The 115,343-nt window shown below is 43.6% G+C and carries 120 protein-coding genes, 1 pseudogene and 1 riboswitch (1 of these 122 running past the window's edge); of the genes and pseudogenes, 65 read left to right on the top strand and 56 right to left on the bottom strand.

Going from position 1 to position 115,343, the window contains the following annotated elements:
• Window positions 1–332 precede the first annotated feature (332 nt).
• From L7D49_RS12410 to L7D49_RS12445, 8 genes are all read left to right on the top strand, one after another.
• Complete coding sequence (locus L7D49_RS12410; protein ID WP_418895880.1) at window positions 333–1,565, top strand: TolB family protein; 1,233 nt, start codon at window positions 333–335, stop codon at window positions 1,563–1,565.
• 123 nt (window positions 1,566–1,688) lie between these two features.
• Window positions 1,689–1,886: a hypothetical protein gene (locus L7D49_RS12415; protein ID WP_238081285.1), complete on the top strand. Its 198-nt coding sequence runs from the start codon at window positions 1,689–1,691 to the stop codon at window positions 1,884–1,886.
• Window positions 1,887–1,976: 90 nt separating this feature from the next.
• Window positions 1,977–2,408 carry a hypothetical protein gene (locus tag L7D49_RS12420; RefSeq protein ID WP_238081287.1) on the top strand — a complete coding sequence of 144 codons (432 nt, stop codon included), beginning with the start codon at window positions 1,977–1,979 and terminating at the stop codon, window positions 2,406–2,408.
• A 138-nt stretch (window positions 2,409–2,546) separates the two neighbouring features.
• Window positions 2,547–3,623 (top strand): branched-chain amino acid aminotransferase, encoded by a 1,077-nt coding sequence (locus L7D49_RS12425; protein ID WP_238081289.1) that lies wholly within the window; start codon window positions 2,547–2,549, stop codon window positions 3,621–3,623.
• A 35-nt stretch (window positions 3,624–3,658) separates the two neighbouring features.
• Entirely contained in the window at window positions 3,659–4,474 is an 816-nt protein-coding gene (locus tag L7D49_RS12430) for a GNAT family N-acetyltransferase (protein WP_238081290.1), read from the top strand.
• A gap of 17 nt (window positions 4,475–4,491) precedes the next feature.
• Window positions 4,492–5,607 carry an o-succinylbenzoate synthase gene (gene menC / locus L7D49_RS12435; protein ID WP_238081292.1) on the top strand — a complete coding sequence of 372 codons (1,116 nt, stop codon included), beginning with the start codon at window positions 4,492–4,494 and terminating at the stop codon, window positions 5,605–5,607.
• Window positions 5,608–5,835: 228 nt separating this feature from the next.
• Window positions 5,836–6,618, top strand: coding sequence for a DUF6612 family protein (locus tag L7D49_RS12440; protein WP_238081294.1), 783 nt, complete (start codon window positions 5,836–5,838; stop codon window positions 6,616–6,618).
• A gap of 166 nt (window positions 6,619–6,784) precedes the next feature.
• Complete coding sequence (locus tag L7D49_RS12445; RefSeq protein WP_238081296.1) at window positions 6,785–8,041, top strand: Y-family DNA polymerase; 1,257 nt, start codon at window positions 6,785–6,787, stop codon at window positions 8,039–8,041.
• A 36-nt stretch (window positions 8,042–8,077) separates the two neighbouring features.
• Here the strand turns inward: L7D49_RS12445 and L7D49_RS12450 are convergent, their stop codons facing one another.
• Complete coding sequence (locus L7D49_RS12450; RefSeq protein ID WP_238081298.1) at window positions 8,078–9,271, bottom strand: MFS transporter; 1,194 nt, start codon at window positions 9,269–9,271, stop codon at window positions 8,078–8,080.
• A 174-nt stretch (window positions 9,272–9,445) separates the two neighbouring features.
• Window positions 9,446–9,616 (bottom strand): hypothetical protein, encoded by a 171-nt coding sequence (locus L7D49_RS12455; protein ID WP_238081300.1) that lies wholly within the window; start codon window positions 9,614–9,616, stop codon window positions 9,446–9,448.
• Between the two features lie 74 nt (window positions 9,617–9,690).
• Between L7D49_RS12455 and L7D49_RS12460 the strand changes: the two genes are divergently transcribed.
• The 6 genes from L7D49_RS12460 (at window position 9,691) to L7D49_RS12485 (ending at window position 15,750) form a co-directional block, all read left to right on the top strand.
• On the top strand, window positions 9,691–10,023 hold the full coding sequence (locus L7D49_RS12460) for a YolD-like family protein (RefSeq protein ID WP_238081302.1): 333 nt from the start codon (window positions 9,691–9,693) through the stop codon (window positions 10,021–10,023).
• Window positions 10,024–10,114: 91 nt separating this feature from the next.
• Window positions 10,115–11,869 carry an ABC transporter ATP-binding protein gene (locus tag L7D49_RS12465; protein WP_238081304.1) on the top strand — a complete coding sequence of 585 codons (1,755 nt, stop codon included), beginning with the start codon at window positions 10,115–10,117 and terminating at the stop codon, window positions 11,867–11,869.
• Between the two features lie 5 nt (window positions 11,870–11,874).
• Complete coding sequence (locus L7D49_RS12470; protein WP_418895890.1) at window positions 11,875–13,656, top strand: ABC transporter ATP-binding protein; 1,782 nt, start codon at window positions 11,875–11,877, stop codon at window positions 13,654–13,656.
• Between the two features lie 522 nt (window positions 13,657–14,178).
• Window positions 14,179–14,889, top strand: a complete 711-nt coding sequence (locus L7D49_RS12475; protein WP_238081308.1) for a cytochrome c biogenesis CcdA family protein — start codon at window positions 14,179–14,181, stop codon at window positions 14,887–14,889.
• Between the two features lie 20 nt (window positions 14,890–14,909).
• Window positions 14,910–15,239, top strand: coding sequence for a thioredoxin family protein (locus L7D49_RS12480; protein WP_238081310.1), 330 nt, complete (start codon window positions 14,910–14,912; stop codon window positions 15,237–15,239).
• Window positions 15,232–15,750 carry a CcdC family protein gene (locus L7D49_RS12485; protein ID WP_238081312.1) on the top strand — a complete coding sequence of 173 codons (519 nt, stop codon included), beginning with the start codon at window positions 15,232–15,234 and terminating at the stop codon, window positions 15,748–15,750. Before L7D49_RS12480 ends, L7D49_RS12485 begins: the two co-directional genes overlap by 8 nt.
• Before the next feature lie 464 nt (window positions 15,751–16,214).
• On the opposite strand, the gene L7D49_RS12490 is transcribed toward L7D49_RS12485, so the two are convergent.
• On the bottom strand, window positions 16,215–16,640 hold the full coding sequence (locus L7D49_RS12490; protein ID WP_238081313.1) for a DUF2621 domain-containing protein: 426 nt from the start codon (window positions 16,638–16,640) through the stop codon (window positions 16,215–16,217).
• Window positions 16,641–16,757: 117 nt separating this feature from the next.
• On the opposite strand from L7D49_RS12490, the gene L7D49_RS12495 reads away from it, so the two are divergent.
• From L7D49_RS12495 to L7D49_RS12515, 5 genes are all read left to right on the top strand, one after another.
• Window positions 16,758–16,976 (top strand): DUF1659 domain-containing protein, encoded by a 219-nt coding sequence (locus L7D49_RS12495; protein ID WP_238081315.1) that lies wholly within the window; start codon window positions 16,758–16,760, stop codon window positions 16,974–16,976.
• 22 nt (window positions 16,977–16,998) lie between these two features.
• Entirely contained in the window at window positions 16,999–17,217 is a 219-nt protein-coding gene (locus L7D49_RS12500; protein WP_238081317.1) for a DUF2922 domain-containing protein, read from the top strand.
• 68 nt (window positions 17,218–17,285) lie between these two features.
• Complete coding sequence (locus tag L7D49_RS12505; protein WP_238081319.1) at window positions 17,286–17,414, top strand: YvrJ family protein; 129 nt, start codon at window positions 17,286–17,288, stop codon at window positions 17,412–17,414.
• A gap of 108 nt (window positions 17,415–17,522) precedes the next feature.
• A complete protein-coding gene (locus tag L7D49_RS12510; RefSeq protein ID WP_238081321.1) occupies window positions 17,523–18,116 on the top strand; it encodes an SCO family protein in 594 nt (197 codons plus the stop codon).
• Between the two features lie 17 nt (window positions 18,117–18,133).
• The gene (locus L7D49_RS12515; RefSeq protein WP_418895881.1) at window positions 18,134–18,832 is read left to right on the top strand and encodes a lytic transglycosylase domain-containing protein; all 699 of its coding nucleotides are present in this window, start codon (window positions 18,134–18,136) and stop codon (window positions 18,830–18,832) included.
• Window positions 18,833–18,915: 83 nt separating this feature from the next.
• Here L7D49_RS12515 and L7D49_RS12520 read toward each other — a convergent pair whose 3' ends face one another.
• The 4 genes from L7D49_RS12520 to L7D49_RS12535 all read right to left on the bottom strand — a co-directional run bounded on the left by L7D49_RS12520 (window position 18,916) and on the right by L7D49_RS12535 (window position 22,778).
• Entirely contained in the window at window positions 18,916–19,170 is a 255-nt protein-coding gene (locus L7D49_RS12520) for a GlsB/YeaQ/YmgE family stress response membrane protein (RefSeq protein WP_238081323.1), read from the bottom strand.
• 352 nt (window positions 19,171–19,522) lie between these two features.
• Window positions 19,523–20,257 (bottom strand): hypothetical protein, encoded by a 735-nt coding sequence (locus L7D49_RS12525; RefSeq protein WP_238081325.1) that lies wholly within the window; start codon window positions 20,255–20,257, stop codon window positions 19,523–19,525.
• 75 nt (window positions 20,258–20,332) lie between these two features.
• Entirely contained in the window at window positions 20,333–21,526 is a 1,194-nt protein-coding gene (locus L7D49_RS12530; protein WP_238081327.1) for a hypothetical protein, read from the bottom strand.
• Between the two features lie 22 nt (window positions 21,527–21,548).
• Window positions 21,549–22,778, bottom strand: a complete 1,230-nt coding sequence (locus L7D49_RS12535; RefSeq protein WP_238081329.1) for a hypothetical protein — start codon at window positions 22,776–22,778, stop codon at window positions 21,549–21,551.
• A 299-nt stretch (window positions 22,779–23,077) separates the two neighbouring features.
• Here L7D49_RS12535 and L7D49_RS12540 point away from each other — a divergent pair, with 299 nt between their 5' ends.
• Complete coding sequence (locus L7D49_RS12540; protein ID WP_238081331.1) at window positions 23,078–23,686, top strand: hypothetical protein; 609 nt, start codon at window positions 23,078–23,080, stop codon at window positions 23,684–23,686.
• A 49-nt stretch (window positions 23,687–23,735) separates the two neighbouring features.
• Here the strand turns inward: L7D49_RS12540 and L7D49_RS12545 are convergent, their stop codons facing one another.
• Window positions 23,736–24,281 carry a cysteine hydrolase family protein gene (locus L7D49_RS12545; protein WP_238081333.1) on the bottom strand — a complete coding sequence of 182 codons (546 nt, stop codon included), beginning with the start codon at window positions 24,279–24,281 and terminating at the stop codon, window positions 23,736–23,738.
• A gap of 281 nt (window positions 24,282–24,562) precedes the next feature.
• On the opposite strand from L7D49_RS12545, the gene acnA reads away from it, so the two are divergent.
• Entirely contained in the window at window positions 24,563–27,277 is a 2,715-nt protein-coding gene (gene acnA / locus L7D49_RS12550; RefSeq protein ID WP_238081335.1) for an aconitate hydratase AcnA, read from the top strand.
• 64 nt (window positions 27,278–27,341) lie between these two features.
• Here the strand turns inward: acnA and L7D49_RS12555 are convergent, their stop codons facing one another.
• The gene (locus L7D49_RS12555; protein WP_238081337.1) at window positions 27,342–27,758 is read right to left on the bottom strand and encodes a hypothetical protein; all 417 of its coding nucleotides are present in this window, start codon (window positions 27,756–27,758) and stop codon (window positions 27,342–27,344) included.
• A 245-nt stretch (window positions 27,759–28,003) separates the two neighbouring features.
• Here L7D49_RS12555 and L7D49_RS12560 point away from each other — a divergent pair, with 245 nt between their 5' ends.
• Window positions 28,004–28,192 (top strand): hypothetical protein, encoded by a 189-nt coding sequence (locus tag L7D49_RS12560; RefSeq protein WP_238081339.1) that lies wholly within the window; start codon window positions 28,004–28,006, stop codon window positions 28,190–28,192.
• Window positions 28,193–28,444: 252 nt separating this feature from the next.
• Here the strand turns inward: L7D49_RS12560 and L7D49_RS12565 are convergent, their stop codons facing one another.
• The gene (locus L7D49_RS12565) at window positions 28,445–28,882 is read right to left on the bottom strand and encodes a hypothetical protein (RefSeq protein WP_238081341.1); all 438 of its coding nucleotides are present in this window, start codon (window positions 28,880–28,882) and stop codon (window positions 28,445–28,447) included.
• Between the two features lie 206 nt (window positions 28,883–29,088).
• A complete protein-coding gene (locus tag L7D49_RS12570) occupies window positions 29,089–29,781 on the bottom strand; it encodes a hypothetical protein (RefSeq protein ID WP_238081343.1) in 693 nt (230 codons plus the stop codon).
• A 139-nt stretch (window positions 29,782–29,920) separates the two neighbouring features.
• On the opposite strand from L7D49_RS12570, the gene L7D49_RS12575 reads away from it, so the two are divergent.
• The 11 genes from L7D49_RS12575 to L7D49_RS12625 all read left to right on the top strand — a co-directional run bounded on the left by L7D49_RS12575 (window position 29,921) and on the right by L7D49_RS12625 (window position 40,106).
• Window positions 29,921–32,107, top strand: a complete 2,187-nt coding sequence (locus tag L7D49_RS12575; protein ID WP_238081345.1) for a peptidoglycan D,D-transpeptidase FtsI family protein — start codon at window positions 29,921–29,923, stop codon at window positions 32,105–32,107.
• A 181-nt stretch (window positions 32,108–32,288) separates the two neighbouring features.
• On the top strand, window positions 32,289–32,942 hold the full coding sequence (locus L7D49_RS12580; protein ID WP_238081346.1) for a putative periplasmic lipoprotein: 654 nt from the start codon (window positions 32,289–32,291) through the stop codon (window positions 32,940–32,942).
• A 45-nt stretch (window positions 32,943–32,987) separates the two neighbouring features.
• Window positions 32,988–33,545 carry a cysteine hydrolase family protein gene (locus tag L7D49_RS12585; RefSeq protein ID WP_238081348.1) on the top strand — a complete coding sequence of 186 codons (558 nt, stop codon included), beginning with the start codon at window positions 32,988–32,990 and terminating at the stop codon, window positions 33,543–33,545.
• Window positions 33,542–33,967 (top strand): VOC family protein, encoded by a 426-nt coding sequence (locus L7D49_RS12590; RefSeq protein ID WP_238081350.1) that lies wholly within the window; start codon window positions 33,542–33,544, stop codon window positions 33,965–33,967. Before L7D49_RS12585 ends, L7D49_RS12590 begins: the two co-directional genes overlap by 4 nt.
• 93 nt (window positions 33,968–34,060) lie before the next feature.
• Window positions 34,061–34,678 carry a C39 family peptidase gene (locus L7D49_RS12595; RefSeq protein ID WP_238081352.1) on the top strand — a complete coding sequence of 206 codons (618 nt, stop codon included), beginning with the start codon at window positions 34,061–34,063 and terminating at the stop codon, window positions 34,676–34,678.
• Between the two features lie 110 nt (window positions 34,679–34,788).
• Window positions 34,789–35,298, top strand: coding sequence for an NUDIX hydrolase (locus L7D49_RS12600; protein WP_238081354.1), 510 nt, complete (start codon window positions 34,789–34,791; stop codon window positions 35,296–35,298).
• Window positions 35,299–35,347: 49 nt separating this feature from the next.
• The gene (locus tag L7D49_RS12605) at window positions 35,348–35,773 is read left to right on the top strand and encodes an acyl-CoA thioesterase (protein WP_238081355.1); all 426 of its coding nucleotides are present in this window, start codon (window positions 35,348–35,350) and stop codon (window positions 35,771–35,773) included.
• Window positions 35,773–36,087: a hypothetical protein gene (locus tag L7D49_RS12610; RefSeq protein WP_238081357.1), complete on the top strand. Its 315-nt coding sequence runs from the start codon at window positions 35,773–35,775 to the stop codon at window positions 36,085–36,087. Before L7D49_RS12605 ends, L7D49_RS12610 begins: the two co-directional genes overlap by 1 nt.
• Window positions 36,088–36,208: 121 nt before the next feature.
• On the top strand, window positions 36,209–37,405 hold the full coding sequence (locus tag L7D49_RS12615) for an ATP-grasp domain-containing protein (protein WP_238081359.1): 1,197 nt from the start codon (window positions 36,209–36,211) through the stop codon (window positions 37,403–37,405).
• Between the two features lie 27 nt (window positions 37,406–37,432).
• A complete protein-coding gene (locus L7D49_RS12620) occupies window positions 37,433–37,837 on the top strand; it encodes a CotY/CotZ family spore coat protein (RefSeq protein ID WP_238081361.1) in 405 nt (134 codons plus the stop codon).
• 97 nt (window positions 37,838–37,934) lie between these two features.
• Window positions 37,935–40,106 carry a YheC/YheD family protein gene (locus L7D49_RS12625; protein WP_238081362.1) on the top strand — a complete coding sequence of 724 codons (2,172 nt, stop codon included), beginning with the start codon at window positions 37,935–37,937 and terminating at the stop codon, window positions 40,104–40,106.
• Between the two features lie 72 nt (window positions 40,107–40,178).
• On the opposite strand, the gene L7D49_RS12630 is transcribed toward L7D49_RS12625, so the two are convergent.
• On the bottom strand, window positions 40,179–41,411 hold the full coding sequence (locus tag L7D49_RS12630; protein WP_238081364.1) for an ATP-grasp domain-containing protein: 1,233 nt from the start codon (window positions 41,409–41,411) through the stop codon (window positions 40,179–40,181).
• A gap of 174 nt (window positions 41,412–41,585) precedes the next feature.
• Between L7D49_RS12630 and L7D49_RS12635 the strand changes: the two genes are divergently transcribed.
• The 4 genes from L7D49_RS12635 (at window position 41,586) to L7D49_RS12650 (ending at window position 46,014) form a co-directional block, all read left to right on the top strand.
• On the top strand, window positions 41,586–42,962 hold the full coding sequence (locus L7D49_RS12635) for a Mur ligase family protein (protein ID WP_238081366.1): 1,377 nt from the start codon (window positions 41,586–41,588) through the stop codon (window positions 42,960–42,962).
• Window positions 42,963–43,058: 96 nt separating this feature from the next.
• Window positions 43,059–43,493: a hypothetical protein gene (locus L7D49_RS12640; RefSeq protein WP_238081369.1), complete on the top strand. Its 435-nt coding sequence runs from the start codon at window positions 43,059–43,061 to the stop codon at window positions 43,491–43,493.
• 50 nt (window positions 43,494–43,543) lie between these two features.
• The gene (locus tag L7D49_RS12645) at window positions 43,544–44,590 is read left to right on the top strand and encodes a YheC/YheD family protein (RefSeq protein ID WP_238081372.1); all 1,047 of its coding nucleotides are present in this window, start codon (window positions 43,544–43,546) and stop codon (window positions 44,588–44,590) included.
• 35 nt (window positions 44,591–44,625) lie between these two features.
• Window positions 44,626–46,014 carry a Mur ligase family protein gene (locus tag L7D49_RS12650; RefSeq protein ID WP_238081374.1) on the top strand — a complete coding sequence of 463 codons (1,389 nt, stop codon included), beginning with the start codon at window positions 44,626–44,628 and terminating at the stop codon, window positions 46,012–46,014.
• A gap of 187 nt (window positions 46,015–46,201) precedes the next feature.
• Here L7D49_RS12650 and L7D49_RS12655 read toward each other — a convergent pair whose 3' ends face one another.
• The 3 genes from L7D49_RS12655 to plsY all read right to left on the bottom strand — a co-directional run bounded on the left by L7D49_RS12655 (window position 46,202) and on the right by plsY (window position 48,367).
• A complete protein-coding gene (locus tag L7D49_RS12655; protein ID WP_238081376.1) occupies window positions 46,202–47,137 on the bottom strand; it encodes a C40 family peptidase in 936 nt (311 codons plus the stop codon).
• 300 nt (window positions 47,138–47,437) lie between these two features.
• Window positions 47,438–47,731: a HesB/YadR/YfhF family protein gene (locus tag L7D49_RS12660; RefSeq protein ID WP_238081378.1), complete on the bottom strand. Its 294-nt coding sequence runs from the start codon at window positions 47,729–47,731 to the stop codon at window positions 47,438–47,440.
• Window positions 47,732–47,764: 33 nt separating this feature from the next.
• Window positions 47,765–48,367: a glycerol-3-phosphate 1-O-acyltransferase PlsY gene (gene plsY, locus L7D49_RS12665; protein WP_238081380.1), complete on the bottom strand. Its 603-nt coding sequence runs from the start codon at window positions 48,365–48,367 to the stop codon at window positions 47,765–47,767.
• A gap of 269 nt (window positions 48,368–48,636) precedes the next feature.
• Between plsY and parE the strand changes: the two genes are divergently transcribed.
• The 12 genes and pseudogenes from parE to L7D49_RS12720 all read left to right on the top strand — a co-directional run bounded on the left by parE (window position 48,637) and on the right by L7D49_RS12720 (window position 61,145).
• Complete coding sequence (gene parE, locus L7D49_RS12670) at window positions 48,637–50,604, top strand: DNA topoisomerase IV subunit B (protein WP_238081382.1); 1,968 nt, start codon at window positions 48,637–48,639, stop codon at window positions 50,602–50,604.
• The gene (gene parC / locus L7D49_RS12675) at window positions 50,601–53,030 is read left to right on the top strand and encodes a DNA topoisomerase IV subunit A (protein ID WP_238081384.1); all 2,430 of its coding nucleotides are present in this window, start codon (window positions 50,601–50,603) and stop codon (window positions 53,028–53,030) included. The genes parE and parC overlap by 4 nt, the downstream gene beginning before the upstream one ends.
• 91 nt (window positions 53,031–53,121) lie before the next feature.
• Window positions 53,122–54,351, top strand: coding sequence for an MFS transporter (locus L7D49_RS12680; protein ID WP_238081386.1), 1,230 nt, complete (start codon window positions 53,122–53,124; stop codon window positions 54,349–54,351).
• Window positions 54,352–54,600: 249 nt separating this feature from the next.
• A complete protein-coding gene (locus L7D49_RS20445) occupies window positions 54,601–54,735 on the top strand; it encodes a GNAT family N-acetyltransferase (protein ID WP_418895891.1) in 135 nt (44 codons plus the stop codon).
• Window positions 54,736–54,958: 223 nt separating this feature from the next.
• Window positions 54,959–55,225 carry a CD3324 family protein gene (locus L7D49_RS12685; protein ID WP_238081388.1) on the top strand — a complete coding sequence of 89 codons (267 nt, stop codon included), beginning with the start codon at window positions 54,959–54,961 and terminating at the stop codon, window positions 55,223–55,225.
• A 142-nt stretch (window positions 55,226–55,367) separates the two neighbouring features.
• Entirely contained in the window at window positions 55,368–55,910 is a 543-nt protein-coding gene (locus L7D49_RS12690; protein WP_238081390.1) for a GNAT family N-acetyltransferase, read from the top strand.
• Window positions 55,911–56,604: 694 nt separating this feature from the next.
• On the top strand, window positions 56,605–57,633 hold the full coding sequence (locus tag L7D49_RS12695; RefSeq protein WP_238081392.1) for a hypothetical protein: 1,029 nt from the start codon (window positions 56,605–56,607) through the stop codon (window positions 57,631–57,633).
• A 226-nt stretch (window positions 57,634–57,859) separates the two neighbouring features.
• Complete coding sequence (locus tag L7D49_RS12700) at window positions 57,860–58,387, top strand: sigma-70 family RNA polymerase sigma factor (protein ID WP_238081394.1); 528 nt, start codon at window positions 57,860–57,862, stop codon at window positions 58,385–58,387.
• Complete coding sequence (locus L7D49_RS12705) at window positions 58,377–59,354, top strand: LCP family protein (RefSeq protein ID WP_238081396.1); 978 nt, start codon at window positions 58,377–58,379, stop codon at window positions 59,352–59,354. The genes L7D49_RS12700 and L7D49_RS12705 overlap by 11 nt, the downstream gene beginning before the upstream one ends.
• Before the next feature lie 171 nt (window positions 59,355–59,525).
• Window positions 59,526–60,304: pseudogene (locus L7D49_RS12710) on the top strand (SDR family oxidoreductase).
• 103 nt (window positions 60,305–60,407) lie between these two features.
• Entirely contained in the window at window positions 60,408–60,752 is a 345-nt protein-coding gene (locus tag L7D49_RS12715; RefSeq protein ID WP_238081397.1) for a hypothetical protein, read from the top strand.
• Window positions 60,753–60,803: 51 nt separating this feature from the next.
• Window positions 60,804–61,145, top strand: a complete 342-nt coding sequence (locus L7D49_RS12720) for a YolC/YozM family protein (RefSeq protein WP_238081399.1) — start codon at window positions 60,804–60,806, stop codon at window positions 61,143–61,145.
• A 269-nt stretch (window positions 61,146–61,414) separates the two neighbouring features.
• Here L7D49_RS12720 and L7D49_RS12725 read toward each other — a convergent pair whose 3' ends face one another.
• Entirely contained in the window at window positions 61,415–62,506 is a 1,092-nt protein-coding gene (locus tag L7D49_RS12725; RefSeq protein WP_238081401.1) for an LAGLIDADG family homing endonuclease, read from the bottom strand.
• Between the two features lie 278 nt (window positions 62,507–62,784).
• A riboswitch (FMN riboswitch) is annotated at window positions 62,785–62,929 on the top strand.
• Between the two features lie 59 nt (window positions 62,930–62,988).
• Here L7D49_RS12725 and ribD point away from each other — a divergent pair.
• The 4 genes from ribD to ribH are packed head-to-tail and all read left to right on the top strand — an operon-like array spanning window position 62,989 to window position 66,421.
• Window positions 62,989–64,092 carry a bifunctional diaminohydroxyphosphoribosylaminopyrimidine deaminase/5-amino-6-(5-phosphoribosylamino)uracil reductase RibD gene (gene ribD, locus L7D49_RS12730; RefSeq protein WP_238081403.1) on the top strand — a complete coding sequence of 368 codons (1,104 nt, stop codon included), beginning with the start codon at window positions 62,989–62,991 and terminating at the stop codon, window positions 64,090–64,092.
• Window positions 64,074–64,727, top strand: a complete 654-nt coding sequence (gene ribE / locus L7D49_RS12735; protein WP_238081405.1) for a riboflavin synthase — start codon at window positions 64,074–64,076, stop codon at window positions 64,725–64,727. The genes ribD and ribE overlap by 19 nt, the downstream gene beginning before the upstream one ends.
• 13 nt (window positions 64,728–64,740) lie before the next feature.
• A complete protein-coding gene (locus L7D49_RS12740; RefSeq protein ID WP_238081407.1) occupies window positions 64,741–65,934 on the top strand; it encodes a bifunctional 3,4-dihydroxy-2-butanone-4-phosphate synthase/GTP cyclohydrolase II in 1,194 nt (397 codons plus the stop codon).
• Window positions 65,935–65,947: 13 nt separating this feature from the next.
• Window positions 65,948–66,421 carry a 6,7-dimethyl-8-ribityllumazine synthase gene (gene ribH / locus L7D49_RS12745; protein ID WP_238081409.1) on the top strand — a complete coding sequence of 158 codons (474 nt, stop codon included), beginning with the start codon at window positions 65,948–65,950 and terminating at the stop codon, window positions 66,419–66,421.
• A gap of 77 nt (window positions 66,422–66,498) precedes the next feature.
• Here the strand turns inward: ribH and fni are convergent, their stop codons facing one another.
• The 4 genes from fni to L7D49_RS12765 all read right to left on the bottom strand — a co-directional run bounded on the left by fni (window position 66,499) and on the right by L7D49_RS12765 (window position 69,176).
• Window positions 66,499–67,530: a type 2 isopentenyl-diphosphate Delta-isomerase gene (gene fni, locus L7D49_RS12750; protein WP_238082741.1), complete on the bottom strand. Its 1,032-nt coding sequence runs from the start codon at window positions 67,528–67,530 to the stop codon at window positions 66,499–66,501.
• 86 nt (window positions 67,531–67,616) lie between these two features.
• Window positions 67,617–67,988 (bottom strand): GNAT family N-acetyltransferase, encoded by a 372-nt coding sequence (locus L7D49_RS12755; protein WP_238082743.1) that lies wholly within the window; start codon window positions 67,986–67,988, stop codon window positions 67,617–67,619.
• 204 nt (window positions 67,989–68,192) lie between these two features.
• The gene (locus L7D49_RS12760; protein WP_238081410.1) at window positions 68,193–68,384 is read right to left on the bottom strand and encodes a hypothetical protein; all 192 of its coding nucleotides are present in this window, start codon (window positions 68,382–68,384) and stop codon (window positions 68,193–68,195) included.
• Between the two features lie 87 nt (window positions 68,385–68,471).
• On the bottom strand, window positions 68,472–69,176 hold the full coding sequence (locus L7D49_RS12765) for a YwaF family protein (protein WP_238081412.1): 705 nt from the start codon (window positions 69,174–69,176) through the stop codon (window positions 68,472–68,474).
• A 123-nt stretch (window positions 69,177–69,299) separates the two neighbouring features.
• Between L7D49_RS12765 and L7D49_RS12770 the strand changes: the two genes are divergently transcribed.
• A complete protein-coding gene (locus L7D49_RS12770; RefSeq protein ID WP_238081414.1) occupies window positions 69,300–69,707 on the top strand; it encodes a YuzC family spore coat inner layer protein in 408 nt (135 codons plus the stop codon).
• A gap of 170 nt (window positions 69,708–69,877) precedes the next feature.
• On the opposite strand, the gene L7D49_RS12775 is transcribed toward L7D49_RS12770, so the two are convergent.
• Genes L7D49_RS12775 through modA form a run of 3 tightly spaced genes read right to left on the bottom strand, consistent with a single transcriptional unit; the run spans window position 69,878 to window position 72,029 of the window.
• On the bottom strand, window positions 69,878–70,531 hold the full coding sequence (locus tag L7D49_RS12775; RefSeq protein ID WP_238081416.1) for an ABC transporter ATP-binding protein: 654 nt from the start codon (window positions 70,529–70,531) through the stop codon (window positions 69,878–69,880).
• A gap of 5 nt (window positions 70,532–70,536) precedes the next feature.
• Window positions 70,537–71,229, bottom strand: a complete 693-nt coding sequence (gene modB / locus L7D49_RS12780; protein WP_238081418.1) for a molybdate ABC transporter permease subunit — start codon at window positions 71,227–71,229, stop codon at window positions 70,537–70,539.
• Window positions 71,230–71,246: 17 nt separating this feature from the next.
• Window positions 71,247–72,029 carry a molybdate ABC transporter substrate-binding protein gene (modA, locus tag L7D49_RS12785; RefSeq protein WP_238081420.1) on the bottom strand — a complete coding sequence of 261 codons (783 nt, stop codon included), beginning with the start codon at window positions 72,027–72,029 and terminating at the stop codon, window positions 71,247–71,249.
• A gap of 188 nt (window positions 72,030–72,217) precedes the next feature.
• On the opposite strand from modA, the gene L7D49_RS12790 reads away from it, so the two are divergent.
• Window positions 72,218–73,195, top strand: coding sequence for a substrate-binding domain-containing protein (locus tag L7D49_RS12790; RefSeq protein ID WP_238081422.1), 978 nt, complete (start codon window positions 72,218–72,220; stop codon window positions 73,193–73,195).
• 47 nt (window positions 73,196–73,242) lie between these two features.
• On the opposite strand, the gene L7D49_RS12795 is transcribed toward L7D49_RS12790, so the two are convergent.
• Window positions 73,243–74,454 (bottom strand): AI-2E family transporter, encoded by a 1,212-nt coding sequence (locus tag L7D49_RS12795; RefSeq protein ID WP_238081423.1) that lies wholly within the window; start codon window positions 74,452–74,454, stop codon window positions 73,243–73,245.
• A 26-nt stretch (window positions 74,455–74,480) separates the two neighbouring features.
• Complete coding sequence (locus L7D49_RS12800) at window positions 74,481–75,431, bottom strand: LCP family protein (RefSeq protein WP_238081426.1); 951 nt, start codon at window positions 75,429–75,431, stop codon at window positions 74,481–74,483.
• A gap of 166 nt (window positions 75,432–75,597) precedes the next feature.
• Between L7D49_RS12800 and L7D49_RS12805 the strand changes: the two genes are divergently transcribed.
• Together L7D49_RS12805 and msrA (L7D49_RS12810) are read left to right on the top strand one after the other, a co-directional pair.
• Window positions 75,598–75,699: a YjcZ family sporulation protein gene (locus L7D49_RS12805; protein WP_238081428.1), complete on the top strand. Its 102-nt coding sequence runs from the start codon at window positions 75,598–75,600 to the stop codon at window positions 75,697–75,699.
• A 137-nt stretch (window positions 75,700–75,836) separates the two neighbouring features.
• Entirely contained in the window at window positions 75,837–76,373 is a 537-nt protein-coding gene (gene msrA / locus L7D49_RS12810; protein WP_238081430.1) for a peptide-methionine (S)-S-oxide reductase MsrA, read from the top strand.
• Between the two features lie 39 nt (window positions 76,374–76,412).
• On the opposite strand, the gene L7D49_RS12815 is transcribed toward msrA (L7D49_RS12810), so the two are convergent.
• Window positions 76,413–77,597, bottom strand: coding sequence for an MFS transporter (locus L7D49_RS12815; RefSeq protein WP_238081432.1), 1,185 nt, complete (start codon window positions 77,595–77,597; stop codon window positions 76,413–76,415).
• An 80-nt stretch (window positions 77,598–77,677) separates the two neighbouring features.
• On the opposite strand from L7D49_RS12815, the gene L7D49_RS12820 reads away from it, so the two are divergent.
• The 3 genes from L7D49_RS12820 (at window position 77,678) to L7D49_RS12830 (ending at window position 80,428) form a co-directional block, all read left to right on the top strand.
• Window positions 77,678–77,932: a hypothetical protein gene (locus L7D49_RS12820; protein ID WP_238081434.1), complete on the top strand. Its 255-nt coding sequence runs from the start codon at window positions 77,678–77,680 to the stop codon at window positions 77,930–77,932.
• Between the two features lie 102 nt (window positions 77,933–78,034).
• Window positions 78,035–79,642 (top strand): ABC-F family ATP-binding cassette domain-containing protein, encoded by a 1,608-nt coding sequence (locus L7D49_RS12825; protein ID WP_238081436.1) that lies wholly within the window; start codon window positions 78,035–78,037, stop codon window positions 79,640–79,642.
• Window positions 79,643–79,738: 96 nt separating this feature from the next.
• Entirely contained in the window at window positions 79,739–80,428 is a 690-nt protein-coding gene (locus tag L7D49_RS12830; RefSeq protein WP_238081438.1) for a hypothetical protein, read from the top strand.
• Between the two features lie 40 nt (window positions 80,429–80,468).
• Here L7D49_RS12830 and L7D49_RS12835 read toward each other — a convergent pair whose 3' ends face one another.
• Together L7D49_RS12835 and L7D49_RS12840 are read right to left on the bottom strand one after the other, a co-directional pair.
• Window positions 80,469–80,669 carry a cold-shock protein gene (locus L7D49_RS12835; RefSeq protein ID WP_238081440.1) on the bottom strand — a complete coding sequence of 67 codons (201 nt, stop codon included), beginning with the start codon at window positions 80,667–80,669 and terminating at the stop codon, window positions 80,469–80,471.
• A gap of 191 nt (window positions 80,670–80,860) precedes the next feature.
• Window positions 80,861–81,178, bottom strand: a complete 318-nt coding sequence (locus L7D49_RS12840; RefSeq protein ID WP_238081441.1) for a DUF1033 family protein — start codon at window positions 81,176–81,178, stop codon at window positions 80,861–80,863.
• A 199-nt stretch (window positions 81,179–81,377) separates the two neighbouring features.
• Here L7D49_RS12840 and L7D49_RS12845 point away from each other — a divergent pair, with 199 nt between their 5' ends.
• Entirely contained in the window at window positions 81,378–82,055 is a 678-nt protein-coding gene (locus L7D49_RS12845) for a 5-bromo-4-chloroindolyl phosphate hydrolysis family protein (RefSeq protein ID WP_238081443.1), read from the top strand.
• Complete coding sequence (locus L7D49_RS12850) at window positions 82,027–83,217, top strand: toxic anion resistance protein (protein ID WP_238081445.1); 1,191 nt, start codon at window positions 82,027–82,029, stop codon at window positions 83,215–83,217. The genes L7D49_RS12845 and L7D49_RS12850 overlap by 29 nt, the downstream gene beginning before the upstream one ends.
• Before the next feature lie 20 nt (window positions 83,218–83,237).
• Here the strand turns inward: L7D49_RS12850 and L7D49_RS12855 are convergent, their stop codons facing one another.
• From L7D49_RS12855 to L7D49_RS12880, 6 genes are all read right to left on the bottom strand, one after another.
• Entirely contained in the window at window positions 83,238–85,127 is a 1,890-nt protein-coding gene (locus L7D49_RS12855; RefSeq protein WP_238081447.1) for a vWA domain-containing protein, read from the bottom strand.
• Window positions 85,121–86,014: an ATP-binding protein gene (locus tag L7D49_RS12860; RefSeq protein WP_238081449.1), complete on the bottom strand. Its 894-nt coding sequence runs from the start codon at window positions 86,012–86,014 to the stop codon at window positions 85,121–85,123. The genes L7D49_RS12855 and L7D49_RS12860 overlap by 7 nt, the downstream gene beginning before the upstream one ends.
• Window positions 86,015–86,088: 74 nt before the next feature.
• Entirely contained in the window at window positions 86,089–86,286 is a 198-nt protein-coding gene (locus tag L7D49_RS12865; RefSeq protein WP_238081452.1) for a DUF6501 family protein, read from the bottom strand.
• Window positions 86,287–86,362: 76 nt separating this feature from the next.
• Window positions 86,363–87,595 carry a 2-oxoglutarate dehydrogenase complex dihydrolipoyllysine-residue succinyltransferase gene (odhB, locus tag L7D49_RS12870; protein WP_238081454.1) on the bottom strand — a complete coding sequence of 411 codons (1,233 nt, stop codon included), beginning with the start codon at window positions 87,593–87,595 and terminating at the stop codon, window positions 86,363–86,365.
• A gap of 57 nt (window positions 87,596–87,652) precedes the next feature.
• Complete coding sequence (locus tag L7D49_RS12875) at window positions 87,653–90,466, bottom strand: 2-oxoglutarate dehydrogenase E1 component (protein ID WP_238081456.1); 2,814 nt, start codon at window positions 90,464–90,466, stop codon at window positions 87,653–87,655.
• 199 nt (window positions 90,467–90,665) lie between these two features.
• Window positions 90,666–91,742, bottom strand: coding sequence for an undecaprenyldiphospho-muramoylpentapeptide beta-N-acetylglucosaminyltransferase (locus tag L7D49_RS12880; protein WP_238081458.1), 1,077 nt, complete (start codon window positions 91,740–91,742; stop codon window positions 90,666–90,668).
• Between the two features lie 150 nt (window positions 91,743–91,892).
• Here L7D49_RS12880 and L7D49_RS12885 point away from each other — a divergent pair, with 150 nt between their 5' ends.
• The gene (locus L7D49_RS12885) at window positions 91,893–93,242 is read left to right on the top strand and encodes an MATE family efflux transporter (RefSeq protein WP_238081460.1); all 1,350 of its coding nucleotides are present in this window, start codon (window positions 91,893–91,895) and stop codon (window positions 93,240–93,242) included.
• Window positions 93,243–93,518: 276 nt separating this feature from the next.
• Here the strand turns inward: L7D49_RS12885 and L7D49_RS12890 are convergent, their stop codons facing one another.
• The 10 genes from L7D49_RS12890 to L7D49_RS12935 form a co-directional block, all read right to left on the bottom strand.
• Window positions 93,519–94,328, bottom strand: a complete 810-nt coding sequence (locus tag L7D49_RS12890; protein WP_238081462.1) for a CAP domain-containing protein — start codon at window positions 94,326–94,328, stop codon at window positions 93,519–93,521.
• Window positions 94,329–94,512: 184 nt separating this feature from the next.
• A complete protein-coding gene (locus L7D49_RS12895; RefSeq protein WP_238081464.1) occupies window positions 94,513–95,421 on the bottom strand; it encodes a CobW family GTP-binding protein in 909 nt (302 codons plus the stop codon).
• A 158-nt stretch (window positions 95,422–95,579) separates the two neighbouring features.
• Window positions 95,580–97,085 (bottom strand): lmo1851 family serine protease, encoded by a 1,506-nt coding sequence (locus tag L7D49_RS12900; RefSeq protein ID WP_238081466.1) that lies wholly within the window; start codon window positions 97,083–97,085, stop codon window positions 95,580–95,582.
• A gap of 106 nt (window positions 97,086–97,191) precedes the next feature.
• On the bottom strand, window positions 97,192–97,893 hold the full coding sequence (deoD, locus tag L7D49_RS12905) for a purine-nucleoside phosphorylase (RefSeq protein ID WP_238081468.1): 702 nt from the start codon (window positions 97,891–97,893) through the stop codon (window positions 97,192–97,194).
• A 74-nt stretch (window positions 97,894–97,967) separates the two neighbouring features.
• On the bottom strand, window positions 97,968–98,189 hold the full coding sequence (locus L7D49_RS12910; RefSeq protein ID WP_238081470.1) for a YozE family protein: 222 nt from the start codon (window positions 98,187–98,189) through the stop codon (window positions 97,968–97,970).
• Between the two features lie 12 nt (window positions 98,190–98,201).
• Window positions 98,202–98,627 carry a peptide-methionine (R)-S-oxide reductase MsrB gene (gene msrB / locus L7D49_RS12915; RefSeq protein ID WP_238081472.1) on the bottom strand — a complete coding sequence of 142 codons (426 nt, stop codon included), beginning with the start codon at window positions 98,625–98,627 and terminating at the stop codon, window positions 98,202–98,204.
• Entirely contained in the window at window positions 98,624–99,154 is a 531-nt protein-coding gene (gene msrA / locus L7D49_RS12920; RefSeq protein ID WP_238081474.1) for a peptide-methionine (S)-S-oxide reductase MsrA, read from the bottom strand. Before msrA (L7D49_RS12920) ends, msrB begins: the two co-directional genes overlap by 4 nt.
• Before the next feature lie 20 nt (window positions 99,155–99,174).
• Complete coding sequence (locus L7D49_RS12925; protein ID WP_238081476.1) at window positions 99,175–99,747, bottom strand: YpmS family protein; 573 nt, start codon at window positions 99,745–99,747, stop codon at window positions 99,175–99,177.
• A gap of 6 nt (window positions 99,748–99,753) precedes the next feature.
• Entirely contained in the window at window positions 99,754–100,578 is an 825-nt protein-coding gene (locus L7D49_RS12930) for a GDSL-type esterase/lipase family protein (RefSeq protein ID WP_238081478.1), read from the bottom strand.
• Window positions 100,579–100,702: 124 nt separating this feature from the next.
• Window positions 100,703–101,542, bottom strand: a complete 840-nt coding sequence (locus tag L7D49_RS12935; RefSeq protein ID WP_238081480.1) for a DegV family protein — start codon at window positions 101,540–101,542, stop codon at window positions 100,703–100,705.
• A gap of 74 nt (window positions 101,543–101,616) precedes the next feature.
• Here L7D49_RS12935 and trhA point away from each other — a divergent pair, with 74 nt between their 5' ends.
• Window positions 101,617–102,252 (top strand): PAQR family membrane homeostasis protein TrhA, encoded by a 636-nt coding sequence (gene trhA, locus L7D49_RS12940; RefSeq protein ID WP_238081482.1) that lies wholly within the window; start codon window positions 101,617–101,619, stop codon window positions 102,250–102,252.
• Between the two features lie 41 nt (window positions 102,253–102,293).
• Here trhA and L7D49_RS12945 read toward each other — a convergent pair whose 3' ends face one another.
• The 12 genes from L7D49_RS12945 to L7D49_RS13000 form a co-directional block, all read right to left on the bottom strand.
• Window positions 102,294–102,788 carry a dihydrofolate reductase gene (locus tag L7D49_RS12945; protein WP_238081483.1) on the bottom strand — a complete coding sequence of 165 codons (495 nt, stop codon included), beginning with the start codon at window positions 102,786–102,788 and terminating at the stop codon, window positions 102,294–102,296.
• A 14-nt stretch (window positions 102,789–102,802) separates the two neighbouring features.
• Window positions 102,803–103,744: a thymidylate synthase gene (locus L7D49_RS12950; RefSeq protein ID WP_238081486.1), complete on the bottom strand. Its 942-nt coding sequence runs from the start codon at window positions 103,742–103,744 to the stop codon at window positions 102,803–102,805.
• A 57-nt stretch (window positions 103,745–103,801) separates the two neighbouring features.
• The gene (locus tag L7D49_RS12955) at window positions 103,802–104,401 is read right to left on the bottom strand and encodes a YpjP family protein (RefSeq protein ID WP_238081488.1); all 600 of its coding nucleotides are present in this window, start codon (window positions 104,399–104,401) and stop codon (window positions 103,802–103,804) included.
• Window positions 104,402–104,857: 456 nt separating this feature from the next.
• Window positions 104,858–105,637, bottom strand: a complete 780-nt coding sequence (locus L7D49_RS12960) for a class I SAM-dependent methyltransferase (protein WP_238082745.1) — start codon at window positions 105,635–105,637, stop codon at window positions 104,858–104,860.
• Window positions 105,634–106,071: a BrxA/BrxB family bacilliredoxin gene (locus tag L7D49_RS12965; RefSeq protein ID WP_238081490.1), complete on the bottom strand. Its 438-nt coding sequence runs from the start codon at window positions 106,069–106,071 to the stop codon at window positions 105,634–105,636. Before L7D49_RS12965 ends, L7D49_RS12960 begins: the two co-directional genes overlap by 4 nt.
• 401 nt (window positions 106,072–106,472) lie before the next feature.
• Window positions 106,473–107,087: a hypothetical protein gene (locus L7D49_RS12970; RefSeq protein WP_238081493.1), complete on the bottom strand. Its 615-nt coding sequence runs from the start codon at window positions 107,085–107,087 to the stop codon at window positions 106,473–106,475.
• A 446-nt stretch (window positions 107,088–107,533) separates the two neighbouring features.
• Window positions 107,534–108,310 carry an ectoine/hydroxyectoine ABC transporter ATP-binding protein EhuA gene (gene ehuA, locus L7D49_RS12975; RefSeq protein WP_269135986.1) on the bottom strand — a complete coding sequence of 259 codons (777 nt, stop codon included), beginning with the start codon at window positions 108,308–108,310 and terminating at the stop codon, window positions 107,534–107,536.
• 19 nt (window positions 108,311–108,329) lie between these two features.
• Window positions 108,330–109,016, bottom strand: a complete 687-nt coding sequence (gene ehuD, locus L7D49_RS12980; RefSeq protein WP_238081494.1) for an ectoine/hydroxyectoine ABC transporter permease subunit EhuD — start codon at window positions 109,014–109,016, stop codon at window positions 108,330–108,332.
• Entirely contained in the window at window positions 109,013–109,675 is a 663-nt protein-coding gene (locus tag L7D49_RS12985) for an amino acid ABC transporter permease (RefSeq protein WP_238081496.1), read from the bottom strand. The genes ehuD and L7D49_RS12985 overlap by 4 nt, the downstream gene beginning before the upstream one ends.
• 159 nt (window positions 109,676–109,834) lie before the next feature.
• Window positions 109,835–110,719, bottom strand: coding sequence for an ectoine/hydroxyectoine ABC transporter substrate-binding protein EhuB (ehuB, locus tag L7D49_RS12990; protein WP_418895882.1), 885 nt, complete (start codon window positions 110,717–110,719; stop codon window positions 109,835–109,837).
• A gap of 454 nt (window positions 110,720–111,173) precedes the next feature.
• On the bottom strand, window positions 111,174–112,298 hold the full coding sequence (locus L7D49_RS12995) for a conserved virulence factor C family protein (RefSeq protein ID WP_238081498.1): 1,125 nt from the start codon (window positions 112,296–112,298) through the stop codon (window positions 111,174–111,176).
• Window positions 112,299–112,317: 19 nt separating this feature from the next.
• Complete coding sequence (locus tag L7D49_RS13000; RefSeq protein ID WP_238081500.1) at window positions 112,318–114,207, bottom strand: ABC-F family ATP-binding cassette domain-containing protein; 1,890 nt, start codon at window positions 114,205–114,207, stop codon at window positions 112,318–112,320.
• Window positions 114,208–114,576: 369 nt separating this feature from the next.
• Between L7D49_RS13000 and L7D49_RS13005 the strand changes: the two genes are divergently transcribed.
• Window positions 114,577–115,343: the 5' portion of a peptide MFS transporter gene (locus L7D49_RS13005; RefSeq protein ID WP_238081502.1), read on the top strand. 724 nt of this gene lie beyond the right edge of the window; 767 of the gene's 1,491 nt are visible here — the first part of the coding sequence; its start codon is at window positions 114,577–114,579; its stop codon lies off the right edge, out of view.

A 115,343-nucleotide genomic window follows, 5' to 3' on the forward strand; every position in this document is an offset into this window, starting at 1 on the left:
TGAATCGCTAATCAACAGGAAGAGGATGCCTTAATTTCTGCAAAGAACGCAGAAATACGGCAAATCGAACTCTTCGTTGTTCGATTGGCTCAACGCCCGCCCCCCGGAAAGCGACCGCCAGAAGCGGAAATCAACTTTACTAGGAATCTAATGTGAGTACCGGTTGTATATTATTTTTATACGCGACAACAAATTAATATGCTTTTGTCTACGCTCTGATGTGCATCTCCATACAATGGATTTGCGCCTTTTCATTTTGGATTCGTTCATTGAATTAGGATAGTAGTTGTTCATTTGGGCAAAATACGGATGATATCTATATGAAAAGGAGGATGGGCGTGAGAACTAAAATTTTTTTCATCCTGACATTCCTTATTTTTTCTTTTTCGTCTTTGGCCAGTGCGGAAGCTCCCTTCACAGCTGCATTTATCCGAGACCATCAGCTGTGGATCAAAGAAGGGGAGCAAGAAACGCAATTGACGAAGGATCGATATATTTATTCGCCGAAATGGTCGTATGACGGCCGTTTCATTGGATATATTGATGGGGATGAAAAAGGGAAGAAGTCGGATTTATATATTTACGATCGGAAGGAAAAAGAAAGCTACCAATCGTATGTGCAGGTCGTTACATCAGATTTTAAATGGGCCCCGAATAAAAATCAGATCGCTTATACGAATTATGGCGTTTTGGATGTAACAAAAACAGAAAACGGACGGCCGCAAGGATTTGAAAATGTCGCATTAGGTGTTAGTGGCTTTGAATGGTTTCCGAACGGCAAGGAATTTATTGTTTCATCCGATTCCACCTTGCTTCCGACAGGATGGACGCCCATTCCGCTATTTCGAATTCAGGCAGACGCAAATCTTTCGAAGGACAAAATAGAACCCTTCTATACAATACCTACGAATGAAACAGATTTATTCGGGATTAGTGCTGATTTCTTTAAATGGAGTCCAAATGGTGAATGGGTTAGCTTTTTAGTAATACCGACTGCTTCCTTTGCCATGGACAGCAATACATTAAGTGTTTTGTCTTCACAAGGAACTAATTTTCAAGTTGTAGGGAAAATGTTGTCGTTTAAGGAGTGGTTCAAATGGTCGCCTTCAGCCAATGAGCTAGCGTACATTTCAGGGGAAGGCCGATTCTTTGTCGAGAACAAAAATACGACGGTTTCAGAAATTCCGATTGCCAAGCAGCAACAGGAATATACTCCTAAAGGTTTCGTGGACCTGGGTCTCGAATGGTACTCCAAAGATTTGATAATTGTAGCCCGCGCGAAGGAGAACAAAGCGTGGAAAGAAGGGCCTGTCCCGACGATGTACACCTCACTCTTTGCGATCGACATCAGAACAGGTAAGCAGCATCAACTCACATTTCCCGGTGAAAATGAAATGGACGAACAGCCTCAAGTCGTTGGCTCTTACTTGACCTGGTTTAGAAAGAAGACGGGGCAAACAAAAGGGGATGTGTGGGTACGGGATGGCCTATCGGGTCAGGAGTACATTTGGCTGAAAAATGTCGACGGCGCTCCCGTATTCTTTACACCAAAGCAAAAATCATGAGAACAGGGTGCAATTCCTCAGGGAGTTGCATCTTTTTTGTTCCAATACTTCCCTGTGATAATATTGACAAAAAAGACCCCTTTGCTTTTCAATGAAGTATAAGGCATGCAGGGAGGTGTTTGTTTGGGTTACATAATGGAATCCGTCCCAGGATGGGCTGTGATCCTTTCTTTGATTCTCTTTATTCTTTGTTTTTATTTCACCTTAACGTTTTTCCAATATGTCAAAGCCGATGACATGCGTCTTGCCAAACAGTCCAAGGCAGCGGCAGTTGGGTGTATTGCGCTTGGTTTATTGATTCCTGCTATCTACAGTTTGTAATAAGGCAAGGGAAAGTGGAGCTTATTTATCAAATAATTAAATGGTAGTCTACAATCTTTATTCTATTCGTATAGTACTGTTAAAAAGGAAGTGCACCTAATACGAAAGGATAAAATCGCTTTACTTGGAGCTATCCTGCTTGTCAGTGCAGGGATTCTTTTGATTATGGAGGCCCGCATGACTTCCTCTTTGGATCCCTCAATACGCCCCGCCATACTAGCTGAGCAGGATAAGAATTTGCAAGAGGCTGAAGAAATCTCTACTTTGCTTTTCCAAGAGGATGGTCCGTTACAAGCGATAGCCGAAGGGTTAAAAGAAAGAGGTTTTGAATATCAAATGTTGCTTGCGGTCTATTCAGCAGACGATATTCGGGTCAAATATATCCTGACAAATCAAGAGGCCACTGCAGCTGCAGTGAAAGAAATCCAAGCATTCTTTTTTGAATCAGTAAGCCATTACGGTCTATCCGCCAGCGCATTCACTCTTCAAATCGTAGATGAAGAGGATGGGGTGGATTGGTGAAATAATTCCTAAATAGGAGAGCCCTAACGAGTTGGCAATCAAGCCTGCTCGTTTTTAGCATCCCCAAAAACGCGGTTGTCTGTCGAATCGAAAAAATCCGTGTATAATGGAATAATTATATGAATTGGAGGAATTCGAATGAACGATTTACAGCTGACGATTGAACTAACTAAACATCCAAAAGAGAAGCCGGCAACCGACCAGCTTGCATTCGGCACCGTCTTTACGGACCATCTGTTTACGATGGATTATACAGCGGGCAGAGGATGGCATGATGCGAAAATCAAACCATATGAACCGATCAGCTTGGATCCGGCAGCGATTGTCTTTCATTATGGACAAACTGTATTTGAAGGGTTGAAAGCTTATGTGACGGAGGATCAAGAAGTGGTTCTGTTCAGACCGGAAGAAAATTTGAAACGCCTGAACCGATCGAATGACCGACTCTGCATGCCTGAAATTGATGAGGAGTTTGCGCTTCATGCACTGAAGGAGCTCATTCGAATCGATAAGGATTGGATACCGAATAAGGAAGGGACTTCTTTATACATACGGCCGTTTATCTTTGCCACGCAACCTTATTTAGGTGTCGCGCCTTCTGCAACCTATACGTTCATGATCATCCTGTCGCCTGTCGGGGCGTATTATAAAGAAGGGATGAATCCGGTGAAGATTGCGGTTGAATCCGAATTTGTCCGTGCGGTTGCGGGCGGTACAGGCAGCGCCAAAACGGCAGGAAACTATGCCGGCGCGATGAAAGCGCAAGAAATTGCTGAAGCAAACGGCTACTCCCAAGTGCTGTGGCTGGATGGGAAAGAACGCCATTATATCGAGGAAGTCGGGGCGATGAATGTCTTCTTTAAAATAGACGGTGAAATTGTCACTCCTTCCTTGAACGGCAGTATTTTGGAAGGTGTAACGCGAAAATCCGTCATCGAATTGCTTCGTCATTGGGATGTCCCGGTGAGTGAACGTAAACTCTCCATGGAAGAATTGCATGCGGCTTCCCAGGCGGGGACGTTAGAAGAAGCGTTCGGTTCAGGAACAGCTGCTGTCATTTCTCCGATTGGTGAGCTTTTCTGGAATGGCGAGAAAATGACGATTAACAACGGAGAAATCGGGCCTTTATCGCAACGGATTTACGATACGATCACCGGCATCCAAACGGGTAAACTGGAGGATCCATTCGGCTGGCGCGTGAATGTGCCCGAGTAAAGGTAGTTTCATTCTACGTGAAAGGTGGTTGATGTATGGAAATAGCCATTCGAAAACTGACCACTATTGAAGAAGTTCATTTGATTAAGCCGCTGGAAGAGAAAGTGTGGCAATCGGCGGCCGTCCCGCTTCACCAACTCTATACGGCCATTCAAAATGGCGGCTTGCTCATCGGCGCGTTTGATGAGGACCGCCTGATTGGATTTTCATACAGCTTTCCGGGTTTTCGGAATGGATCTGTCTTTTTATGTTCCCACATGCTTGGGATTGATCCGGATTATCGTTCCCAAGGCATTGGGAGGAAGTTGAAGGAGAAGCAGCTGATCGAAGCCGAGCGAATGGGTTATGAATTGATCGTCTGGACTTTTGATCCGCTGGAAAGCCGAAATGCCTATTTGAATTTGGCAAAGCTGCATGGAATCTGTTCCACTTATCTTGAAAATTGGTACGGGGAGATGGCGGACGGTTTGAATCAAGGCTTGCCATCGGACCGTTTCAAAGTGGAATGGTGGATTCGGAGCGAGCGGGTGCAGTCGGCTTGGAAGCCGGATGAAATTCAATTTGAGCGTCCTTGCAGCATTTCTTACACAGCGAGCGGCCAACCGCAAATTAGGGAAGTTGCGGGGCAGTTTCGCCCTGGTGCGGACGGCTACGAAATTCCGGTTCCGTCCAATATTCAACAATTGAAGAAGACAGAACCTTCGCTGGCGTATGATTGGCGGATGCAGCTGCGGGCGATTTTTCAGCAACTGTTTGCGGATGGTTATGCGGCTGTCGGTGTCAGGCGTTCGGACAGTGAGGAAGGCATCTGTTATTATCAATTGGTTCGCCGAGGAACGATACCTTTGTGATGAAACGGGGGAGTAGCATGGACATTCGAGAAATTATTGTCAGACGGATGAAAATGAAGATGAAACAGCCGTTTACGACAAGTTTCGGGACAATGCAGGACAAGCATTTTTTATTGATTGAAATAAAAGACGGATCCGGCCGCAGTGGATGGGGCGAATCGGTTGCATTCGATGCGCCTTGGTATAGTGAGGAGACGGTCGAAACGAATTGGCATATGATTCGTGACTTTCTCATTCCAATTTTGTTGGATGCCGATCTTGCGCATCCTGATGAAGTGAGTGGACTCTTTTCACCAATTCGGAAAAACAATATGGCGAAAGCGGCAGTCGAGGGTGCTGTTTGGGATTTGTACGCAAAGCAGCAGGGCATGCCACTGGCCAAAGCACTAGGCGGCACCCGCCAGCAGATTGAGGTCGGCATCAGCATCGGCATACAGCAAAGCGTTGAGGAGCTGACGGAAGTCGTCCGGCAGCATTTGCAGGAAGGCTACAAGCGCATTAAGGTGAAAATAAAACCTGGCAAGGAAATCGAGATTCTGTCGGCACTCCGGCAATCCTTCCCGGACATCGCTCTAATGGCTGATGCTAACTCGGCCTATACACTGGCAGATACAGCGCTTTTACAACGGCTTGACGAGTTTAATCTCATGATGATTGAACAGCCGCTCGCTTCGGATGACATTATCGATCATGCCATTTTGCAAAACGACCTAAAAACACCGATTTGCCTTGACGAAAGCATTCACTCGTTGGAAGACGCGCGCAAGGCGGTAGAGCTTGGCAGCACCAAAATCATCAATATCAAAATCGGCCGTGTCGGCGGCTTGACAGAAGCGAAAAAGATACATGATTACTGCATGGAAAAAGGAATTCCCGTCTGGTGCGGAGGTATGCTCGAGGCAGGAATCGGCCGTGCACATAACATTGCCCTGACTTCCTTGCCGAATTTCATACTTCCAGGCGATACGGCCGCTTCTTCGCGCTATTGGGAAAAGGATATTATCCAGCCAGAGGTCGTCATGGAAGATGGCTACATCAATGTGCCGGACGTTCCCGGCATCGGCTATGAGCCGGACATTGAAAGTATTGACCGTTTCATGACCGATAAGTGGACATTTCGGAAAGAGGGATAGGGGCCGTCGTTCCCTATTCCTTTCTCTTGAGGGCAGGACGCCGCGGACTGCGGTGTTTCCGCATATGTAGAGCTGTTTCGCACTTGACCCGAAGATTTCTGCACTTGTAGCGGCACTCTCCCGTCACATGCCTGTGCAACCTCATCCATTGAATTTCCGTCTAATGGATTGATGAAGCAGCCATTTTCCAGTAGAATGAACATAGGTTTTGTAGAGAGGGAGTTTTTCGTGAAAAAATTAGTTAAATCCTTGACGATCGGCACACTCGTTTTGCTCCTCGCCGCTTGCAATTCCAGCGGAGCGACAGAGAAAATGACGGCTGAACGTCTATTGGACAAGTCCAAGAAGGAAATGGCGTCATCTTTGGACGCGGTCCATTCACATATCGTCTACGATGATTATAAAGTGACAGTTCATGATGGGGATTTTGAGAATCCTGAAAAAAGCGGCGCCAAATTTGATATTCAAACCGATGCTTTCTTGAATCCTATGAAAATGCATCAAGAGACTCTTGTACAGCCCCGAGGCATCAAATCATACAAAATGAATCTCTATCGATTGGGCGACCGGAATTTTGTCTCCGATGAAAACAACAAAGAGTGGGAAGAAGCGTCGTCGGAAACACTCGAAAAATTGTTTGGCACACTCGTTTCCCGTTCCAACCCGACGCTCGATCTTTCGCTGTTTGATGAATTCAAGGATGATTTCATCCTGGAACCAATTGAATACGGGTATGCATTGACATTAAGTCTGAATCGGGAGCAATTCGAGCGATTTAAACAGCTCGTTCCGGATCTCGGACCCGAGCAAGACGGCTTCCTAATCATTTATAAAATGGATTTAGTTATCACATTCAATAAGAGCACTTCTTATGTGACGAGCTTTAAAATGTCAGCGGATATGCGGTCATTCCGTGACGGCACTTCCTATCGCGCGAGACAAAAATTGAATGCTACATATAGCTATTTTAATGATATCGATCCTTTCAAAGTACCCGACCAGCTTCAATAACCAGAGCGTCTTTCCTCTTTTGAGGGAAGGCGTTTTTTTATGGGAAAATATGATGTTTTCCTTACATATCCCATGTTTTACAGAGCTGGAAATAAAAAACCTTGAATACGGACAAGTGTTCGGGGTATATTATAAAGAGAACAATCGTTCGTAGGAGGTGTGCGTGATGTATGAAAATTTACCGAACCGGCAGATCGTCTGCCTGGATATGAGAAGTTTTTATGCCAGCTGCGCGGCTGCCATCGAAGGGCTGGATGTCATGGAGACGCCGATTGCGGTGGTGGGAAACATGGAACGCAAGGGCGGTGTCATCCTCGCGGCATCTCCGCCCTTAAAAAAAGAGTTTGGCATCAAGACCGGCATGCGGTTATTTGAAATTCCGGATGATCCGAGCATCCGATTAATTGAGCCGAAAATGGGATTTTATCTGGATGTGTCCATGGCGATTACGCGCCATTTGAATCGCTTTGTTCCGAAAGAAGCCATCCATGTATACAGCGTCGATGAAAGTTTTGTCGATTTGACAGGTACGGAGCGGCTTTGGGGGCCTCTGGAGGATACGGTGCAGCGCATCCAAGACGAGCTGGCTGAGCAATTCCAGCTGCCGTCCGCCTGCGGCATCGGGCCGAATATGCTGCTGTCAAAGCTCGCCCTGGATTTGGAAGCGAAAAAGACGGGCATTGCCCGCTGGACATACGAAGACGTGCCCGAAAAGCTTTGGCCGATCGCGCCGCTCAGCAAAATGTGGGGCATCGGCAGCCGGATGGAAAAGACGCTAAACAATATGGGCATCTTCTCTGTCGGCGATTTGGCCCATGCCCCTTTAGAGCAACTGGAGAAAAAATTCGGCATCATGGGCAATCAATTATACCATCATGCCCACGGTCTCGATTTTTCAAGCGTCGATACAGCTCCGCTCGTCGAAGGACAGATCAGCTATGGGAAGGGCCAGATGCTGTTTAGGGACTATGAAAAGCGGGAAGATGTGCTGGCGGTTCTGCTCGAAATGTGCGAGGATGTCGCCAAGCGGGCCCGGGAGGCAGGAAAAGCCGGACGTACCGTTCACCTGTCCGTCGCTTATTCCAAGCGCTCGCTCGGTGGCGGATTCAGCCGCTCCGCTTCTGTGAGTGAATCGATTAATGACACGATGGGCATCTATCGGATATGCACGGAGCTGTTCGATCGTTTCCATGACGGACGTGCGGTTCGACGGCTGGGCATCAGCTTGACAAATTTGGAGGATGAGCACTCCATGCAGCTCAGTTTCTTCGATGAACGGAAATGGCGGGATCGCAAGCTCGGTGCCACGATGGATACGCTGCGCAATAAATACGGTTCCACTGCATTATTGCGGGCGGTGTCCTATACAGAGGCAGGAACAGCGGTCCATCGGGCCAAACTCATCGGCGGGCATTATAAATAGAAAGACCGTCCGGAAAGCTGCCGGACGGCCGAAGTATTAATTCGTTTGCAAGTGGCGGCGATATCTCCATGCGCAGAGAGCCGAAAGGGCAAGTAAAGCGGCCGCCAGCATATACACAAAACGCGCGCCCGCCCATTCGGCAATCGCCCCGAAAGCCAAGGATCCCGCCGCGAACAAAATGGATACGATGGTTTGCTGCACGGCATAGATGGCAGGCAATTCTTCAGCCGAAGCCGATTTTTGCAAACATGTATCGATTGAAATGCCTTTCCACTGCTGAAATACGCCCGTGCATCCGACGAGAACGAGGGCGAACCATGGCCAGGCTGTCATCCCAAAAAGGGCGGTCAGCAGGCTGATGCCGAATGAGGACACCAAAATGGCCCGTTGCAAGGATCTCTCGATAAGTGGAGCAAAACGTGCGCACAGGATGCCCCCTGCCAGCATGCCGATGAAGAAAGCGGTATTGATATATCCCCACCAAGCCTCGTTTTTGGCGAGCACTTCCGTCACAAACACATAGAGGATGGAGGCGATCCAGACGACGTTAGCCAGTGCTTCCAGTGCAATGAGAATATGCAGCGTCCGATATAAAGGCCGCTTCCATACAAGACGCCAGCCTGCCGTCAATTCACCCGCGGCCTTTTTTTCCCGTTTGAGCGGAGTAAATTTGACTGGATCAGAAATTCCGGCAAGCAGGGCAATGGCGAACAGATACAGCGTACCTGTCAACAAAATGGCGAACGGGCCCGTTGTCAACGCGACAATGCCTCCGCCTGCAGCCCAGGCGCCTAAATTGACGGTTTCGGACACGACAGAGAAGAAACTGTTGGCCTTCACCAATTCCTCCTTTGGCACAAGTCGCGGCAACATGGCATGGCTTGCGGGAGCCGCCCAGCCGTCAAGAAACGCAATGGCAAACACAAAGCTTAATAAGACAGTCACACTTGTCGTCCCGGCGGCATAGAAGGCTAGCGACCAGAGCATGATCGTTTTCAATACTTGGGACGTGACGAGCAATCTTTTTAACGAAAAGCGGTTGATCAGAAGCGGAGAAAGGAAGCCGCTTCCAAAGCGTCCCATCATATTGACGAATGGAACGAGAGCGAGCACGAAAGGCGAATTGGATTGCCCATATAAAATGGCAATCAGCCCCACGATGTAGAATATGTCACCGCAATCGGCAATCGCCTGGCCCATCCATAAAAAACGGAAAGATCGATGTTTCATTCATTTGCAGCCCCTTTTCAATCAAATTGGTTCTTTGATGAAAAGAGAAGACTTACACTGCTTTTCCTACCTCCTTTTCTATTAGGCAAAGCGCTTGTTAATGAATGATAAAAGTACTTTCCAAATGCGTAGCAACAGACAGTCGGAAAGGGGTTGCAGAATGAAAGACATCGGTTAGTCCCGTTGTGATTTTTTTAGGTCGGCCAGATCCTCTTCCAGCTTTTCGATTTTCTCCATTAAGCCGGAGGAATGAATGGCGCTGCGAACGACCCAGACCAAGACAAAAGAAAAGAGGACAAAAGCAAAAATTATGGTCAGGATGAAGGTTGTTACATCCAGCGGCATGATGGGGCACCTCTCTTTCTACTATTCATTATCTTATCATATGACTGCCAATTACAGGAAGGGAGCTAACAACAATGATTCGGGATCGAGGAAACATTAAATGGACAGCTATGATGCTTCCAGAGCATATTCAGCAATTGCGGGATTGGCAGGCGGAAGATGGAAAGCTGGCAAGGGAAACGCCAGATGAGCAGCAGCTGGAGGAGTGGGATTATAAGATCAGCAACGCAATGGAAGGGGGAATGGCGGTCTCTATCGAGTTTTGGCAAGGGACAGATGTCAAAGAGGCACAAGGGTTTATCCAAAAGTCCGACAGCCTGCAAGGGGTGCTTCAAATCGGCATGGAACCAGGGAAGGCACATTGCGTGCCGTTTGTCGATATAAAAAGTATTTCAGAAATCGAATAATTTAAGTTTCGTACCTTTTCTATTGTTCAGACTTTTGGTAGACTATTTGAGGACAACATAGAAAGAGAGAGAAAAGGGTAGGGGGAGTCATGTGAAAGTTTTAGTTCAGCTAAGCTGGTTTTTTAAGCAGCGTAGGAAGCAGTACGGTCTCGGCATTGCTGCGCTTGTATTCGTTTCCTTGCTGCAGTTGCTGCCGCCGAAGATCATCGGTTTCATAGTCGATGATATTACAAAAGGGACGTTAAGCTCTTCCGAACTGATCAAATGGCTGATCATCTTGGCAGCGGCAGGCGTGCTCATGTACATATCGCGCTATTATTGGCGTGTCATGATTTTCGGGTCCGCCGTCCTGTTATCAAGGACGATGCGGGAAAAATTATTTAACCATTTTACGAGAATGTCACCGTCATTCTATCAAAAACGCCGTGTCGGGGATTTGATGGCGCATGCGACAAATGACATCAATGCTGTACAACAGACGGCCGGAATGGGGATCTTGACACTGGTCGACTCCATTTCAACTGGCGGTTTCGTCATTTTAACGATGGCCTTGACGATTAACTGGAAATTGACAGTGATCGCTTTAATTCCATTTCCGTTCATGATTTTCCTGACAAGTTATTATGGGCGGCTGCTCCGAAAGAAATTCCGTTTTGCCCAGGAAGCTTTTTCAAGCTTAAATGATAAGACACAGGAAAGTATTTCGGGCATTAAGGTAATCAAGACATTTGGGCAGCAAAAGGAAGACATCCAGGATTTTACGGAACTATCAACGGATGTAGTCGAAAAGAACATGAGAGTGGCCAAAATCGATGCATTATTTGATCCGACAATCACTGGAATTTTCGCAATATCCTATATACTTTCGTTCTTTTTCGGAACGAAATTCATCATTGCGGGAGATATGTCAATCGGGGATATGGTGGCATTCAGTACATATCTTGGGCTGTTGATATGGCCAATGCTTGCGTTCGGCTTCCTGTTCAATATCGTGGAACGCGGGAACGCCTCGTACAGCCGGATTTCAGAGCTTCTCTCCATCACGCCTGAAATTCAAGACGTGGCAGGCGCGATTGCTGTTCGGCCAGAAGGCGATTTGCACTTTGATATCGATGAATTCAAGTTTCCGGAGGATGAAGCACCTGCCTTGCGTGATGTCCATTTTACATTACGACGGGGAGAAACACTCGGGATTGTCGGCAAGACCGGTTCAGGGAAGACCGCCATCCTGAAGCTTCTACTACGGGAGTTTGAAGGATACAAAGGAAGCATCGTGTACGGCGGACATCCGATCAATCAATACAAACAGCAAAGTTTACGGAGTTCCATTGGATACGTGCCGCAAGACCACTTCCTCTTCTCAACGACTGTCGCAGAAAATATCGCATTCACCAATCCAAAGGTCGATCGTGAGAAAGTTTACGAAGCAGCTCGGCTCGCCTACATCCATGAGGATATTTTGGGGTTTGCGGAAGGCTACGAAACCGTCGTCGGAGAACGGGGTGTTTCCCTGTCGGGTGGCCAGAAACAGCGGATTTCCATTGCCCGTGCCCTGATCATGCAGCCGGAATTATTGATTTTGGACGATTCATTATCAGCAGTAGATGCAAAGACAGAGGAAGCGATTCTGGAAGCATTGAAGCAGACGCGTACCGGCGAAACGACAATCATCACGTCTCACCGCCTGAGTGCCATCCAACACGCTCATAAAATCATCGTCTTGGAAGAAGGGACTATTATCGAGGCTGGTACTCATGATGAATTGATTGCACTAGAAGGCAAGTATAAAGAGATGTACGACTTGCAGCAACTCGAAGTGCTCGTTGAACAAGGGGGTGAGGAATAATGTCCATTGAAAAACAGCCTAAACTGACAGCAAAGGATCAATGGATCGTATTCAAGCGGTTATTGAGATACGCCATTCCTCATAAGGCAAGCATTACGGTCGCGCTGATCCTGCTCGTCTTGACGGTAACGGGAAGCATCGTAGGCCCGTTGCTCATCCAATCATTTATCGATAATTATCTGACGCCGCTCGATTTTCCAAAGAAAGAAGTTATGACGCTGGCGCTTATTTACATCGGGCTTCAATTGTTCATAGTCGTTGTCTCGTATTTCCAATCGCTACGGTTCCAGGCGATTGCCTTGAAGGTCATCCAGCAAATGCGGATTGATGTATTTACAAAAGTACAAGGACTTGGCATGCGCTACTTTGACAAAACGCCTGCAGGCAGTATCGTATCACGGGTAACCAACGATACCGAGTCGATCAAGGAAATGTTTGTCAGTGTAATTGTAACGTTCCTGCAAGCGATCTTTGTCATCATTGGCGTCTACTTCGCGCTGTTCTCCCTTGATGTGAAACTTGCATTCATGTCAATGGGATTGCTGCCGTTATTTATGATCATCGTCATTGTCTATCGCCGGTATAGTGCGGATTTCTATCAGGATATCCGTGAACGGCTCAGCCAACTGAACGCCAAAATAGCGGAGTCGCTGTCTGGCATGGGCATGATCCAGGCGTTCCGGCAAGAGGAACGGCTAGCGAAGGAATTCGATGATATCAATGAAGGTCATTACCGGGCCGGTATGCGGAATATTAAATTCGACAGCGTGTTGCTAGGGCCATTCATCGATTTGCTGTACGCTATCGCGATCGTCTTCGTCCTCGGCTATTTCGGTTTTATGTCTCTGGAAAGTGCCGTAGATGTAGGGATCATCTATGCGTTCACTACGTTAATCGGCCGGTTGTTCCAGCCGGTTCAGCAAGTCATGCAGCGTCTATCCATTTTCCAGCAAGCACTTGTTTCTGCATCCCGTGTGTTCAAGCTGATGGATGATACGGATATGGAACCGAGTCAGACGGATCAAGCGAAGCAACCGATCCAAGAAGGGACTATCGAATTTCGCGATGTCACGTTTTCCTATGACGGCAAAAATAATGTATTAAAGAATATTTCATTCACTGCAAACGCAGGGGAAACGGTCGCCCTCGTCGGCCATACCGGAAGCGGAAAGAGTTCTATCATCAACTTGCTTATGCGTTTCTATGAGTATAATCAAGGGGAAATTCTGGTGGACGGCATCTCGCTGAAAGACTATCCGAAAGAGGAGCTCCGCCAAAAGGTCGGTCTCGTCTTGCAAGATCCGTTCCTGTTCTACGGGGATATTGAAAGTAATATCCGTCTTCACAACAAGGAAATGACAGGGGAAGAAGTACGTGCGGCAGCGGAATTTGTTCATGCGAATGAATTTATCGAAAAATTGCCAGATAAATACTCGCAGAAAGTGACAGAGCGCGGATCAACGTTCTCCAGCGGTCAACGCCAGCTCGTCGCCTTCGCCCGCACAATCGCAACCAATCCGAAAATACTTGTCTTGGATGAAGCGACCGCCAACATCGACACGGAAACGGAAGTCGCTATTCAAGCGAGCTTGGAAAAAATGCGAAAAGGCCGGACGACCATTGCAATCGCCCACCGATTGAGTACGATCCAGGATGCCGAACTGATCTTAGTGCTGCACCAAGGAGAAATCGTCGAACGGGGCAATCATCAGCAGCTCCTCGCACAAAAAGGGCTGTATTACATGATGTACCAATTGCAAAATGGATTGCTGGATGATGCCATCTAAATCGTAGTACCTTGAAAGACATACTTCAGGCGGCAAGCAAACTCAACTAAGGGTTTGCTTGCCGCCTTATTGTTATTGGGAAGAACAAAGCGAAAAGCGGCCGGGGGAATGTTGCATGTCATATGCATTCAAGTGTAACGTAATAGCTCATTTTTTCATGCAACATACCGATATGACTCGGTAGCAATGTAATTTGGCACGCAGCAGGAGTGATTTGGCGAGTTGGACCTGTAATTTGGCGCAAAGCTGTACTGATTTGGCATGCTTGAGCTAAGCCGCAGTGGCAAGCTGACGATGTAATTTGGCGAAAAGGTAATATGGTACGGATGCCTTCATATTTTGATGAGTGAGGTATGGTTTTCCGGCAAGGAGTGCCAAACTAGTTACTGCAAACAAGAGGCCATGTTCTCGCTTTCATGCAAATTGAAAATCCGAATGTCATAAACTGTTCACAGTTAAAATCAACGTATTTCCGCTATGGATTTGGTACGATGGGGAGAGAATAGTAAAGGGGAGAGAAGGATGACTACTGATTTGAATGTGTTTCTGGCGTTCGGTGCCGGATTTTTAAGTTTCATTTCACCGTGTGTGCTGCCTTTGTATCCAGCATTTATATCGTATATTACAGGCATGTCGATCGATGATTTGAAAGGCGATTCCAAGCGGATGAGCCGAAATGGAATGCTTCATACGATCTTTTTCTTGCTTGGATTTTCGGTCGTTTTTGTCTTCCTTGGTTTCAGCACATCGCTCGTTGGTAACTTTTTTGTGCAGTACAAGGATATACTCCGCCAAGCGGGCGCCATCTTTATCGTCTTGTTTGGACTAATGGTCATCGGTTTGTTCAAGCCTGATTTCTTAATGAAAGAGCGACGTCTGCAATTTAAAAACAGACCGGCCGGCTTCTTGGGAACTGCATTGATCGGCCTTGCATTTTCAGCGGGCTGGCAGCCATGCATGGGGCCAATCATAGGAGCGATCATTGGACTGGCTGCAGCAAATCCGGGCTCTAGCATGTTATATATGATGATGTATGTATTAGGGTTCGCAATCCCGTTCTTTATTTTATCATTTTTCATTACCCGTCTCGGATGGATCAAACGGCATAGTAATTTGATGATGAAAATTGGCGGTTATGTTATGATTGCTTTCGGATTTTTGTTGTTTTTCGATGGAATCACGTATCTCACCAGCTTGCTGAGCCCGATTTTTGGTGATTTCCAAGGTTTCTGATTGGATAGGAGGAACAACCGATGAATGAAATCGGATCATATGAGCAATGGAATGAAATTATAGAAAAAGAGCCGCAACTCCTTCTTTTTGTCAAAACGGACCATTGTTCCGTCTGTGAGGGGCTTTATCCGCAAGTGAAAGCGCTCGACGATCAATTCCCATTTCCTTTCTATCAAGTAAATGCAGCGCGTGTGCCTGAAATTGCGGGACAGTTATCGTTATTTACTGCTCCCGTCGTACTGCTTTATCATTACGGTAAAGAAATGGCGCGCTTCGCCCGTTTTGTTCAGATGGACCAGCTCACACGCCGCATGCAGGAGCTCGTGGAACGGGGGAAGGAAGATGCTTAGACTTCAGGAATGGATTGACTATGTTTTCAACACGATTCCATCAGTTTATTTAATTGTCGGATCAACGGTTATCTTTCTTTTTATGGGGACCATGGCATTTATTGTCCGAACAAGAGCAGCCAAGCGGCCGATTTCCGCCAAACGGATCATTCTTCCGCCGCTCTTCATGTCGACAGGCGCATTGATGTTCCTATTTGAAGAATTCCGTGTGCCTCTTCCACAAGTGTTGGAAGCAGTGGCAGTTGGTTTGTTGTTTTCTCTTATTTTGATTAAAACAACGAACTTTGAGAAGAAGGATGGATTGTTGTATGTGAAGAAGTCCAAAGCATTCATTGTCATTCTTTTGAGCCTGCTCGTCATCCGTCTGGTGGCCAAGCTCATATTGAGCAGTTCCATCGATGTGGGTGAATTGGGCGGAATGTTCTTCCTGCTGGCATTTGCGATGATTCTTCCTTGGCGCATCGGCATGTTAATTAAATATGTAAGAATTCGAAACCGAACAGCAGAATGATTTTCAGAAACAATAATCGTCCCTTCTTATAATGAAGAGGGGACGATTTTTTTAGCTCAATATTTGATTCGTAGAGAATTCGTTATTTTTACTGATGGAATCAAAACTCAATCGTTTTCCTTTTTCCAACTTCGAAAGGTTACAAGCTCTACGAAGCCATAAGACACTATCATTGATAAAATAGGGACAACATAATGCTTGGGTGGCCCAAATAAAAAAATTACAACGATGAAGCCTGTAATGAAAAGGAATGTGTTTACGAGATACGATTTTTTCCTAGATTTAAAATAGAGTAACGCCTTATTCATTGTTCACCTTCGATTATGTTATTGATTGAGAATATCAAGATAAAGCGACAGAATCAAATAGCAATATTTACATGCATCAGAGAATCAACAGTGTGCCCAAAAGAAAAGAGGCTGTCCAACATCGATGGATCGACGTTCTGGACTGCCTCTTTCTGCTTATTCGAATAAGTGCTCGTACGGCTTCATATCCACTTCCATGGATGTCAATTTCTTAATCAGGAATTTGTGATCCCGCTTCGGCGTGGCCACAATATATCCCCGGATAATATGGTCAAAATCAATTGTCTTCGCACGATCTTCCAGGGCAATCTGCCCGATTTTGGAAGCGATTTTCTGTTTGGCTACATCGCGAAACAATTCTGGAACAGGACTAACAAGCTCATTCAGAAGCTTTTTGGAATCCTCATTCCAAAGATGAAGGGATTCATTAACATAATGTTCTTCCCAATCAAGCGTCGATTTGCCATCCGCTTTCGGAAACACCTTCAAGAATTTACGGAACATGAAGTAGCCGCCGATGCCAAATAAACCGACTAGGACGATACACCAGAATACGATGAACCACATAAACCAATCCTGCATTTGTCTTCACCTCTTCCTCACTTCCCCTATTATAAAAGGAATTGAGAAAAATTTCATTAACAATGTATCCTTTTCCTTTGCCTGTTTCTATATAACAGGTGAAGGGAGGTGGAGCACATGGCAACATTGGAATTCAGAGGCGCTATCGGAAAGGTGTTTTTTGACGGAGGGCTGACGGAGGATGGCAAGTTAATTCGCAAGGCCAAGTCATATCGCAATATCGCGCAAGGGGTGAACGCGGCAAATCTGTACAACGCCTTATCACAACTGGCGCAGTTTTCGGAGCGAGCCGTCGTGGGAATGGAGAAGGTCGAAACATCGGAAGTCGTCAATTAAAACGAAAAGGAGAGGGTAAGACATGAGCAGGACATTGCAACTTACATTTGAAACAGCAGCAGGGAAAACATCTATGCTGACAGTGGACGAGCCACGGAGTGATATTACGTCTGAGCAAATCCAAGCCGCCATGCAGCAAATTATCGCATCGGGAGCATTTGAAGTGGATGGCTCGCCGTTCTCCGCACCGAAGAGTGCACGCATCGTAGAAAGAACCGTGACCGAATTCACGACTGCGTAACAAAGAGCAGTCTGCCCGCCAGTCTCATGCTGGCGGGTTTTTAACTTAGAAAAAGGAGGGCATGATGAATGGAAACATGGTTGAATTTCATACAAGAGATCGGATTCCCGGTATTCGTATCGTTTTATCTGTTGCATCGTCTTGAGATGAAGTTGGAAGCGATCCATGATGTGCTCGTCACATTAAAGGTGAAGTGAATTTCACAAAAACGTCATTCTTTTGCCATACAACGAAGTTTGGCAACCTTGTTTGAATATTTATCTTCATCTATGATAAAGTTATAAAGAATGTGAAGGAGTCTCGATATGCTTAAAAAAATACTGTTTTCCGCAATGTTGACCGGCTTGCTTTTTATTGCGGCATGCTCAAGCGGTTTCAAGCCGGATCACGAATATCCGATCCAGCCATTCGAATTCACAAATCAAGATGGAGAGACCGTCTCATTGGATGATTTGAAAGGCGAGGTCTGGCTCGCGCAATTTATCTTTACTAATTGTACAACAGTCTGCCCTCCGATGATGTCAAACATGGGCGATTTGCAGGGCATGTTAGAAAAAGAAGGCGTGGAAGATTATAAAATCGTTTCATTCAGTGTTGACCCAGATCACGATACGCCCGAAAAGTTAAAGCAATATTTGGAGCAATTCGGTATGCCGGATGAATCCAAATGGATTATGCTGACAGGATACAAAATAGATGAGATCAATAAACTTTCAGTAGCTGGGTTTAAAATGCCGGTAGCTGAAATTAAGAACTCTGATCAAGTCGTTCATGGATCACGCTTCGGATTAGTTAATCAGGACGGAAAAGTCGTAAAAACTTACTCCGGCGCGGAAGAAGTCCCATACGACCAAATTGTTAAAGATATGAAAGCGCTCATTAAGCAAGGAGCGGAGTAAGCGGAAAGGGTGAGAGAGTGAAGAAAAAGCGAAAGCCGAATAAAGGATTATCTATGAAGACGAAAGCGATTCTGATCGTGCTTCTCGTCCCGGTCGCTGTCACTTTATTCACTCTCACCGCGATTATCTGGACAGGCATCCAAAACCCGGAGCTGATTAAAAAGTCAGCAAGCGGGCTGATGGATTTCCAAGACCGTCATACGGCCACCATCATCCCGGAGGAGTATATACCGATTTACAAAGCAGCTGCAGAAGAGTATAGCATCCCGTGGACGCTGCTTGCGGCCCATCACCGGGTGGAGACTCGTTTTTCAACGATGGATCCACTTGTTTCTCCGGCCGGAGCAGAAGGCCATATGCAGTTCATGCCTTGCACCTTTGTCGGGTGGGGATACCCGGGCTGCCATGGACTGGGCAAAGGAAATATTCCTGATGGAGACAAAACCGATCCCGCTGTCATTAAGAAATATGGCGGCTATGGGGTGGACGCGAATGGCGACGGCATCGCGGATCCATTTGACATTGAAGACGCCATTTTCAGTGCGGCAAATTACTTATCGAAAAGTGGTGCAGCCGACGGTGATATTGAAAAAGCGATTTTCCATTACAATCATAGCGATAAGTATGTGGAGGACGTACTATGGTTTTTCAATGAATTTGAATCTCAGCGACTCGCCAACGCAAATGATACAGGCGATCCATCCAGTAAAAAGTGAGCAAGCCTTACCGGCAGGCTCATTTTTTATTGAAAAAACCCGTTATCCACTAGGGATAACGGGTTCAACCATTCATAGGGCTATTACGAAGCTCTACGCATGGATCTCATAATGAGGCTCACAATAAATACCAAGATGATCGCACCTAACAGGGCAGGCAAGATATAGAAATCAGATACTTTCGGTCCCCAGTTTCCTAACAGCATGCCACCGATCCAAGCACCAATGATACCAGCAATAATGTTACCGATGATGCCTCCTGGGATATCTTTTCCTAGGATAAGGCCAGCTAGCCAACCAATTACGCCTCCAATAATTAAGAACCAAATAAAGCTCATGTAATCCATCTCCTTTTCAAAAGTTATGATTGCCTCTGTAGTATTTGTAATATCCGTTATTTCAATACCTCAAACATCCCGCCGAAAAAAAGTTGACAGCAAAAGTAAATGAAAGGCTAGGAAAGTGGCTATTCTAAAGGGTAAAACGAATTCTAAGTAAAAAAATTGCAACTCACAAAGTCCTTGAGGAAGGACCACTTGTCCAAGCGGATGGTTATGATGAGCAGGTGGGTGCTAGGAAAACAATTTCAGGAGGAACTGCATGAGAGGGGAGCAGTGGCTCGTGAATGTAAAAAAAGAAGCCGGTAAGAGCGGCTTCTTTACTGCATTTTCGTGTGTAACAGACACTGGTTCAACGATCCGCGGATTCTTGTTTTACAGGTTCAAAATAAACAGTCGAAGTTTTTGACACACGCACCTTTTGCCCTTTTTTCAACTGAACTGTGCTTGCGGTGTTTGTTAATCCGCCTCCGAATAATTCATAGAGGCGAGGATCTTCTCCTTGCTCGAATATATGGACAAACCCGTGACCTTCCGGGATGCTTATTGTATAGTCTCCCGGTTCAATATCTAACCCGACATCCCATATGCCAGTAGTCAACTCAGTGGAAAGGGTTGTCTTAACAGGCTGTAGCGTTATTGCATTATATCCGCCGTCAAATAGTATGGAAAACGTTGAATCGATATCAGCTGTTACTGTGGGCGAGCCTGCTTTATCTCCTACGATTTCATGGAGAAGCAAGTTGTTATCTTGATCGAAAATAGAGATAGTCCCTGTCGGAAATCCCGACAATTCATACCTTCCCGCACCCGTCTTTAGTTTGATTCCATTTTTTGATGAAACCGGTCCGTACTTCCTAATTGCTTCTTTATTACTCCGATCGACTGTCGTGAAAATGGCCGGATGGACCGTTCCAATGATTTCCTCTTTTGTCGTTCCGCTGATTTCGAAGTTGTCCGCGTAAGCGCTTCTCATTTCTGAATTGGATCCTTGTAAATTGTGGCAACCTGACAAAATGAACAGGCAGATGAACATGCTAAATGCAATTTTCTTGGCATTAAACCGATATTGCTCACTATTTTTCATACTACTTCACCATCCCTACTGTCCCGATAGGCATCTATTTCCTTGAGCATCCGTGTCACTATTTTCTCCAGACATTTAACTCGTTTTTAACTTTACGGGAGAGACTTCCACTTTCCGGAAATGCATGAGCTTATTCCTCGCGTATAAAATTGAGATGACAAGCAAATTAAGGATGACAAGCCAGCTATACGCATGTTTAAAATCAAGTTTTTCCAGTCCATATTCTTTAGCAGCGTCCCCGCTTAAAATCGCTCCAATATCGATGAATTTTAGAGGGTAAAGCCAATTCGTCTCCACTCCTGCAGCTAAAAGAAGCTGGGGGGACAGCAATACAAGCAGGATTATGACAATTGCGGCGTACAAGTTTTTCGTCACAAGATTAACGAACAGGAATGTGAGCAAAAGTAAAAGGGTTATTAAACCAAATGCGATCAGCATGTAAATTAAATACCGCAAACCGGATACGGCGATGAAATCTCCATTCTGATAGATGAGTACAGGTGTTCTAAAGTCTCCCCATCCTGTTTTTTTAGCTACATAATAACTGCCAATCCCTATACTCGCACACACCATGAACATGATTTGAACGAAATGAACCCCGACCTTGCTAATAGCTTTTTGCATGAACGAAATAGGAAATCCTTTCATGACGGAAGGATGTTGCTGATCATTGAGAAGCATGCTGCTTCCCGCAAGCAATACGAATATGCAAAATAATGATCCGCTAAGTAGATTCAATGCGACAGGTATATAATTGCTCGCTTTAAATGGATCATGAATGAGGGGTAGATCATTCTCTACATGATACTGATAGAGCGCATTTTCTTTTAGAATCTCATCTACCGGAACTATTAGGTCCCGCTTTATCCCTTTATTTCCTCGTCGATGCAAATCAAGACGTAATTCATTTAACTTCAGTCCAGTATCAAAAAACTTGTGAAAGTTAGGGCCTGCACCAAAATACCCATCAGAGTTCCCGGTATTGTGTAAATATAGCGTTTGCCAGTTCATCAATCCAGTTTGCTTAGTTAAATTATCGAGGATTTCTTTTCCTTCTTCCGTTTCCCAAACAGTACCGGGGAATGTATCGAACACTTCGAGAAACTTTTCGGCTTCTTCTTGTTTCTTTTCGCTCAGCTTAACGAAATCTAATTGGCTATAATGGGAATAATAAAGTGGGTAAAAGAGAATGAGCGCAAAACCTAACAGCCAATTCTTTTTATTTGCGAGCAATAATCTCATTTCAAATAAAAAATAATGCCAGAACATATCCTACCTCCTTTAGGCGTTATTACCGTGCTAAATAGAATCGCCGTTTGTTTATGATCAAAGATACAAAAAACAGGATGATCTCAATGACGAGGTACGTAATTAAAAGCACGAGGATGCCCTTTGAATAGAGAATTGTTTCCGTGTTCAGCAAATAATTTTTTTCTCCATTAATGATTTTTCCGAAATCAAAATAGGTTTGCGGGAACAGGCTGATATCCTTGCCGAACAGTTCCCTTGTCGAGCGAGTAAAATAAAGGCGTTCTGAGAACAAGAACAAACTGCTGCAAAATAGAACAATCCATTCATTTTTAAACAGTAAACCTAAAACCATATTCAACCTTACAAACATGAGGACGAACAATGGCAGGACGACGAGTGTCTTCCCTAAATAAGCGGCCAGAGAAATGACACCATAACTAGCCGTTCGTTGGTCAATTCGAATCGGGATATTCAAATCTAAATGCCCGAATCCAAACTGAATGGTCATGAGGAGCACGCAGGCAACAAGAAGGCAACCAATGAATGCCATGGAATATAGAAAGGCCGCCAAGGATTTCATATTAAGCTGGCGATACCAAGATAAAGGCAAGCCTTGAAGGACCGACCGATGTTTTCGGTCCCTTGATAAGTTATCACTGCTGAAGTAAATGACGCAAAATAATAAGAAGTACATCCCATAATTTTGCAAGAAATTCTGCAATGTTTGCAACCCGGTTTTCTCATACAGTAAACCAAATGTAATGGGATGATCTTTAGTAAGATAATCTTCATACTTCATCATCGTTTTCTGATACGCATGTTCTCTGTCTTTAATAGGAAATGGGGCAGTCTGAAATAAAAAACGATCTTTTAAGTATTCATCTGGATTATTTTGCAAATAGAAGGTCCTTAAATGGAGCATTCGATCAAAGTCTCGATCTTCAAAAGACTGTAACATAGAGGTAAACAAATCTTGCTCATAGGAAAGATCTGCATAAACAGGATTACCCACCTGCAAGAAAGTGTGAATTATTTTCCTATTAAAAACCAGACCGGTATTCCCGATGCTTTCTCGCAGTTCTAGCTGCTCGTTCAAATAAGCCAGGTACTCCTCCGTCTCTTTTTTATTAAAAGCTTCCTTTGTATTTGCGTATGGCCATATGATGAAACAATAGCTGAACAGTAAAACGGCTACGAAAAAAACAAAAGGAATTGTCCTTCTGCTTCTTGCTGTAATTAGAAATTCATGTTTTAAATAATTCCAGTTCATTACAGCTTCCCCTCTTTAATTTGTATATTTTAATTTATTTTCCATTTCCGAATAATCAATTGCTTTCTACTATACTTTAAGAATGTTGTGAGTACAAGAGTGTATGGAAAAGATTTACCGTTTAATTGGAATTTTTGCGATCTTGAACATTATTTATTCTTGAAATTTTTATAACCGTGACTTTACTGCAGTTTAAATGGAGATAATATGAAATCCCAAAGATTTTTGCATAAATAGGAATGTTGATCGGCCAATTTGACATACTAGGATGGACTACATGAAAAAGGATGGGATGCGGCATGTCAATGGATTGGTTTGATCGGGTATGTGAGGAATTGCAAGATCACCTGGAATCCATCTGTGATCAATATGGTGAAGTGGGGCATATGACAATTGTCAGAGCGGCCAAGCATCCCAGAATTGAATTTTTCCTTGAGACCGAAGAGGATTTGCGCGAATACTTCTTCACGCTGTTTTATGATCCATGCAATGAAGAGTTTTACATTACTACAATCGAATTTGACACAGATCGGCTCTCCAAAGTGGTCCTTCCGGATATCGAGGATATCATTGATGAAGTGCATGAAACCTTCCATGATTTTCTTGACGACGAGGAGTGGGAAGAAGAGGACGGCGAGGAATTTTTAGATGAGTACGAGGTCGAGGTAGAATGGAAAACAGGAGAAGTCGTGGCTTATACGAATGAAGATGATGTAGAAGTGCTTTATCAATTCGGACTCATTGAGGAAACAGGGGACGGCATCATTCGGCGAATCAATCGCTTTGAAACGGCAGATCGTGAACTTGTCGAAGATGATTCCTATTTCATCTTCAGTCAAGAAGAGGCCATTACGATCATATCGCTAATTGCCTCACATATGGACTCACTCAAAAAATTTGATTTTTAAACTGGAGAAGGGCGGATTCCTATTGGGGAAAACGCCCTTTCCTTATCAATTAGCGAACAACTGATGCACCAAGTGTCTTTTCAAAGTGACGAAGGGCCCATTCATGCCCGGCTGCGTCAAAGCTTGCCACTCCACGTTCATGAATGACGATGTTGTAACCTAAATTATAGGCATCGACCGCAGTGTGCAGAATACAAATGTCCGTACATACGCCAACCAGATGAATTTCCTCAATGCCGCGCGCGCGCAGCTGAATATCCAGATCGGTTCCCGCAAAAGCGCTATAGCGAGTCTTGTCCATCCAGATGATTTCTTCTTTTCGTTTCTCGAATAATTCATTTAACTTGCCATACGGATGTCTACCCGAAGTGCCTCTAATATTATGGGGCGGAAACAGCTTGGATTCCGGATGATAAGGATCATCCTTCTCATGCACATCGACGGGCATGATGACAACATGGCTCCCGTCTAAAAAAGACTCGGTTAATCCAGTGATGTAGTTCTCCAAATCAATACCGGGCTGGCCGCATGTCAGCGCTCCGTCCTCTGCAACAAAGTCATTTGTATAATCAATTACGAGCAACGCTTTTTTCACTGATCCCACTCCTTACTGTGTCATTACACCTATCATGCCATATTCGTTAGAAAAATTCACTAGTCATTATTCCGCCTTATTACGTAGTTAGTATATTTCATTAGAAAATGGGGTATTGTCCCTGAAAAGCGGAACAAAGCGGGACAAGAAGGCCATCACTTTTTCTTATGGGAGACTATAATTTTAAAGTATTTTACTTATGAACGTTGCTATATTATGATGGAGTAGAGAAAAGATGCTCGTTTACGGCCTTTTCAGTAGATAAAGGGAGGAATTCACCAATGGCGAAAAGTAATTTGCATAACAGCCGCCAATCGTTCGAAGTGAACGGAAAGACGTATAACTACTATCGTCTGAAAGCACTCGAAGAAGCTGGCATCGCAAATGTATCCAGACTGCCTTACTCAGTCAAGGTGCTACTTGAATCCGTTTTGCGTCAGCATGACGGCTATGTAATCAAAGATGAACATGTTGAAAATCTTGCGAAATGGGGAAAAGATGCGGATAAGGATGCGGAAGTGCCATTCAAGCCATCCCGTGTCATCCTTCAAGACTTCACCGGTGTACCGGTTGTCGTTGACCTTGCATCCCTTCGCTCCGCGATGGCAGAAATGGGTGGAGACCCTGACAAAATCAACCCGGAAATCCCGGTTGACCTTGTTATCGACCACTCTGTGCAAGTAGACCAATATGGAACGAACGAAGCGCTTCAAAAGAATATGGAGCTTGAGTTCGAACGCAACGCAGAGCGTTATCAGTTCCTTAGCTGGGCACAAAAAGCGTACGATAACTACCGTGCGGTTCCACCAGCAACAGGTATCGTCCACCAAGTAAACTTGGAATACCTTGCTAGCGTTGTCCATGCGATTGAAAATGAAGACGGCACGTTTGAAACATACCCAGATACACTTGTCGGTACGGATTCCCATACGACAATGATCAATGGTATCGGTGTACTTGGATGGGGTGTAGGCGGTATCGAGGCAGAAGCAGGAATGCTTGGCCAGCCTTCATACTTCCCGATTCCAGAAGTAATCGGTGTCAAACTTACTGGAGAACTTCCAAACGGAACGACTGCAACTGACCTTGCGCTTAAAGTGACACAAACACTTCGTGCACATGGCGTAGTAGGCAAATTCGTCGAGTTCTTCGGACCTGGCGTTTCTAAATTGCCACTTGCAGACCGTGGTACAATCGCAAACATGGCTCCTGAATATGGCGCAACTTGCGGTTTCTTCCCAGTTGACGAAGAATCGCTTGATTACATGCGTCTGACAGGCCGTGACGAAGAACATATCCAAGTCGTTCAAAAGTACTTGGAAGAGAACGACATGTTCTTCACAGCGGACAAAGAAGAGCCAACTTATACAGAAGTAATCGAAATCGACTTGACGAAAATTGAAGCGAATCTTGCAGGTCCGAAACGTCCACAAGATTTAATTCCTCTTTCTGACCTACAACGTTCTTTCAAAGATTCTGTTGTGGCACCAGAAGGGAACCAAGGTTTCGGTTTGAATCCGAAAGAATTCGACAAATCTGGAACGGTTGAGTTTGAAGACGGCCGTACAGTCGGCATGAAGACGGGCGACCTTGCCATTGCAGCAATTACGTCTTGTACAAACACTTCCAACCCATACGTTATGCTTGGCGCTGGACTTGTAGCGAAGAAAGCTGTCGAAAAAGGTCTTACACCTCCGGCTTATGTGAAAACGTCACTCGCTCCAGGATCAAAAGTCGTTACAGGCTATTTGAAAGATTCCGGATTGCTTCCATACATGGAACAAATCGGATTTAACTTGGTCGGTTATGGCTGTACAACATGTATCGGTAACTCCGGTCCATTATTGCCTGAAATCGAGAAGACAATTGTAGATAACGATCTACTTGTATCTTCCGTACTTTCCGGTAACCGTAACTTCGAAGGACGGATCCACCCGCTTGTAAAAGCGAACTACTTGGCTTCACCGCCACTAGTTGTTGCTTATGCACTTGCTGGTACTGTCGATATCGACTTCGAAAAAGACCCAATCGGCAAAGCAAACGATGGTACTGATGTATACTTCAAAGACATCTGGCCAACAACGGAAGAAGTGAAAGAAGTCGTTAAATCGACAGTAACACCTGAACTCTTCCGTAAAGAATATGCTCGCGTCTTCACGGAAAACGAAGCATGGAATGCGATCGAAACAACAGACGATTCCTTGTATGATTTCGATGAAAACTCAACATATATTCAAAACCCGCCATTCTTCGAAGGTCTTTCGAAAGAACCAGGCCATATCAAAACATTGTCCGGACTTCGCGTTGTCGGGAAGTTTGGCGATTCCATTACAACGGACCATATTTCTCCGGCAGGTGCGATCGGTAAAGATACACCAGCAGGAAAATACTTGCGCGAGCGCGGCGTAGAGCCTCGTTACTTCAACTCGTACGGTTCCCGTCGTGGTAACCACGAAGTTATGATGCGCGGTACATTCGCGAACATCCGGATCCGTAACCAAATCGCAAAAGGTACAGAAGGCGGCTTCACAACATATTGGCCAACAAAAGAAATCATGCCAATCTATGATGCAGCTATGAAATACCAAGCGGATGGTACAGGTCTTGCAATCATCGCTGGTAAAGATTACGGTATGGGATCTTCCCGTGACTGGGCTGCTAAAGGTACTTCCTTGCTCGGCATCAAAACAGTAATCGCGGAAAGCTACGAGCGGATCCACCGTTCGAACCTTGTCATGATGGGCGTGCTTCCACTTCAATTCTTGAACGGTGACAGCGCGGAATCCCTTGGTCTTACAGGCGAAGAGGAAATTAGCGTTAACATCGCGGAAGGCGTAAAACCACGCGACATCCTAAAAGTGACTGCGACTGCAAAAGACGGCTCCGTCAAAGAATTCGACGTATTAGCGCGTTTCGACTCCGAAGTCGAAATCGACTACTACCGTCACGGCGGAATCCTTCAAATGGTCCTTCGCGACAAAATGAAAAACAACTAATCATAAAAAGAGGGTGTCCGGAAAACCGGACACCCTTTTTTCATGCAGAATTGGATTTTCACGTCTATTTCGATATATTCTCTAGCTCAAAAGACTCTTCTAAGCCGTTCCATTTCACATTAACGGCAATTTGCTCGTCTGCGGAAACAGTGCCAGAGGAACCTCCTTTGGAAGTAAACGATACTTCCGTTGGTGGATCGGAAAGCTTTTTAGTCCCACTAAAACTTTCTAAATCCGTTTCAAAAGAATACGTAATTTCATCTGTGGAAGCCAGTTCTTCCGGCAGCCCTTTGTATGTGACAGTAAAAACATAGTTTGAATCCCCTCTAGAATATTTATCTTCAGTTCCGTTGAATAAGATCTCTGCTTCCCAATGCTCACTCTCGCCAGAAAATTTATATTTGTGGCTGTATGTGTTGCAAGCGGATAATATTAGCACGGACAGAAGAAACGGTGCGAATGCTTTTAGGGCTTTATTCAATCATACCGCCTCCAATTGGTAAATTATTTACTATTATTATACGCATAAACGTTTGAAGAGTTGAAATAATATATTATTAAAATCAGATCTAGACTTATGCCGAGAAAATGAAGTGAAAAACAGCATGCTTTGGTAAAAATGACTCCTATGGCAATTATTCTTTTTATATGATAGCATCAGAAAAATGGAGGACATACGGAAATAATGATAAGAATGAAAATACTAGAAAGATAGGGGATTAACTAATGATTGAACTATCCACTTTTGGATTTTTATTAAATCCCATTTTAGCGATAGTCTTTTGCATCAACCTAGTAGCTGCTATGAAAAAAGTGAAGCGGGAGGAAGATACCGCTCGCAATACGTTTTGGATGTCAATGTCTCTCGGATATATTATTTTTTCACTTACAACGCTCATCATGGCCAGTTCCTAAGGCAATCGATCTTATTTATTTGCAATCGTAGCTGTTGTTTTGACCTGGTACCATTATGATCCGGATAAAAAAGACGAACGCCGACGCAATTGTCTCTTTTTAAAGGCGTTCGACGATGTGGTTGTTTATATACGAGGACTTAAGTAAATTACCAAAATCAGAACAAATCACATTGTTGCGATGAACAGGACTTGTTTCCTGTCAGCCAAACTAAAAGTGAAAAGTGGTTAATTACTGAATACACAGTCATACTTAATGATTTTCTTCGTGGATTTCATCTTCTATAAGTTTAATGAGTGTTGATGATTCTTCTAAGGTAATCGTTTGGGTCTTGCCTTTATATTCTATGTGATGGCTGTAGATGCCAATCCCACCTCCAGGATAATATCCGACATTACTAATGTAAATTACATAGAGTGGTTTTTCGCTAATATCATTGGAAGTCGTTATATTATCTGATTTTAAATTTTCCAAAGCAGAGGAAAATTCTTTGATAAAATCCTTATCAACAGTTAACGTTTGATTATTTGTTTCATATTCAAGCAATTCTATACTCTCGATGTTTTTGTAAGTGATATCTTCCTCGGAGAATAACCGTTCTATAGACTCTCCTGTATGTCGTTTGAAAAAAACAACTAAAGTGATGGAAATACTCACAATAACAGCCACGACTATAACCCTAATTTTCAATTATACCCTCCTCTCAATAGATTTTTTTAAATCTTTTCTAAAGTCTTCACCCTACAATCAACTTCACAGATTAAAAGGAGTTTCATCATTAATAGGCTTACCTTTAATTCCCATCGTCCATTTTCCTATAATAAATATTTTCATTCAATTTAACCAATAATCTATGAAAACAACATTTTAGTAATAGTAGTGGCTCTCTACATGCTCTATTCATCTAACAAGATATCTACCGTCTTAGATTTTTTGACATCAGAAGCATACCAAGTTTTTAGTTTATTAAAATCTGGAGATGGTAAATCGGCGGTGACGAGAAGGAATATGTTGGAGGAAATCCACTCGTATTCCAATATTGGCCATGTGGGGTCATCCATAAATTGTATCCTGTTTTCTTCAGATGCAACTGGAATACTTTCCAACTTAACCAAATCAACAGGAACGATAACATGCCGGATGATTTGTCCGCCCTCGTTATAAGCATACCGAAAAAGTACTTTATCTTGATCGGGTGCTAGCTGATAATCTTGGAAGATCCCTTTTGGTAATGGAAGGGATTCTATTTCGCGGTTATGTACTTTGATTAGTAAACTGTCACATTGTTTATTGCCACAGCTGTACTGCAATAGAAAGAAACGTTCCTCTGTGTCTGTTTCGATCTCTTCGTAATGAGTGCGCTCGATTTCCGATTTAGGATCGGTCTGTTCACTTACATAAGATTGAAAAGTCGGAAGGTCCTTTACCGGTATTTCCAAATCTGCCATAGTCAGAACATGTGAATTTGATTCAACTGAAGCGAGTGCCGCCTCGGGGGCTCTTGAAACCTTTTGTCTGGTATGGAACCAGTGGGAAAGCAGTAGACCTACCAAGATGCCGAGTGCAAAAAGAATAATCTTCTTTTTCATTGCTGTCTCCTTTCAAAACATCAAATCTATCATTCCATCGTAACACATATCTAAAAAGGAGATAAGTGTGTTTTCAGAATTGGAAATGCTATAATGAAAAGGATATGATATACATTTATTCTGGCAAGGGTGGGTGGAAATGAGAAAACAGATCAGTCAGGCAGAAAAAGTGCGACTGCGTCAGCGAAAACATATCGCTTTCAGGATGAATCTATTGTTTTTCTGTATCTTTTTCCTATTTTCGTTACTAATCTTCCGTCTTGGCTATTTACAAATAGTTAAAGGCAAGGACTACACCCTGTTACTTGAAATGAAAGAGGAAATACCAGTCAATACAAGTGTCCCGAGAGGAAGAATCTACGACCGAAACGGCAATGTGCTGGTTGATAATGAACCGAAAAACGCTATTACTTATACAAAAACGACGTCTACGACTTCCAAGGAAATGCTAGAAATAGCCAGAGATCTCGCCCAATTGATTGAGCAGGATACAAAACGAATTACTCTTGGTGATAAGCGAGATTTTTGGATTTTGCTAAATCCAAAGAAAGCAGAGAAGAAGGTCACGGCCGAAGAAATTGAAGCGTTACGCAAAAAGCATGACACATGGACAGAAAAAGAAATCCAGAAAGAAATTAATCAAATGACTCGTGACCGCATTACGGATAAAGAGCTGGATTCCTTAACAAAAAAAGATCTCGAAGTTTTGGCGATTTATCGTGAAATGATGTCAGGCTATGCCTATTCGCCTCAGATTATTAAGAGTGATAATGTAACAGAGATAGAATTTGCAAGAGTTTCCGAGAGATTAAACGATTTGCCGGGAGTCGATACGACGACAGATTGGGATCGTATAAAGGTATCGGATAATACATTGATCGGATCTACAACAACCCCTTTGCAAGGAATTCCCCGTACAAGGCTCGATTATTTTTTGGCAAGGGATTATTCACGGAATGACCGAGTTGGAATCAGTTATTTGGAACAATCTTATGAGGAGTTGTTACGGGGACAAAAGACGGTTGTGAAAAATGTTAAAGACCGAACAGGACGGGTTGTAGAGACCGTCACCGTTCGGGAAGGAGAACCGGGGAAGGACCTTGTTTTGACACTGGATAGTGAACTCCATGAAACCCTGGAGCAAATTGTATCAGACAAGTTGCTCGCCTGGAAGCAAGTAAGGACGTCTGGGCTATTGGACCGTGCTTTTCTTGTCATGATGAACCCAAATAACGGAGAAGTACTGGCTCTTATTGGCAAGCAGCTCGTACAAGATAAAGACACTGGAAAATGGATCGTCCAGGATTATGCCTTTGGTACGTTTACGTCCGCTTACGAAGTAGGTTCGACAGTTAAGCTGGCAACTGTTCTGACTGGCTATAGTGAGAATGTCCTGAGCATCGGTGAAGTAAAAATCGACGAACCCATTTATATCGCCGGTTCATCCGTTAAACAATCTCTATTTAACCGAGGGGGCAATCGAATAGCAATCAATGACATTGAAGCTTTAGGGAAATCCTCTAACGTGTACATGTTCAAAATAGCGATATCACTTGGAGATGCTGTATATCGTCCTAATAAGCCATTACCTATTAACATAGAAGGGTTCGACCGGCTTCGTGAATCGTATGCCTCATTTGGATTAGGCGTGAAAACAGGAATCGATTTACCGGGCGAGTATGCAGGATATCCTGGGACTGAAACGATATCTGGGAAACTTCTTGATTTATCGATTGGTCAGTTTGATACGTATACACCGTTGCAAATGGCTCAATATGTATCTACTGTAGCAAATGGCGGTTACCGGATTGCGCCAAGGATCGTAAAAGAAATCAGGGAACCGTCACCGGATGGATCCGTCTTTGGTGTGTTAGTGCAGGAAACAGAGGCAGTTGTGCTGAATCGAGTGAAGAATACAGATGAGGAAATTGAACAAGTGAAAAAAGGAATGCTATATACGTACGGGCCAAGAGGAACGGCACCCAATTTGTTTGCGAATGCAGAGTATACGGCTGCCGGAAAAACCGGGACAGCCCAATCTGCCTATTATGACGGGACCGATCGAAGCAAGTACGGAACAAAGACGGTTAACTTAACACATGTTGGGTTTGCACCGTTCGATACGCCTGAAATCGCGTTTTCCATCGTCATTCCCAACGTCTCAACAGACCGGAACGATTATACTTCTAAATGGAGCAATGATTTAGCGAGGGAGGCATTGGATATTTATTTTGATTTAAAAAAGAGAAGGATACAGGAAGAGCAGTCAGTCACGACTGATTTGCCTATTAGAAGGAAGCTAGAACAAGAAGGTAATAAAAACTGACTTACTTATAGAGAAATAAGTAAAAGTTTTGAACCATGGAATACTCGCTGTGCATGAGGTTATGTGAAGGGAGAGCGGTGGATGATCGCCCTCCCTTTATTTATTTGTTCATTCATTTAAAGGGTTTGGAATCCAAACTGTTGAATAGGATAGAAGTACAATAGAGGAAAGTTGTGATGGAATGATTGAAAATAAAAGAGCCCTTTTCTTTTCCGCAATTCTCTTGGCTGTTTGCATGTATTTAATGTTTCCGTATCCGGATAACCAATTAATTGATGCAACCGCCACATTTATGTCGTTTCCCATTAAGACTTCGCAAGGCTTTCGACTCATTGGAATAGCAGGATCCATCCTCTTCGTCCTCGCACTCGTGTTACTGGCAAAAGGATTGAAGAAGTATCATGTCCGAACCATTCTACTCGTCATTCTGCTGTTTACTTTTTCACCAAAATATCTCCTTGCATTTTATCAAGATACGTTGGCAAGCGGAATTAATGCGGTTACTTATAATGGCGACGGGACATGTCAATTTGAAGAAAGATCCGAAGCGTTGCTCGAAGGAACATGCAGTATAGTCCTGAAGAATCGAAGCAATGAGCCAGTAACGTTTGCATTGGAATTTATTGATTCAAACGATTTGGAAGATGGCATGCGAATGGAATCGCTCATGAATACAAATGGCCCATATCCAATAACGATTGATGCGAAGCAAGAGCGACGGGTGAATTTGACAGAACTGCTGGATGTATCTGCTATCCCTCAACACATCACGAATGGATCATCGAATCGGGTACATATTCGGCTGATTGAACCGGGTAAATCTCGAACTTTATAGTAAGATAAGCAGGAAGATATGAGATAACTAGAAGAGGTGATGGGAATGAATACAGTTCAACGAGCGTTACTTATTGTGGATGTGCAAAATGCTTTCAAAGACGAAAAGTGGGGGGAGCGCAATAATAAACAAGCGGAAGAAAATATCCGTAAACTTCTTTGGCATTGGAGAGAAAAGGAGGGGACCGTTATTCATGTGCAGCATACATCAGATCACCCCGACTCCTTATTTCATCCAAGTCATGAAGGTTACTCGATTCAATCGATCGTTGCCCCGATTGAAGGCGAAACAATCATAACAAAGAAGGTCAATAGCAGCTTTATTGGCACCAACTTGGAGGAACTCCTGAGAGAGAAAGGGATAACAGGAATCGTCATCACGGGGTTAACGACTCCCCATTGTGTAGCAACGACAACGAGAATGAGTGGAAATCTAGGTTTTGAAACATTCCTCATTTCGGATGCGACAGCTGCATTCGGATTACAGGACCAAAATGGAATTTACTATGATGCTGAAACCATACATAACGTTTCACTCGCCACGCTGCACGAGGAATTCGCAACCATCCTGACAACTGAGCAAATGCTAGGGTGGAAGAGATGACAAAAGGATTGATTCATCATATTGAGCTATATGTATCTGATTTGAAGAAAACGAGCGATTTTTGGGGCTGGTTTCTTGAGGAATTGGGCTATGAACCTTTTCAAGAATGGGAACAGGGATGCAGCTGGAAATTAGACCATTCGTATATCGTCTTTGTGCAAGCAGAGGAACGATTTTTGGACATTCCGTACCATCGATGCCGTGTCGGATTAAATCATTTGGCTTTCCATGCAAGCTCTCGCGAACAGGTTGATAACATGACAAGCGCGCTAAAACAAAAAGGCATCCCCATTTTATACGAAAAACGCTATCCCTTTGCAGGTGGCGAAACGCATTATGCCGTTTACTTTGAAGATCCTGACCGGATAAAAGTGGAGTTGGTTGCTCCCTTGCCTGTTGATATGGTTGAAAATAACTCGTAATTATCAGGTGTCACAATTCGTGAGGCTGAACATTTATTGTAGTTATTCAAGTCTTTCCGTTGTAAAGGCTACCAGTAGAAAGGAGAGCGAAAGATGAACGTTCCTTATTTTGCACAATGGGAATCACGTGATTTAGTTGCAGACTTTTTAACAGGAAAACTGGATTCAGCTGAAGATCCTCTATGGGCATTATCGGGTGCAGAAACGCCAGAAGAGTATGCGTTTTGGAGCCCGAATGTTTGCGGGATGGCCTGTTTAAAAATGCATTTGGCGCATACCAAAGACCAAGTAGTACCGATTTTAGAACTTATGAAGGAATGCAGGGACTACGGAGGATACAAAGTAGATGATGAAAAAGAAGTAAGTGGCTTATATTATCATCCATTTGTATCTTATGTAAAAGACAAATTTGGACTATCTGCAGAAGTTAAAGAAAATATCTCAGTTAACGAGATGTATGATCTCTTAGAAGAAGGTCATGTATTCATAGCATCAGTTCATCCAAGTATCAGAACGCCTACTACCCTTCCTCCTAAAAAAGGCGGGCATCTGGTGTATGTTTTCGCGAAAGATCCTCTCGACAAAAAGATAATTTTTCATAATCCCTCGGGACACACTACTGCGAGTCAGGAAAATGTTTCATTGGAGATGGAGGTTTTCAACCGTTATTACGCCCAGCGAGGGATACTCATTAGGCTAGAGTCAGAATAAGTTTTGTTTTGTTTTCTACATTTTTAATAGCTGAGGTGGAATGTAAATATATTTGCTCAAAATGAAAATGTAATAGTACCATTAGCTAAATGAAAGGAGAAAACAAGCAAGTGATTTATGTGAATGTAAGGGCGATCATCGTAAAAGAAACACCAGCAGGCGAGGAAGTGTTAATTCAACGTCGTGTGAAGGATCATGAAAAAGGGAGGCCATTTGAATTGCCAGGAGGAAGAATCGAGCAGTTCGAATCACTTCTTGATTGTTTAAAAAGGGAATTGAAAGAAGAAACCGGATTGGATATAGAGAATATTCTCGATCCGATTGATCTCGTGGAGACAGTAGCGAAGGATGGTTTTAAGGTTGAATGTATGAGACCTTTTGCTGTTTATCAGACAATTGATGGACCTGTCGATTCCATGGGGGTTTATTTTCGATGTAAAGCAAAAGGCAGTCTTTTAGAAAAAGGTGATGAAACGGATATGATTGGCTGGGTCAGCCTCGAGAGACTGCAATCCCTTATAGAGCACGATGAATTTTGCGGAGTGGACAAAGCGGGAGTTGAGTTTTACCTTACTGACTACAATCGGAAAAATGCACAGTCCTTATTCAAAGTTGAATGAACAGCATTTCCCTCACCTCTTTTGTATAATGGACAAAGAGGTGATCCTATTGTTTATTGCAGAAAAGCAAATTGAAATTAGATACGCAGAGACCGACCAAATGGGTGTCGTCTATCATGCGAATTACTTAGTGTGGATGGAAATTGGGCGGACCCGGTTGATTAGTGAGCTGGGATTTACATATGCCGGTTTGGAAGAACAGGGTTATCTTTCACCGGTCATTGATTTATCCATTCAATATAAAGCGGCGATGCGTTATGGGCAAGTTGCGACGGTCCGAACTTGGGTGGAATCTCACGGGAAATTGCGTACGGTGTATGGCTATGAAATCCTTCATGAGGATGGAACCGTGGCGGCGACCGCGACTTCTGAGCATATTTTAGTGAAAAAAGACAGCTTCCGGCCGATTGCCCTCAGTAAAATTGATCCTGTCTGGGATGCCAAATATACTGAAATTCAACGGGTTGCAGACTGATGGCGTTCGGGATTGACCGCAAGGAGCTGATGGCCTGGAAAAAGGCAGTCGAAAACGGACATATCGCTTTTTTAACGCATTATTGGCTGGACGACCGCTTCCCTGGTTGCAAGACGGTAACGAAAGTGGGCTGTTCTGATCTTCCGAAGCTGATCCGTTGGGGCGAGAAGTACGGCCTGAAGCCTGAGTGGATTGATCACCGGAAAGACTACCCGCATTACGATTTATTTGGCAAGCAAGAACGGACCATTCTCGAGCAAGAAGGCAAGATCGAACAGCTTCATCGTTTCTATCCAGAAATAGCCAAATCCTGATCGTTGTAAATACAGAAGACACTGTCATTATGATAGTGTCTTTTTTCTTGCCGACAGACTTCGAACGTTAGGTAGGCTGAAGGCATAGTATACAGGGAACTGAGAAAGGAGAAGTAGCTGCATGACATCGATTGTTTTTATCGAAAGCGTACAATTCGGTGCGGCGAGAGATGCACTCCAAGCATCAAAGCAGCTGGGATACACTCCTATTCTTCTCACGGAAAAACGATCGATTGCTAATATGCCGCACGAATGGGGCAGTACAGCCTTGATCTTTCACGTCGAACTCACAGAAACGCAAATTCGGGATGTATTGGATCATCTGCGCAAAGAGGGACACCACTTGCAGGCTGTTATCAGCTTCGTCGAACCTTATGTGTCCTTGGCTGCCCGATTGTCGAATGAATATTGTCAAACTGTCTTATCCGCCGATGCACTTAGCTGTATGGAGAATAAACTCCATACGAGACACGCGCTTGCATCGTTGGATGTTAACCCGGTTTATTTCGATATAACAGAAGAGCTACATCGTGCAGTTGCTTTCCCGGCAGTCATTAAATCATCCTTTTCTAAGGGATCCCGTGACGTCTACTATATCCGGACAGCTGAGGAGCTGGCTACTGCCCGCTATAAGCTGACTTCCAGACATACGGACACAGTTATACTGCTAGAAACTTACATGGAAGGAATTCAGTACATGGTAGAAGTGATGGTTCGAGATCACTTGCCTCAAATCGTGGCAGTTGCCGAACAAGAAGTTTCTGGCGACGGGAAGTTTATCGTAACGGGCTATTCCATCGGCAATGTCCTTCCAAAGAAGGATTATGATGAACTGCTGAAGTTGGTCGGAGAAATAGTAGGGACGTTACATATAACAAATGCTGCGTTTCATTTAGAAATGCGTCTTACGTCTCAGGGCTGGAAACTGATTGAACTCAATCCAAGAATGGCGGGTTTTACGATGAACCAAATGATTGGTGAAGCGTATGGAATTAATTTAGCAAAAGAAACTGTGCGCTTGTACGCAGGTGAAGTCCCGCTCTTAACGAAAATTAAAGAATGTGCCGTATATACATATTGTATGACAACGGATCTATGCGGCATCTTCCGGGGCATTTCTGGTTTAGAGGAAGCTGCGGCTCAACCTGGCGTCAAAGCCGCGCAGCTGCTTGTAAAAACAGGTGACATCGTAGGTCCAGCGATGTCGATGGGCCAGCGGTATGGCTATGTGATGGCGACCGGAGACAGTGTGGAGCTGGCAAGGGAACGGGCAATGGAAGCGGCTCGCCTCATTGCTTTTTATATAGAAGAAATTTGATCACCTGGCCGGAAGGAGAGGAAACGATTGGTACAGTGCTCGATATGTTCCGCTTTACAAGAGCTGAAAAGGGAGCAAGAATTGTTAACTTGTCAACAAACGCAATTTCGATTTATTAAACGATTGAAGGACTACGATTGCATTCCCTTCACGTTATCGACTGCCAACCGTCGTTTTCATGCCTTTCACCAAGGGAAGCCGACACCATTTTTCACATTGCAATCGATAGACGAGGAGACCGGCTGCGTGGTGTTGACACTTCTTGAACCGCTGGATATGGAAGGGAATCACGCCTTTCCGGCTGATCAGTTTTTTACGCTTCGAAAAACGGATAGCTGCGTGACCATTGTCCCGTGCTGTTTTTGCAGCATAGAGGCTCTTCCGCTGGAATGCGTAGGACGCCCCTTGCCGATCCGGGAGCAAAAAGGATAAAAGATATTGTCAACTACACACTTGTCCGTTGCCAATCTGTCTTTGTTTGAATGTATTAGAGATAGATTATGCATTTACGCAAAGGAGATTCGGTATCATGACAATAATAGGGATGCTGCACCATCGTAAAGATCCGCGCACTGTCATCAAATCATACGCCTATGCAGCTGTGGCGAAAGCGGAAGGCGCCACATTTTTTTATTTTTCACCGGGAGAAGTGAATTTCGTGAATCGTTCCATCCGGGGACAAGTGTATGAAAATGGAAATTGGGTGGAAAGGGTTATGCCTTTTCCAGACGTTATTTATAATGCCGGGAGCCCTGAAAAATTAGCCAAATCCAAAACAGTGCTTGCCAAATTAAAAAGTGAGATCCCGTTTACGACGCATTCCATCGGCAATAAGTGGAGCGTCGCCAACCGTCTGAAGGAAGGGAAGGAGTTTGCGAATTACTTAATTCCATCCGAAATTGTAAAAGATGTGGATCAGTTACTGAAATTCATGACCGCTTTTCAGCGAATTGTATTTAAGCCGGTCGATGGCCGAAAAGGCAAAGGGATTTATTTTATAGAAAAGAAAGATCATCGCTATGCGGTCACTTTTAATACAACGATGCAATGGTATTCAGAGCAGCAGCTTGCAAAATTCATTGAAACCAAGCTGAAAACAGAACCTTTCATCTTGCAGCCGTATATCCAATCAGTGACCAAGTCTGGGCAAGTGTTCGATTTTCGGCTGCATGTGCAGAAAAACGGAGAAGGCGAATGGGTGATCACGACCATTTATCCACGCGTAGCCCCGCATGGATCGATTATCGCCAACATTAACAATGGCGGCTATACCAATTACCTGGATCCATTTTTAGAACAGGAATTCGGCACGGATGCCTTTAATATCCGAAAGACGCTGGAGTTTTTTTCATTGTCCCTAGCCCGCCACTTGGATGAATTGCAAATGGTCCAATTTGGAGAAATGATTGACGAAATTGGTGTCGATATCGGCATGGATGAAAACAGGAAGCTGTGGATCTATGAAGTGAACTGGCGTCCCGGATGCCCGCCTGCTTTTTATTTGGAGTTGGATGTAGTAATTAACGGGATTCGCTACGCCATGTACGTGGCTAAAAATCAACGGAAAATGAAGGAGCAAATCCGAGAAGTAAAGCGCAGGAACTTGAATAAGGAAGGTGTAATGCCAGTCATCGGTATTACCGGAAGCGCAGGCAAGACGACAACGAAAGCGTTTGTCGCTTCCATCCTGTCGAAGAAGTGGAATGTGTTCGAGTCGAAGGATTATTGGAATACGACCGAGCATACGAAGCAGCACGCCGCGTTACTCACTCCTTCACACGATGCGGCTGTACTGGAATATGGGATGGCGTATCCTGGCGTCATTACGGAGCATTGCAGCATCATCCAGCCGACAATCAGCATTGTCACAAACATCGGGCATGCGCATATTGGTAATTTTAACGGGGATCCCCGCGGTATCGCAAAAGCCAAGTCCGAAATCATTCATGGCATGGATCAGCATGGCATCTTGATTGTCAACGCGGATGATAAGAATTCAAGGTTTTTGGAGACGCAAAAATTCAAAGGCAAGATTTATATCGTCGGTATTCATACCGAAAAGGCTCATTATCGTGCGTTTGATCTTCAATACTCCGAGCAAGGCATGTCATTTAAAATGAATTTGCAAGGTCAAAAGATGGAATTCTTCATCCCGATTTTAGGGGAGCATCATGTGTATAATGCATTGAATGCGATTGCGGTAGCCGATTTGCTTGGGTTTACAGCGCTTGAAATTAAACTTGGCCTGTTGTTCCGGAAACCGCCGCGACGGTTGACGCTCTATGATTTGAAAGACGGCATTACGGTCATTGACGATACGGTCCATTCCCATCCGGAAGGCGTGAAGGCGGCCCTTGACGTACTCGATAATATTGCGAAACATCGGAAAGTGGCGATTATCGGCCAGATGCGTGAGCTCGGTGATCTGCGTGAAGCGGAATATGAGAAGGTCGGTCAATATGTGAAAAAGCTAGGGATTGATCTCTTTATTACGTATGGTTTTCGTACCGAAGAGATGGGAGCTGCTGCGAAAAAAGCTGGCTTTCCAGCACAAAATATTCATCATTTCACCGATCGAGAAAAGCTGCATGACTTGCTGAAGAAGCTCGTCCGCAAGAACGATACGATTCTTGTCAAAGGAGCGAGCAAAACGAATATGTTTGATACTGTTAAATTTCTGGATCAGCAATTTAAACAGTAGGAAGAACTGCCGTTTCCCGACGTTCGGGGAACGGTTTTTTCATGCCATAAAAAAACGAGGAAAAGTGTGCTTTCACTTTTCCTCGGACAAATGAAATGTAATTTCTTTCGCGGCATCTTCAGCATTCCGCCTCGCCTGCAGCAAGGTGTCTCCAGTCGCAATAATGTATGCGTAACGGTGTCCCATGGAAAGTGGTGGAATGAGCACGGTGCCTTTCCGCGGCTTCACATACACTTCTACGACTCCCGGCGCTTTCCGTGCCCTCGCTTTGCCTGTCACTTTTTCAAGCTTTCCTTTTTCCGAAACGATGACGTAATGAGTGTAAATATGCTGTTTCCTTGAAGGGGTAATGTTTGGAACGCCCCCTGTGTAAAGCCGGATAGTTTCTTTCACCAAATTAAAACCGAATGCAGCTTCTAGCATCTTGTTCATAGCCCCACCTGAAATCCGGGGATTGATTTCGATTAGTTTCCATCCTTTTGGCGAACGTCGCAATTCGAGATGCATCGCTCCGTTTTCCATACCAAAGCGTTTCACAATCGATTTGATAATTTGTTCAACAGGTGATTTCATCATTTCCGGAACATCGACCATCACGCCATAGCCGGTAATTATAAAACGTTTGCCAGCCGTCACTTCCTGTTTCATGAAGCCGGCAATTTTCACTGTTCCTTTGTGTATGAGTGCTTCTACTAAATATTGTTCTCCTTCGATGTACTCCTCCAAAATGATAGGATTCTCCGGAGAGTTGTCATGCAGTTTGTTCATATGTTTGGCGAGCTGTTTACTGTTCTTTGCCAAGAGAACATCTTTCGAGCCAGTGGAATGTGGGGATTTGACGATGACTGGATAACCAAGATTCATCGAGTCAGTTGAATAGGTGTCCCATTCTTCAGGCTGGATGATGGAATGCTTCGGGGTAAATGGATAATTTTTCAGCAACTCTCTCGTTGCCGCTTTATTTTCCATCGTTGTTACTGCGACTGTCGAAGCGACATTTGTACAAAATTCATCCTGTAATGCAGACGCAATATGCACGTACGAATCGACAAAGCTAAGAATCGATTTAATAGCCAGCCCCCGGTCGGAGAGCTCTGCAATTTTTTTCTTCATCGCTTTGATATCCGTCGTCTCAATTTGAACCATCTCATGCACATCTTTGTACTCTTCCCGCTGCCGCAACTGCTTTTCATTACTTGTAAAGAGCACTGTAAAATAACCGAGGTCCCCGGCCGCCCGGATTGCCTCACGGCTTGATCCGGATTTGTTTGTTCCAATAAATATGATTGTTTTCAAAAAGTCCACTCCTTAGCTGATCAAGCGAAAACCATTCCTTTCTATCGTATGTCGGATTGTGCTGGGTACATGGTCAAGTATCTTGATGTCTGAAGGTTTTCATTGCATGAAAAAAGGTGTTAGTCCAAGCATCCGAAGGTCGTTTGCATATACTGAAACATGCGAAAGGAGTGAAATACAACGATGAAACCGTTAACCGTGGGCCAAATCAGAAAGAGGCTGGGGGGCGAATTAATTCAAGGCTCGGATCAAATGATTGTCAAGCATGGCGCATATCGAATCAAGCAGCTAAAGCAACCGCATACCATCTTATTCATGCGAAAAAATATTGTCGATTGGGAGAAGCTGAAAGACTATTTTCCACTCGTCCTTGTGACGGATTCGGAGGAAGGAAACAATACACATCTCGCCGATTTGACAATTATCCGTGTTGCTGATGCCAATGATGCTTATTGGTCTTTTGTCGATTACTATCGGTCTTTGCTGGATCTCCCGGTCATCGCCATTACAGGGACATCCGGAAAAACGACGACTAAAGAAATGATCCGGCATATATTATCAGCTCGAAAGAAGATTGCCAGCACGAACAGCAGTAATAATTCCCGAACAGCGCATCTGCATTATTTACTCAGCATCGATGAAGATACCGAAGCGGCCGTATTTGAAACGGCTGTCGGCGCTCCTGGAGATATTTTAAATGCGGGCAGGTATTTCAAGCCGACCATCGGCATCATCACCAATATCGGGGAACATCACTTGAACTATTGCACGACGTTGGAAAGCTATATTGAAGCAAAATGTGAATTGTTCACTGCAGTCGGAGAGACAGGATCGATGATATTGAATATGGACGATCCGACCATCCGCAAAGTATATCGAAATTACAAAGGGAAAATCATCACTGTCGGAATCAACGGAGCTTACGACTATGCCGCGAAAGATGTCCAATTTACAGATGGCGGTATGCGGTTCTATTTAGACCATGGGGGTGAGAGGCATTCCATTTTTGTGCCGGGATATGGAAACCATCAAGTGAGCAATGCTTTGGCAGCTATAGCGGCAGTCCATCAAATCGGCATATCACTGCGTGAGGCGGCAAACGGTCTGAAGACCTTCTCGCCATTGAACAAGCAATTGCAAGTTCAAGAAGGCATCAAAGGATCGATCTTAATTGATGATACATGGAGTCTAACGACCACCTCCTTGCAAGCAGCACTGAATGTATTAAATGAAATCGGGCGGGGAAAGAAAAAAATTGCGATTATCGGCACCATCACCGACCTTGGTTCCTGGGGATATATCATTCATAAAAATGCAGGGGATATACTCGCCAATAGTGGAATCGATGTCCTCGTAACAATTGGAAAGCATGCGCGAATTATGGCGCAAACCGTAGCAAAAACAAGAAAAAAACAGAAGATCATGGCTTTTAATAACCATATCCGCGCAATTGAATTTATCCAGGACATGATAGATGACCAGTCTGTCGTCCTTGTTAAAGGCGATATGTATAGCAAATCGGTAAATTTGGTTGCAGCCTCACTAAAGAAGAAAAGCTGATCACCCCTTATTGAAAGGCCATGATGGACAAACACCAAGCCGCTATCGCAGGGCCGTTAATATTCTACAGTATAAAAGTGAAGGGAGGGATTTCTAATGGGTATTGTTTGCCCTTGTGGCGTACGCGTCAATGCAGTGTCGCAACATAATCGGGTCAAATTTGAAGGTGTACCCGGCACCGTCTGCGGGACGATCACCTATACCGCAAATGTCTGTGTGTCCACACCAAGCAGTTCACGGCTGACATTGCGTTTCGTTGACACCGAGAATAACGGTGCACGGAATTTTACGTTCCATGCAACTTCCTTTAAGCAAGTGACTTGCTGCGGAGGAGACTATCGCTGTGATGTGACGGTCAAAGGCACGGGCGTCATCAATGGAATCACGTATGGCTTTCAAGCCATCTTCAGTGATTATTCCAAAATGGCAAAAGCCGATGTGGTGAAGGAATTCGAGATTTACGATTTCTTTGACCAATTGGGGGCTGCTCCAGTCAAGCAAGGTTCCATTGAGGCTCGCGGCTGTAAGTAAGTCAAAGAACTGATTGGGAAACTTGCTTGATTCGGAAAGTGGTGAAGCGAATGTGGAGAATGACAGAGCATGTTAAGTCGCTGAAAACCTATTTAAAGTCCGAGACAATAAAAGTTCGGCAGATTGATGAGCGTTACATCGTCACCATGCATCGGGATAATGTAGAGTTGCCGTGGCAAATCGCTTCCATCATTGAGATGGACGGCGCTGCGGCACCTCACGTTTTCGTTCGTTGGCGGTTTGCCAGAAATCGAACAACACTGCAACAGTTTGCAGAGCAGTCTGCAGAAAGATATAAGGAGTGCCAAACCGTTGTCCTGAACGTTACATGCAATTCAGATGGCCGAGTGGAGCTGGAACAAAAACGACTTCACTTCCGCAATAGCAAATGGAGCCAATATGCACTACTGAAAAATAAAATCAGATTGCAGCCGTATTTACCGCCTACAGAAATCTATACAGCTGGTACTGCCCAACAATTCCTCGAACGGTATAAGGAAATCCTCTTGAAACCGTGTATCGGCCAGGAAGGGAGAGGCATCATTCAGATTATCCGTCAGACAGATGATCGTATTGATCTCCATCAATGGGATGAGATCCATAGCTGCAGCTCTTTCGCTGAAGCATGGGAGCTATTGCCGCAAGCAGAGCTCGCTAAAAAACCGTATATTGTTCAGCAGAAATTGAGATTAGCGGAAATTGAGGCTTGTCCATTCGATATAAGGGTCGTCGTCCAAAGAAATCAAAATCATTGGATGGTTACTGGGATGCTCGTTAAAGTGGCGGCTTCGGATTTTTTTGTGACCAATGTTGCGAAGGAATTAATGACATTTGAAGAAGCCATACCACAATCTTCTGTTGCACGATTCGGCGTCCGGAGAGTGAAGGATCGAATTCAAAGGCTTTGTCTTGCGGCCGCTAGACAATTGGAGCAAGTCAGTCCCAAGCCAGACATCATTGGGTTCGATATTGGCATCACTCAATGTGGAAGTATATATATCCTGGAAGGGAATTATGTGCCAGATTTGTCTATGTTCCATGCACTTGAAGACAAAGAGATGTACCGGACGATTATGCAGCTCAGAAGACAGAGATAAAATGAATTCTTGCAACTAGGGAAGGGAGGTAACCTATGAAACCATTAGACGTGCGAACCATCAAGAGGCTTCTAAAGGCAGAACTTATATATGGACCTGTCAATTGGAAAGTGCAGCATGTAATCTACTATAAGCGCCATGATTTGACCCGTACACATACAATGATGTTCATCCATCGAAATGAGACGGTCAACTGGAATGAAATCCGTTCCAAAGCTCCCGTCCTACTCATTACAGATAAGCCGGCAGATCAAATGAAGAAAGACATCCCCGATGTAACAGTTTTACAAGTTCCGAGCCTCGTACAGGCATATTGGACGTTCATCGATTATTACCGTGGCTTGTTTTCCATTCCTGTTGTCACAATTACAGGCACATGTGGGAAAACGACCACAAAGGACATGATCCGCCACATTATGAGTGCGAAATATCATGTTGTCGCTTCGATCAGCAGCAAGAATGAACCGCGGCGTTCCTTCCCTTATTTAATGCAAATGGACGAACAGACAGATGTAGCTGTGTTCGAACACGGGCTCGGCAACTCAGGGAACATTAAACACCAATGTATGATTTATAAACCGACTATCGGTATACTGACGAATATCGGCGTCCATCATTTAGACGGGTGCAATGATCTCGATGGCTATATTCGTGCGAAAGGCGAAATTGTAGAAGGCATCTCCAAAGGCGGCACGCTCATTTTAAACAAGGACGACGAGAACACAAAAAAAGTCGGTCTTTCCTCGTTTCAAGGCAATAAAATCATATATATTAGTATCCAGGAAGAAGCGGATTATCAAGCAACCGATATACGGTACGCAGAGGGAGGCATGTCCTTTACGCTGATCCATGCGGGTGATTCCTATAAAGCGTTTGTGCCAGGATATGGAACACATCAAGTGTACAATGCACTGGCAGCGATTGCGGCGACAACTGAAATGGGACTGGCTGAGCGAGATGCCATCTACCAGCTGGCAACCTTCTCGAATCCCGAGCGGCATATGCAATTCTTTGAAGGGGTCTCTGGCAGCACCATCATTGACGATACGTGGACCATCAATCCGACGTCTATCAAAGCGGCATTGCAAGTAGTAAAAGAACTGGGGAAAGAGAAAAAAATCATTTTTGTCGTGGGGGATATTAACCGTCTCGGCCGTTTTGAGAAAAAATATCACCGGGAAATCGGAGATCTGATTGCGGAACAGCCGATTGATTTATTGATCACTATCGGCAGCAAGGCGGAGGAAATCGGCAGGCAGGCGAAACGGGCAGGCAGCCAGGCAGAAATTCGAATGCTCAAACAGGTGGAAGGTGTGGAGAAAATTGTCGCTCCTCTGTTAGATCAAAATACGATTGTCCTGATTAAAGGCCCCATGTCAAGTAAAGGTCTGATCGAGTTCGCTAAAGGATTGAGAAAGAAATAATCTAGCTCAAAACTTTATTCTAGGGCATTTTGCATGACCAAAAAATAAAGGCGAAGGAAACCGTTAAGTTTTCCTTCGCCTTTTTGGCAAGAGTTATGATCATGGAGCGATAGTAAACCACAAAGCATATTGGCGACTACGGCACCTCTGGATCCCGGAAGCCGGGTTCAGCCCCTGATAATTCGGATCAGTTGCCTGAGATGAAGCGTTTCGCTGTAATATAGTGCGAGTTATAATAGTCGACAAGCAGGACACGAGATTGGACACCAGAGGACGTTGGAATAATAATGCGGTATTCACCGGCATAGATCCCGACCAAGCTAGGCGTTTTCGATCCTTTCACACTATTAAAGAATACTAAATCACCTTTTTTCAAGTTGGCGCGTGAGACCGTTGTACCTTTGGCCATCAAAGCCGATAGAGACGTAGCCGGAAGGGTGATGTTCTGTTTTTTATAAACATAATTGATATATCCAAGGCTCGTAAATTTCATCGCACTTGGATTCGTCACGCTGCCGATTGTCGCCTTATCACGCAGTTGATATGCCGATTCAACAATTTTATCTCCCTTTGTTGCAGGTGATGATGACATTAAACCCGGTAGGACGCGACGAGCCGTAACGTAGTTATCTTTATAATAGGGTTTGCTATTCATATCTGTAATAACAATCTTCTGCTTAGGATCTGCCATTTGAATGACTTTGTTATTGCCAATATACATGACAACATGGTCCGGATCTGTACCTGTTTTCTTTGATTTAAAGAAGAGGAGATCGCCTTTTTTCCATTGTCCTTTTGCTACGTATGTCCCTTGTTTCATCATATAATCCTCGTTATACGTACCAAGGTCAACGCCGTTCTTCTCAAATACATACATAAGAAATGAAGCGCAAGAAAACTTATAAGGATATGTATCTTTATATTGTGTGTTGCTGTAAGACGCTTTTCCAATAAGGCTCTTCGCTGTTGAAATCAATTGATCTGCTTTCGCATTTACAGCCGCTGTAGTAGGTTGCGATGCAAGAGTAGCAGCAGCTACCGGCTCCGGATTAACTGCTGGGATGGCTAATGTGCTAAGAGTGACTGTGGCGGCTAATGCAGCCGATATAATTTTTTTATTCATAATTTCCTCCTTGTATGTATGCAAAGTTTCGGAACGCCTTTACAGTATCATAGAAAAATTGCAAGGTTAGCAGGAAATTAATCCCGTGGAATTTTACCAGTTCGCACAAACGCTCTTATAACAGCAGGTTTCGTGTTTCTTTACATTTGCATTACAAAGGTTACAACTGGAATGTTCAGGTATTTACCATGCAGGCAACCAATTGTTGGAGTGGAGAAAAGAGGTGAGTAAGAGTAATTGGTGTGGTATAATAATATTATGTAAAGTTAATTTTAGTGAAAGAAAAAAAGCGCAAGAGGCTTACGCTTTTTCATAAGAGAAGTGCAGTTCATTCAATTGTGGATCAACCGTTACATGCAGGTCATGCCCTGAAAAAAACCACTCATCACGCTTTTCGATGTAAAAAAGGACTTCGTCTTGCTTCGTTTCCACGCCAATTTCATCATGGCCTTCTTTTCTCATGCCTAATGAGAATCCTTCATGCAATGGACTCGCACCGCCATAACGTGCAAAGAATTTGATTTCATCACCTGGTTCCACATCCATTTCTTCATGAAACCATTCCAAAGCTTCCTCTGATAAAACGATTTTCATTCAGCATCCCGCCTTTCGGTTTGTCCTATTGTATTACAACCACTTCACCTTTGGCTCGGTTCCTGCTTTGATTCTCGTTATATTTGCGCGGTGGCGGTAAAAAATAAATACGGCCATAAGCCCGACAATGATCATCAAGTATATATCCTTTGTCATGAAATAGTAGATGACCGTATAAATGAAAGCAACGGCTGCTACGATCATAGAGGATAATGAAACCATTTTCGTGATCTTCAAGGCGATCAGGAAGGTCAAAAGGACAATGAGGAAAATTGGCCAATTGTAGCCTAATAGAATCCCACCGGAAGTGGCCACTGCCTTTCCTCCTTTGAAGCGAGCGAATACAGGAAAGATATGCCCGATCACCGCCATGAACCCGATTACGAGCGGATGGATGTTCACATCACTGAAGTAAGGAAGTAATGGAAGCAGGACAGCTGCAGTGCCTTTCAATATGTCGAGAACGGTGACGATCAAACCTGCTGTTTTGCCTAACACACGAAATGTGTTGGTCGCCCCTAAGTTGCCGCTTCCATGCTCGCGGACATCTGTTTTGAAAAATAATTTGCCTATCCAAAGGGCGGAAGGGATAGAGCCAAGCAGATACGCAAGAAGTAGTAAAATAGCTGTTTCCATAATGGTCCCCTTTACATATTTCCGTTACTGTTAGTTTAGCAGAACGTCAGGAAGGGGACAATGAGATTTACAAATGTGTCTTTCCTGTTAAGAAAAGAATGTAGTTAAGTTGTTGCCAATTGGACGGAAATTCCTCTTGTCATTGCATATTACAGCTTTGTTCTATACAATAAATTGAGCGAGCTACATGAAAACGTTGATTTGACAAGCTTTTCTAGTAGCGTTACGATATATAAAAAAGAGAACATTTGTTTGATGGGGGTTGCAATTTGACGAAGAATCAAGAAGTGTATACGTATGATGATGATTCGATCAGTGTATTGGAAGGTCTTGATGCGGTACGGAAACGTCCAGGGATGTATATCGGATCCACTGATGCACGAGGGCTTCATCATCTCGTTTATGAAATTGTAGATAATGCAGTGGACGAAGCATTGGCGGGTTACGGGAATGAAGTCGACGTCATGCTTCACAAAGACGGCAGCGTCAGTGTGCGGGATTATGGGCGTGGTATGCCTACCGGAATGCACAAAATGGGGAAGCCGACGACAGAAGTCATTTTCACCGTCTTGCATGCCGGGGGAAAGTTTGGCCAAGGCGGATATAAAACAAGTGGCGGTTTGCACGGCGTGGGCGCTTCAGTCGTCAACGCGCTTTCCGAATGGCTGGAAGTAACCATTTATCGTGATGGCAAGAAATTTCGCCAGCGATTTGAAAATGGCGGCAAGCCAGCTACCACACTTGAAGAGATTGGTACGTCCAAGGAAAAAGGGACGCTCATTCACTTCAAGCCAGATCCAACTATCTTTTCAACAATAAAATATCAATACGATACATTGGCGGAACGCTTGCGGGAATCTGCGTTCCTCTTAAAAGGCTTGAAAATAGTTCTGGCGGAGGAAGGCACCGACAAGAAGGATGTATTCCATTATGAGTCAGGGATCAAAGCGTTCGTTTCCTATTTGAACGAGGAAAAAGACACGCTTCATGAGGTCGCCTATCTAGAAGGCGTTGCAGAAGAAATTGAAGTCGAATTCGCTTTCCAATTCAGTGACGGCTATTCGGAAACTATTCTGTCCTTCGTTAACAACGTCCGGACAAAAGATGGCGGTACGCATGAAACGGGTGCCAAAACCGCGATGACCCGCGTATTCAACGAATATGCGAGAAAAACAGGCATTTTAAAAGAGAAGGATAAAAACTTAGATGGCTCAGACATCCGAGAAGGGATTTCAGCTGTCGTTTCCGTCCGTATTCCGGAAGAAATTCTTCAATTTGAGGGACAGACGAAAGGCAAGCTTGGGACAAGCGAAGCTCGGACGGCAACAGACGGCATCATTTCACAGCAGCTCCTCTATTTCCTTGAGGAAAACGCTGAATTGAGCGCCAACCTGATCCGTAAAGCAATTCGCGCGCAGCAAGCAAGAGAAGCTGCACGGAAAGCCCGCGAAGATGCACGTTCCGGAAAGAAACGAAAGAAATCGGATACGCTGCTATCCGGCAAGCTGACACCTGCCCAATCGAGGAATGCTTCAAAAAATGAATTGTACTTAGTTGAGGGAGACTCGGCAGGCGGTTCTGCCAAGCAGGGACGAGACCGAACTTTCCAGGCTATCTTGCCGCTTCGGGGTAAAGTTATCAATACGGAAAAGGCAAAGCTCGAAGACATTATGAAAAACGAGGAGATCAACACGATTATCCACGCGATTGGTGGCGGAGTCGGGGCCGATTTCCATATTGACGATATCGCATACGACAAAGTGATTATTATGACCGATGCCGATACGGACGGAGCGCATATCCAAGTTTTGCTCCTTACGTTCTTCTACCGGTACATGAAGCCGCTCATCGAAGCAGGCAAAGTCTATATCGCATTGCCTCCACTTTACAAAGTATTCAAAGGGGCAGGCAAAACCGAAAAAGTCGAGTATGCCTGGACCGAAGCGGATTTGAATGCGGCTATTAAGAAGATTGGCAAAGGCTATATGCTGCAACGCTACAAAGGTCTCGGTGAGATGAATGCGGAACAGTTATGGGAAACAACGATGAATCCTGAAACACGCACATTGATCCGGGTGACGATTGAAGACGGCGCCCAATCGGAACGCCGTGTCACGACGTTAATGGGTGATAAAGTTGAACCACGCCGCCGATGGATTGAAAGCAATGTCGATTTCGGCGTAGAAGACCAAAATATATTGGAAAATGAATTTCTCCATGAGGGGGACTCTGAATGACAGCAACAGAACGTTACCAAGACCTTCCACTGGAAGAAGTCATCGGGGACCGATTTGGACGGTACAGTAAATATATTATCCAAGACCGGGCATTGCCTGATGCACGCGACGGACTGAAGCCCGTTCAGCGGCGTATCCTGTATGCGATGTTCCATGAAGGGAATACGCATGATAAAGCATTCCGGAAATCGGCAAAAACTGTCGGGAATGTCATCGGGAATTACCACCCTCATGGCGATTCCTCTGTCTATGATGCAATGGTCCGGATGAGCCAGGATTGGAAATTGCGTCATCTGATGGTGGAGATGCACGGAAACAATGGTTCAGTAGACGGCGATCCAGCTGCCGCCATGCGTTATACAGAAGCTAGACTTTCCGCTATTGCTGGTGAAATGCTACGTGATATCGGAAAGAATACAGTGGATTTCATTCCAAACTTTGATGATACGGAGCCGGAGCCGACTGTATTGCCAGCCCGATTCCCGAACCTTTTGGTAAATGGATCGACAGGAATTTCTGCTGGATATGCCACAGACATTCCGCCTCATGCGCTCCATGAAGTGATTGATGCTGTGTTGATGCGGATGGACAATCCAGACGTTTCGGTAGAAGAATTGATGACCGTATTAAAAGGACCTGATTTTCCGACAGGCGGTATCATCCAAGGAACTGACGGCATTAAAACAGCTTATGAAACGGGGAAAGGCCGATTCGTCATACGGGCCAAGTATGAAATCGAATCGTTGAAAGCAGGGAAATCCCAAATTGTTGTGACGGAAATCCCGTACGATGTGAACAAGGCAAACCTAGTGAAAAAGATGGATGAATTACGTCTGGATCGTAAATTGGACGGAATCGCGGACGTCCGAGATGAATCGGACCGTACCGGCTTGCGCATCGTTATTGAGCTGAAAAAGGATATTGACGGCAATGGAATCATGCAATATCTATTGAAGAATACAGACCTTCAAATTACCTACAATTTCAATATGGTGGCTATTTCAAACAGACGTCCGATGCTAATGTCTCTTCCGATGCTGCTAGATGCATATATTGATCATCAGAAAGATGTTGTGACACGGCGCTCTGAGTACGATATTCAAAAAGCAAAAGACCGTCTGCATATTGTAGAAGGTCTCATGAAGGCATTATCCATCTTGGATGAAGTGATCAAAACGATCCGTGCTTCGAAAGATAAGCGGGATGCAAAGAACAATCTCATCGCACAGTTTGGATTTACAGAAGTTCAAGCGGAAGCGATCGTCTCCTTGCAACTTTATCGTTTAACGAATACGGATATCACAGAATTACAGCGTGAAGATGAATCCCTTCGTAAATTAATCGACCAATTGGATGCGATTTTAAAGAGTGACCGCAAACTTTCATCGGTTATCAAAAAGGAATTGGTAGAAGTTCGCAAGCAGTTCGCAGAGCCTAGACTCTCTGTAATTGAAGAGAAGATTGAAAGTATCAAAGTGGATCTCGATATCCTTGTGCCAAGTGAAGAGGTTGTAGTATCTGTCACGAAGGACGGGTATGTGAAGCGTACGAGCATGCGGTCCTACTCGGCTTCTAATGGCGCAGGCCAGGAGATGAAAGAGTCGGATTTCAGCCTGATGGAATCTGTCATGAATACACAGCATCATGTGTTGCTCTTTACTTCACACGGCAATTACATTTATCAGCCAGTTCATGAACTGCCGGACATTCGCTGGAAGGATCTTGGACAGCATATTTCGAGTATCATTTCGCTTGAGCCTGGCGAAGAAGTGTCAGCTGTACTCGGATTTGATTCTTTTGAAGCAAATGTTTCGGTACTTACCGTCTCAGAGCAAGGAAATATCAAGATTTCACAGCTGGCCGATTTCCAAGTACAACGCTATTCACGTACCTTCAAGGCGATGAACGTGAAGAAGGGCGATCGCCTGGTGGATGCCCGAATTGTCCAAGGCAACGAGGATGTTATTTTAATCACCCAGCAAGCATACGGCCTGCGATTCTCTCTAACAGAGCTTTCACAAACCGGCGTCCGAACGGCTGGTGTGAAGGGGATCAATTTGAAGCCGGATGATGTTGTCGTCTCAATTGAAACTGTTACAGATCCTACGGAGTCAATCGTCATTGCAACGCAACGCGGTGCAGTGAAACGGATGGCATTAAAAGAACTCGAAACAGCGGGCAGGGCGCAGCGAGGACTCGTTGTCTTGAAAGAGCTGAAGAGCCATCCACACCGAATTATAGGTACGGCATTAGCAAAAACGGATGATCAACTCATCCTGATGACGGCCCAAGGGAAGAAAATACCGTTTGCAGCCGGTACACTACGGCTGGTCGATCGCTATTCGAACGGCAGCTTCATTACAGACGAACAAAAAGATGGCCAAGCCGTCCGTCTGTACAAAGAACCAAAAGTACAAATCGATTAATTGTAGTCACGGGCTAAAGGCCCGTGACTTTTTCATTGGATTCGATTATAATAATTCGAGAATCGAAATAGTTAAGGCTGGGGTGGGGAATATGTGGAGGAATCGCAATGTCTGGATCATCTTGTCAGGCGAGATGATTGCAGGATTAGGCCTATGGACGGGAATAATAGGGAATTTGGAATTCATGCAGGAGAAAGTACCATCTGATTTTGTGAAAGCTATGATTTTATCAGTGGGGTTATTAGCAGGTATTTTGGCGGGACCGCTCGCAGGAAGAATTATTGACCAGTCCAGGAAAAAGACCGTCCTGATCGTGTCCGGGATTGGCCGGCTGGCAAGTGTATTGCTCATGCTGCTTGCTTTGCAAACCGGATCTATCGCTTGGATGATCGCATTTGTCATCGGGATTCAATTGTCGGCCACTTTTTATTTTCCAGCCTTGCAATCCGCTATCCCCTTAGTCGTCAAAGAGCAGGATTTGCTGACGATGAATGGCATGCATATGAATGTGGCAACCATTGCCCGAGTGGCAGGGACTGCGCTTGCAGGCGTCATGCTCGTCTATTGGTCGCTGTCGTCTCTCTACTTCATCTCACTCATCGCTTACGGAATTTTACTCCTCTTTACGATGTCGTTGAAGATTGACGAGGAAAATGGCAATGAAAAGGCACCCGGGGCCAGTCCTCAGAAGAGCGGCTTCATGGAAGTATTTCCGGTGTTAAAAAAGTTTCCAGCCGTCGGAATGACATTAGTTATGACGCTCATACCATTACTGTTTTTAGGGTCATTTAACCTAATTGTCATCAATGTTAGTGAAATACAGCAGATGGCCTCCATCAAAGGATTGATTTATACGTTTGAAGGCGTCGCTTTCATGCTTGGTTCGGTAGTCATCAAACTGATAGCCAAGCGCTGGAGTACGACTCAAATCTTATTCTTTTTTGCTATGATCGTTGGCTTGTCTGAATTCATGTTGTTTTTTGCAGATCATCTATTCATGATATTAAGTTCATTTGCTGTACTAGGATTTTCACTCGGCTGTTTTTTCCCTACCGCCATGGTCATCTTCCAAAAACGCATGCCCAAAGAGTACCACGGACGCTTTTTCTCATTCCGGAATATGCTGGAACGTGTCGTGTTCCAAGTCGTTTTATTAACGGCCGGGGCATTTTTGGACTTAATTGGCTTGCAAACTATGATGATTACTTTCAGCATCATCAGCATCACGTTGACAGGACTATTTTTCTTTATGATGAAGAAACGGAAGATTATATTAGAACAGCAGCCGGTTGAGCCGGTAGTGACCGCAGAGAGTGTATGACTCTTTGCGGTTTTTTAAATGGAGTAAGAGGTAGGATTTTGAGGCGTTTGTTACTAGATGATTTCATATTTGGTTGATATTACTAAACAGGTAGTGTTAAACTTTAAGGAAAGTTTGTATTCGTAATGAGAAGAATTATAAAGAAGATCAAGTATTGCTAAACTAATTACCAATAAATAACCCTGAAGTGGAGGACTGCATGTTGATCGTCACGTTACCAAAAGATAGTTATGATAAGGACAACGATACATTGAGGAGTGCCTGGAACGTGGGTTTAGTGTATATTGGACGACTGATGAATCAAATGAACCTTCCAAACGGGTTGCAGAAAAATTGGGTTTTAACTATTCGCATCGATTGATGTCGTTTGAATTTGAATTCTAATCAAAGCATGAAGAATCTGAGAAATTTGAACTGAAAGGAGTGAGGATATACATGGCACAAAATAAGGGAAAGTTACAGAACTGCTCTATGCAAAGTTTGCACTATGAACAACGGCGGTTGTTTGTATAGGGCTAGGAATTGATTTCCGCCAAAGAAGTATTCAGTTTGTAGTAATGACTTTGCTGCCTTAAAAAGAAGAATATTTTTAAGGAGCAAATGAAACATGAAATATATTAATGCAGAGAGTATATTACCAAAAGAACTCGTGGAGGAATTACAGAAATATGTAAATGGAGAAATGATTTACGTCCCTATTTCAAAGAATTTACATAAGCAATGGGGCGAGTGTTCGGGGATTAAAAAACAGTTAACTGCTAGGAACCATGCAATCCGACAACAATTTTCTCACGGAGTCACGATTGATCAACTTTCCAAACAATTTTTTCTTTCTCATGACAGTATTAAGAAAATAGTATATACAAAAAAATAGAATGGTTTTGTCACACTGGGCTAAATCTGGTGTGACTTTTTTATGTAAAGAACAGTTACGAATCGTGTATTATCTATCATTCATTTGCCTGTTTCTATACAATGACGACAGATACAAATCCAACTAGGTAAAGGAGAAGGCTATGAAAATAGAAGTTCGCTTAACTGAAAAGTGTGATGCCTACATTATAAAAAACTTATATCCCTTATACTTATATGATCTGTCTGGGCACTATGAAAGGCTCCCGAATGTCCATGGAATCTATGAGGAAAGTGACGAAGTTAAAACCTTGCAGGAGCAGTATGGTATCCAAAATATTTGGTGGGAGAAGCCCGACATACTTTTTCCTTATTTAATTTTATCAGAGGGAACGCCGGCAGGTTTTATCTTCATTGCTACTCCGCCTTATTGCAATAAAGGAATTGATTTTTTTGTTAATGAATTTTTTTTAATTCAATCATTACGAGGGAAGGGAATTGCGGAAAAAGCAGCCAATATTGTATTTGATCAATATAAAGGGAAATGGGAGCTGTTTACTAACCCGTTCGAGAAAAACATTGCGGGACAGAAATTTTGGAGAAAGTGCTTGTCCAATTATACAAAAGGAGCCTTCACTGAGATAAACGGAGAAACATTTAATGGATATCAGACGATTTTTCGATTTGATAATCGGAACAGTAATTGATTGTGAAGAACAACACAGACATAACTCCCAAATTCAATTAGAGTTGAATTACAAAGAGGAAACGTCCATTAAAAAACACATATAGAGTGCGTTTTTTATTTTTATCTCTCTACTTAAGACCTATCGGTATTGTCATGGGCATTTATCTTATCGCTAGTCTTCTTTCTTTTGAAGGTCACGTAAATCCAATTACAAGCTATTACGAAGCCAACGACGGACAGATACCAGAGTACGAAAGTGAGATTTAGTTCACGTTCCACGACAAAGATGCCAGTAATACTCCCAATAAATGATGCTATAGCCAGTCTACTTACTATCCAATTGGGATTTGAAAGTATTTTCATTTCAACGCGCTCCTTCCATTATCAATATTCTACATGCTGACTTACATGCAATACATCTGTACCTCCCCCTAACTTACCTTACAGTATGAACCATTTACTCTATTGTAACATTAAACTTATATATTATTAAAATTATTCAATTATTATCGACTATAGTTATGGTCATTGACTGCAATACACCCATTAAATAATCTGATATAATTGAAGTATAAAATAAAATAATTCCAATTAACTCTACAATTAACAGTAACCCCAGAAATAAGGGTGGGACAATCTGAAGAAATTGATTAGTATATGCATCACAACTAACATCATTAACGGGAAACGGGATAAAAGGGGATGGAAATTGAATGAAAAGATTAGTGATATTTGGATTGATTGCTACTGCGGCGCTACTTGGGGGTTGTGAGAAAGAAGAGCAGACGGACGCAAATGCTGACCTGCCCCAGAAAGGGAGGGGTCAAGAAATACAGCAAGTAGAAACAGCTGCCGATAAGTATTGGTCCCAGGCGATCGATTCAGAACTTTGTCAAACAATCGGAGAATGCCGTGATTTGGGGGATGAATATGGAAGTGAGTTTTTTTATGATTTCATAGGTGGGCTCAATGCGTCTAATCGAATGTCGTCTTTAAATATATACACGGAAGAAGATAAGTCAGTTTTCTCTAAAAATACAATGAAAGAGGAAGTTCCTATTGTCGCACGTTATGAAATAAAAGAAGATCAATTTATTTTGACGAAAGGCGAAGAAGAAAGTATGTTCACAGGCATAGCCGACCTTGTTCTTGCTATATTCAATAGAAATAAAATAAATGTCAAAATGATTGATTTTCAAGAGGATATTTATATGCATGTAAATACTTATGAAGATAAATTGTATATTCCTTCTAATTTGGTCAAGCAGTGGCTTCAATCTCATACTTTACCCATACTAGTTCATGAATATGGGCATCTGTTAACATGGAATGAAGCGGATTTTGTCATTTCGGATACCTGTCCAGAAGAACAATTTTATTTCAAGCCGCATGGTGGGGAATGTTATAACCCTGACAGCTATATGAACCACTTTTATCAAACCTATTGGAAGAACTATGAGGAGCAATGGCTACAGGGCGGATATGAGTCTGTAGAAGATAGGATTGCATTTTATGAGGATCAAAAAGAGTCATTTATTACGATCTACGCCAGTTTAAATCCTTATGAAGATATTACAGAGTCTTTTACATTCTTTATGTTAACGCCATACAATAACGATCCTCAAACGGTAGCAGAAGAGAAAGTGAATTTCTTTTATCAGTTTCCGGAGCTGGTGGAGTATCGAACTTTTGTAATTAAGACATTAAAAGATCGAAAAGATGAGATGTTATCTTTTTGGTAACTACTAACTTATACTAACACACCCATAATCAACTCAGTCCAATTACTTAACCTTATATCGTTGATTACTTTGTAATTAACGATTTAGGGTTTTTTTATAACCTGATTTGCCTATGCCAAGTGAAAAAAGTTAATAAAAATCAGGGATCTTCATTAATTTGAACCCAATATGACTTGATAATCGTCTAATTGCTGAATTAGAGAAGGATGGAAGGGGGGATAGAAGATTGAAAAAAGAAGAAAAGGACTTTATGTTAGAAAAACTGATGATTCGATATGGAGATGAATTGGTAAGATTAGCATTTTCCTATGTAAAAGATATTGAGAGTGCTAAGGATATGGTTCAAAATTCGTTTATCAAATGCTATAACAACCTGGAGTCATTTCGGAAAGATTCTCAACTGAAAACTTGGCTCTATCGAATAGTAATTAACGAATGTAAAGATTATTTAAAGAGTTGGAATTACAAAAAGGTGCAGGTGAAAAGTTTTATTAATGAAACAACAAAGTCCATATTACCATCTTTAGAGAGGACAGTTATCGATAAACAAAATAATAAAGGGCTAAAAGATACGATCTTTTCTCTTCCAAAGATTTATCGGGAAGTAGTTTATTTGTATTTCTATGAATCCTTAAGTACTGAGGAAATTTCCATAGTTTTAGACGTTTCAGTAGATACTATAAAAACTCGATTAAGAAGAGCAAAGCAAAGATTGGAGCCATTGATAAGGGAGGCAGAACTTCATGAAAGGTAAATTCGTTGAAGAAAAATACATGGCAGATCAAGAATTACATTTTACAAGTGCAGATCGTAAAAAAGTATTTCGAAAGATTGCTGAACTTGAAAAGAATGTTAACAAGAAATCAGTTGGAATTCCCACGAGAATTTTTGCGCCGCTTACAATTTCTTTATTAGTAGTAGGTTTATGTGTTTTATTGTTTACACCATTATTTTCGTCTGTAAGCGTTTTTCCTATGAAGAAGGACATAGCAGCAAGTGAATCAGCGTCAAAGGTTGACGAAGTCATAACAACCCTAATATCCGTTAAAGATGAAACGAATAGAATACCTATTAACTTTTTATTTTCTTATAATAAAGCCAAAGAAAAGGTGAAAGTGTTATCTATTCCACGAGATACTTATGTTCCAATAGAGAATAAGGATGGTACGATAATACATGATAAAATGACCTTTGCTTATATGGAGGGGGCTGGGGCAGAGAGTGTAAAGAATACTGTGTCTGAACTATTTGATTTACCAATTGACTATTATGCGGTTATCGATTTGGAATCATTTTCACAAGCGATTGATTCTGTAAGTGGAATAGATCATGAACTGAAGGAAGAAATTAGAGTTAGAGCTATTTCTCAACCGGCATTCGAATTCCAAAAGGGAATAAATCGGTTGAATGGAGAAGAGGTTTTAGCATTATTAATGGATGCAACAGTTGGAAAGAACTTGGATGATGAAGACTTATTAAACCTTATAAGTGATGTGATGAATAAAACCAAAAATGGAATTTCACAGATACAATATAATAATACAGTAGAAGGGAATATGCCAATAAAGCAGTTTTTTGAAGATAAAAGAGAAATTCGTTCTCTACAGTTAGTATCGTTAATCGAGGGAAAGAAAGATGTTATGATTAATGAAAAATACTATATTAAATTTGAAAAAGCTTTTTTACATTCTGCTACGGAAAAGTTAACTCATTTTGACTAAAGTACTTTTCAATAAGTTGTGGATGATGGGCAGCTTGAATATTCTAAACAAGTCTTCAATAATTGGCAAACGCTTCTGAATTTATTTTCTCTAAATGAGCGCCAAGCGACAAAAGGGATGGTATTCGTTTATATATGGGATAGATTGCGAAGCATTAACAAGGGGGATAATATGCGGATTTTAGAAGGAAAAATTGCAATAGTAACAGGAGCAAGTCGTTCTCAAGGGATTGGGGCTGCAATTTGTTTAATGCTTGCAGAATCTGGTGCCGATATCTTTTTCACTCATTGGAGCGATTATGATGAAAATGAGGGGAATGGTTTAGAAAGTGATTTTCCGAATCAATTAAGTGAGATCATTAAAAAATCAGGTGTACGCTGTGAACATATGGAGGCTGATCTATCAGAGCTGGAAACACAAAAGGCCATTCTGAATAGGTGTGAAAAACAACTTGGAACGCCAAGTTTATTGATAAATAACGCAGCATATGACAAACTAGTTGATTTTCGAAACATAGATGCACAAGTACTGGATGATCACTATATGGTGAATAATAGAGGAACAATTTTATTAAGCACTGAATTTGCCAAGAGGTTTGAGAAAGCCTTTCCCGAAAAAAGTGGGGGAAGGATTATTAACCTTGTCTCGAAAGGCCCAGATCCCAACAATCTTGCCTATATTGCCTCAAAAGGTATGTTGATTGCAATAACGGAACCGTTATCAGTTGGACTTGCACCTCTTGGGATTACGGTAAATTCAGTTGACCCTGACCGACTGATTCAGGTTGGATGGATGAGGCAACAAAAGATTCCTTGTCACGTCTTTTTCCTACTGGAAATGTTGGAACACCACAAGATGCTGCCAGGTTAATAAAATTTCTGGCGAGTGACGAATCAGGATGGATTACTGGTCAGGTTATTAAATCAGAAGGCGGTTATATAGGAAGATAGCCTACAGCAATTTGGCGCCAACTAATGATGAGTAAAAGCCATTAATATACGGCATTATCCCATAATGATTCCATATTGCATACGCAGAGGAGGGAAGTATCTTATGAAGATTTCAAGTTCTATCAGGTGCTTTGCCATTTTCTCAATACTTTTGAGTGGCCTTTATGGTTGTTCTTCAAATGCAGACTGGAATTCAGCATTTGTTGTATGGAATGGTGATATGTATGAAATCAGCAATGAATATGTCGAGGAAGCAGATGAAGAAATCGGGAAGGTAACAAAGTATTCGGATAAGGAAGGGACATACTCAGGCAACTTCTCAAACAAGTATCGAAAAGGGACTAGACTTTATTCAATAAAAGACATAAAAACGGATGAAGCAATTGCTATTGAGGAAGATGGAAAATATCGTAAAGCCATTAATAATGGAACGTATGGGAAGAAGTAATTATCAGCAATCCGGACTCGTTAAACGTGAAAAGCTACAGGGAGGAGAAAAATGAAATTAAAAACAACAGTTGGAATGTTCATTTCCGCATGTGCCATCATAGGAATTGTACTATTTGGCTTAATGAAAAAAGAACCTTACAGTACAGTGGCGGTGATGGACTCCTTATGGGATAAATATGATGTTCAAAGTACAATGATCGGTGACACTGAACCTGTGCTGGATGTGTCAGTTTACGATGAAAAAGACATAATAAAGGTTGAAAGTTATTTAAAAAACAACTTATCCAAGGAAGATTTAGCACACTTCAAACTTGTTGTGTATCAGTATTCAGAAAACATATGGGAATTTAGGGAGAATGCACAGGAAAAGCGAAAATCGGTTTATAAATAACTAGATATGTTTTAGATCAAAAGCCAAATTCCTGCTTCAAATAGATTGGAGTTTGGCTTTTGATAATTAAATTTCGTTTTTAAAATCAAGATAAATATCGACTTACAGATAACATTGCGATCTATATAAAAAATACGTTATATCTCAATATCTCAAGTATACTTATCTAAGAAACGCAACTTCCTATAATTTATATTATGTAAACTAAAAAACAAAAAGAAAAAAAGAGGCATTCTACGTATCGCCTTTTCTGTCAGTTGCCTCATAAATTATAAATATCTAGTGCTATACTCAATTACATCATTGATGTTCAAATTATTCTCTTTTGCGCATTGTCGAACTCGCTCTAGCAACGATTTATAATATGTTGTTTTATATTGCACTCGATCTTTCGGCCGATGTGATTTTTCGTAAATGATAACTCCATTTGTTTCACTCAGCATTTTTTCTAAACAATTTTCTAATATGTGATTAATATGCATTTCTCGTTCGGCTGCCATGTTTTTTAGCTCCAACAAAATCGCTTTGCTGATCGTTGTTCTAAATCTCAATCTGCCATGTATCGTCTCATATGGCTCAGCGATTGGTTTGCCGTTAACGTGTAATAACATCCGATCCTTTTTGGACTTTACACATAAGTCGTTTGAGCCCGAATAAATAATTTCTGCCAACTGCATTATTTGTTCTTTTCCACTAACAGCTATTCTGAAGTATGGACGTTTCAAGTCGCTGAATCGCATTTCACACGTCGGCATAAGCTCCCAAGCTCTAAAAACATCCATAAGAGATGTGGCAAATGACTCGCTAGCTGTGGTGATGTTCATTTGATATCCTTCTTTTTGAACCCACCCATCTCCATCAATAACTCCACGCACAAATGCCGGAAGAAATTCCTCTGGAACATCAGGAAATCTAACACTTCTTGATTTGTTCGGCGTGACTCCAAGCTTTTCAAGATCAGATTTTATCACTTTCGAATTAATAATCAACAAATGTGTTTTCCTCGTTCCAGTTGGCTCTGATATTACTTCAGAAGCTTCCATGAGAGTTGCAACCTTTTGCAAAACCACAACATCTTTTTGAGCCAGATAAACTGAGTGCAAATCCTTATTAACATGCCCATCTGTAATAATAAGACCAAGTACCCAAGCCATTTCATGTGTCCACTTCTTAAAGAAATCCTCATTCACTTGATGAATTCTCGGACGACCTGTTGGACGCATTTGGATTCCATGTTTACTTAGCACATTCCGTATCGCCCTATCCGAAAGACCTACAAGCTGGCACATTTCTTTGTAGCTCATACCGCTTTCATACAGTTCAATTATTTTTTGGTCTGTTATCCCTTTAATCCTCGCCATATCACTCTTCCTTTAGTTAGTGTTATTTTTATTATAACCGAATATACGTTCGTGTTTCCACCTAAATTACTATTCGACAAACCATAAAGCTGCTTTTTCTAATTATTTTCCAAATAATCCTTTCTAATTATTTATTTATGGGATAAAACGAAAAATCCAATAACAAAAGGCCAATCGAACCAATTAAAAGGGTCTATCTCCCCTTTTTCCATGACTAGGCCATTTAATGGATTGGCAGCGTCTGTTTTTCTATGTTACGGTTAGGCCGGCACAATTGTACAAATCTTCGGGGCAAGGTGAAATTCCTTACCGGCGGTGATCGAGCATATAGCTCGTCAGTCCGTGACCCGTTTTCCGCATGGAAACGGTGGAGCTGGTGTAACTCCGGCACCGACAGTATAGTCTGGATGGGAGAAGTTTTTGTATAGATTGCTGCTATGCCCTTACTGATCTGCCCTTTCTTATTTGAGAGGGGGAATGACATGAAACATGATGATTATATGAAGCTTGCAGTCCAGTTGGCACGCACCGCCACTGGGCATACCTCTCCGAACCCAATTGTCGGGGCTGTTTGTGTTGCAGATGGACAAGTTGTCGGTACAGGCTTTCATGTGAAGGCTGGAACGCCGCATGCCGAAGTCCACGCACTGCGAATGGCAGGAAAATTGGCTGAAGGCGCCGACCTTTATGTGACTTTGGAGCCTTGCGCCCATACAGGCAAAACGCCTCCATGCACAGAGGCCATTATTGCGAGTGGTATTCGCCGTGTTTTCGTAGCATCAATTGACCCGAATCCTGCCGTCAGTGGCAAAGGGATCGGGCTTCTTCGAGATGCAGGTATTGAAGTAACGATGATTCCAAACGAAGAGGCAGATTTCAGTAACCGGGCATTTTTTCATTTTATTCAACAACAAAAGCCGTACGTCACGCTTAAGGCTGCCGCCACATTGGATGGCCGATTAGCAACGCAGCATGGGGACAGCAAATGGATCACATCTGAGCAGGCAAGAATGGATGTCCATCACCTCCGCCATACCCATGACGCAATTCTTGTTGGCGTACAAACTATTCTTCAAGATAACCCTTTCCTCACCACCCGTTTGCCCCATGGTGGAAAGAATCCAATTCGAATTATTTTAGATCGACGTCTCCGGACGCCGAAAACCGCTCATGTCATTACAGACGGCGCATCACAAACGATCCTTTTTACACTTGAGAGTGCTCAAGGCATTGATGCGTTTAGTGAATTCCCGCTTGTTCGTGTTGAAACGATTCCCGAACATGCCGATTTTTTGAAAGAAGTATTAACCCGTCTTGCAAAAATGGGCGTTATGACTGTACTTGTTGAAGGCGGCAGCCACGTCCATTCAAGTTTCATTGATCAGGGACTTGCAGATGAATTTTACTTGTACATGGCGCCAAAATTTATAGGCAATGGCCCTTCCCTATTCGAAAATAACGGAAGAACGTCCATCACGGAATCTGAGCTTTTACAAATTCTGTCGGTGAAACAAATTGGACCCGATATTCGGTTGCACGCCCTCTTTTCAAAGGAGGTGTCAGTTCCTTGTTCACTGGGATCGTAGAAGAAATTGGTGTTATACAAGAAATAAAGAGAGGCACCCACTCTATGCAATTGACAATCCATTGCAAAAAAGTGCTGGAAGACGTAAATAAAGGAGATAGCATCGCTGTCGATGGTGTTTGTCTTACGGTTGTAGAATTTACAACCACCTTTTTCCGAGCGGATGTTATGCCTGAAACGTTTACCTCCACTACCCTTTCGGCAATGAAAACTGGCAGCCAGGTAAATCTGGAACGTGCCATTTCCGCTAATGGACGTTTTGGCGGCCATTTTGTCTCCGGCCATGTGGACCAGGTCGGTGAAATTGTATCAATCAAGCCCTCCTCAAACGCGGTCTATTTGGAGATCCGTGTGCAACATGAGCTGCTGCCTTACATTATGGAAAAAGGATCGATTGCAATTGACGGTACATCACTCACTATTTTTGCAGTTAGGGACGATATGTTTACGATCTCTCTAATTCCTGCAACACAAAAGGATTCACAAATCGGCCGAAAAAAGGTCGGATCCAATGTAAATATTGAATGCGACATGCTCGTTAAATATATGGAGCAACTACTCTTCAAACGACATCGCGTGACACCGGGAGGCGGCTTGTCAATGGACATGTTAGCCGCTAACGGATTTCTAAAGTGAGGACAAGATGCAAATGTATACAACAGTTGAAATAGCAATTGATGAATTGAAACGCGGTAAACCGATTATCGTTGTCGATGATGAAGACCGCGAGAACGAAGGCGATTTTGTAGCGCTTGCCGAATTTGCCACACCTGAAATGATCAATTTCATGGCAACTGAAGGACGTGGATTAATTTGTGTACCTGTTGCTGAAACAATAGCCCAACAGCTTGGATTATTTCCTATGGTTCAAAAAAATACAGATACCCACGGGACGGCTTTCACGGTAAGTATAGATCATGCTGGCTCCCATACCGGCATCTCAGCATTTGAACGGTCGGAGACGATCATGAAAATGATTGAGCCACAAGCTTCCCTTTCTGATTTCAGACAACCTGGACATATCTTTCCGCTCATCGCAAACGGCGGCGGTGTCCTGCTTAGGGCTGGCCATACAGAGGCAGCGGTAGATCTGGCTATGCTTGCCGATTCAAAAAAAGCGGGTGTCATTTGTGAAATTATGAACGAAGATGGAACGATGGCTCGCGGCGACCAGCTAACTGAACTTGCCGAACGTTTTGATCTTGTTATTCTGACAATCGAACAATTGATCGCCTACCGTAAAAAAAATGACAAACTCATAGAACGCATTGCCGATATCGACTTGCCTACGTCGTACGGTCACTTTAAAGCGACTGCCTATACCGAAACATTGACTGGCCGTGAACATATAGCGCTTGTGAAAGGCAAACCCGATGAGGTGGATGCCCCTCTCGTCCGTATCCATTCTGAATGTATGACTGGCGACATTTTTGGATCCTACCGATGTGATTGCGGCCCCCAGCTTCAAGCTGCTCTTCGTCAGATCGAAGACGTAGGGACAGGCATTTTGCTTTATATGCGTCAGGAAGGCCGCGGCATTGGCCTTGTGAATAAATTCAAGGCGTATCAATTACAGGAACAAGGCATGGATACGGTGGAAGCAAATGAGAAGCTAGGCTTCAAGGATGATGAACGGGATTATTTCCAATGCGCACAAATGCTAAAGGATTTAGGGGTCAAAAAGATAACTTTAATGACCAACAACCCTCGGAAAATAAATGCCTTAACAGCATACGGAATTACGGTTGACGAGCGCATCCCCATCGAATTGCCAGTCCGGGAAGAAAACAGCGTCTACATGGAAACGAAAAAACAAAAACTAGGTCATTTGCTGAAAGCTTAAGGAGGAAAATGTAATGGGTACAACATATGAAGGTCATTTAATAGGAACCGGACTGAAAATTGGAATTGTCGTTTCACGTTTTAATGAATTTATTACTGGTAAACTGTTGAGCGGTGCGGAAGATGCATTGCGGAGACACGGCGTAGAACAAGATGATGTAGATGTCGCTTGGGTGCCTGGTGCGTTCGAAATACCCCTTGTCGCAAAACAGCTGGCCGCTTCCAAAAAGTATGACGCCATTATTGCGTTAGGTACAGTTATCAGAGGGTCTACTCCCCACTTCGACTACGTATGTAATGAAGTGGCGAAGGGGATCTCCTCAATTAATCTATCTGAAGGGGTACCGGTCATTTTTGGTGTTGTAACGACCGATTCCATAGAACAAGCCGTTGAAAGAGCCGGCACAAAAGCTGGTAATAAAGGTTGGGATGCTGGTACCTCGGCCATTGAAATGGGCAATCTGATGAGACAGGTAGCAAAACAGTAAGGCAACAAACTCAAAAAAAGGAAGACAGTCATTCACATGGAAATGGCTGTCTTCATGATCTTTTCCCTAATAGGCTTTTAATTGAAATAAATACGGTCCGTTTGTTGCAGCTCGTCTATCGAGGAAGCACCGATTCCAAACATAGCCATTTTTAGTTCCAGCTCAATCGTTTGCATGACTCGTAATACTTCATCAACCGATTCTGTTGCTTCTTTTAAAATCGATTTACCGAAACCGACGAGATCTGCGCCGAGAGCAATTGCCTTTGCTGCGTCTAACCCCGTGTGCATGCCGCCACTGCCGATAACAGTTTGTGAATCTCCTGCATGCTGACGGACGGCAACGATGCTTTCTGCAGTCGGTATTCCCCACCCGCTGAATGTTTCAGCCGCTTTGCGTTTAATCGGATCATCTGCCCGGTATTTCTCCACCTGGCTCCAGGATGTGCCGCCAGCGCCTGCCACATCGATAAATTGGACTCCTGCATCACATAATTTTCCAGCTGTCTCCCCGTCAATTCCCCATCCGACTTCTTTTACTCCGACGGGCACAGACAGTGAATTGCATAGGAGCTCAATCTTTTGGAGCAACGATTTAAAATTCGTATTGCCATCCGATTGGATCACTTCCTGGATGCTGTTCAAATGAAGGACAAGCGCATCTGCTTCGCTCATTTCTATTATCCTTATGCATTCTTCCGCACCGAACCCATAATTGAGCTGCACTGCCCCGAGATTCGCGATAATCGGCACATTCGGCGCGTACTTTCTAACTTGAAACGATTCCCGATGCTGTTCACTTTCGATTAAAGCACGCATCGAGCCTAAAGCTAATATCCAGCCCTGCTCTTCCGCTGCGATCGCCAGATTTCGGTTAATGGTCTCCGCAAATGCCGCGCCGCCTGTCATCGAACTGATCAGGAATGGTTTCGCGCATGTCCGTTTGACAAACGTACTTTGTAACTGAATTGATTCGAAATCTACTTCAGGTAATGCATTATGTATGAATCCGACCCGTTCGAAACCGGTCGTAATGTTGGTGCCTGTCACTTTTTCGTTTAAGGTGATGCTAATATGTTCCGACTTTCGTTTATGGATTGCCTCTGTCACATCTCTTCCGCCTTCCCGCCACCCATTCATTTCTGGCCCACTATCAGTATAGGCGATTGCCTTCATTAATTCATCTAAATGACTTGTCAGTGTTCATGTTTAAAAACATAACTTACTTTTTCATATCCCATTTTCTCTTCATAAAAACGATGTGCCTCTGTTCTCCCTAGTCCCGAAGATAAAGCAACAGTGCCATAGCCCATTTCATGAGATAATTCTTGTATAAAATCCAGCAGCATTTCTCCATAGCCATGGGAGCGGAAAGAAGCGTCCGTCACAAGGTCACAAATCCAAATATAATTGCCGTAATAGAGGGTGGTCATGGGCATCCAACCGATGATCGAAACGATCTGTCCATCAATGAGCAATGCGTGCTGCCGGTAGCTCATTTTTTCTTGCGCTTCCAAAACAAGCGGGAGATACGACTCCTCTGATAGATGCGTCCGCAATTGACGCATAACCGGAAACCCTTTCAGCAGTTCCTCGGCTGACTGCAACTCGGTGATCTGTTCATTCAATAGTATCAGTTCCTTTCTAAGTCGAGTGGCCCTTTGATTAACTAGTAAAACACACAAAGCGACGAGAAAACGTATCGTTTGTCCGTCGCTTTGTGTGGTCATTTTATTATCTGCTTACTTGCTTTTTGCATAACGCCTGCTTTGTTACACGCCCATTTTTCTACGGGATTGTGATACCTTTTTCGCTTGCTGGCTTTTCATTTTCGGTGTTTGTTGCATTGAATTTCCAGTCGTGCGGTTTGGATTGGCTTTGTTTTTCTTCGCTTCTAACTGTTGTTTCACAGCATCCTTCAAACTCATTTTCGCTTTTGCTTGATTATCTGGGGTAGTTGACATGCGGGCTTCCTCCCTCGTGCTTGGTTAATAGATTTTACCATTGATATAAATCCTCTGTCCAGTCAAAAAAGGAAATAGCATGTAAATTCAGTCAGAAAGTTGCCGCTTGCCTTTCTCTCTCAGCAACAGCCAAATGATTAAAAACATGCCGAGCGCAACGACTTCGAGGGAGGCAATATACCAAGGATACGGACCTAAATAATCAAGTAAGCTCCCATTCAAGGGTTTGCGGGCCAAGAACATATAATTGCCTTCCACACTTTTATTAATGAAGAGGATGAGTGGCAAAAGTATATTTAACAAAAGGAAAGCTTGAAAGACGCCGCGCAAGGTCGGCGTATAGCCTCGCACCCAGACAAAGTACAAGCCGGTCAAGATGATTCCCGCATGCGTAACAAAAAAGTGAAAAAATCGGAAGTGAGGGAAATTCATGTCTAATACAGGAGTAATCATTGCTTGTAGTGCCCCGGCGATGCCGGCAAAGATAACGAAATTCGCAATCGAACGTTTGCCGGTCCAAAGCAAGATAATAGTCGCGAGCAATGAAATGCTGCACAGTTCTAAAGGCAATGAATCCTGAAGCCGCCACCTTCCTGTCCCTACCATCCATAAATGAAACCCAATTTCAAACGCTAATAATATGAATGCGAACGAACGTTCCGCCCCTCGTAAATTTGACACTCGATCCCGTAAACGATGCCTGTTTACATAAAGGTAGCCAACCAAAATAAAGAAAATGATGATCACACTTAGGTGTGCTGCTGAGAACATTGTAAATTCATTAGTTTGCATACCCTTCACCCTCACCTGCAATTGATCTTTACTATAGACGTCTTTCTTTCACTGAAGTTCTCAAACACGAAATCTCTTTCGTTATCATATGCTACAGAAGATTCCGTGATAGGAGGAATTCCTATGGCTTTCTATCAATATCCCTATATGCCTTATACTGCGCAGCATCATCGGTATCCAAATCTCGTTGCGTATACACCCGCTCACTTGGCCATCCAGCCACCGGGTCAGCGAGATCCTTTCCCGCCAGTCGATATAAAGCAATTCAACTTATCCGCTCGCCGATTCCGTGAGATTATGAAGCAGGCGGATCTGTTTACTGGCAAAGTGATCGCCTCAGATGAATTTGCTCGGCAGCTGAAAGAAGCGGCACAGGCTTCCAACCAAGGGGAAGTTGACCGACTCATCCGTTCTACAGGCGTCACCGTATCGTATCAGCTGCTTTACACACCGGACGGCCTTCGTATCGATTTTGCCAATAATGATTCGCAAAGCAGCTGCTGTCGTTTACGAATGAATTTAGGCTGGTAATAAAGTGAATACCTACGTAAAGTACAGGATATTCCATGCTGAATAGCTATGTAAATCGCTGAAAAATTGTAGTACTACTAGCGGCAATGTAATAAAAAAGACCTCCATTCCTGCAAAATCAGTTGGAGGTCTTTGTCGTTTCAGCACACATAATTATAACTCTCTTCAATCTATCGTTCATTCTTCCATTCGTCAATCAACTTCCCATAATTCATATGCAGAATTCGATCCCCCAATTTCTCGGCCTCTTTCCGATCATGTGTGACGATCAGGAAAGGAACGCCCTTCCACAATTCGTGTAGTCGAAGCAATTCATCCTGGCACTGGAGCCGTGTCTCTTCGTCGAGTGCAGATAACGGTTCATCGAGGAGCAGTAAGGAGGGTTCGGTGGCAAGAGCCCGAGCAAGCGCAACACGCTGTTTTTCGCCGCCTGATATTTGGTGTGGGTATTTTCTGAGTAGATGCTGGATACCTAATACATCAAGCAGCTGTTCAATAACCTCTCTCTTGTTCGGCCGGTCTTTTTTCAGCACGCCGTACCAAATATTTTTTTCGACGGACATGTGAGGAAACAACGCATAGTCTTGAAATAGATAACCGACTTTCCTTTTTTGGACCGGAACGGACTTCCCCTCGCCAAATAATAAGCTTCCTTCTAAATGAATGCTTCCGTTGTCCGGCTGCTCTAGTCCCGCCAAACAATTCAAAATGGTTGTCTTGCCTGATCCAGACGGTCCAAATAGGACAACAATCTCATGATGCGCGGTAAAATTCACGTCCAACTCGAAATGAGAGAGCTTTTTATGAATTTGAACGTCCAACAATGGTTTCACCTGCCCTTTTCATTTGCAAAACGCCTCATATTCCGTTTGCTCCACCAATTCAGCCACGTAATCGTACTGAAACCAAGCGCCACAATAATAATGACCCAGAAAGTGGCTTTTTCCATATGTCCCGACTCCACAGCAAAATAGATTGCCATTGGAATCGTATCTGTTTTTCCCGGTATGTATCCAGCGAGCATAAGCGTTGCTCCGAATTCTCCTAGTCCTCTTGCGAATGACAGGACAAGTCCCGCGAGCAGGCCAGGCCATGCAAGTGGGAAGGCGATCGTCCAAAAGACGCGCCAGTTGGAGGCCCCCATTGTCCGGGCCGCATTTTCTAGGCGGCCGTCCACATTCTCAAATGCCGCAGCTGCACTTTGATACATTAATGGGAAGGAGACGACAATGGAAGCGATGACAGCACCGATCCAGGAAAAGACGATTTGGACGTCAAACCACTCGAGCAGCCATTTGCCCAGCCATCCATTCTTCCCGAATAATAGCAGCAGCCCGAAACCGACAACAGTTGGCGGCAGGACGAGCGGCAGCAAAAAGAACGATTCGATGAGACTCTTACCAAAAAATTGCTTCCTTGCAAATAGATGAGCAAAAAAGATGCCTGTAACGAAAACTATTGTCGTGGAAATTGCCGCCACTTTTAGCGATAAGATCAAAGGTGTATAATCCGAGGGTGCCACCACTAACACCTCCCCTTTTATTGAAAACCGTATTTACGAAGGACTGCTTTGCCTTCTTCCCCCTGTACAAAGTCTAGAAAAGCTTGTGCTTGCTCCGCGTGTTCCGTTTTTGAAAGGACCGCTCCTGGATATTCGATAGGTGTGTGCCAGGATTCATCGGCAGATGCTAGCACTTTGACCTGTTTTGAAATAGCCGCATCACTGGAATAGACTATGCCGTAATCCGCATTGCCCATTTCCACATGAGTCAGTACTTGCCGAACATCCGAGCCGTAGACAAGTTTGCCTTGGAGTAGCTCCCACAGGCCGAGCTTCACTAGCACTTCTTTAGAGTAGCGGCCGGCCGGCACGCTCTCCGGATCACCAATGGCAAAATGCTGCAGCGAGGAAGGTTTTATATCCTCAAATGAGACGGCACTGTTTTTAGCATCCTCGTTTGCAATCAAGACCAATGTATTTTCCGTAAAATTGATCCGGCTTTCTGGATTAATCAAATCGGCCTTCTCCAGCCTGTCCATATCCTGTTCGCTGGCAGATAAAAAAACATCGGCAGGTGCCCCTTTTTCAATTTGAGTTGCCAGTTTACCGGAACTGCCAAAATTGAAACGTACTTGAATATCCGTATGTTCATTTTCGAATGTCGTTTGCAATTCTGTCAAGGCGTCTGTCAAACTTGCAGCGGCGGATACCATGATTTCGCTCCGCTCAATTGCTCCTTGATCATTTCCTTCCTCCTTGCCGCACCCCTCCAGCAATACAAAGCAGCAGCTCATTAGTAAGAAAAATAGAGTTCTTTGCATTACATCCCACTCCCTATCTTTATATGTAACTACAACACATCATTTATAACATATTATAACTACTTATATCTACTTATAATTAAACGAATTTACATATTATTAGACTGTTCTCTTTACTTTTACATAGTAAATAAGAGAGAATGAGAATATACACTCGTATCTCATAATTACGGAAGGAGGATGGGAGAATGAATAATCAAACGGCTTCCTATACGACAGAAGAAATTGCGGAGATGTTAAAGGTTTCTAAACTGACCGTCTATGATTTGATTAAAAAAGGGGATTTGCGTGCCTACCGCGTCGGTAGACAAATGAGGATAGATGAAGAAGATTTGGACGCTTATAAAGAAAGCTCGAAAAGTGGCCAGGCCGAGCGAAGCCATCAGTCACCGGAAATAGTGCAGGCGCCGGCCGCTCATCCTGTTTCTGCGATCCCCGTCTCTCCCCTTCCGCGAACGACCCACCAATTGATCATAAGCGGCCAGGATATTAGCCTTGATCTGCTCGCAAATGCTATCGAGAAAGGATCAAGCGGTTATCGTCCGCTTCGCTCTTTTTCGGGCAGTTTGAACAGTCTCGTGTCCATGTACCGCGGAGAGGCCGATGTCGTCAGCCTCCATTTATTCGATGGCGATACGGGCACCTACAATATTCCGTATGTTAAACGTTTGCTCGTCGGCCATTCGTATATGGTTGTCAATCTGCTGTACCGCACTGCCGGCCTTTATGTACAAAAAGGAAATCCGAAAGGCTTGAGTGGATGGCGGGATTTTAAGACACCCGGCCTGACGATTGCCAATCGGGAGAAAGGATCTGGCGCCAGAGTATTACTCGATGAGAAGCTCCGAATGGAAGGCATTTCAGGAAAGTCGATTCTGGGATATGAAACGGAAGAGCTAAATCATTTTGCCGTTGCCGCGAAAGTTGCTGCAGGACAATCAGATGTCGGGGTTGGCATCGAAAAAGCAGCCTTAATGACTGGGGTTGATTTCGTGCCGCTCATTCAGGAACAGTATGATATCGTCATGTTAAAGACGGACGAAAATGCAGCGTTACGTGAATCGCTGCAAGCAGTTTTGCAGTCGGATAGCTTTCGAAGCGAACTGGAATCATTAGGCGGCTACGATTTATCAGCTATGGGCAGAATCCTCTATGAGACAGAATAAAAAAGGAAGCACGGTGGCTAGGATTCTCCTCCACGTGCTTCCTTCTTTTAATTGGATTCTTTTTTCACATCTTCATAATACATCGTTTCATCATATTCAAACTTGTTATAACGCAGCTTATACAATTTAAATAGATGCGTCAATACGACTTTTATCAGAGCGTAGCCCGGTATACCAAGAATTACTCCCGGTACTCCGAATAAGGAACCGGCCGACAACAGGACGAAAATAATTGTAATCGGATGGATCTTCAACGATTTCCCCATGATTTGCGGCGAAATGAACTTTCCATCCACTAGTTGGACAATGGTCCATACGACGGCTAATTTTACGAGCATGAAGGGCGATGTAACAATGGCGATAATGACTGCAGGTGTGATTGCGATAATCGGACCCAAATAAGGTACGACACTCGTAAACATGGCTAGCACGCCAAGCAGAAACGCATATTTCATGCCGATGATTTGGAAACCGATCGACACCATGATACCGATGCAAATAGCGACAAGAATTTGACCTTGAATATAGGCGCTGATCTGGTGGTCCGCATCCTTGAAGATCGCTTCGGCGTCATCCCGAAAGCGTGGCGGCAGCAATTTTTTAATGAACGCCGGCAGCTTTTCCCCGTCCTTTAGTAAATAGAACAGAATGAATGGGACAGTGGCAATCGCGAGGATTAAGCCAGTCAGCATGGAAATAAATGAGGTGATGCCGGTCGCGATGCCGCCTATCATTTCAGTGACCATGCGGCCGAGATCTCCCAGTCCCTTATCCAGCAGTGTATTAACGTTGAAATTCGACCCCTCGTAGTAGGATGAGAAGATGGAAGTTCGCAGAAACGCATCTATTTTGATTACCATCTGCTGAAAATAAGTCGGAAACTCATCGACCAGGTTGGCAAACTGTCCTTTTAAAAAAGGAAAAACAAGAACGACGAGCAATGTAATGAGCCCGATGAGACCGATAAAGATAATGAGGATGCCCCATACTCTCGGAATGCGAAGCCGTTCCAGCAACCGTAAAATGGGCCGTAAAATATAATAGGCGATCGTCGCGAGGATGATCGGCAAAACAACGGTAGAGAAAAATACTTTAATCGGGTAAAACACAAACGAGACCTTACTATAGACAAGAATAATCAGACCAATGAGCAAAAGAAGGCCGAGTACATACAACGTGCTGCGGCCTCCTAAAAACGCGATGATCCGATGGGTGCCTGTCTGTCGGCTTGGTTGAGCTTTATTTTGATCGTTCAACATTCCATCTGCCCTCTCCTTGTTTATTCCTATTGCTGAAGAAACTCAGCGATCGCATCTTTATTTTTCTGCAAATCGAGTTCGATTACGGAACCTGCGTGTGCATAGGAGTTAAACGAATAGGAGCCTTCCACCGGCACAGTCATCGTGTCAATTTTTGCTCCGCGGTTCATCAGGACAGTAAGGGCTCGTGTCAATTCATCCTTCGTGCTTAAGTCCGTTTGAATGAATCCGGAAACGGAACCTGCAAGTTTTGGCACATGCAGCAGCATCCCTGGACGCATCGCTTCTTCTTTGACTGCAGAGATCACCTTCTGCTGCCTTGCCACCCTGCCGAAATCCCCTTCCGCATCTGCGCGGAAACGGGCATAGCCAAGCAACTCCTTGCCATTTAACTGATGGGTTCCTGGCGTAAGCGTTACGCCAATCTTCTCTGACATCTCTTTCTCTACATCCATCTCAATGCCGTCCGGGAAGGCAGTATCAATGATCGACTCAAAATTATCAAAATCAATGATCGCATAATGGTGGATCGGCAGATCAAACATGCCTGAAATCGTATCCTTCGCTGTCTGCACGCCGCCTAAATAATAGGCCGTGTTTAGCTTGTAAGATTTATACCCGGGAATATCAGCGTAGATGTCCCGCATAAACGAAATAAGACGCATCTTCCCCTCTTTTTTATCCCAAGACAGCACCATCATCGTGTCTGTACGTGAGCGTCCGCTGCCATCATCATCTATGCCAAGCAGGAGAAAGTTCTCGACAGAAGGGTTTTGTGGATCCGCAATATCCCCTTTGAAAGGCCCAGGATCAATTTCATGTCCCTTTGCGAGCGATTTGCCTGCATTGAATTGCAAATAGGAGTAACAGCTTGCTATGAGAAGGAATAAGATAAGCAGCGTCAGAATGACCCTGCCGATGCGGAGCTTCTTCCTTCTTCTTCTCCGTGGTAAAGGCCCTTCATATTGTTCTTCCATTCAATTGACTCCTCCGAACTATAATTTCAGTATGTAAAGTAGGACGAATGAGGGTTGGACGGGTTCCGTCGTTACGAATAGTATAGCATGTCCTACGCCTACAAGGCATTTATCACTTCCTGAACACACCCTTCTGCATACGATAATAGAAAAGGAGGTGTTGAATATGGGAAATGAATACTGCGGAGGAGGATACGGCTCGTCTTTCGTGCTAATTGTTGTCCTCTTTATTTTGTTGATCATCGTGGGTGCCGCTTATATCTGTTAATCGGAGACCATTTATTCAAATACCGCCTTTCACTTGCAAGGACGCATGGAGCGTCCTTGTTTTCGTATGTTAAAATGAGTTCAGCAATGGAAACATGGTACAATAAAAACAGAATTGAGATATGGGAGGTTGTTTGCATGTCGACAGAAACAACATGGGAGAAGGCAACATTTGCAGGCGGCTGTTTTTGGTGCATGGTCAAGCCTTTTAAAGAGTGGGATGGCATTATTGATGTCGTTTCAGGTTATATGGGCGGTCATTTGGAAAACCCTACATATGAAGACGTAAAAGGCGGCGAGTCCGGACATTTAGAAGTGGTAGAAATCACTTTCGATCCTGCCGTTTTCCCTTATGAGCAATTGCTGGATGTGTTTTGGCAGCAAGTGGACCCGACAGACGCGGGCGGTCAATTCCATGACCGGGGTCATTCCTATACCACTGCTATTTTCTATCATACGGAAGAACAGAAGAAACTGGCCGAACAGTCAAAGGATGCTTTGCAGAACAGCGGCCGGTTTACCAAGCCTATCGTGACACCGATCCGCCCTGTTGAACGGTTTTATCGGGCGGAAGAATATCACCAGGATTATTACCGAAAAGAAAAGAACCATTATGAAGAGGATCGGGCCAAGTCAGGCCGGGATGAATTCATAGCGGAACATTGGGAGAAATAATGGAAAGAGCAGGAGCCGATCTACCGGCCCCTGCTCTTTTTACATTTGTTCTTGCTTCTTCCCGTTTCCGATTAAGAAGGCTAAGACAATCATCAGAAGGAAGAAAGCAGCTATGATCAGAAGAGTATTTTGATGGTTGCTCGTCAAATCATAGAGAACACCAATCAACAAAGGCAAAAGCCCGGCCATAATAAAACCGCCTGTCTGCATCATGGCAGTCCAACTGTTGGTTTCGGCGGCCGTTTCTGTTTCATCCAAAGGAAGAAGCAGAGCAATTGGGAATAACCCGCCAAGAGGGATTCCGAGGACAAAAGCGCCAACCCATGTCAGCGAAGTGCTACCCGTTCCGATAAATCCGATGGCAATTAAACCGAACAGCAGAATCATCAGCAGCCAGAACCGACGTACCGGATAGCGAGCGATCAACAGCGGGAACAGTAAATTAAACAGGATTTGGATGATCGTCATCATGCTGAGCATGGAACCTGCGTGAAGCAAAGTGAACCCATTGTCCGTTACAACAGGAACGAACCAGGTGACGATCGAGAAAAATGTGGATGCCTGCAACCCGAAAAACAGGAGTAGTATCCACGCTCTCGGAGATTTCCAAGGTGAACTTCCAACCGTTTGGGCGTTTTCTTTCGTTTGCTGTCGAACGCGTACTTCCCCCCTAGTCGCAGCAAGCCAAAACAGGATGCCGAGTACGGCAAGAACAGACCAAATTCCGAGCGCCATCCGATGCGACGCTGTCGACTCATAGACAAATGCTGTCAGGCCAGCACTTAAGGAAGCGCCAACCCCCATGCCGAATGAGTATACACTAATAACAGAAGCGGCGCGTTCAGGAAATTTCTGTTTGATCATCGCGGAAAGCAATGGTCCGATGATGGCTATAGAAATGCCGATTCCAAAAGCGGTCAGCAGCAAAATACTATAGCTGTCGTTCACTCCCCTAACTGCAGTGAGAAGACCGATTACAAAAAGCATCAATAATACAGAATTGGCAAGCCCGAGCTTTCGATTCAAAACAGGGGCTAAAGAGGCAAATATCCCCATGCAGAGAACCGGCAGCGAGGTGAGCAAGCTGACTTGCGCATTGGAAAGATCTAAATGATCCCGGATCGTGTCCAGCATGGGACCGATAGAAGTGATGGCAGGCCTCATATTGATGGCTACCATAAAAATACCAAGAATAATAACGATGGTCTGTTTTCTTTTTGTCATTCTGGGAGTGCTCCTTCATCTTACGAACTTGTGTTTCCATCCTTTTCCACGTATAATTACAAAGTGAAAGGATGATAGAAATGAAGATTGATCATTGGGCCTATGCCCGTAAATACCAAATCAAATGTGTTTTCGATAAATACCCTTCAACTGTCTTCCTGTTTCGAAGAGTCGCTGATTATTATTTCATATTTTCGTCTTCAGGAATAGATGTGAATGAAATCCCGTCCCCAAAAGATTACGTCCGGATGGAATACTTGCTTAACAAAGAGCTAGGCACGCTGCAAGCCTATCGTAACCGTAAAAGGCTAAGAAATTCAACGATCTCCTCCTGAGGAATTTTTCTGGCGAAAAACGCTGGAATTCAATGCCCCTCGTTCCCTATTCCCTTGGGTTCATGCTATAATAGGAGCATTGTGAAATTAGGAGGATTATCTATGATAGCAGTAAGTAATGTCAGTCTTCAATTTGGTGATCGCAAACTTTTTGAAGATGTCAATATACAGTTCAACCCAGGCCATTGCTACGGCTTGATCGGAGCGAACGGTGCAGGTAAATCAACATTTTTGAAAGTCTTGTCTGGCGAAATTGAGCCGCAAACAGGAAATGTCATTATGAACAAAGACGAGCGGTTAGCCGTCCTGAAACAGAACCACTTTGAATATGAAGAAAACGAAGTGCTTGATACAGTCATCATGGGCCATAAGAAACTGTATGACATCATGACAGAGAAGAACGCAATCTACATGAAAGAAGATTTCTCAGACGAGGATGGCATGCGTGCTGCCGAGTTGGAAGGTGAATTTGCCGAGCTAAATGGATGGGAAGCTGAGTCGGAAGCTGCCATCCTCCTTCAAGGATTAGGCATACCCGAAAGCATGCACCATGTAAAATTATCCGAGTTAACTGGTTCAGATAAAGTGAAAGTTCTCTTGGCGCAAGCATTATTCGGCAAGCCGGATGTCCTTTTGCTGGATGAGCCGACGAACCATCTTGACTTGAAAGCAATTCAGTGGCTTGAAGAGTTTTTAATCAACTTTGAAAACACAGTCATCGTTGTATCCCATGACCGTCACTTCTTGAATAAAGTATGTACGCAAATTGCCGATTTAGATTTCTCTAAAATCCAGCTCTATCCGGGCAACTATGATTTCTGGTATGAATCGAGCCAATTGGCGCTTAAGATGGCACAGGATCAAAACAAGAAAAAAGAAGAAAAGATCAAGGAACTTCAAGCATTCGTTGCCCGTTTCAGTGCGAACGCATCCAAATCAAAACAAGCGACATCTCGTAAGAAAGCCTTGGATAAAATTCAATTGGATGACATTAGACCTTCTTCCCGCCGGTATCCTTTCGTTAATTTCCAAATCGGCCGTGAAATCGGGAATGATGTACTTTCCGTACAAGGTGTTTCCAAGACAAAAGAAGGCAAACAGCTTCTAAAGGATGCTACTTTTACAATGGGTAAAGAGGATAAGATCATTCTTATTGGCAATCCGCTTGCCAAAACAGCGCTTCTTGAAATTTTGGCAGAAGAGGATCAGCCGGATGAAGGCTCCATCAAATGGGGCGTCACGACATCTCGTGCCTACTTCCCTCTTGACAACAGCGAGTTTTTCGAGGGTTCGGAAGAGACTCTTGTGGAATGGCTGCGCCAATATTCCCCTGAGGATCAAACGGAGACTTTCCTACGTGGATTCCTCGGACGCATGCTGTTCTCTGGTGAAGAAGTGAAGAAGAAACCTTCCGTTCTTTCCGGTGGCGAAAAAGTGCGCTGCATGCTCTCAAAAATGATGCTGACGAGCGCCAATGTTCTTTTGCTTGACGAACCAATGAACCACTTGGATCTTGAATCCATTCAAGCGTTAAACAATGGATTGATCGCATTCAAAGGGGCAATGGTCTTCACGTCACATGACCAGCAGTTCATACAGACAGTTGCCAATCGGATAATCGAAATCCGTGAGGACGGCACTATTTTCGATAAAATGATGCAATATGATGAATACCTAGAGTGGAAAGATCAACAAGCTGTTTCGAATTAAATGTCCTGAAAAACCGTTTTCCTTTACTGGAAAGCGGTTTTTCTTTTGGATAATCGGTACTCGTTCGGGCATTCTAAACAAAAAGGAGTGGAATGCATGAAAAAAGCTGCTATTTTCCTGACAGCCCTCTTGTTCGCGATTATCATGGCAGGCTGTTCTTCAGGAAAAGAGAATACAGTCCCAAACAACTCAGGTAATTCTGGCAAGCCTCTCAAGTCAAATGAAACATCGGGTGTGCAGAAAGTGGATAAAGGCTTGCTTGATTATTTTCTAGCAGACGGAGCGAAAGCCCATTTCCGAGGGGAAGGCCAGAATTTTTCTGAGCTTGATGTTCAGTTTGCGATGCCTTACGAAAATTATGTCATAGTTCATGAAAGCAACGGCCAGGCGATTGTCCGATATGTTTATCAAATCGGCGAAAAACAAATCACAACTCTCAGCTATGAGTTAGTTGATTCCACAACTGACTTCCCTACCTTGGATGAAATAAAAAAGATGGAACCTGTCGGCGTCTATCTTCACAAACCGTTTGAGAAAGGGCAGCTATTCGGACAATGGGAAATTGTTGAAACCGATGTACCTGTCGAAACATATTTCAAGAAATTCGACAACGCATTCGTCCTTCAATCGACAGAACCGATCATTGGCGCAGAAAACAAGGCGTATATTGTGAGGAAGTATTTTGTGGAAGGATTCGGAGAAGTGAAACGGGAATCTATCATGAAAACCACTGATGGCGAGCGTCTGGTCATGACCTCTACATTAGAATCCGTTTCACAACCATAAAAAAGAGGCAGCCTTTTGAGGCGCCTCTTGGTTTGACAGATTATTGTTTTACAACGTTAGCTGCTTGAAGTCCACGGTTGCCTTCTACTACTTCAAATTCAACGTGTTGACCTTCGTCTAGAGATTTGAATCCGTCTCCCTGAATTGCGGAGAAGTGTACGAATACATCATCTTCGCCTTCTACTTCGATAAATCCGAAGCCTTTTTCAGAGTTGAACCACTTTACCGTACCTTGTTTCATCCTACTACCTCCAAATAATAAATACTTAACTAATACGTGAACTCCCTACAATGAAAAAATTCACATATTACAAAAAGTACCGATGAGCACCGATCACTTTTTGTAATACGTGAATACGTTTCATTCGGTCAATCTCACTCTATTGTTACTGTAACTATACCATATTTTTCAATAAAGTCAACATAACATTATTAACTATTCGAATTGTTGCTCAAAACTTCACCACATGGATTGCCGTCTTGCAGTATTATGATCCCATGGTATAGTTGTAAGCATTCATCGCACCCATCACAATATACCCTCTCTGATTCTGACCAAAACGCAAAAAAACAATTTTTTCTTTTTTCATTAAATGTATGCTCATTCTCAAGTTTGTTATATAAATCACGAAAATACGTGTTGGCTTCTTCCTTTGACTCAAACGACTGAGATGTCACGACCATGCTTCTCCAATCGTCGAACATCCACCACGGCTCATAATCCGCTTTCATATAGATTACTTCATACATTCCAAATCCCCCCAATCGCCATATGCCGTGAATGTCCCCCATTTTAGCAAATTCCTTCTCGTTATCCAAGCGTTTCATATCGACCGTTCAAAAGGAATGTTTTCCTGATAGGAATCAGGTATAATTGTACTAAGCGGATGAAACTTTCCTTTCCTTGAAACGTATTTACTATATATACAGAAGGAGGCCTGAATGCGCCATGCAAGAAGTAAAACAATTTTTCATTCGACATTTCATTACCGCACCAGTCAGTTTTGGTTCCTGGCTCATCTTCCTTTTGGGAGTTGGCATGAATTTCTTTGCTGCAACAGGCCTGATGATCGCCATTTATCTCGGAGGCACATTTACAATCAAACAAATTCAACTCTCATCCAACGTTAAAAAACTCGGCATGTCGAGATCTGAATACCACCATATAAAGACGCAGATTGCAGAGGCCAAGGGAAAAATTAAGAGATTGAACAGCCTGTACGGTCAGGTACGATCCGTTCAAGCATTTAAACAAGTATATGAAATGAACAATCTGGCGAAACGGATCTTATCCATTGTACGCAGCAACCCTCAAAAGTTTTACCATGTGGAGCGTTTCTTCTATTCACATTTGGATTCTGCTGTAGAATTGACTTCCAAATATTCCATGCTTGTGAATCAGCCACTGAAGGACCAAGAATTGCGGGTGGCGCTCCAGCATACGAGAGAAACGTTAAATGACGTCAATAAACAATTAGAGCAAGATTTACGAAGCGCCCTGGCGACGGATATTGAGCAGCTTCAGTTGGAACTCGACTATGTCGATGTAACGATGAATCATAATAAGCCGTTGCTACATATGAAAGGAGACTTGCCTCATGACAGAAAACAAATCAACGATCGATGAAGTGAAATCATTCGATGACCTATTGGAAAACCCATTCAACGAACCATTGCTGCCAAAAGAAATGCAGATGGAAACACCTGCTGCATCCACTTCTATAAAGTTGATGGACCGCCTTTCACCAGAAGAACAGGAAAAGGCGAAACAATTGGCTGCACAGATTCCTGTAGGCAATTATGAAGCGATCATTACGTATGGTGCAAATGCGCAAAACGAATTATCCCGCTTCTCTCATAAGATGCTGGACCACGTGCAAAGCAAGGATATTGGTCCGGTTGGAGATGTACTCAGTGATTTGATGGGGAAACTTTCTGAAATTGATCCTGAGGATTTGAGCGATAAAAAGAAGTCAGGCCTCAGCCGTTTATTTAGCAAGGCGACACGTTCCATTCAAGAGATGATGACAAAGTATCAAAAATTGAGCACACAAATTGATCGAATCGGTGTACAATTGGAGCATTCCAAGCGGGGCTTGCTGGAAGACGTCCACATGCTGGAAAGTTTGTACGAGCAGAATAAAACATACTTCCAAGCTTTGAACGTCTACATCGCTGCTGCAGAACTGAAACGGGATGAAATCGCGAATGTGACCATTCCTGAATTACGAAGAAAAGCGGAAGCATCCAACGACCAAATGGCATTTCAAGAAGTGAATGACATGGCACAGTTTCTTGATCGACTGGAAAAGAGATTGTATGATTTGCAGCTATCCCGCCAAATCACTATTCAAAGCGCACCGCAAATCCGTATGATTCAGCAAACGAACCAGACGCTTGCAGAGAAGATCCAATCATCGATCATGACTTCGATTCCGCTTTGGAAGAACCAGATTGCCATCGCCCTCACGTTGAACCGTCAGCGAAAGGCAGTTGAATCACAGCGGCTTGTAACGAAAACAACAAATGATCTTCTTCTAAAAAACTCTGAAATGCTGAAAGTTAATTCCATCGAGACAGCGAAAGAGAACGAACGAGGCATCATCGAAATTGATACACTGAAGAAAACACAGGAAAACTTAATTCAAACTATCGAAGAAACCCTTGTCATTCAAGCGGATGGCCGTGCGAAGCGGAAAGCTGCTGAAGTAGAAATCGCGAGAATGGAAGAAGAATTAAAACAAAGACTTCTCTCTGTTCATGAAAGAACACAAAACCGCCCATCATAAGGCGGTTTTTTCTATGGTTCTTATTTGACGACAATGGCAAGCAGTTTGCGTAGTATGCGCAATGTTTGATCCGCAAAGCTTTCCACCGAATGGGCGGAAGCTGTCTTATTGCCAAACATGCTGCTGAACAGTTCCCTTTGATCATCTGTCGGCTCTTCAGTGGACAAGAAAAGATGAATAACAGATATTCCCTGTTTCTCCGTTTCGAGGACGGCTTCCCTCGTGTCTAGAATGCCATTTCGATCATACCCAAAAGCAGATGGTTCCCCGTCTGAAAAGACGAGTAGAAATTTATGTTTTTCCGTACGCATCATTAATCTTTTTTTCATCCACCGAATAGCAAAACCATCCCGGTTATCTTCATTCGCTTCAAATGATAAGATCGACAGCCCGCTGTCTTTATGGCGATCGTAGAATGTATGCATCATGCCAAATTTATTCAGCTGGGATTCCTTTGACGCTTCTTCGGCATCTTCATAATAAGAAGAGATTTCATGTTGTATTTTCAACGTTCTCAGGACGTCGTGAAATAACAGCACCGCCATTTTGGTTTCATCCAGTTTATCGAGCATGGAAGCCGATCCATCCACAAGCAGCCCGAAGACTGCGTCCAGGTTGGCCGAAGGTGCCTGTTTCCGATAAAATGGCTTCGGTCTTTCATCGACAAGCATGGTCGTCAATTTTGAGGACAACCGGCCTTTCAGAAGCCTTTCTCTCCGCGATTCGGTTTTCAATTCAATCCGCTTCCTAATTTCTTCGGTTAACGCCCGAACAATCGGCTTCTGCCTTTCTCGCCAGGCAATGAGTTTTTCCATATTTTCTTTAGACGGCTTGCCTTCGATCCGCTCCTCTTCGTACACGACATGCGTATGTTCGCGGCCAAATTCATGGCCGGCAACGTATCGCTGAGCGGCCTGCCGATCTTCTTTCGCATTGTCTTGCCATTGCTCGCTTTCATTGCCGGTAGACCGTCCATGGCCAGTTTCCTCGATAGCTGCCCCGTCATTTCCTTCCGCCGCATTTGTCCCATCACCCTTACCGGAACGGCCATGCTCCAATTCGTATTCCAGATGGATTCCTGACTCGTCTTCGGATTCCCGATGCCATGTACGGAACAGTTCTTCGATCGTATCTTTTACTTGTTCATCTCCCTGCTCGGCGTCTGTCATTCCTTCATGATAATGAAACGTAACCGTTTCCTCTGTAACTGAATCACCGAGAGCGTAATATTGGTGAACCAAATCCCTTTCAAGTTCTTCCTCTACAAAGAATATGACACGCTCCGCCAGATAAGTGCTTTCTTCTGTGCTTGTGCTGTCATATGCCTGGCCGATCATTAGGAGCAGCGGCCCCAAGTCAAGCAGCCCTTCCCCATTCCAGCTTTGATCGGCATAGATCCCCTCATACAGGGAAATGAATAATTTATTGAGCAGCGCATCCGCAAAGAAACTCTTTTGGACATTGGAAGCCAGGCTGTCACGATGGAAAGCGATCATTGCTTCACGCCTTGCTTCAAAAGCGACCGCCGTACCTGGCCGCTCCTTCTGAATCTTTTCAATTAGCCTGAACTCCTCAAGCATGAGCAGTAGCTCCGAACAGAGATGCGGAAAGGGATGAGTCCGGTATTCCTTCTGATACGTTAGCCACTTTTGCACTGAAAAGTCCTTCCAAAATCCCGAAGTTAACAAGTACAGATCGGATAACCGACCCAGATGTGTCATCTGTTCCGTTCGATGCCGCCAAAAAACACTCATGGAGACAGCAACTTCACGAGGCCGTAACTCCATTAATTTCCTCTCAGTCAGTTCGAGAAAAGGGGCATCCGCCAATGCACGACCCAAGCGTTCATATAGTAAAAGCTGATTGGCATCTATCGTTTCATCATTGAATTGGATGAACCGTTTCACCATGGATGTGAGCCTTCTTCCAACGAAGGAGGAATCCATGTGTCCACAAGTTCCATTACGAGTTTTTGTTCCATGGAATCTTCTAGTTTTTCAGCAATTGCATATTGAATGGCCCTTTTCTCGGGAATATGAACTGACAGCTGGACGGCATCCAACAAACTCCTGACCGAAGCGGCTTCATCCGACAAAAGTCCATTCATAACTTGTTTTTTCAAATCACCGTGGATGGAAAGAAACGCTTGCAGCTTTTGAGTTTCCACTTCAGGATAAGTTGATACAAGAAGTGAATTCAATTGTTTATCACTTAAATACGGGATCGAAAAAGAGACGAAGCGGTTTTTTAGTGCTTCATTCATGGGAGAAGTACCTACATAGCCTTCATTAATCGCTGCGATAACAGAGAAATTGTCATGTGCCTGGATGACTTCCCCGGTCAACGGATTTGTCAGCATTCTGCGATGATCCAAGACGCTATGCAAGATGGGCAACGTTTCTGGTTTCGCCATGTTAATCTCATCTATGTACAAGATATGCCCCTTTTTCATTGCTTGGACGACTGGCCCTTCCACGAATTCAATATGGGTTTGCCCTTCTTTTGTAACGATGGTTTTAAAGCCAAGTAACGACTCGGCATCCAGATCCACTGAGCAATTGACGCTTTGCATCGGCTGGTGGAAATAATGGGAAACACTTTGCGCTAACTTGGTTTTGCCTGATCCAGATGGCCCTTTTAATAGGACAGGCTTCTTTAGCGTTACAGCAATCAGTATATCGTCCCACAAATAAGGGGTCGGTGAGACATAGCCGCCTTCCTGGATCAGCCGTTGATCCTCCTGCGTATAGACAGTCTGGGTGCGCCGCTCCTGTTCTTTTTCAATAAACTCTTTCATGCTCTAGCCTCCCTGCTAAAGAAACCGATACATCATAAAAGAGATGTACCGGTTATTAAGTAAAGACAATGCAATTATTCAAAATAAGTTTTGTAGAAGCCGCCAACTTTCCCGCTGTTGTCAATAATAAACAGAAATTCATCCGTCTCATTCTTCACTTCATACTCTTTCCCCGGGGTTAGCATATTGGTTACTACATATTTCTCCGCATCCGCATGTTTACAGACGACGGTTCGAATCGTTGGGGCAGTTAGCCAATTTGTAAATGACATGAAAGTTCCCTCCTTTATTGAATGGAAAAAAATCGGTCCGACATAAGGCGGACCGATCAATGTTACTGGATGCTAATTAAGATCCAAGCAGAAGGTCTTCTGGATTTTCAATTAGTTCTTTTACCATTTTCAAGAAGCCAACAGAATCTTTACCGTCGATAACACGATGGTCATAAGATAATGCAACATACATCATCGGACGGATTTCAATGTTATCTCCTACAGCAACCGGACGCTTTTGGATGGAGTGCATTCCAAGAATACCGACTTGCGTACCATTCAAGATTGGTGTGGAGAGCAAGGAACCGAACACTCCGCCGTTTGTAATTGTAAATGAACCGCCAGCCATATCGCCAAGAGTCAATTTGTTATCACGTGCTTTTTTAGCAAGCTCACCGATTGTATCTTCGATTTCCGCAAAGTTTTTGCGGTCCGCATCACGGACGATCGGAACAACAAGGCCGCCCTCAGTAGAAACGGCAATACCGATATCATAGTAATGTTTCATGATGAGATCGTCTCCGTCGATTTCGGAGTTGACATATGGATATTTCTTAAGTGCCGCAACAACCGCTTTCGTGAAGAAAGACATGAAGCCAAGGCGGACATCGTTCTTTTCAAAGAACTCATCTTTCTTGCGTTTACGAAGTTCCATTACCGCTGTCATGTCGATTTCGTTGAATGTAGTCAACATTGCAGTGGATTGCTTCACTTCTAGCAAACGTTTAGCGATTGTTTGACGGCGACGCGTCATTTTTTCGCGTGTTTCACGGCCGTCTTGTGCCGGTGCAGCAGCTGGTGCTTTCGCAGGCGCAGCCGCTTTTGGTGCAGTTCCGTGTGCTTGAACGTCTTGTGCACGGACGCGTCCCATTGGATCGACTGGCGATACAGAAGCTAGATCGATGCCTTTTTCGCGTGCCAATTTGCGAGCTGCAGGGCTTGCAATCGTACGATCAGATGAACTTTCTTCAGTCGCTGCAGCAGCTGCCGGTGCTGGTGTTTCAGCAGGTGCTTCTTTAACTGCAGGTGCTTCTTCCGCTTTTGGAGCTGGAGCGGATTGGGCTGGTGCCCCGGAGCCTGCTCCAACAATAGCGATCACTTGACCGACTTCAACTGTATCACCTTCTGCAGCAAGAAGCTCTTGGATGACGCCAGCTTCTTCAGAAATGACTTCAACGTTGACTTTATCTGTTTCCAATTCAACGATGAATTCGCCTTGTTCTACACTTTCTCCTGGCTGTTTTAGCCATTTTGCAATTGTTCCCTCAGTAATCGACTCCGCAAGTTCTGGTACTCTGATCTCTGCCACAATAAATTCCTCCTCTGTTCTACCGATATTCCGGTGTAAAGCTAGCAACTACAGATTTTATTTTTTAAGAGCTTCTTCGATGATCCGGTTCTGCTCTTTCTTGTGGGATTCGCCGTCTCCTTCGGATGGGCTCGCACGGTGGATTCGTCCGACATAAGAAATAGCCTTGCCTTCCGCGATTTCTTGCAAGTAAGGATAGGCAAATGACCAGGATCCCATGTTTTTCGGTTCTTCCTGAACCCAGACAAGTTCCTTCGCTTTCGGGAAACGTGCCACGATTTCAGCAATCTTTTCAGCAGGGAATGGATACAATTGTTCCACCCGGACGATATGCAAGTGATCGAAACCTTCTCCGTCTTTCACTTGTTCTGCCAGATCAATTGCCATTTTTCCGCTTGCGAAAAGAATTTTCTTCACTTTTTCAGGCTTCATGCCAGTTCCAGGCTGTTCAAGAACGGTTTTGAAATGGCCGTCTGACAAGTCGGATACTTCTGCTCCAACGAGCGGATGACGAAGCAATGATTTAGGAGACACGATGACAAGCGGTCTTTCCGCTTCAGTTCCAAGCATTTTCGCTTGGCGGCGCAGGATATGGAAATAGTTTGCTGCACTCGATAAGTTAGCAACTGTCCAGTTGTTCTCTGCACAAAGCTGCAAATAACGCTCCAAACGTGCACTGGAGTGCTCAGGACCTTGCCCTTCATACGCATGTGGAAGCAAGATGACTAATCCAGATTGCTGGCCCCATTTGGAATAGCTGGAAGATACGAACTGATCGAACATGACTTGCGCCATATTAGCGAAGTCGCCGTATTGTGCTTCCCAAATGCTGAGTGCCTTGTCTTTTTCCAAGTTATAGCCGAATTCGTAACCAACAACCGCAAATTCAGTCAATGGGCTGTTGTACGCAACGAATGAAGCATTTGCTCCGCTGATATGATGAAGAGGCACAAATTCCTCTCCTGTTTTTTCATCGTGCAAGACAAGATGACGATGTGCGAATGTTCCGCGCTGGACGTCTTGGCCTGTCAAACGGATTGGATTACCGTCTTGAATAATAGAACCGAATGCCAATTGCTCAGCATGCGCCCAATCCACTTTCGATTTTCCTTTGAAAGGTTCTTCGCGACGCTTTAAAATCCGATCCAGCTTGCTGAATACCGTGAAATTGTCTGGGTATGTAAGAAGTTCTTCATTCATTCGTTGAAGTCTTTCCTCCTGCACCCCTGTTTCTACATCTCTCGGCATACCGGCCAAAACGGATTCAGGTGTAGCGTTTGAAGGCTTCTTGACGTCTGCGGAATGATTTTTCACGTTGTCATAAGCGGCTTGCATCACTGCATAGACATCGGCATCCATCTTGTCGACCGCTTCTTTAGTCATCAGATTCGCTTCAACCAATTCAGCGCCATACAACTGGCGTGCAGTCGGATGCTTATGAATGACATGGTACATCATCGGGTTCGTCACTAATGGTTCATCCATTTCGTTATGGCCGTAACGACGATATCCGATCAAGTCGATTAATACATCTTTTTCAAACTTCTGGCGGTATTCGAACGCCAGTGCAGCAGCAGCAATTACTGCTTCAGGATGATCTGCATTAACATGAAGCACTGGTACTTCAAAGCCTTTTGCCGGATCAGATGCGTATAAAGTAGAACGGGAATCATACGACTCTGTCGTAAAACCAATCGTATTGTTCGCGATCACATGGACCGTACCACCAGTACGATATCCTCTTACGCGGCTGTAGTTGAATGTTTCCGGTACAATGCCTTGACCAGGGAAAGCAGCATCACCATGGATCATGACACCATATGCAGCATTCATATCCTGCTCTGGCATACCCGGATGATCTGTGTTTTCCTGCGCGGCTCTTGTTTGACCTGCAACAACAGGATTCACTACTTCCAAGTGTGAAGGGTTGTAAGCAAGGAAACGCTCTGTGCCTGACTTCCCTTTATAAAGTGCACCCAAGTGATATTTCACATCGCCAAACCAACCGCGGGACGTTTCAACTGAACCGTCTTCCGGTAGGAATTCTAGTGAAGGCACACCTGCAAATTCTGCAAACATCATTTCATATGGTTTATTTAAAATATGGGTAAGAACGTTCAAACGTCCTCTGTGAGCCATACCGATAAGTACTTTCTTCGTTTTGGCTTCCTCAGATTTACGCATTAATTCATCAAGGAACACGACAAGTGTATCGAGACCTTCAATGGAGAAACGTTTTGCACCGACAAATGTCCGGTGGATGAACTTTTCGAACCCTTCAATTTTTGTCAAACGCTCCAGCAGTTCTTTTTTCTCATCGTTTGATAAGTTGACTGCTACTTCATTGTTTTCGATCTTGGATTGAATCCAGTTTCGTTCCTCATCATCTACGATGTGGGCAAATTCATACGCAATTTTACCTGTGTACAAATCTTTTAGGTAGTTGACTGCGTCCAAACCGTTTTCCACTGTTGCAGGAACGTTTTTCAAGAACAAGGAAGCTGGCAAAGCCCGTAGATCATTCTCAGTAAGGCCGTATTTAGCAAGCTCTAGTCTTGAAGCGTCACGTGGATGGTCCTTCAACGGGTAAATATCAGCCGCCAAATGGCCATGCGTGCGAATCGCTTCTATTAACGCGTAGGCTGCCAATGCTTTGCTGAAGTCTCCGGAAGGGATACTTGCAGAAGCTGATACAGCCACATCTCCGTTCTCCATCACTGGAGCGCCGTAGGTCTTGAACATTTCCGCTAATTGCGGATCAACCGCTTCAGGGGATGTCTTAAATTTCTCATACATCTCCATAACATACCCAAGGTTCGGCCCCGAGAATACCGAGTATGGTGAACGATGGGAACCAACATTGTTCGACATGTAAAATGACCTCCACATTTGCCTGTAGGCATATTGTGTTATATTGTTTATCCGTATTAATAATACCATTCAAAACAGTCAACTGAAAGGGTTTAATACTAAGATATACATATTTATACCGTCACCAAGGATACACCTGTTTCTTTCTTCTTGCAACTGTTGTTTCTAACAGCCAGGCACCTTTGATAAGCAGTTCCAGCTAATTTTTATACGACAGGATCAAATCTACCATCGATTCAGGGGATTTCGTCTGATTATACTTTTTCATATTGGCGATCAATACATCCTTTTCTGACACCAAATTAGAAATCAAGTCCGAGAGCCGCGCCTTTTCCAGTTCTTCTTCTGTAATAACGTGAGCGACTCCTAATGATTTGAATAATGAAGCGTTCAATAGCTGGTCTCCCCTGCTTTTGGCAGCAGATAAAGGAACGAGAAGCATCGGTTTTTGAACAGCAAGCATTTCAAAAATTGCGTTCGATCCGGCTCTTGACACAGCAAAATCGGACGCAGCGAGCAAATGCGGCAATGCATCCGTAACATATTCAAATTGCGTATAGCCTGTTACTTGCTCCTTGGCCATATCTTTATGGCCTTTTCCACAAAGATGTATGACTTCAAACCTCTCTGCAATCCAGTCCAGTTCTTTTCGAACCGCTTCGTTCAGCACAACAGACCCTTGACTGCCTCCCATCACGAGAATGACCGGTTTTTCTCCAGACAAGCCAGCTATCCGCAAGCCTTCCTTTCGGTCACCCCGAAATAACTCAGGACGAATGACAGGACCCGTGCATGTCGATTTCGCAGACGGCACGTACTTCAGCGTTTCTTCAAAAACAGTGAAAATATGGTTAGACATCGGAAGGGCTAATTTATTGGCCAGCCCCGGTGTAACATCTGATTCATGTACAACCACAGGCACTTTTGCCATTCTGGCCGCCATGACCACAGGAACGGAAACAAAACCGCCCTTCGAAAAGACGATGTCCGGCTTAAGCTTTCGGAGGATCGAGAAAGCCTGCATAACCCCGGCCCCGACTTTAAACGGATCCGTAAAATTCTTCATTGAAAAATATCTTCGGAGCTTGCCGCTCTGAATGGCATGATAGGTTACTTCGGGACGTCCCTGTCCGATCAGCTCTTTTTCGATACCGTCATACGAACCGATATAATGGACTTCATAGCCTCTTTCTAGGAATTCTGGAATCAGAGCTTCGTTAACAGATACGTGTCCCGCTGTTCCTCCGCCCGTTAATACAACAATTGGCCGTTTCATTTGGCCGTTCACCTCAATTATCAAGTAAATGCTTATTCGTACTTCCATGCTATTATAGCAAAAAAAACGTGTTACAATAGTAGTCGATTGACGCTTTCTCCAATTAACAACTTAAAAACTATCACTGCCACTGACAAAGGGGGATTCCAATTGGCAGAATCGATCACACTTAAGAAAAAGACAGGCATCTTTGCTAAAATCGTCCTGCCGATCCTTATAACGCAAGTCGCACTCTATTTGATGACATTCTTCGATATTTTGATGACTGGGCGTTACGATACATATCATCTGGCTGGCGTCACAATCGGCTCCTCCTTCTGGGTTCCGGTCTATACCGGGCTTTCCGGCATCCTGCTTGGATTGACGCCTATTATTGCCCAATTGATCGGCGGAAGAAAGGAAGAGGAAGTCCGTCCGAATGTCCAGCAAGGTTTATACGTTTCCATTTTGCTGGCAGTACTCGTCTTCGTCGTAATCCAATTCGGCGTTCGTCCGATGTTACATCATATGCCGCTTGACGGGCCGGTTAGGATAGTAGCAGCTGAATACTTGACCGGTATGAGTGTCGGACTGATCCCATTATTCATGTATACGGTCTTGCGTTCATTCTTCGATGCATTAGGTGCGACACGGGTGTCAATGTTCATCATTCTTTTATCTGCACCCATAAATATTGTGCTAAACTATTTACTCATCTATGGTAATTTCGGATTTCCTGAACTGGGAGGCGCTGGCGCTGGCTATGCCTCTGGAATTACATACTGGATCGTATTAGCCATTGCTTTTTATATTGCGTGGAAACGCAAGCCCTTCCATGGCTTTTCCCTTTTCACCAGCTGGCAACACGTCTCCTGGAAAAAAATTATGGAAATCCTCAAAATCGGGGTGCCAATCGGGCTTTCCATTTTTGTTGAAACAAGCATTTTCTCGGTTGTTACTCTATTCATGAGCAAATATTCTACCGAAGTAATTTCATCTCATCAAATTGCGCTGAATTTTACTTCCTTGCTTTATATGGTTCCGTTGAGCATTTCTATGGGAGCCACGATTTTAGTGGGACAGTCTGCAGGCGCATCGCGATATTATGATGCCAAGCAATACAGCTATCTTGGAATTGGTCTTGCGATTACATTTAGCTTCTTATCCATCGCCATTCTGCTTCTTTTCCGTGAACAGATTGCTTCTCTTTACACGACAGACATGGCAATTATTAAACTATCTATGCAGTTCTTCCTGTTTGCGGCACTGTTCCAGTTGTCGGATGCTGTACAAGCTCCCATACAAGGTGCACTGCGGGGCTATAAGGATGTCAATGTGTCGTTTGTGATGGGCATTGTCTCATTTTGGCTCATCGGTTTACCTGTTGGCTATGTAACTGCGACATTCACTACCTTAGGGCCACTTGGCTACTGGGTCGGACTCATAGCCGGTTTGACGGTTGGTGCCATCATTTTAAGCATTAGGCTACGCATCATGCAGCGTCGATTTTCTACAATCTGAGAAGGTCATTCCCGAAAGCCGGGAATGGCCTTTTCATTTATAGATATGTAATGCGTCAGCATATGGATATGGTACGCATGGAAAAACGGATGGTCCGTTTAGAGATAAGATAATGCTTCTGAGCATGTTCGCATCCCAACTGCCTTCTTCCTAGCAACTTGACGATGCTCATAGCTAGTAATGGTTTGTCCTGCCAAACAGATTACATTGTACAAGTAAAAACAGGTGAGGGAAAACAAATAGTTTTCCTTCACCTGTTTATGGGTTTTAACTCTATTATTTTTGAATGAACTGCTGTGTCCAATAGTTGCCGTTTGCATCATATCCAATACCGATATGTGTGAAGCCCGGTGTAAGGATGTTTTGTCTGTGGCCAGGTGATTCCATCCACGCTTTGACAACCTCTTCAGCCGAACGTTGACCCATAGCAATATTTTCAGCAGCAGAACGATAAGAGATGCCGAACGATTTCATTTGGTCAAATGGAGAACCGTATGTCGGGCTATTATGATCAAAATACTTTTTAGATGCCATATCTGCAGATTTAGCACGCGCTGACTTCATTAATTTATCGTCCATCGCCAACGGCTTCAGACCTGCTTTTTGTCTTTCAGCATTCGTCAAGTCAAGCACTGCTTTTTCAATAGCGGAAGCAGATGTTGCTGTTGGTGGTGTTTCTGGTTTATTGGTAACAGTAGAATCCGTGTTTTGATTCGGATTGTTAGGAACTGTTGTATCTGGTTTTTCAACCGGTTTCGCCTGTTCAACTGGTTTGCTTGGTACTGTCGGTTTTTGTTGTTCTACAGGCTTTCCAGGTTTCTGCTGTTGAACCGGCTTATTGAAAACTGGTTTATTCCCTTGGAAGCTTGAGAAATAGTTTTCCCATTGAATTTTATAGTTATTGAGGAACTCCTGTGCTTCTTTTTGGTTGGAGAAGCTATATGCATTGTTACCTTCATATACATAAACTTTGATATCCTCATTAGTTGGAGCCTTCTCGTTATTATAGTAAGAAGCCTCAGCATAGTGGTTGTTCGACATAAGTAGAGCCGAACCGAGCAAGATGACTGCCATCGATTTTTTCATCTTATAACTCCTCCCTTCGTAAACTATCATAACGTAAGGAAGGAAACGAGAATCCCCAACACTTGCCAACCTATCCAGTTCCGTCAAAAATACGTGAACGAAGGGAAATGAAAACGTCTTGATTGGTCATGATTGGATGTCTCTCATATTATTACAAGCTTGATGGGGTTGACAGTAGGTGTTTTCAGGAGTACCGGGGGTGGTATTCGATCTGCTGAACCCCTTCTCCAATTACCACGACACGTGGCGGCACTTTCACATACTCTGGCAGCCAATGGACTAATCCGTAAGCATATTGGAATAAATACGGATGTCCAGATCCTTTGATCGGGACATAGCCTTTCATCCGGTAAACCGTCTCTGGAAGTGACTTCACCCAATCCTCGAAATCCGCCTGATCTACCGGCTCATCGAATGTTATCAGTTTTGAGCTAAGCGGAACGCCTTTCCCGGAGACAATTTCTGTGTTCTTTTTGAATTGGCACGCGTTTAGTGTTTTTTCGATAAAAGCAAAGGGAATTTTGGCGTTAACCGTCTGGATAATCTGTGCTGTACTGTTCAATTGAGATAACTCAACTGTCGCGCTGGCAAGCTCCGATTCGGTCACTAGATCAGCTTTATTCGCTAAAATCAAGCTCGCATGTCTGATCTGTTCTATGAAAAGTGAACGGATTCTAGGTGACAAGCTATCCCGTTCAATCCATCTTTTCACGTCTGCCACCGTAATAATCCCTTGTATCCGAAGTTGATCTGCAAACAATGGCGAATAGACTGCATCTAATGCTTCTACTGGATGTGCGGCGCCGGATGTCTCAATGAAGATAACATCAATATGATCATAGTCCTCTAATAGTCCCTGCAGCTGGGCTTCTGTCTTTTCGGAACCTGTGCAGCATATGCACCCGTTTAGCAATTCTTTTAATGGAATCTCTCCCTCTTGGCCAACCTGGTCGGAATCAAACCCGAGAGAACCAAATTCATTCATTAGCACGGCGGGTTGTTTGCCTTGCTTCTTCACTTCTTGAATTGCGTTCAATAACAGCGAAGTTTTGCCGCTGCCTAGAAAGCCACTGAAAAGGTATACGTCGATCATTTGGATGATGCCTCCTGTTTCCAATAATATTTAAACTAAATGAAAAAGGCAGAAAGGCACTTTCGCGGGCGGTCGCCTACGAGAGTCGCCTCTCTGCCAATTGTCATGTCGTTTTACTGCTATTAACTGCAATCCAACGGTATAGATGAATAAAGTTTTTACTTCTTCAATTCTTCTAGTACGACCTCTTTTGCCTTCTGCAATTGCGGGTCATCCGTCTTGATTTTTTCACGCAGCTTGTTCATCAAGCCGAATGTCGTTTCTCCAGTTAGAACGCCTGTAACCTTCAAAGAAAGGTCCTTTTGCAATTGCTGTACAGCTTGCTCGGTCTTCGAGTCAAACAAGCCATCTACTTCGCCTGGATTGTAACCAACTGCCTCAAGCATTTCTTCTGCAGATTGAATGACAGGAGAAACCATACCTGTCTTCATCTCTTCAGAAGGATCCAAATAAGGCAATGAAGCATAAGAAGGATATGGCACTTCGATATCCGGTTCAATTCCCTTGTTATGAATCCAATTGCCGTCAGGTGTTAACCATTTCGCAGTCGTTAATTTTAAATTGGAACCATCTTTCATATCTTTCGGTGTCTGGACAGTCCCTTTACCGTACGTTTTAATCCCAACCAATTTAATATGAGCAGATTCCTTCATGGCGCCAGCCAAAATTTCCGAAGCAGATGCACTGCCGTCGTCCACCACAAGCGATACAGGAACCTTTACTTTTCTGCCATCGGAAGCAACATATACTTCAGGCATGGCATCTTTTCCTTCATATTGGAAGAGATTTTTCCCCTCTTCGACGAAAAGGTCGGAAATATCAATCGCAGTGCTTAGCATACCACCAGGATTTTGGCGCACATCCACCACAAGGCCTTTCATTCCCTCTTTCTCCATCTCATCAAGAGCTGTAAGCAGCTCATCATACGTATGCTCTGAGAAACTAGTAATTTGGATATGAGCAACACCATCATCCAACATCTCAGCGTACACCGTTTCGATTGGAATAATATCTCGTTCAATCTTCACGTCAAATGGTTCTGCTGACTCACCACGGCGAACAGATAAGGTGACAGTCGTCCCCTTCTCACCACGGATCAACAGCACAGCTTCAGATGAAGACATCCCCTGAATGCTTTTACCATCCACTGCCGTAATGAGGTCATTCGGCAAAAGGCCAGCGCGTTCAGCAGGGGAGTTTTTAATTGGTGAAACGACTTTAATATAGCCATTCGCCTCCTGAATTTCTGCACCGATTCCCTCAAAGCTAGAAGAAATGCTTTCATTCAATTGCTGGGCTTCCTGTTCATTCAAGTAATCTGAGAATGGATCACCTAAGGACTCAATCATGCCATTGATGGCCCCATCGATCATTTTCTCCTCATCAATATCATCATAGTAGTTCTTTTTCACTTCATCGTAAGCGTCATAGAATTTCTTAAATTCTTTACGCTCGCTCACCGTAGCGTTTTGAGGGTTGACAACTTCCACCACTTTTTCTTCGCCTGTCGTCAGTGCAAAAAACGTGACTGCCGCACTGGCGAGTACCAAACCGAAAATCAGCATGACCAAAGTAAATGGTTTCAGTCTAATATATCGGTTGGCAGGTGGCTGATATTCTTTCTGTTCCTCGTTGCCAGGGGTATTCTTTTCATTTTCTTCCATACAAGTCCCCCTCTTTCCTTCCAGCATTTTAGCATAAAGTCAAATACTGTTGATTTAATCCAAAAAAAGACCGCTTATATGCAGCGAGCGGTCCTTCGATGCCACATTATTGAATTGCTGCATCCAATGCGACTTCGATCATGTCGTTGAATGTGGTTTGACGCTCTTCCGAGGAAGTCGCTTCACCTGTCAGGATGTGGTCGCTGACTGTCAAGACAGCAAGTGCTTGACGGCCGTATTTGGCAGCAAGTGTATAGAGTGCAGCTGTTTCCATTTCCACAGCCAACACACCATATTTCGCTAATTTTTCATGCTCAGCATGCTCGTTGTAGAAGAAATCTTCCGTGAAGACATTGCCCACTTTCAGATTCAATCCTTTTTCAAGTCCTGCTTGGTAGGCTTTCAAAAGAAGATCGAAGTTAGCAGTCGGTGCATAGTCAACACCATTAAAGAATGTACGGTTGATCGGAGAGTTTGTTGTTGCACTTTGCGCGATAATGACGTCACGGACTTTAACGTCTCTTTGAATAGCGCCGCATGTTCCAACACGGATCAATTTTTGAACATCAAATTCCTGCATCAGTTCCGTTATGTAAATGGAAATGGATGGAACACCCATACCTGTACCTTGAACTGAAATTCGTTTTCCTTTGTATGTTCCTGTGAAACCGAACATATTACGTACTTCGTTATATTGAGTGACATCCTCTAGGAATGTTTCCGCGATATATTTTGCACGCAGAGGATCCCCTGGCAACAAAATTGTATCTGCTATTTCGCCTTTTTTTGCATTGATATGTATGCTCATATCGTCACGCCTCACTTTCAGTTTTACTTTACTCATCATACAGTTAAACGGCCTATTATGCAATAATTGACCATTTAACGGCTCTGTTCCTGATAGCGCTCAAACAGCTCATCAAACACTGTAATCGGCATCTGCCCATCGGCTTTTTCTTCGAGATATCGAGAAAGACTGTCAAACGAGCTCTCTTGCTTCGGAAAGCTGTGGTCAAGGAACATCGCTTCGGCAAATACCGCTTTCGCATCATTCTTTGGTCCTCCTCTGAAGGTTAGGACGAAATGATAGAAGGAACGATCCATAGTAGTAGCCCCTTACTTTGTAAATATTTTTTTGTATTCGCCGTAGCCTTCCTCATCCAGCCGGTCAAACGGAACAAAGCGTAAAGCGGCGGAATTGATGCAGTAGCGCAAACCCGCAGGTCCCGGACCGTCCGGAAAGACATGGCCTAAATGAGAGTCTGCTGTTTTGCTGCGCACTTCAGTGCGTCTCATGCCATGACTCTGATCAAAATGCTCCGTCACTTCTTGTTCCTCAATAGGTTTTGTGAAGCTTGGCCATCCGCAACCCGCATCATACTTATCTGTTGAACTAAAGAGTGGTTTTCCGGATACAACATCAACATAGATGCCATCTTCGAACTGATCATTATATTCATTTTGAAATGGCGGTTCTGTCCCACTTTCCTGTGTGACATAATATTGCATCTCAGTCAGTTTGTTTTTCAAATCCTCTTTCATGATGGATCCCCCCAAGTATCTTTTTTGTACTGCTCGCGTCCAGATCCAATGGCATAACGATTATAGTGGGAAGGATTTTTCATATAATAATCTTGATGCCCTTCCTCGGCGGGATAAAATGGTTTTGCAGGTTTAATATCTGTCGCAATCGGTTTATTGAACTTCCCCGACATTTCCAATTCTCGTTTGGATTGCTCGGCAATTTTTTGTTGTTCTTCGGAATGCGTGTAAATGGCGGTTCGGTATGATTCTCCTCGATCATAAAACTGGCCGCCTGCATCTGTTGGATCAATCTGCCGCCAAAAGATATCGACTAATTGTTTGTAACTGATCACTTCATTGTCAAACGTGATTTCTACCGCTTCCCGGTGACCTGTTGAGTTCGTGCATACCATTTCGTATGTCGGGTTCTCGATGTCGCCGCCCGTATAGCCGGACACAACCGAGTGAACCCCTTCATAACGATCAAACGGTTTAACCATACACCAGAAACATCCGCCTGCAAATGTAGCTTTCTCTATAGCCAAGTCCATCTCCTCCTTTGTCGTCAATCAGGAATGATGACTTCCAATTCAATATTATCCTCTGCCAGGTTGAAAGTCTTTGCTTTCAGCTGTATTTTGCCGGAGATCGGTATTTCGGAAAGATTAATAAAAATTTCCTCTTCTTTTGGCCGTACAATAATCCAATCCGGCAATTTAACGGAGTCCTTAAGAAATTTCAGTATGGTCGCCGGCTGAATATTTAGATTGCCGATCTCCATTGAAGATTGCTTCAATATCAAATTGCCATCTTCCCTGACAACCGGATCAAAATGCATAGTAACAGGCAATTTAAACGAAAATACAGTAGCTTCCGAATGCAGGACTACATCATCGCCTACCTGCATAGTGACAGGCATCGTGTCTTGCTTGACCGCTTTGCTAATAAAACCGTTAGCGATCCCTTCTAAATCTTCTTTCGTCGCTTTCACAGTCAATTTATTGCCAGCAGAATTATAAGTTTGGACTTTGGGCAAAGGTTCAGAATCCTCGACATTACTTAGAAACCAGATTAGCCCGGCCAATAGAGCCGCAATCCCCCCTAACAATGTAAAAAAAGCGATTTTCCAAAAATTCAAGCGTCATCACTCCCCAAAATCCAATTTCCCTTCTGACAGCTCAGCCAAACCGCATTTCTGAATAGATGCTTTATAGCGGGCCGCCATCGTATCGTAGCCTTTTGCATTCGGATGAAAGAAGTCGGTATGATAAACTAAATCCTCGTTTGAATCAAATAGATCGATTACAGGGACAAAGCATGCTTTTTCATCCATAATCGCCTGCACTTCGATGGCTTCATTCCAATCCTCTATGATTGTCTCAAACTCATTCGGTTCATCCGTCACAATGGAAAAAGGATTATACAGTCCAGCGATAACGATGATCGCATCGCCATTCAATCCGCGTATGATTTTAAAGACTTCATCTAAACGATTTTCAAATTCACCAAGTTCAGCATAAAAAGGTTTCATCTTTAATTTGAAAATGTTGGCTTTGACGACCTTCATAATATCATTGCCGCCAATCGTCAAATAGATAACATCCGCTCTCTTTATTTCTGATTGAACTTCTGGGTCTTCCATCTGTTCAATCAGCTGGTCACTTCTTTTTCCTCGTTTCGCCAGATTGTTGCTCTCAATTTCTTTAACGCCTTTCCATCTCTCCATGTCTCTTGTCATCCGGCCAAAATAGCCATCTTTTTTTCGTTCATCTCCAACACCTTCTGTCAACGAGTCTCCTAAACCGACTACATAGACCGTTTCAGGAATGAAATAGTCCGGTACATACCAGTCAGTGAAGGCGGGATCCATCCGTCCGGAGAAAGGAGCGCCGCCTTCCAGATTCTCATCAGCTTGGCAGCCGGCCAATAAAAACGAGAAGATGACCATGAAGACAATGTACCTTCTCATAAACACAGTTCCTCATTTCTTTTTGTAAGTGAAACTAGTCCTTTCCAGAGTTGTGGGGGCGATTTTACATACAAGAATGGCATGCAGAATGCCGAGCTGTACCCTAACTATAACTCGTGAAGCATCAGTCCGTATAATACATAAAACCGATTGCCCCTTCACCTGTATGCGTGCTGATGATCGGTGTTGTGAATGACAATTTTACGTCTTTCCATCCCGATTCCTCAATAATTCGTTTTAAAGGATCTGCCATCGCTAACCCATTTGCATGTGAAATACCAATTGCTTTGATTATTTTACCGGCAGTTTCTTCTTTAAATGCCTTTACTAATTGCGAGACGACTTGTTTATGGCTTCTCGCTTTTGACACCGGCGTATAGACGCCATCCTGTAGAGTGGCAATCGGCTTAATATTAAGCAAGGAACCGATCATCGCCTTTCCTTTTCCGATTCTGCCGCCTTTTACGAGATTATCAAGCATGTCGACTACAACAAAAAGCGTCGTGTTTTTTCGCACAACAGAGAGCCGTTCTTCAATTTCTTGGACCGAGCGCCCCTCCTTCGCCATTTTCGCCGCCTCGACCACTTGAAAGGTCAGGGCATGTGAAATATACATAGAGTCCATGACTGTCACGGATGAATCAGTCATCTGAGCTGCTGCTTCGGCAGATTTTACCGTACCGCTCATTCCGCCAGTCATATGGATGGAAATGATTTCACTTCCATCTGCGCCAAGCCGGTCATATAGCTCCTTAAAAACGCCGGCTGCCGGCTGTGAACTTTTCGGAAGTTCCTCTGCTTCCCTCATGAGGTCAAGAAAAGATTCCGGTTGGAGATCAACCCCGTCTTGATATGTCTTCCCTTCAATCTGAATAGTTAAAGGTACCACGTGGATATCGTACTGATCCACATACTCCTCGATGAGATCCGCAGTGGAATCTGTCACGATATGAATCTTCTTCATGTATTACACTTCCCTTTTCATATTGGCAACGTTCTTCTTATTTTAGTATAGTAAAACGAAAGGGGGTCATCTTTATGACTGAGGCTTTTGATTATAAAAACGACAAGGAAGAATTATGGAACGCAATCACCCATGGGATTGGGTTTGCTGTCAGCATACCGGCGCTCATTTACCTCATTCTTTCAGGCGTCGAAAAGGGGAAAGCCATTGCCGTAGTAAGCTTTGCAATATTCGGCGTTTCCATGCTCCTTTTATTCCTTATGAGCACACTGCTACACAGTATGCCTAAAAAGTACAAACGTCTTTTCTCCATCTTCGATCATTCTGCCATCTATATCCTGATTGCCGGAACGTACACACCCTATTTGCTTGTTACAATCCAAGGCACGCTGGGATGGACATTATTCGGCATCATATGGGGACTGGCGGCAGCCGGCATATTGTTCAAGGTGTTTTTCATTCACCGCTTCGAATATGTATCGCTCGTCTTCTATATCGTCATGGGATGGCTCATCATTTTCGCCATTAAACCCCTCTATCAAAATATTCCTCTCCCAGGTTTCATCCTGCTTGTTGCAGGGGGAATCCTTTATACTGCAGGCGCTTATTTTTACGCTGCCCGGAACATTCCATACAATCATGCAATTTGGCATGTATTTGTGCTGGCAGGCAGCGCATCCATGTATTTTAGCGTCTTATTATATTGTTAATGCTTGAACGCCTTCGAATCGACGGAGGCGTTTCTGTATGCTTATGATTCCTCTGTATTTTCCCGGTCGTAAATAAAGTAAGAAAACGGTGTGGAATCTTCCATGAAATGATCTTCGGATTCGGAGACGAGCTTCCATCCGGAACCGTAGGCAGGAAAATACGTGTCCCCTTGAAATTCCTTCCGTATAACCGTCACATAAATGCGATCGGCGAATTCGATTGCCAATTCAAATAGTTGGGCTCCCCCAATAATTACGATCTCCTCTGAGAACTCTTTGCCTTTTTCAATGGCTTCTTCAAGCGTATGGACAACTACTGCCCCATCCGCTTTATACGACTCATTTCGCGTGACGACAATGTTCAATCTTCCAGGCAACGGCCTTCCAATGGACTCAAATGTTTTCCGGCCCATGACGATTGCTTTCCCCATTGACATTTTCTTGAAATAAGCGAGTTCTTCAGGGATATGCCATGGCATTCTATTTTCGAAACCAATCACTCGGTTCAGGTCATGCGCGACTAACATAGAAATCATTGACTAACACTCCTTTATACTGCGATCGGTGCTTTGATTTTCGGATAAGGGTTATAGTTCTCAATTTGAATATCTTCATACGTCAAATCAAAAATGGATTTCCCTTCCGCATTCAGCCGCAGCGTCGGCAATTCTCTCGGTGTGCGTGACAGCTGTTCTTTCACTTGCTCTACATGATTAGAATAGATGTGTCCATCGCCAATCGTATGAATAAATTCCCCTACTCCATAGCCGCACTCATGTGCAATCAGATGGATTAATAAAGCGTAAGACGCTATATTGTAGGGCACACCTAGAAACACATCCGCACTTCTTTGATACAACTGGCAGGAGAGCTTACCATCCGCAACATAGAATTGGAACATCGTATGGCACGGTGGAAGAGCCATATCGTCTACTTCAGCAGGATTCCAAGCACTGACTAAATGCCTTCTTGAATCTGGTTTATTTTTTAAACCATCAATCAGGTTTGTAATCTGATCGATTGTACGATCCCCGACTGTCCAAGAACGCCACTGCTTACCATAGATCGGGCCGAGGTCACCATATTTTGCCGCAAACTGGTCATCCGTCAGAACACGTTCCTTATATAAGGCCATCTCCGTTTCAAACGTTTCGGCAAAGGATTCATCCTGCTGGATGCGCCTGCCAAAATCCGTCATATCGGGTCCAGCATACTCATCACTCTTTACCCACTTTTCAAAACCCCATTCATCCCAAATTGGATTCCGGTCTTGAATCAGGGTGCGTAAATTAGTGTCTCCTTTTAAAAACCACAATAGCTCGGAGGCAATCAGGCGAAAAGCAGTCTTTTTAGTAGTCATTAAAGGAAATCCTTCATTCAAATCATAACGCATCTGATAACCGAAAATACTGATCGTTCCGGTCCCTGTGCGGTCTTCTTTCACTGTTCCTTCTGATAAAATATGCTTGCATAAATCCAAATATTGTTTCATCTCTAAAAGCCTCCTTGTTCTTATAGCCAGTATAACGAAAAAACCGCCGAAATGGTATTAAGACAACCACTTCGGCGGTGTATTCTTCGACCAGAAGATGTCTCCGATCGAGTGATGTGCTATAAAATCATCTTCTGCTGTGTGATAGTGAAAATTATAGAAGAACCCGTCTTGCGGACGTTTTTCAGTCCGGACATGAAAACGGATCAAATCCTTTTCTTCATCTTTGTCGAAAACATGAAAGATCTTTTCTGCATAGTTTCCAGATGGCGTTTCTGTGATGGCGAGTCTTCTCTTATGGAGATCGCCTTTGCTTTCCAAAGTACTTTGAATAACTTCTTCGATTTTAGGGAAAATAACACCATCAAATTCATCTTGAATAACCGGACCGATTTTGGATCCAAACTTCATATAAGACAGATCCTTCGCCGAGGTATATAACGCGGCAATGTCCGTAGATTCTTCCAGTCCAGGTTCTGACTGAAAATAGCTGTCTTCAAGACCAAAATCAAACTCCTGGCTAACGGAAGGATGATCGCTTTCCCGAGCATCGTCTTTCGGATTTAAGTTTGTCCAGATTTCATGGCTTGGCGATATGACGCCTAAGGTCAATATCGCAACGGCTGCCATCATGAGTTTTTGTAAGTATTGTCTCATTTCATTCACCCGCTTGATCGTACGTCCGATGAACTACGATATTTTTGTCTTTTTTGTGTATATTTTCTAACACTCTTACTAAGTAAGACGAAAACAACTTGAAAAGGTTTCATATTTCTACTTTTCATTGTACAATAAAACCATGAAGATTTGGAGTGTAATGTAAGGAGGTTTTTATACAATGGATGTTCAACTATGGATTGGAATCGGAATGCTCGGACTCATTCTTTATTTAAGCTCCTTGAATTTTACTCATTGATCAAAAGAGTACAGGTCAGCCTGACGAATTGGCTATACAACCTGGACGACCTCAGCGCTCCCTTTATCCGTGTCACGCAGATGATCCGGCTGATCAAGGGAGCCGGGTTGCGGAAATTCCGCCGCCTGCAATATTTTTTATGTACTTATTATAACTAATGAACCAAAAGCCGTCCTTTCAATTAAAGGACGGCTTTTTCACCTTTCGGCATAGGCAAAATGAAATTTTGTATTGGGCCGGACGATCCGGTTCAAGTGAAATCGTTCAAATACACTGGAGTCATAATGGTCTTTCACGACTACTCGCTGACGGGAAACACGAAGTGCCTGCTCCATCCATTCATCCGTTAACGTGGAATGGACGCCTGCCGAGCGCAAAGGAGTGAAATTCGTGGATTCCTCGATTGGAGCGCTGAACATCGTATCAATATATACAATATCCCAAGACCTGTCTGCTTGCTGTTTCAATATTTCTATAGCGTCTCCCTGAACTACATGAATGCGTTTCATTGCTGCATCTAATTCAGGAATTGTAGCCTCGTACGATTGAAGACCTCTCTTTGTAATGAAGGCAACCGCAGGATCCGCTTCCACTCCTTCCACCCGCCCATCATCGCCAGCAACAAAAGAAGCGATAATACTGTCTGAGGCGAGCCCAAGCGTGCAATCAAAAAAGGAATTGCCCGGCTTAAAACGACTTACTTCTATTAAAGGATCTGTTTCACCCCTAAGCATCCGCTTTAAACGAAACGCCGCCGAATTGGGATGGAAGAAAAACGGCTCCACCGAACCAAACACGAAATATTCAAATCGATTTTTCCCGGTAACCAGGACATGTGCCGAATAGGTCTCTTGCATGTTGCGGACTGATCGTTTTCTTCGCTCTATCACCGGATGGCCAAGCATTTGACTTGCCGCTTCTGCCAGCCGATATGTTTCCTCATCGGGCCTTCCGGCAGTTGTAATGATGGTTTTCACTTTCCGCAAATCTGATCGAGCACCCCGGAAATATGCTCCTTGATTTGTTCCATTTCAAAGTTTTCTATTTGCTCCCGTGGGATGAAATACGCAAGTTTTTGATCCTTCCAAAAAGCAATCGAAGGTGAACTTGGCGGCACTTCCGGAAAGTATCTCCGCATCGTCTCAGTTGCTTCCTTATCTTGGCCGGCAAACACGGTCAATAGGCGGTCTGGTCGATGCTCCGCTTGCCCCAATGCTTCCCTGACTGCAGGCCGGGCCAATCCGGCTGCACATCCGCAAACGGAATTGATGACGACTATTGCCGTTCCTTCAAGATTATCCATCGTTTCTTTTACCTCATCGGCTGTTGTCAGCTCGGTAAAACCAGCAAGGACAAGCTCTTCCCGCATCGGTTTTACGATGCCTTTCATGTATTCATCATATGCGTTCATTTGAAATCCCCTTCCCTACCAATATGTCTGTTCGTTTCCCGTTTTATTTTACATGTATTTAGATATTATTTCATGGAAACAGAACTGGAGGGTTGTTTTACGTATATTACGGGTTCGGTTGATAGGGAGAAAACGCTAAAACGCATTTCAATTAACATCCTAATCGGCATTTAATTAAAAGATGTTTGTACCGGTACATCATTTTATGCGATGTTGTTATGAATTACGTCGCCTATAGTTATACCGATTCATCTTAAATTTAAGTCATATCGTTGATATAACAACAAAAGAAGGGACACCAATTCATATGCGAATTGCGTCCCCACTTGTATGCTATTTAATGTTTTTTCCCTGTTTTCTAAACTCTTTAGAATCTGGTATTTTCCTATTGTCTTCTTGCCTCATTCCCGTCCCGCATCAGTCCAGACGACCTTGTACAGAAAAGCGATATCATAAGCTTCAAGATCTTCAGGCAACCCGCCGTTATCTGAAGGAGTGACACTGCGGAGCATGCTGCCTTTCGTCCCTACCCAAACGGCAAGATAGGTCGGTTTGTCTTTAAGAAGAGTGAAATCTGTTCCTACGAGATTCCCGAATGAACGGGATAAGTTTGCAACTTCAATGGGGTATGTCGTCGATGTGCTTCCTGAAGGGTAACTGAGCAAGATTTCCGCTTGTTTTTCATCGAGTTCCATTACATTAAATGCAATCAACTCCCCTTTAAACTGCTTGTCAACCGTCGAAGAAGTCAACAGCAATTCCTCTTTGAATTTTCCTTCATGGTATACCTCGACGGAATACTTGAGATCTTCATCTTCAGCGATTTTTCCATTCACTGTAAAGAATTGCGGAATGTCCGCTCCTGCCCTTGCAAACAATAACCCTTCATGTTCGCTCAATGTATACGGCTTGATGCTTAAACTTGCATCGGATGGACCTTTCGGTGACAGGAAAGAGCAGCCCGCCAAAAGAAAAATCAACATGAATGTGATTGAATACTTTTTGATATGTTTCATACAACTCTCCCTTTAATAATTTGACCTTATTTGTTATACGTATCATAAAACAATAAGGTTCATTAAATATTCCTTTAGTGAATTATTATTCGGGCGGAATTCTCCAAGTCCTTTAAAATTTATCCATTTCCATTAACAATAGTAATTCATTTTAAACTAACAACTCATCTCGCTAAAAGCACTTCAATTAACATCTAATCGGAATATAACAACAGATGTTTTAACCATACACTCAGCACTATAACTCGCTTCGTTACATAATTTTATGCGATGTTGTGAATTTCCACGCCAACAGGAATACCAAGTCATCTGAATTTAAGCCATATCATTGATATAACAACAAAAACAGGGACACCAATTCATATGCGAATTGCGTCCCCGCTTGATATGCTATTTCATGTTTTCTCCCCGTGTTACAAACACATTATTAAGTTTACATAATATTATTATCTACTACTAGTAAAGCGACTTAAGAAATCTTGCAGCCGTTCACTCTTCGGATTCACCAAAATTTCTTCCGGATGTCCCTCTTCTTCAATAACACCTTCATTTAGGAAAAGCACACGATCGGCGATGTCCAACGCAAAATCCATTTCATGCGTGACAAGGATCATCGCCATTTCTCCGGATTTTGCCAGTCCACGAATTACTTCCAAAACTTCACCGACAAGTTCCGGGTCCAACGCAGATGTTACCTCATCAAACAACATAACTTTAGGTTTCATCATCAGTGCCCTCGCCATTGCGACCCGTTGTTTTTGGCCTCCTGACAATTGACTCGGATACAAATCAACCTTATCGGAAAGCCCAACCTTATCCAACATCTCCAGGGCGTTTTCGCGGACAGCTGCCTTATCCTTCTTTTTCACAATAGTTGGGGCAAGCATGCAATTTTCCAATATCGTCATATGCGGGAACAGGTTAAAATGCTGGAATACCATGCCAATGTCTCCGCGGATAGCCCGCAAGTGTTTCTCGTCAGCAGGTAGCATTTTGCTCCCTTTTTCCATTAGCCAAAGGTTTTCACCATTTACTTCAATCACACCAGAAGTTGGTTCTTCCAATGTCATAAGCAATCGGATAATGGTCGTCTTGCCTGATCCACTAGGACCAATCAATGCCACTTTTTCTCCAGGCGCGATATCTAGATCGATCCCCTTCAGAACCTCTACATCTCCGAAAGCTTTTCTGACATTTTTGTATTGCACAATTGGTGCATTCATTATCTAAAACTCCCCATCTTTATAAAGTTGCTGTTCTCTTATCGAATCTGCGATTGTATTTCCTTTCGAGCTTGCGGATTAGCAGTGCGGATGGATAGCTTAATAAAAGGAAGAACAAAGCGACGACCGTTAAAGGTTCGACAAATTTATAATATTGCGCGCCATAGTCGTTGGCGATATGCAGCATCGCGACCACTCCAATTGTAGAAGCGAGAGGAACTTCCTTAAACATGATGATGAGATAATTCCCCAACATCGGTATCGTGGGAGGTATTGCCTGCGGCAAAATGATATGCAACCATTTCTGCTTTACCGATAAGTTTAAAGCGGTCGCAGCTTCCCATTGTCCTTTTTCCACACTTTCGATTCCGGAACGATACACTTCTGAAGTATATGTGCTGAAGTGGAGACCGAGGCCGAGTATGGCAGCGGCGAACGGATTTAAAGCAACACCGATACCCGGAATGGCGGGCCAAGCATAATAAATGAAGAAAAGCTGCACGAGAGGCGGGGTTGACCGGATGAATTCAGCTATCCATTTGAACAACCAGTTAACCGGCTTCCACGTAATCCGGTTCATGAACACCCAGAAAAAGCCGAAAATCATAGCGAATGCATAACAGGCAATGGTCAAACCGAGTGTAATCCATAATCCTTTAAAAATTAATGGAATGACATGAAAAAACACATCCCAACTCCAAGTCATCCGTGTACCACTCCCTTCTTCGCAAATTTTTCCATACGTCTAGTGAGAAAGATAAGTGGCAGCGCCAGAAGGAAATAGACAACCAAGATTAACAAATACACGGTTGGCGCTTCAGACAAATGAGTGCTCCGATAAATATTTCCGTAATACAACAGATCCGTTAAACCAATCAATGAAACTAAAGATGTCGCTTTTAATATTTGAATGATATAGTTTCCATACTCAGGCAACATCATTCGGATGGCCTGCGGCAAAATGACATAACGCATCCGTTGAAATCCAGTGAAATTTAGTGCGATCGAAGCTTCTGTCTGACCGGCTGGTATGGAAAGGATGGCACCCCTAACAATTTCCGACATATATGCGCCGTAATTCAATGAGATCGCTAGTACCGCAACCCATATATCACTTCCGAGGTGAATATTGAACAAACCGGGCAATGCGTAGGAGAACCAGAATAACTGGACGATTAACGAGGTACCGCGGAAAATTTCAACATAAAAACCGGTAAACTTTGTAACAAGCAAGTGATTCGAAACTCTCGATAGGCCTGCTATGAGAGCAATCAGCGTGGAAAAAACAATCGATAATAATAAAACAATCAATGTTATCTTTAATCCGCTCAAAAGAACGATCGAAATATCTGTAATGGAACTCATTGAAACAACTCCGTTTTTATACTAATCGCTGGATTCAGCAGCAGTCCCCCACTTGATAATAGAGGGGGTTTTGTTCAGAGAAACTTTCGACAATTTCTGTTATTGCGCAAGACACTTTTTTAATTACTCACCGAGTCAAGGCAACCGCATATTTTGTGGTCAGTAGTTTTCGCCGCTGCAAATACTTTCTGTCGTCAACTCCAGGTCAACAACATTCAGCTCTTCTGTGAAACCATACGGTTCAATCAGCTCCGCAATTTTCCCGCTTTCCTTCAGCTTTTTCAACTCCGCATTGTATGCTTCGCGCAATTCATCATCATCGATTCGGAATGCTGCTGCACCATAGCTGGGAACTCCTTCGATTTCAGGTTGTTCGAAGTCGCCTACAAACTCCAATTTATCTTTGTTGGCCGATTCTAAAGCCATCTTGATCGTCATTTCGGTGCCTGTCGTTGCGTCTGCCCTTCCGGATTCAACCGCTGCAAAAGATGCAGGAATATCTGGCACCATCATAATTTGCTTCTCACTAACCCCTTCCCGGAGCATGAAATCCTTTTCTGTAGCTCCACTCATGACTGCAACTTTGATGTCTGGATTGGAAGCAATGTCTTTATAGCTGCGTAAGTCTTTCGGATTCCCTGTCTTCACGATAAGCCCTTCTCCGTATTGCATTTCCGGTTCGCCGAATGCCACATTTTCACAACGATCCGGAGTAATGGCCATTCCTGCTGTAATCACATCAAATTTCCTAGCACCTAATCCAGGGATCAGCTGCGAAAAATCAGACAAATGCCCATCGACTTCCTCTATGCCAAGGTTTTCAAAAACGGCCGTTGCAATTGCGACTGCACCGCCTTTTAATTCACCATTTTCTTCATACGCGTACGGTTTCTCATTGGCGAAACCGACTTTTACAACTCCTTTGTCCTGCAGGGACTTCAACAGATCCCCGTCTGCCGCAGATGAATTGGATTTTCCATTCCCGCATGCGGCCAGCAATAAAACAATTCCCATGGCTACAACAATACCTTTGATTTTCTTCACAATTGACCTCCTTAGTATTTTCATCAAACCCGAAAGTTTGATAGTTTCCAGAGTAACATAGGAAATTTTTCAGTTCAACTGCATATCTGCCATTTTTCCTTCTACCTAACTAAATTACATTCATCTAAACCATTCAAATCAACGATTAAACCAATTTTTATATTTTATTTTAAATTTTCATCCAGCATCAATATTTACAGTGAAAGCGTTTTATCTCTCACTTTTTATGCAATGTTTTTTCCAATTATACATTTATCATTTAATAAAAAAATAAAATAAAAAAACCGACGTAAAAATGTCGATTGGAGTTCTACTTTATCAGTTTACGAACAGCTCCGACATGTAGATGCTTCTCTATATATTAGACTCACTCAGCCTCATATCTCATACGATTATTTTATTTGAAATAAAAAAGGTGACATCCATTTAACATGAATGCCACCTGCTTTTGTAATTAACCATTTCGAATTTCAGTCATCTGTTTCCAGATCGAACCTTTGGCATCTTCCCCTTCTTCAATACGGGCAATTGCCATACCAACTTGGAGTCTGACTTCAAACTCAGGATCGTTCTCCGCTTCATGTAAAGCTGGAAGCGCATTTTCTGTACCTGTTTCATATAAAAACATCGCTGCGCGCCAGCGTACAAGCTTGTTTTTGTCTTTCAACGCCTCAATTGCTGCTTGTTCAAACCCTTCAAATCCAAGATCGCTCATACAATCTCCTGCAGTCCTGCGCACTGCCCAGCTTTTATCTTGTAGTGCTTTTTCCACTAACGGTATAACTGCTTCATCTTCCACCATTCCCAAATAGACGGTCGCCAGCCGGCGGATGGACATTTTTTCATCATCCAAGGCAGCATCTAGAAGAGGAAGATCGGATACATCAGGATCAGGCATTTGGTCGAGCAATTGAAAACGCTTTTCCCATTCACCCACACAAAACTCTTCTACGGACACTTTGTTCTTATTTTTGCCTGCAGAGTTGTCGTTTTGTTCTGTAGTTCGTTTAATGATATCCGCTAGCCTTTCATCCGGGTATGCAGCTTCAATCTCCGAGGCCACAGTTTCTCCAATCTCTTTTTTATCACCATAGCGAATACCATAGTCCGCCCATTTCCGCAGCAAGATATAGTTTTCCACTTCAGCGCCATGTACTTTATCCATTGCCTTACGAAAACGATCGCTCAGACCGAATCTTTGTTCAGACTCACTGTCGAACACTTTTACTTGCAGCGGAATATCTTTATACGTTTGTACATGGACATACACTTCTCCAAAATGTTCATCTGCCGCCGGGGCTGCATCTTGCACACTCTCACTTTCCTCGTTGAAAACAGCTTGAACAGAAGCAAGTATCGTTTCCCATGCGACATTTCCCACACGCTCAATAGCCATAAAATTCAAGACATGATAAATCCCTTTCACACCTTGAATGGACAGCAATTCACGGATAGGTGAGGATACATCGTGCGCATCCTCTTTTTTGTAGTTATGGCTGACACCTGCCGGCAATTCAGCATCCAATACGATTTTCATCGAGTTTGGGCTAGGTGTAGGCTCAATTGTCACTATTTTCATGACGGATACCTCCTTTTCTTTAAGACTCAGCAATTTCCTGTAAATACGTCCAACGTTCGATTAACAATTCGTACGCAGCATTTAACTCATCGAGCTTCTTTGTCAATACTTGCAATGTATCATAATCCGAACCGGACGTAACCATTTCTGCTTCAGTCAATTCGATTTCTGATTCCACTTTTTCAATATCCGCCTCAATTGTTTCCCATTCGCGCTTTTCGGCATATGTCATTCGTTTTTTTACTGGCTGCGGATCCGTTTTCACTGGGGCCGGCTCAGTTTTAGCCTCCACGATGCGTCCTTTTGTTTCTGCTGCTATCTCATTCAAATAATCTGTGTATACGCTGAAGATGATATTAACCTTGCCTGAACCGTCCAAAGCCCACAATTTCGTGGAGGTCCTGTCCAGAAAGAATCGATCATGCGAAACTGTCAGGACAACACCCGGGAAAGTGTCAATGTAGGTTTCCAATACAGAAAGAGTATCAATATCTAGATCATTGGTCGGCTCATCCAATAAAAGAACGTTCGGCTGTTCCATCAATAGCTTCAGCAGGTAAAGACGCTTCCGCTCTCCCCCGGACAATTTACCAATTGGCGTTCCGTGACTGGATGATGGGAATAAGAAACGTTCCAGCATTTGAGTGGCCGAAACACGGACGCCATCCGAATCTTCTATGTCATTTGACGTTTCCCTAATATATTCAATAATTCTTTTGCTCTCATCCATTACAGGATTTTGTTGATGGAAATGAGCAAGCTTAACAGTGGACCCTCTTTCAATCGCCCCTTGATCTGGCAAGAGTTCACCTGATATCAATTTTAATAATGTCGTTTTCCCTGCCCCATTTGGCCCGACGATCGCAATGCGGTCACCCGTCTGAAGAATGGCTGAAAAAGATCGAATCACTTCTTTGTCTGCATACGTTTTTGCGATTCCTTCCATCTCCACTACTTTTTTACCAAGACGGGAGGTCTTTAAAGAAACATCCAAGTCCATAGCAGTATCATTTTTTTTCACTTGTTCTTCTAGTTCTTCAAACCGGCCGATTCTCGCTTTCTGCTTTGTCGAACGTGCCTTCGCACCACGTCTGATCCACTTCAATTCATTGCGATAACGATTGCGCATTTTGGATTCTGTTGCCTGCGCCATTTCAAGCCGCAATGATTTCGCTTCCAGAAAATCGGCATAATTTCCTTTATGTGAATATAGGGTTTTATCGGCAAGCTCATAGATACTCGTTGACACCGCATCCAAAAAATAACGGTCGTGAGTAATGAACAGCACAGCACCTGATTCATTGTTCAAATAATCTTGAAGCCACTCAATCGACTTAACATCCAAATGGTTGGTCGGCTCGTCCAACAACAAAAGATCGGATGGTTCAATGAGCACCTTGGCTAGGGATACTCTTTTCTTCTGCCCGCCGGATAACTCACCCATTTTCTTATCAAATGTATCGATGCCTAATTTTGTGAGGATCGTTCTGGCCTTTGTGTTTAGATCCCAAGCAGACGTGGCGTCCATTTCATTCTGAAGCCGGGCGTAACGTTCCTGATGTACAGCCGACTCCGGATCCTCCGAAAGAGAAGCGAGGGCATGCTCATAATCCAAATTAAGCTTGATGATCGGTGCCTCACTCGTAAAGACCGTTTCAATGACTGTTTTATCCGGATCGACAAATGGCTCTTGCGGCAAATAAGCGATCGAATATTTATTGGGATGATCTTTTGTCAGTTCATCTGCCGGCTCCTGCCCAGCCAAAATCGACAGCAACGTCGATTTGCCAGTCCCGTTGATGCCGATTAATCCAATTTTTTCTCCGCTCTCTATTGTAAAGGAAATCTTATTAAATAACGTTTTCTCCCCTACGGTTTTAGTTAGGTTCTCTATAATTAATTGACTCATTGTACCACATCCATTTCTACTGACTGCATACTACTATCATAGCTCATAAGCAGTGCAGTGTGCATATAAGTTGTTTTGATCGGAATCTTTCTAAGACAGCCATATTTTGCTTAAGAAATTGTTATTTCGCGAAAAAGATCAGTTAGAGGTTTAGCGGTAGGTGAACTGGGTATCCAGTGTACGGAAAGATTTTAAAATTGTTTTATTAACTACTGTTTAATATTATTTGAAAATAAAACTTTATAGACAATTTCGAAAGAAAACTCGCTATTTATTAAGTCTGAATCAAATTAATAAATGGAAATAAATTATTTTTGACAAATAAAAATGTTTGTTTATATAATAGAGCAATATAAAGGAGGAAATGAAATGTCGGAGTATACTAAAGAACAAATTGTCGAAAGTGTTCCACAAAAAGGATTCTTTGGGCACCCGAAAGGTTTGTTCACATTATTTTTCACTGAGTTTTGGGAGCGCTTTTCTTACTATGGAATGAGGGCCATCCTCGTTTTCTATATGTACTATGAAGTCTCTAAAGGCGGTCTTGGATTAAGCGAAGAACTCGCATTATCCGTCATGTCCATTTACGGATCTCTCGTTTACATGTCCGGTATCATCGGAGGTTGGCTCGCTGACCGTGTATTCGGAACATCACGGGCTGTGTTCTTCGGTGGAGTCTTTATTATGCTCGGTCATATTGCACTTGCAATACCCGGAAATGTCGCATTATTCTTGATCTCCATGGTGTTGATCGTAATTGGGACAGGCCTCTTGAAACCGAATGTATCGAGTATAGTCGGCGATATTTATTCAATGGACGACAATCGTCGTGATGCTGGCTTTAGTATTTTCTATATGGGAATTAACATGGGTGCCTTCATCTCCCCGTTAATTGTTGGCGAATTGATGAAGACAAGTTTTCACTTAGGCTTTGGAGTTGCAGCGATTGGAATGTTTATTGGTCTCGTCATATTCGTTGCTACAAAAAAGAAAAACCTAGGACTTGCAGGATTGCAAGTAAAAAATCCACTTTCTGCATCTGAAAAGAAAAGAATTTTCACAATCTTTGCGGTTGTCGCTATTGTAATCGGTATCTTCGTTGCGATTGCCATTCCAAAAGGCTGGTTAACTTTTGA

This window comes from Sporosarcina cyprini (assembly GCF_022048975.1).
In the GTDB taxonomy this organism is placed as follows: domain Bacteria; phylum Bacillota; class Bacilli; order Bacillales_A; family Planococcaceae; genus Sporosarcina; species Sporosarcina cyprini.

Bases quoted from the DNA above. Each gene is read 5' to 3' on its own strand.
- L7D49_RS12795 (WP_238081423.1), bottom strand. From the start codon at position 74,454: ATGTTGAACGATCAAAATAAAGCTCAACCAAGCCGACAGACAGGCACC.
- L7D49_RS12540 (WP_238081331.1), top strand. From the start codon at position 23,078: ATGTCAATGGATTGGTTTGATCGGGTATGTGAGGAATTGCAAGATCAC.
- L7D49_RS12450 (WP_238081298.1), bottom strand. From the start codon at position 9,271: ATGAAACATCGATCTTTCCGTTTTTTATGGATGGGCCAGGCGATTGCC.
- L7D49_RS12445 (WP_238081296.1), top strand. From the start codon at position 6,785: ATGTATGAAAATTTACCGAACCGGCAGATCGTCTGCCTGGATATGAGA.
- L7D49_RS12805 (WP_238081428.1), top strand. From the start codon at position 75,598: ATGGGAAATGAATACTGCGGAGGAGGATACGGCTCGTCTTTCGTGCTA.
- L7D49_RS12770 (WP_238081414.1), top strand. From the start codon at position 69,300: ATGGCTTTCTATCAATATCCCTATATGCCTTATACTGCGCAGCATCAT.
- L7D49_RS12715 (WP_238081397.1), top strand. From the start codon at position 60,408: ATGAAGATTTCAAGTTCTATCAGGTGCTTTGCCATTTTCTCAATACTT.
- L7D49_RS12875 (WP_238081456.1), bottom strand. From the start codon at position 90,466: ATGTCGAACAATGTTGGTTCCCATCGTTCACCATACTCGGTATTCTCG.
- L7D49_RS12490 (WP_238081313.1), bottom strand. From the start codon at position 16,640: ATGCAGGATTGGTTTATGTGGTTCATCGTATTCTGGTGTATCGTCCTA.
- L7D49_RS12530 (WP_238081327.1), bottom strand. From the start codon at position 21,526: ATGTTCTGGCATTATTTTTTATTTGAAATGAGATTATTGCTCGCAAAT.
- modA (WP_238081420.1), bottom strand. From the start codon at position 72,029: ATGCAAAGAACTCTATTTTTCTTACTAATGAGCTGCTGCTTTGTATTG.
- L7D49_RS12525 (WP_238081325.1), bottom strand. From the start codon at position 20,257: ATGAAAAATAGTGAGCAATATCGGTTTAATGCCAAGAAAATTGCATTT.
- deoD (WP_238081468.1), bottom strand. From the start codon at position 97,893: ATGAGCATACATATCAATGCAAAAAAAGGCGAAATAGCAGATACAATT.
- L7D49_RS12485 (WP_238081312.1), top strand. From the start codon at position 15,232: ATGCTTAGACTTCAGGAATGGATTGACTATGTTTTCAACACGATTCCA.
- L7D49_RS12615 (WP_238081359.1), top strand. From the start codon at position 36,209: ATGACATCGATTGTTTTTATCGAAAGCGTACAATTCGGTGCGGCGAGA.
- L7D49_RS12660 (WP_238081378.1), bottom strand. From the start codon at position 47,731: ATGAAAATCGTTTTATCAGAGGAAGCTTTGGAATGGTTTCATGAAGAA.
- L7D49_RS12560 (WP_238081339.1), top strand. From the start codon at position 28,004: ATGATTGAACTATCCACTTTTGGATTTTTATTAAATCCCATTTTAGCG.
- L7D49_RS12595 (WP_238081352.1), top strand. From the start codon at position 34,061: ATGAACGTTCCTTATTTTGCACAATGGGAATCACGTGATTTAGTTGCA.
- L7D49_RS12585 (WP_238081348.1), top strand. From the start codon at position 32,988: ATGAATACAGTTCAACGAGCGTTACTTATTGTGGATGTGCAAAATGCT.
- L7D49_RS12815 (WP_238081432.1), bottom strand. From the start codon at position 77,597: ATGACAAAAAGAAAACAGACCATCGTTATTATTCTTGGTATTTTTATG.
- L7D49_RS12855 (WP_238081447.1), bottom strand. From the start codon at position 85,127: ATGGTGAAACGGTTCATCCAATTCAATGATGAAACGATAGATGCCAAT.
- L7D49_RS12705 (WP_238081396.1), top strand. From the start codon at position 58,377: ATGAAAGGTAAATTCGTTGAAGAAAAATACATGGCAGATCAAGAATTA.
- L7D49_RS13000 (WP_238081500.1), bottom strand. From the start codon at position 114,207: ATGAGTCAATTAATTATAGAGAACCTAACTAAAACCGTAGGGGAGAAA.
- L7D49_RS12690 (WP_238081390.1), top strand. From the start codon at position 55,368: ATGAAAATAGAAGTTCGCTTAACTGAAAAGTGTGATGCCTACATTATA.
- L7D49_RS12955 (WP_238081488.1), bottom strand. From the start codon at position 104,401: ATGAGACAATACTTACAAAAACTCATGATGGCAGCCGTTGCGATATTG.
- plsY (WP_238081380.1), bottom strand. From the start codon at position 48,367: ATGGAAACAGCTATTTTACTACTTCTTGCGTATCTGCTTGGCTCTATC.
- L7D49_RS12950 (WP_238081486.1), bottom strand. From the start codon at position 103,744: ATGAAACAATATTTGGATTTATGCAAGCATATTTTATCAGAAGGAACA.
- L7D49_RS12680 (WP_238081386.1), top strand. From the start codon at position 53,122: ATGTGGAGGAATCGCAATGTCTGGATCATCTTGTCAGGCGAGATGATT.
- msrA (WP_238081430.1), top strand. From the start codon at position 75,837: ATGTCGACAGAAACAACATGGGAGAAGGCAACATTTGCAGGCGGCTGT.
- L7D49_RS12835 (WP_238081440.1), bottom strand. From the start codon at position 80,669: ATGAAACAAGGTACGGTAAAGTGGTTCAACTCTGAAAAAGGCTTCGGA.
- L7D49_RS12865 (WP_238081452.1), bottom strand. From the start codon at position 86,286: ATGTCATTTACAAATTGGCTAACTGCCCCAACGATTCGAACCGTCGTC.
- L7D49_RS12510 (WP_238081321.1), top strand. From the start codon at position 17,523: ATGCTTAAAAAAATACTGTTTTCCGCAATGTTGACCGGCTTGCTTTTT.
- L7D49_RS12890 (WP_238081462.1), bottom strand. From the start codon at position 94,328: ATGAAAAAATCGATGGCAGTCATCTTGCTCGGTTCGGCTCTACTTATG.
- L7D49_RS12985 (WP_238081496.1), bottom strand. From the start codon at position 109,675: ATGAGTTCCATTACAGATATTTCGATCGTTCTTTTGAGCGGATTAAAG.
- L7D49_RS12655 (WP_238081376.1), bottom strand. From the start codon at position 47,137: ATGAATAAAAAAATTATATCGGCTGCATTAGCCGCCACAGTCACTCTT.
- L7D49_RS12825 (WP_238081436.1), top strand. From the start codon at position 78,035: ATGATAGCAGTAAGTAATGTCAGTCTTCAATTTGGTGATCGCAAACTT.
- L7D49_RS12800 (WP_238081426.1), bottom strand. From the start codon at position 75,431: ATGGAAGAACAATATGAAGGGCCTTTACCACGGAGAAGAAGAAGGAAG.
- L7D49_RS12695 (WP_238081392.1), top strand. From the start codon at position 56,605: ATGAAAAGATTAGTGATATTTGGATTGATTGCTACTGCGGCGCTACTT.
- L7D49_RS12635 (WP_238081366.1), top strand. From the start codon at position 41,586: ATGAAACCGTTAACCGTGGGCCAAATCAGAAAGAGGCTGGGGGGCGAA.
- L7D49_RS12850 (WP_238081445.1), top strand. From the start codon at position 82,027: ATGACAGAAAACAAATCAACGATCGATGAAGTGAAATCATTCGATGAC.
- L7D49_RS12840 (WP_238081441.1), bottom strand. From the start codon at position 81,178: ATGTATGAAGTAATCTATATGAAAGCGGATTATGAGCCGTGGTGGATG.
- msrB (WP_238081472.1), bottom strand. From the start codon at position 98,627: ATGAAAGAGGATTTGAAAAACAAACTGACTGAGATGCAATATTATGTC.
- menC (WP_238081292.1), top strand. From the start codon at position 4,492: ATGGACATTCGAGAAATTATTGTCAGACGGATGAAAATGAAGATGAAA.
- L7D49_RS12945 (WP_238081483.1), bottom strand. From the start codon at position 102,788: ATGATTTCTATGTTAGTCGCGCATGACCTGAACCGAGTGATTGGTTTC.
- L7D49_RS12720 (WP_238081399.1), top strand. From the start codon at position 60,804: ATGAAATTAAAAACAACAGTTGGAATGTTCATTTCCGCATGTGCCATC.
- L7D49_RS12910 (WP_238081470.1), bottom strand. From the start codon at position 98,189: ATGGATCGTTCCTTCTATCATTTCGTCCTAACCTTCAGAGGAGGACCA.
- L7D49_RS12790 (WP_238081422.1), top strand. From the start codon at position 72,218: ATGAATAATCAAACGGCTTCCTATACGACAGAAGAAATTGCGGAGATG.
- L7D49_RS12995 (WP_238081498.1), bottom strand. From the start codon at position 112,298: ATGAAAATAGTGACAATTGAGCCTACACCTAGCCCAAACTCGATGAAA.
- L7D49_RS12645 (WP_238081372.1), top strand. From the start codon at position 43,544: ATGTGGAGAATGACAGAGCATGTTAAGTCGCTGAAAACCTATTTAAAG.
- L7D49_RS12685 (WP_238081388.1), top strand. From the start codon at position 54,959: ATGAAATATATTAATGCAGAGAGTATATTACCAAAAGAACTCGTGGAG.
- L7D49_RS12760 (WP_238081410.1), bottom strand. From the start codon at position 68,384: ATGTCAACTACCCCAGATAATCAAGCAAAAGCGAAAATGAGTTTGAAG.
- L7D49_RS12570 (WP_238081343.1), bottom strand. From the start codon at position 29,781: ATGAAAAAGAAGATTATTCTTTTTGCACTCGGCATCTTGGTAGGTCTA.
- trhA (WP_238081482.1), top strand. From the start codon at position 101,617: ATGACTGAGGCTTTTGATTATAAAAACGACAAGGAAGAATTATGGAAC.
- acnA (WP_238081335.1), top strand. From the start codon at position 24,563: ATGGCGAAAAGTAATTTGCATAACAGCCGCCAATCGTTCGAAGTGAAC.
- L7D49_RS12590 (WP_238081350.1), top strand. From the start codon at position 33,542: ATGACAAAAGGATTGATTCATCATATTGAGCTATATGTATCTGATTTG.
- L7D49_RS12820 (WP_238081434.1), top strand. From the start codon at position 77,678: ATGAAGATTGATCATTGGGCCTATGCCCGTAAATACCAAATCAAATGT.
- L7D49_RS12410 (WP_418895880.1), top strand. From the start codon at position 333: ATGGGCGTGAGAACTAAAATTTTTTTCATCCTGACATTCCTTATTTTT.
- L7D49_RS12430 (WP_238081290.1), top strand. From the start codon at position 3,659: ATGGAAATAGCCATTCGAAAACTGACCACTATTGAAGAAGTTCATTTG.
- L7D49_RS12965 (WP_238081490.1), bottom strand. From the start codon at position 106,071: ATGAACGCATATGATGAATACATGAAAGGCATCGTAAAACCGATGCGG.
- ehuA (WP_269135986.1), bottom strand. From the start codon at position 108,310: ATGAATGCACCAATTGTGCAATACAAAAATGTCAGAAAAGCTTTCGGA.
- parC (WP_238081384.1), top strand. From the start codon at position 50,601: ATGACAGCAACAGAACGTTACCAAGACCTTCCACTGGAAGAAGTCATC.
- L7D49_RS12740 (WP_238081407.1), top strand. From the start codon at position 64,741: ATGTATACAACAGTTGAAATAGCAATTGATGAATTGAAACGCGGTAAA.
- L7D49_RS12860 (WP_238081449.1), bottom strand. From the start codon at position 86,014: ATGAAAGAGTTTATTGAAAAAGAACAGGAGCGGCGCACCCAGACTGTC.
- L7D49_RS12500 (WP_238081317.1), top strand. From the start codon at position 16,999: ATGAGCAGGACATTGCAACTTACATTTGAAACAGCAGCAGGGAAAACA.
- ehuD (WP_238081494.1), bottom strand. From the start codon at position 109,016: ATGACTTGGAGTTGGGATGTGTTTTTTCATGTCATTCCATTAATTTTT.
- L7D49_RS12930 (WP_238081478.1), bottom strand. From the start codon at position 100,578: ATGAGAAGGTACATTGTCTTCATGGTCATCTTCTCGTTTTTATTGGCC.
- L7D49_RS12425 (WP_238081289.1), top strand. From the start codon at position 2,547: ATGAACGATTTACAGCTGACGATTGAACTAACTAAACATCCAAAAGAG.
- L7D49_RS12460 (WP_238081302.1), top strand. From the start codon at position 9,691: ATGATTCGGGATCGAGGAAACATTAAATGGACAGCTATGATGCTTCCA.
- L7D49_RS12475 (WP_238081308.1), top strand. From the start codon at position 14,179: ATGACTACTGATTTGAATGTGTTTCTGGCGTTCGGTGCCGGATTTTTA.
- L7D49_RS12970 (WP_238081493.1), bottom strand. From the start codon at position 107,087: ATGAAACATATCAAAAAGTATTCAATCACATTCATGTTGATTTTTCTT.
- L7D49_RS12535 (WP_238081329.1), bottom strand. From the start codon at position 22,778: ATGAACTGGAATTATTTAAAACATGAATTTCTAATTACAGCAAGAAGC.
- L7D49_RS12495 (WP_238081315.1), top strand. From the start codon at position 16,758: ATGGCAACATTGGAATTCAGAGGCGCTATCGGAAAGGTGTTTTTTGAC.
- L7D49_RS12845 (WP_238081443.1), top strand. From the start codon at position 81,378: ATGCAAGAAGTAAAACAATTTTTCATTCGACATTTCATTACCGCACCA.
- L7D49_RS12725 (WP_238081401.1), bottom strand. From the start codon at position 62,506: ATGGCGAGGATTAAAGGGATAACAGACCAAAAAATAATTGAACTGTAT.
- L7D49_RS12505 (WP_238081319.1), top strand. From the start codon at position 17,286: ATGGAAACATGGTTGAATTTCATACAAGAGATCGGATTCCCGGTATTC.
- L7D49_RS12755 (WP_238082743.1), bottom strand. From the start codon at position 67,988: ATGCGTCAATTGCGGACGCATCTATCAGAGGAGTCGTATCTCCCGCTT.
- L7D49_RS12830 (WP_238081438.1), top strand. From the start codon at position 79,739: ATGAAAAAAGCTGCTATTTTCCTGACAGCCCTCTTGTTCGCGATTATC.
- ribD (WP_238081403.1), top strand. From the start codon at position 62,989: ATGAAACATGATGATTATATGAAGCTTGCAGTCCAGTTGGCACGCACC.
- L7D49_RS12480 (WP_238081310.1), top strand. From the start codon at position 14,910: ATGAATGAAATCGGATCATATGAGCAATGGAATGAAATTATAGAAAAA.
- L7D49_RS12765 (WP_238081412.1), bottom strand. From the start codon at position 69,176: ATGCAAACTAATGAATTTACAATGTTCTCAGCAGCACACCTAAGTGTG.
- L7D49_RS12935 (WP_238081480.1), bottom strand. From the start codon at position 101,542: ATGAAGAAGATTCATATCGTGACAGATTCCACTGCGGATCTCATCGAG.
- L7D49_RS12580 (WP_238081346.1), top strand. From the start codon at position 32,289: ATGATTGAAAATAAAAGAGCCCTTTTCTTTTCCGCAATTCTCTTGGCT.
- ribH (WP_238081409.1), top strand. From the start codon at position 65,948: ATGGGTACAACATATGAAGGTCATTTAATAGGAACCGGACTGAAAATT.
- L7D49_RS12880 (WP_238081458.1), bottom strand. From the start codon at position 91,742: ATGAAACGGCCAATTGTTGTATTAACGGGCGGAGGAACAGCGGGACAC.
- L7D49_RS12625 (WP_238081362.1), top strand. From the start codon at position 37,935: ATGACAATAATAGGGATGCTGCACCATCGTAAAGATCCGCGCACTGTC.
- L7D49_RS12575 (WP_238081345.1), top strand. From the start codon at position 29,921: ATGAGAAAACAGATCAGTCAGGCAGAAAAAGTGCGACTGCGTCAGCGA.
- L7D49_RS12895 (WP_238081464.1), bottom strand. From the start codon at position 95,421: ATGATCGACGTATACCTTTTCAGTGGCTTTCTAGGCAGCGGCAAAACT.
- L7D49_RS12520 (WP_238081323.1), bottom strand. From the start codon at position 19,170: ATGAGCTTTATTTGGTTCTTAATTATTGGAGGCGTAATTGGTTGGCTA.
- L7D49_RS12650 (WP_238081374.1), top strand. From the start codon at position 44,626: ATGAAACCATTAGACGTGCGAACCATCAAGAGGCTTCTAAAGGCAGAA.
- L7D49_RS12900 (WP_238081466.1), bottom strand. From the start codon at position 97,085: ATGGAAGAAAATGAAAAGAATACCCCTGGCAACGAGGAACAGAAAGAA.
- L7D49_RS12610 (WP_238081357.1), top strand. From the start codon at position 35,773: ATGGCGTTCGGGATTGACCGCAAGGAGCTGATGGCCTGGAAAAAGGCA.
- L7D49_RS12455 (WP_238081300.1), bottom strand. From the start codon at position 9,616: ATGCCGCTGGATGTAACAACCTTCATCCTGACCATAATTTTTGCTTTT.
- L7D49_RS12640 (WP_238081369.1), top strand. From the start codon at position 43,059: ATGGGTATTGTTTGCCCTTGTGGCGTACGCGTCAATGCAGTGTCGCAA.